General features: G+C 58.9%; 100 protein-coding genes (2 of these 100 running past the window's edge). 37 read left to right on the top strand and 63 right to left on the bottom strand.

The features are described 5' to 3' along the window. A protein-coding gene (gene mltF / locus I6L49_RS03255) for a membrane-bound lytic murein transglycosylase MltF (protein ID WP_005344877.1) crosses the window boundary here: on the top strand, nucleotides 1-120 show its end. It extends 1,365 nt beyond the left edge of the window; 120 of the gene's 1,485 nt are visible here — the last part of the coding sequence; its start codon lies off the left edge, out of view; the stop codon is at nucleotides 118-120. A 373-nt stretch (nucleotides 121-493) separates the two neighbouring features. Here the strand turns inward: mltF and I6L49_RS03250 are convergent, their stop codons facing one another. The 20 genes from I6L49_RS03250 to trmJ all read right to left on the bottom strand — a co-directional run bounded on the left by I6L49_RS03250 (nucleotide 494) and on the right by trmJ (nucleotide 19,476). Then, a complete protein-coding gene (locus tag I6L49_RS03250) occupies nucleotides 494-718 on the bottom strand; it encodes a zinc ribbon domain-containing protein (protein WP_202002817.1) in 225 nt (74 codons plus the stop codon). Between the two features lie 124 nt (nucleotides 719-842). Next, nucleotides 843-2,339 (bottom strand): ribosome biogenesis GTPase Der, encoded by a 1,497-nt coding sequence (der, locus tag I6L49_RS03245; protein ID WP_005333794.1) that lies wholly within the window; start codon nucleotides 2,337-2,339, stop codon nucleotides 843-845. A 74-nt stretch (nucleotides 2,340-2,413) separates the two neighbouring features. Further along, complete coding sequence (gene bamB / locus I6L49_RS03240) at nucleotides 2,414-3,598, bottom strand: outer membrane protein assembly factor BamB (RefSeq protein ID WP_005333796.1); 1,185 nt, start codon at nucleotides 3,596-3,598, stop codon at nucleotides 2,414-2,416. Then, the gene (locus tag I6L49_RS03235; protein ID WP_005351053.1) at nucleotides 3,591-4,241 is read right to left on the bottom strand and encodes a tetratricopeptide repeat protein; all 651 of its coding nucleotides are present in this window, start codon (nucleotides 4,239-4,241) and stop codon (nucleotides 3,591-3,593) included. The genes bamB and I6L49_RS03235 overlap by 8 nt, the downstream gene beginning before the upstream one ends. Nucleotides 4,242-4,244: 3 nt before the next feature. Then, entirely contained in the window at nucleotides 4,245-5,522 is a 1,278-nt protein-coding gene (gene hisS, locus I6L49_RS03230) for a histidine--tRNA ligase (RefSeq protein ID WP_005351051.1), read from the bottom strand. A 138-nt stretch (nucleotides 5,523-5,660) separates the two neighbouring features. Further along, nucleotides 5,661-6,776: a flavodoxin-dependent (E)-4-hydroxy-3-methylbut-2-enyl-diphosphate synthase gene (gene ispG / locus I6L49_RS03225; protein ID WP_216950592.1), complete on the bottom strand. Its 1,116-nt coding sequence runs from the start codon at nucleotides 6,774-6,776 to the stop codon at nucleotides 5,661-5,663. A gap of 10 nt (nucleotides 6,777-6,786) precedes the next feature. After that, a complete protein-coding gene (rodZ, locus tag I6L49_RS03220; protein ID WP_216950591.1) occupies nucleotides 6,787-7,755 on the bottom strand; it encodes a cytoskeleton protein RodZ in 969 nt (322 codons plus the stop codon). After that, the gene (gene tapF / locus I6L49_RS03215) at nucleotides 7,745-8,536 is read right to left on the bottom strand and encodes a type IV pilus biogenesis/stability protein PilW (RefSeq protein ID WP_204383027.1); all 792 of its coding nucleotides are present in this window, start codon (nucleotides 8,534-8,536) and stop codon (nucleotides 7,745-7,747) included. Before tapF ends, rodZ begins: the two co-directional genes overlap by 11 nt. 11 nt (nucleotides 8,537-8,547) lie before the next feature. Further along, nucleotides 8,548-9,651: a bifunctional tRNA (adenosine(37)-C2)-methyltransferase TrmG/ribosomal RNA large subunit methyltransferase RlmN gene (locus tag I6L49_RS03210; RefSeq protein WP_005344856.1), complete on the bottom strand. Its 1,104-nt coding sequence runs from the start codon at nucleotides 9,649-9,651 to the stop codon at nucleotides 8,548-8,550. A gap of 167 nt (nucleotides 9,652-9,818) precedes the next feature. Continuing rightward, complete coding sequence (gene ndk, locus I6L49_RS03205) at nucleotides 9,819-10,247, bottom strand: nucleoside-diphosphate kinase (protein WP_005333805.1); 429 nt, start codon at nucleotides 10,245-10,247, stop codon at nucleotides 9,819-9,821. Between the two features lie 267 nt (nucleotides 10,248-10,514). Further along, nucleotides 10,515-11,798, bottom strand: coding sequence for an aminopeptidase PepB (pepB, locus tag I6L49_RS03200; RefSeq protein ID WP_005359802.1), 1,284 nt, complete (start codon nucleotides 11,796-11,798; stop codon nucleotides 10,515-10,517). Continuing rightward, complete coding sequence (gene pepB, locus I6L49_RS03195; RefSeq protein ID WP_216950590.1) at nucleotides 11,795-13,099, bottom strand: aminopeptidase PepB; 1,305 nt, start codon at nucleotides 13,097-13,099, stop codon at nucleotides 11,795-11,797. The genes pepB (I6L49_RS03200) and pepB (I6L49_RS03195) overlap by 4 nt, the downstream gene beginning before the upstream one ends. Before the next feature lie 173 nt (nucleotides 13,100-13,272). Further along, nucleotides 13,273-13,611: an ISC system 2Fe-2S type ferredoxin gene (gene fdx, locus I6L49_RS03190; RefSeq protein WP_005333808.1), complete on the bottom strand. Its 339-nt coding sequence runs from the start codon at nucleotides 13,609-13,611 to the stop codon at nucleotides 13,273-13,275. A gap of 1 nt (nucleotide 13,612) precedes the next feature. After that, complete coding sequence (gene hscA / locus I6L49_RS03185) at nucleotides 13,613-15,460, bottom strand: Fe-S protein assembly chaperone HscA (protein ID WP_005351033.1); 1,848 nt, start codon at nucleotides 15,458-15,460, stop codon at nucleotides 13,613-13,615. A gap of 28 nt (nucleotides 15,461-15,488) precedes the next feature. Continuing rightward, nucleotides 15,489-16,007 (bottom strand): co-chaperone HscB, encoded by a 519-nt coding sequence (gene hscB, locus I6L49_RS03180; RefSeq protein WP_005344846.1) that lies wholly within the window; start codon nucleotides 16,005-16,007, stop codon nucleotides 15,489-15,491. 118 nt (nucleotides 16,008-16,125) lie between these two features. Next, a complete protein-coding gene (gene iscA, locus I6L49_RS03175) occupies nucleotides 16,126-16,449 on the bottom strand; it encodes an iron-sulfur cluster assembly protein IscA (RefSeq protein ID WP_005333812.1) in 324 nt (107 codons plus the stop codon). A 15-nt stretch (nucleotides 16,450-16,464) separates the two neighbouring features. Continuing rightward, on the bottom strand, nucleotides 16,465-16,848 hold the full coding sequence (iscU, locus tag I6L49_RS03170; protein WP_005333813.1) for a Fe-S cluster assembly scaffold IscU: 384 nt from the start codon (nucleotides 16,846-16,848) through the stop codon (nucleotides 16,465-16,467). A 41-nt stretch (nucleotides 16,849-16,889) separates the two neighbouring features. Next, complete coding sequence (locus tag I6L49_RS03165; RefSeq protein ID WP_021229687.1) at nucleotides 16,890-18,104, bottom strand: IscS subfamily cysteine desulfurase; 1,215 nt, start codon at nucleotides 18,102-18,104, stop codon at nucleotides 16,890-16,892. Nucleotides 18,105-18,157: 53 nt separating this feature from the next. Then, complete coding sequence (gene iscR, locus I6L49_RS03160) at nucleotides 18,158-18,661, bottom strand: Fe-S cluster assembly transcriptional regulator IscR (RefSeq protein WP_026035025.1); 504 nt, start codon at nucleotides 18,659-18,661, stop codon at nucleotides 18,158-18,160. Nucleotides 18,662-18,753: 92 nt separating this feature from the next. Then, nucleotides 18,754-19,476, bottom strand: a complete 723-nt coding sequence (gene trmJ, locus I6L49_RS03155; protein ID WP_216950589.1) for a tRNA (cytosine(32)/uridine(32)-2'-O)-methyltransferase TrmJ — start codon at nucleotides 19,474-19,476, stop codon at nucleotides 18,754-18,756. Between the two features lie 187 nt (nucleotides 19,477-19,663). On the opposite strand from trmJ, the gene I6L49_RS03150 reads away from it, so the two are divergent. Continuing rightward, complete coding sequence (locus I6L49_RS03150; protein WP_005351023.1) at nucleotides 19,664-20,080, top strand: hypothetical protein; 417 nt, start codon at nucleotides 19,664-19,666, stop codon at nucleotides 20,078-20,080. Here the strand turns inward: I6L49_RS03150 and I6L49_RS03145 are convergent. Further along, nucleotides 20,033-20,566, bottom strand: a complete 534-nt coding sequence (locus I6L49_RS03145; RefSeq protein WP_005344837.1) for an SCP2 domain-containing protein — start codon at nucleotides 20,564-20,566, stop codon at nucleotides 20,033-20,035. The two genes, I6L49_RS03150 and I6L49_RS03145, sit on opposite strands and share 48 nt — an antisense overlap. A gap of 189 nt (nucleotides 20,567-20,755) precedes the next feature. Here I6L49_RS03145 and I6L49_RS03140 point away from each other — a divergent pair, with 189 nt between their 5' ends. Continuing rightward, on the top strand, nucleotides 20,756-21,751 hold the full coding sequence (locus I6L49_RS03140) for a peptidase U32 family protein (RefSeq protein ID WP_040066524.1): 996 nt from the start codon (nucleotides 20,756-20,758) through the stop codon (nucleotides 21,749-21,751). An 11-nt stretch (nucleotides 21,752-21,762) separates the two neighbouring features. Further along, nucleotides 21,763-22,635 (top strand): U32 family peptidase, encoded by an 873-nt coding sequence (locus I6L49_RS03135; RefSeq protein WP_216950588.1) that lies wholly within the window; start codon nucleotides 21,763-21,765, stop codon nucleotides 22,633-22,635. 65 nt (nucleotides 22,636-22,700) lie between these two features. Here I6L49_RS03135 and nlpI read toward each other — a convergent pair whose 3' ends face one another. The 7 genes from nlpI to queA all read right to left on the bottom strand — a co-directional run bounded on the left by nlpI (nucleotide 22,701) and on the right by queA (nucleotide 29,670). Beyond that, a complete protein-coding gene (nlpI, locus tag I6L49_RS03130) occupies nucleotides 22,701-23,645 on the bottom strand; it encodes a lipoprotein NlpI (protein WP_005351017.1) in 945 nt (314 codons plus the stop codon). Nucleotides 23,646-23,735: 90 nt separating this feature from the next. Continuing rightward, a complete protein-coding gene (locus tag I6L49_RS03125; protein WP_019446086.1) occupies nucleotides 23,736-24,104 on the bottom strand; it encodes a rhodanese-like domain-containing protein in 369 nt (122 codons plus the stop codon). Between the two features lie 84 nt (nucleotides 24,105-24,188). Then, a complete protein-coding gene (gene secF, locus I6L49_RS03120) occupies nucleotides 24,189-25,136 on the bottom strand; it encodes a protein translocase subunit SecF (protein ID WP_005337322.1) in 948 nt (315 codons plus the stop codon). A gap of 10 nt (nucleotides 25,137-25,146) precedes the next feature. After that, nucleotides 25,147-27,000, bottom strand: coding sequence for a protein translocase subunit SecD (gene secD, locus I6L49_RS03115; RefSeq protein WP_005337324.1), 1,854 nt, complete (start codon nucleotides 26,998-27,000; stop codon nucleotides 25,147-25,149). An 18-nt stretch (nucleotides 27,001-27,018) separates the two neighbouring features. After that, the gene (gene yajC, locus I6L49_RS03110; RefSeq protein ID WP_005337327.1) at nucleotides 27,019-27,354 is read right to left on the bottom strand and encodes a preprotein translocase subunit YajC; all 336 of its coding nucleotides are present in this window, start codon (nucleotides 27,352-27,354) and stop codon (nucleotides 27,019-27,021) included. Nucleotides 27,355-27,406: 52 nt separating this feature from the next. Beyond that, complete coding sequence (gene tgt / locus I6L49_RS03105; RefSeq protein WP_005337329.1) at nucleotides 27,407-28,543, bottom strand: tRNA guanosine(34) transglycosylase Tgt; 1,137 nt, start codon at nucleotides 28,541-28,543, stop codon at nucleotides 27,407-27,409. A 74-nt stretch (nucleotides 28,544-28,617) separates the two neighbouring features. After that, on the bottom strand, nucleotides 28,618-29,670 hold the full coding sequence (gene queA, locus I6L49_RS03100) for a tRNA preQ1(34) S-adenosylmethionine ribosyltransferase-isomerase QueA (RefSeq protein WP_216950587.1): 1,053 nt from the start codon (nucleotides 29,668-29,670) through the stop codon (nucleotides 28,618-28,620). Between the two features lie 212 nt (nucleotides 29,671-29,882). Here queA and I6L49_RS03095 point away from each other — a divergent pair, with 212 nt between their 5' ends. The 3 genes from I6L49_RS03095 (at nucleotide 29,883) to ahpF (ending at nucleotide 33,292) form a co-directional block, all read left to right on the top strand. Then, complete coding sequence (locus I6L49_RS03095; protein ID WP_005337333.1) at nucleotides 29,883-30,329, top strand: CBS domain-containing protein; 447 nt, start codon at nucleotides 29,883-29,885, stop codon at nucleotides 30,327-30,329. A gap of 692 nt (nucleotides 30,330-31,021) precedes the next feature. Then, a complete protein-coding gene (gene ahpC, locus I6L49_RS03090; RefSeq protein WP_005337335.1) occupies nucleotides 31,022-31,588 on the top strand; it encodes an alkyl hydroperoxide reductase subunit C in 567 nt (188 codons plus the stop codon). 123 nt (nucleotides 31,589-31,711) lie between these two features. Next, complete coding sequence (gene ahpF / locus I6L49_RS03085; RefSeq protein WP_216950586.1) at nucleotides 31,712-33,292, top strand: alkyl hydroperoxide reductase subunit F; 1,581 nt, start codon at nucleotides 31,712-31,714, stop codon at nucleotides 33,290-33,292. 136 nt (nucleotides 33,293-33,428) lie between these two features. On the opposite strand, the gene I6L49_RS03080 is transcribed toward ahpF, so the two are convergent. The 9 genes from I6L49_RS03080 to I6L49_RS03020 all read right to left on the bottom strand — a co-directional run bounded on the left by I6L49_RS03080 (nucleotide 33,429) and on the right by I6L49_RS03020 (nucleotide 56,558). Further along, nucleotides 33,429-34,145: an SIMPL domain-containing protein gene (locus tag I6L49_RS03080; protein ID WP_021229694.1), complete on the bottom strand. Its 717-nt coding sequence runs from the start codon at nucleotides 34,143-34,145 to the stop codon at nucleotides 33,429-33,431. Between the two features lie 55 nt (nucleotides 34,146-34,200). Next, nucleotides 34,201-34,761, bottom strand: a complete 561-nt coding sequence (locus I6L49_RS03075) for a hypothetical protein (protein WP_216950585.1) — start codon at nucleotides 34,759-34,761, stop codon at nucleotides 34,201-34,203. A gap of 86 nt (nucleotides 34,762-34,847) precedes the next feature. Further along, nucleotides 34,848-47,237, bottom strand: a complete 12,390-nt coding sequence (locus tag I6L49_RS20975) for a retention module-containing protein (RefSeq protein ID WP_254127531.1) — start codon at nucleotides 47,235-47,237, stop codon at nucleotides 34,848-34,850. A 263-nt stretch (nucleotides 47,238-47,500) separates the two neighbouring features. Further along, complete coding sequence (locus tag I6L49_RS03045; protein WP_042056178.1) at nucleotides 47,501-49,426, bottom strand: EAL domain-containing protein; 1,926 nt, start codon at nucleotides 49,424-49,426, stop codon at nucleotides 47,501-47,503. A 3-nt stretch (nucleotides 49,427-49,429) separates the two neighbouring features. After that, complete coding sequence (locus I6L49_RS03040) at nucleotides 49,430-50,182, bottom strand: transglutaminase-like cysteine peptidase (RefSeq protein ID WP_202005534.1); 753 nt, start codon at nucleotides 50,180-50,182, stop codon at nucleotides 49,430-49,432. A 135-nt stretch (nucleotides 50,183-50,317) separates the two neighbouring features. After that, complete coding sequence (locus I6L49_RS03035; RefSeq protein WP_005359768.1) at nucleotides 50,318-51,643, bottom strand: TolC family outer membrane protein; 1,326 nt, start codon at nucleotides 51,641-51,643, stop codon at nucleotides 50,318-50,320. A 37-nt stretch (nucleotides 51,644-51,680) separates the two neighbouring features. After that, a complete protein-coding gene (locus I6L49_RS03030; RefSeq protein WP_196298564.1) occupies nucleotides 51,681-53,114 on the bottom strand; it encodes an HlyD family type I secretion periplasmic adaptor subunit in 1,434 nt (477 codons plus the stop codon). Then, complete coding sequence (locus I6L49_RS03025) at nucleotides 53,107-55,251, bottom strand: type I secretion system permease/ATPase (protein WP_005350980.1); 2,145 nt, start codon at nucleotides 55,249-55,251, stop codon at nucleotides 53,107-53,109. Before I6L49_RS03025 ends, I6L49_RS03030 begins: the two co-directional genes overlap by 8 nt. A 377-nt stretch (nucleotides 55,252-55,628) precedes the next feature. Further along, complete coding sequence (locus tag I6L49_RS03020; protein WP_042083735.1) at nucleotides 55,629-56,558, bottom strand: TIGR01212 family radical SAM protein; 930 nt, start codon at nucleotides 56,556-56,558, stop codon at nucleotides 55,629-55,631. Nucleotides 56,559-57,169: 611 nt separating this feature from the next. On the opposite strand from I6L49_RS03020, the gene gltB reads away from it, so the two are divergent. Then, a complete protein-coding gene (gltB, locus tag I6L49_RS03015; RefSeq protein ID WP_216950584.1) occupies nucleotides 57,170-61,627 on the top strand; it encodes a glutamate synthase large subunit in 4,458 nt (1,485 codons plus the stop codon). Nucleotides 61,628-61,639: 12 nt separating this feature from the next. Then, nucleotides 61,640-63,055, top strand: a complete 1,416-nt coding sequence (locus I6L49_RS03010; protein WP_005346752.1) for an FAD-dependent oxidoreductase — start codon at nucleotides 61,640-61,642, stop codon at nucleotides 63,053-63,055. A gap of 75 nt (nucleotides 63,056-63,130) precedes the next feature. Here the strand turns inward: I6L49_RS03010 and I6L49_RS03005 are convergent, their stop codons facing one another. Further along, entirely contained in the window at nucleotides 63,131-63,709 is a 579-nt protein-coding gene (locus tag I6L49_RS03005) for an O-methyltransferase (RefSeq protein ID WP_159157104.1), read from the bottom strand. A gap of 287 nt (nucleotides 63,710-63,996) precedes the next feature. Between I6L49_RS03005 and I6L49_RS03000 the strand changes: the two genes are divergently transcribed. Both I6L49_RS03000 and I6L49_RS02995 read left to right on the top strand, forming a co-directional pair. Next, nucleotides 63,997-65,292: a DEAD/DEAH box helicase gene (locus tag I6L49_RS03000; protein ID WP_005337380.1), complete on the top strand. Its 1,296-nt coding sequence runs from the start codon at nucleotides 63,997-63,999 to the stop codon at nucleotides 65,290-65,292. Between the two features lie 98 nt (nucleotides 65,293-65,390). Next, nucleotides 65,391-66,041 carry a DUF2913 family protein gene (locus I6L49_RS02995; RefSeq protein WP_216950583.1) on the top strand — a complete coding sequence of 217 codons (651 nt, stop codon included), beginning with the start codon at nucleotides 65,391-65,393 and terminating at the stop codon, nucleotides 66,039-66,041. A gap of 94 nt (nucleotides 66,042-66,135) precedes the next feature. On the opposite strand, the gene I6L49_RS02990 is transcribed toward I6L49_RS02995, so the two are convergent. The 3 genes from I6L49_RS02990 to I6L49_RS02980 form a co-directional block, all read right to left on the bottom strand. Beyond that, a complete protein-coding gene (locus I6L49_RS02990; RefSeq protein ID WP_216950582.1) occupies nucleotides 66,136-66,375 on the bottom strand; it encodes a FeoC-like transcriptional regulator in 240 nt (79 codons plus the stop codon). Further along, entirely contained in the window at nucleotides 66,372-68,642 is a 2,271-nt protein-coding gene (feoB, locus tag I6L49_RS02985) for a Fe(2+) transporter permease subunit FeoB (RefSeq protein ID WP_216950581.1), read from the bottom strand. The genes I6L49_RS02990 and feoB overlap by 4 nt, the downstream gene beginning before the upstream one ends. Nucleotides 68,643-68,769: 127 nt before the next feature. Further along, entirely contained in the window at nucleotides 68,770-68,997 is a 228-nt protein-coding gene (locus I6L49_RS02980; RefSeq protein ID WP_005337384.1) for a FeoA family protein, read from the bottom strand. A gap of 119 nt (nucleotides 68,998-69,116) precedes the next feature. Between I6L49_RS02980 and I6L49_RS02975 the strand changes: the two genes are divergently transcribed. The 9 genes from I6L49_RS02975 to drt4 all read left to right on the top strand — a co-directional run bounded on the left by I6L49_RS02975 (nucleotide 69,117) and on the right by drt4 (nucleotide 78,129). Next, a complete protein-coding gene (locus tag I6L49_RS02975; RefSeq protein ID WP_005350971.1) occupies nucleotides 69,117-69,446 on the top strand; it encodes a translation initiation factor in 330 nt (109 codons plus the stop codon). Between the two features lie 259 nt (nucleotides 69,447-69,705). Next, on the top strand, nucleotides 69,706-70,263 hold the full coding sequence (locus I6L49_RS02970) for a TMEM165/GDT1 family protein (protein WP_005346773.1): 558 nt from the start codon (nucleotides 69,706-69,708) through the stop codon (nucleotides 70,261-70,263). A gap of 163 nt (nucleotides 70,264-70,426) precedes the next feature. Further along, nucleotides 70,427-71,365, top strand: coding sequence for a DUF2157 domain-containing protein (locus I6L49_RS02965; RefSeq protein ID WP_216950580.1), 939 nt, complete (start codon nucleotides 70,427-70,429; stop codon nucleotides 71,363-71,365). Then, nucleotides 71,358-72,362: a DUF4401 domain-containing protein gene (locus I6L49_RS02960; protein WP_216950579.1), complete on the top strand. Its 1,005-nt coding sequence runs from the start codon at nucleotides 71,358-71,360 to the stop codon at nucleotides 72,360-72,362. Before I6L49_RS02965 ends, I6L49_RS02960 begins: the two co-directional genes overlap by 8 nt. Then, nucleotides 72,359-72,877 (top strand): GDYXXLXY domain-containing protein, encoded by a 519-nt coding sequence (locus tag I6L49_RS02955; RefSeq protein ID WP_042056215.1) that lies wholly within the window; start codon nucleotides 72,359-72,361, stop codon nucleotides 72,875-72,877. The genes I6L49_RS02960 and I6L49_RS02955 overlap by 4 nt, the downstream gene beginning before the upstream one ends. Before the next feature lie 71 nt (nucleotides 72,878-72,948). Next, complete coding sequence (locus I6L49_RS02950; RefSeq protein ID WP_005359739.1) at nucleotides 72,949-73,695, top strand: ABC transporter substrate-binding protein; 747 nt, start codon at nucleotides 72,949-72,951, stop codon at nucleotides 73,693-73,695. A 130-nt stretch (nucleotides 73,696-73,825) separates the two neighbouring features. Beyond that, entirely contained in the window at nucleotides 73,826-74,572 is a 747-nt protein-coding gene (locus I6L49_RS02945) for an ABC transporter substrate-binding protein (protein WP_216950578.1), read from the top strand. 139 nt (nucleotides 74,573-74,711) lie between these two features. Next, the gene (locus I6L49_RS02940; protein ID WP_042056222.1) at nucleotides 74,712-75,467 is read left to right on the top strand and encodes an ABC transporter substrate-binding protein; all 756 of its coding nucleotides are present in this window, start codon (nucleotides 74,712-74,714) and stop codon (nucleotides 75,465-75,467) included. Nucleotides 75,468-76,500: 1,033 nt separating this feature from the next. Next, nucleotides 76,501-78,129 (top strand): antiviral reverse transcriptase Drt4, encoded by a 1,629-nt coding sequence (drt4, locus tag I6L49_RS02935; RefSeq protein WP_216950577.1) that lies wholly within the window; start codon nucleotides 76,501-76,503, stop codon nucleotides 78,127-78,129. 257 nt (nucleotides 78,130-78,386) lie between these two features. On the opposite strand, the gene I6L49_RS02930 is transcribed toward drt4, so the two are convergent. Both I6L49_RS02930 and cysS read right to left on the bottom strand, forming a co-directional pair. Further along, nucleotides 78,387-79,028: a hypothetical protein gene (locus I6L49_RS02930; protein ID WP_216950576.1), complete on the bottom strand. Its 642-nt coding sequence runs from the start codon at nucleotides 79,026-79,028 to the stop codon at nucleotides 78,387-78,389. A 119-nt stretch (nucleotides 79,029-79,147) separates the two neighbouring features. Next, complete coding sequence (gene cysS, locus I6L49_RS02925) at nucleotides 79,148-80,524, bottom strand: cysteine--tRNA ligase (protein WP_041208491.1); 1,377 nt, start codon at nucleotides 80,522-80,524, stop codon at nucleotides 79,148-79,150. Nucleotides 80,525-80,736: 212 nt separating this feature from the next. Between cysS and I6L49_RS02920 the strand changes: the two genes are divergently transcribed. From I6L49_RS02920 to I6L49_RS02895, 6 genes are all read left to right on the top strand, one after another. Beyond that, complete coding sequence (locus I6L49_RS02920; protein ID WP_216950575.1) at nucleotides 80,737-81,234, top strand: peptidylprolyl isomerase; 498 nt, start codon at nucleotides 80,737-80,739, stop codon at nucleotides 81,232-81,234. After that, complete coding sequence (locus I6L49_RS02915) at nucleotides 81,224-82,033, top strand: DUF4269 domain-containing protein (RefSeq protein WP_216950574.1); 810 nt, start codon at nucleotides 81,224-81,226, stop codon at nucleotides 82,031-82,033. Before I6L49_RS02920 ends, I6L49_RS02915 begins: the two co-directional genes overlap by 11 nt. Next, entirely contained in the window at nucleotides 82,030-82,785 is a 756-nt protein-coding gene (gene lpxH / locus I6L49_RS02910) for a UDP-2,3-diacylglucosamine diphosphatase (protein ID WP_194494548.1), read from the top strand. The genes I6L49_RS02915 and lpxH overlap by 4 nt, the downstream gene beginning before the upstream one ends. Nucleotides 82,786-83,082: 297 nt before the next feature. Beyond that, a complete protein-coding gene (locus tag I6L49_RS02905; protein ID WP_216950573.1) occupies nucleotides 83,083-86,517 on the top strand; it encodes an ImpA family metalloprotease in 3,435 nt (1,144 codons plus the stop codon). A gap of 257 nt (nucleotides 86,518-86,774) precedes the next feature. Beyond that, nucleotides 86,775-86,951, top strand: a complete 177-nt coding sequence (locus I6L49_RS02900) for a DUF3606 domain-containing protein (protein WP_021229425.1) — start codon at nucleotides 86,775-86,777, stop codon at nucleotides 86,949-86,951. A 248-nt stretch (nucleotides 86,952-87,199) separates the two neighbouring features. After that, nucleotides 87,200-87,448: a GlsB/YeaQ/YmgE family stress response membrane protein gene (locus I6L49_RS02895; protein WP_005350930.1), complete on the top strand. Its 249-nt coding sequence runs from the start codon at nucleotides 87,200-87,202 to the stop codon at nucleotides 87,446-87,448. A 65-nt stretch (nucleotides 87,449-87,513) separates the two neighbouring features. Here the strand turns inward: I6L49_RS02895 and I6L49_RS02890 are convergent, their stop codons facing one another. Both I6L49_RS02890 and tctD read right to left on the bottom strand, forming a co-directional pair. Continuing rightward, the gene (locus I6L49_RS02890; RefSeq protein ID WP_216950572.1) at nucleotides 87,514-88,869 is read right to left on the bottom strand and encodes a sensor histidine kinase; all 1,356 of its coding nucleotides are present in this window, start codon (nucleotides 88,867-88,869) and stop codon (nucleotides 87,514-87,516) included. A 43-nt stretch (nucleotides 88,870-88,912) separates the two neighbouring features. Continuing rightward, on the bottom strand, nucleotides 88,913-89,587 hold the full coding sequence (gene tctD / locus I6L49_RS02885; RefSeq protein WP_216950571.1) for a transcriptional regulator TctD: 675 nt from the start codon (nucleotides 89,585-89,587) through the stop codon (nucleotides 88,913-88,915). 222 nt (nucleotides 89,588-89,809) lie between these two features. Here tctD and I6L49_RS02880 point away from each other — a divergent pair, with 222 nt between their 5' ends. Genes I6L49_RS02880 through I6L49_RS02870 form a run of 3 tightly spaced genes read left to right on the top strand, consistent with a single transcriptional unit; the run spans nucleotide 89,810 to nucleotide 92,781 of the window. Beyond that, nucleotides 89,810-90,796 (top strand): tripartite tricarboxylate transporter substrate binding protein, encoded by a 987-nt coding sequence (locus tag I6L49_RS02880; protein ID WP_216950570.1) that lies wholly within the window; start codon nucleotides 89,810-89,812, stop codon nucleotides 90,794-90,796. A gap of 11 nt (nucleotides 90,797-90,807) precedes the next feature. Next, on the top strand, nucleotides 90,808-91,239 hold the full coding sequence (locus tag I6L49_RS02875) for a tripartite tricarboxylate transporter TctB family protein (protein ID WP_005350923.1): 432 nt from the start codon (nucleotides 90,808-90,810) through the stop codon (nucleotides 91,237-91,239). A 9-nt stretch (nucleotides 91,240-91,248) separates the two neighbouring features. After that, a complete protein-coding gene (locus tag I6L49_RS02870; RefSeq protein ID WP_216950569.1) occupies nucleotides 91,249-92,781 on the top strand; it encodes a tripartite tricarboxylate transporter permease in 1,533 nt (510 codons plus the stop codon). A 125-nt stretch (nucleotides 92,782-92,906) separates the two neighbouring features. Here I6L49_RS02870 and maiA read toward each other — a convergent pair whose 3' ends face one another. From maiA to I6L49_RS02820, 10 genes are all read right to left on the bottom strand, one after another. Beyond that, entirely contained in the window at nucleotides 92,907-93,542 is a 636-nt protein-coding gene (gene maiA / locus I6L49_RS02865) for a maleylacetoacetate isomerase (RefSeq protein ID WP_005361400.1), read from the bottom strand. Nucleotides 93,543-93,681: 139 nt separating this feature from the next. Beyond that, nucleotides 93,682-94,677 carry a fumarylacetoacetate hydrolase family protein gene (locus I6L49_RS02860; RefSeq protein ID WP_216950568.1) on the bottom strand — a complete coding sequence of 332 codons (996 nt, stop codon included), beginning with the start codon at nucleotides 94,675-94,677 and terminating at the stop codon, nucleotides 93,682-93,684. A gap of 10 nt (nucleotides 94,678-94,687) precedes the next feature. Continuing rightward, entirely contained in the window at nucleotides 94,688-95,839 is a 1,152-nt protein-coding gene (locus I6L49_RS02855; RefSeq protein WP_216950567.1) for a homogentisate 1,2-dioxygenase, read from the bottom strand. Continuing rightward, nucleotides 95,832-96,968: a 4-hydroxyphenylpyruvate dioxygenase gene (gene hppD, locus I6L49_RS02850; RefSeq protein ID WP_216950566.1), complete on the bottom strand. Its 1,137-nt coding sequence runs from the start codon at nucleotides 96,966-96,968 to the stop codon at nucleotides 95,832-95,834. The genes I6L49_RS02855 and hppD overlap by 8 nt, the downstream gene beginning before the upstream one ends. A gap of 224 nt (nucleotides 96,969-97,192) precedes the next feature. Further along, nucleotides 97,193-97,888, bottom strand: coding sequence for an HAD family hydrolase (locus I6L49_RS02845; protein WP_254127529.1), 696 nt, complete (start codon nucleotides 97,886-97,888; stop codon nucleotides 97,193-97,195). Continuing rightward, on the bottom strand, nucleotides 97,888-98,547 hold the full coding sequence (locus tag I6L49_RS02840; RefSeq protein WP_216950565.1) for a TIGR01621 family pseudouridine synthase: 660 nt from the start codon (nucleotides 98,545-98,547) through the stop codon (nucleotides 97,888-97,890). The genes I6L49_RS02845 and I6L49_RS02840 overlap by 1 nt, the downstream gene beginning before the upstream one ends. 176 nt (nucleotides 98,548-98,723) lie before the next feature. Then, nucleotides 98,724-99,416 (bottom strand): ABC transporter permease, encoded by a 693-nt coding sequence (locus I6L49_RS02835; protein WP_005337302.1) that lies wholly within the window; start codon nucleotides 99,414-99,416, stop codon nucleotides 98,724-98,726. A 3-nt stretch (nucleotides 99,417-99,419) separates the two neighbouring features. Beyond that, nucleotides 99,420-100,160 carry an ABC transporter permease gene (locus tag I6L49_RS02830; RefSeq protein WP_005352911.1) on the bottom strand — a complete coding sequence of 247 codons (741 nt, stop codon included), beginning with the start codon at nucleotides 100,158-100,160 and terminating at the stop codon, nucleotides 99,420-99,422. Nucleotides 100,161-100,371: 211 nt separating this feature from the next. After that, nucleotides 100,372-101,145 (bottom strand): ABC transporter substrate-binding protein, encoded by a 774-nt coding sequence (locus I6L49_RS02825; RefSeq protein ID WP_005337307.1) that lies wholly within the window; start codon nucleotides 101,143-101,145, stop codon nucleotides 100,372-100,374. Nucleotides 101,146-101,194: 49 nt separating this feature from the next. Further along, entirely contained in the window at nucleotides 101,195-101,965 is a 771-nt protein-coding gene (locus I6L49_RS02820) for an ABC transporter ATP-binding protein (RefSeq protein ID WP_005337310.1), read from the bottom strand. A 533-nt stretch (nucleotides 101,966-102,498) separates the two neighbouring features. Here I6L49_RS02820 and I6L49_RS02815 point away from each other — a divergent pair. Beyond that, nucleotides 102,499-103,401: a lysine exporter LysO family protein gene (locus I6L49_RS02815; protein ID WP_216950564.1), complete on the top strand. Its 903-nt coding sequence runs from the start codon at nucleotides 102,499-102,501 to the stop codon at nucleotides 103,399-103,401. A gap of 102 nt (nucleotides 103,402-103,503) precedes the next feature. Here I6L49_RS02815 and iadA read toward each other — a convergent pair whose 3' ends face one another. Together iadA and I6L49_RS02805 are read right to left on the bottom strand one after the other, a co-directional pair. Then, the gene (gene iadA, locus I6L49_RS02810; protein WP_216950563.1) at nucleotides 103,504-104,634 is read right to left on the bottom strand and encodes a beta-aspartyl-peptidase; all 1,131 of its coding nucleotides are present in this window, start codon (nucleotides 104,632-104,634) and stop codon (nucleotides 103,504-103,506) included. 66 nt (nucleotides 104,635-104,700) lie between these two features. Further along, entirely contained in the window at nucleotides 104,701-105,480 is a 780-nt protein-coding gene (locus I6L49_RS02805) for an ABC transporter substrate-binding protein (RefSeq protein ID WP_026034932.1), read from the bottom strand. A 1-nt stretch (nucleotide 105,481) separates the two neighbouring features. Here I6L49_RS02805 and I6L49_RS02800 point away from each other — a divergent pair, with 1 nt between their 5' ends. Together I6L49_RS02800 and I6L49_RS02795 are read left to right on the top strand one after the other, a co-directional pair. Further along, on the top strand, nucleotides 105,482-105,742 hold the full coding sequence (locus tag I6L49_RS02800; protein WP_203116590.1) for a hypothetical protein: 261 nt from the start codon (nucleotides 105,482-105,484) through the stop codon (nucleotides 105,740-105,742). Between the two features lie 127 nt (nucleotides 105,743-105,869). Further along, on the top strand, nucleotides 105,870-106,490 hold the full coding sequence (locus I6L49_RS02795) for an ACP phosphodiesterase (protein WP_216950562.1): 621 nt from the start codon (nucleotides 105,870-105,872) through the stop codon (nucleotides 106,488-106,490). Between the two features lie 43 nt (nucleotides 106,491-106,533). Here I6L49_RS02795 and I6L49_RS02790 read toward each other — a convergent pair whose 3' ends face one another. Next, nucleotides 106,534-106,917: a DUF2069 domain-containing protein gene (locus I6L49_RS02790; RefSeq protein WP_216950561.1), complete on the bottom strand. Its 384-nt coding sequence runs from the start codon at nucleotides 106,915-106,917 to the stop codon at nucleotides 106,534-106,536. After that, nucleotides 106,914-107,264, bottom strand: coding sequence for an arsenate reductase (glutaredoxin) (gene arsC / locus I6L49_RS02785; RefSeq protein ID WP_216950560.1), 351 nt, complete (start codon nucleotides 107,262-107,264; stop codon nucleotides 106,914-106,916). Before arsC ends, I6L49_RS02790 begins: the two co-directional genes overlap by 4 nt. Before the next feature lie 60 nt (nucleotides 107,265-107,324). Here arsC and I6L49_RS02780 point away from each other — a divergent pair, with 60 nt between their 5' ends. Further along, entirely contained in the window at nucleotides 107,325-107,807 is a 483-nt protein-coding gene (locus tag I6L49_RS02780) for a TlpA disulfide reductase family protein (RefSeq protein WP_139442068.1), read from the top strand. Between the two features lie 90 nt (nucleotides 107,808-107,897). Here the strand turns inward: I6L49_RS02780 and I6L49_RS02775 are convergent, their stop codons facing one another. Further along, on the bottom strand, nucleotides 107,898-109,352 hold the full coding sequence (locus tag I6L49_RS02775; protein ID WP_005333848.1) for a M48 family metalloprotease: 1,455 nt from the start codon (nucleotides 109,350-109,352) through the stop codon (nucleotides 107,898-107,900). Nucleotides 109,353-109,473: 121 nt separating this feature from the next. Between I6L49_RS02775 and I6L49_RS02770 the strand changes: the two genes are divergently transcribed. Genes I6L49_RS02770 through I6L49_RS02760 form a run of 3 tightly spaced genes read left to right on the top strand, consistent with a single transcriptional unit; the run spans nucleotide 109,474 to nucleotide 111,645 of the window. Then, nucleotides 109,474-109,707 (top strand): sulfurtransferase TusA family protein, encoded by a 234-nt coding sequence (locus tag I6L49_RS02770; RefSeq protein WP_005361432.1) that lies wholly within the window; start codon nucleotides 109,474-109,476, stop codon nucleotides 109,705-109,707. A 25-nt stretch (nucleotides 109,708-109,732) separates the two neighbouring features. Continuing rightward, nucleotides 109,733-110,803, top strand: a complete 1,071-nt coding sequence (locus I6L49_RS02765; protein WP_128816768.1) for an AI-2E family transporter — start codon at nucleotides 109,733-109,735, stop codon at nucleotides 110,801-110,803. A 35-nt stretch (nucleotides 110,804-110,838) separates the two neighbouring features. Further along, entirely contained in the window at nucleotides 110,839-111,645 is an 807-nt protein-coding gene (locus I6L49_RS02760; RefSeq protein ID WP_216950559.1) for a MipA/OmpV family protein, read from the top strand. Between the two features lie 111 nt (nucleotides 111,646-111,756). On the opposite strand, the gene I6L49_RS02755 is transcribed toward I6L49_RS02760, so the two are convergent. Further along, a complete protein-coding gene (locus I6L49_RS02755) occupies nucleotides 111,757-112,557 on the bottom strand; it encodes an alpha/beta fold hydrolase (RefSeq protein WP_216950558.1) in 801 nt (266 codons plus the stop codon). 128 nt (nucleotides 112,558-112,685) lie between these two features. On the opposite strand from I6L49_RS02755, the gene ppk2 reads away from it, so the two are divergent. Continuing rightward, a complete protein-coding gene (gene ppk2, locus I6L49_RS02750; protein WP_005361444.1) occupies nucleotides 112,686-113,501 on the top strand; it encodes a polyphosphate kinase 2 in 816 nt (271 codons plus the stop codon). A gap of 112 nt (nucleotides 113,502-113,613) precedes the next feature. On the opposite strand, the gene I6L49_RS02745 is transcribed toward ppk2, so the two are convergent. Further along, nucleotides 113,614-114,750: an ABC transporter ATP-binding protein gene (locus tag I6L49_RS02745; RefSeq protein ID WP_005333867.1), complete on the bottom strand. Its 1,137-nt coding sequence runs from the start codon at nucleotides 114,748-114,750 to the stop codon at nucleotides 113,614-113,616. 68 nt (nucleotides 114,751-114,818) lie between these two features. Then, nucleotides 114,819-115,343 carry the 3' portion of a maltose ABC transporter permease MalG gene (gene malG, locus I6L49_RS02740; RefSeq protein ID WP_005333868.1) on the bottom strand. The gene runs 366 nt beyond the window's last position, so only the last 525 of its 891 coding nucleotides appear in the window; its start codon lies beyond the right edge, outside the window — the gene reads right to left on this strand; the stop codon is at nucleotides 114,819-114,821.

Genomic DNA, 115,343 nt, shown 5'->3' with positions numbered 1-115,343 from the left:
CTCGACAACGAGCAGCAGAAGGCACATCAGCGGGAGAGTCTCGACAACGACAGCGAGCCCGAGCTGGCCGAGCGCCCCACCGCCATTGCCGAAGTGGTCAATCAGATCACCATGCGCTAACCAGCCATTATTCGGCTGTTTTCACGCAAACTTCTCTGTTACCATCGATTCACATCGGAGCCTATCCGAAATCGCATTGTTTTCATTATGTTGAGAGATTAAATAACAGCAATTTCGGATGGGCTCCATCAATGACCCAAGGCCGGGATGGCCACCTGAGTTGGGAGGAGACCAAGATGCAAAAACGTAGAAAAATCAGTCTGGTCAGAAAAGCGAAGTGCAGCTGGAGCCCCAGACGCAAACTCAAGCTTAATGACATCAAGCGCAATCTGTGGCGCAGAAATCGATCCTATACCCTGCTTATTGCAGAGCACACAGCATAAACCCGGCATTCGCCGGGTTTTTTTATCTTCTTTCTCACCTGAATACTGTCTTACACCAGCGCCGCCTTGAACTGTACCGATCGCTTGGAGATCAGCGAGTTGCAGTTGTTGCAGAAGTAATCCACTGCGCCGCACGCCTTGAGACGCTCCAGCTCCTGTTGGCAGGTGGGGCAGATGGCCGTGACGCGAACAGGGGCCTGGCACTGGCCACAGGTTTGCTCCTTGCTGCGGGTGTCCAGTTCAGCCTGGCATGATGGACAAAGCAGGGCTTCCATAATCAACTCCTCGAAAAGTGGATCTGCCATGGTCTTGTTCCATGGCAGATCCCCCTCCCCTTATTCCTCACCTTAACATGGCGAGGATAACAAAGCGGCTGCCGGTGAGGGCAGCCGCAAGGACTTATTTCTTCTTCATTTTCAGCAGGCGTTTGCGCTGACGTTCCTGACTCAGGGTCATGGTGTTCTTCTTGCCTTCAAACGGGTTGACCGACTCCTGGAACTCGACCCGGATCGGCGAGCCCATGATCTTGAGGGACTTGCGGAAGTAGTTGATCAAATACCGCTTGTAGGAGTCCGGCAAGTCGTTCAGCTGGTTGCCGTGGATCACAATGCGCGGCGGGTTGTAGCCACCGGCGTGGGCATACTTGAGCTTGACGCGGCGACCATTGACCATCGGCGGCTGGTGATCTTCCTGCGCCATCTGCATGATGCGGGTCAGCATGGCCGTGCTGGTACGACGGGTGGCGGACTGGTAAGCCTCCTGAATGGATTCAAACAGATGGCCGACACCGCTGCCGTGCAGGGCGGAGATGAAGTGAACACGAGCAAAGTCGATGAAGCCCAAGCGACGATCCAGCTCGTTCTTCACATCCTCTTTCACCTTCTGATCCAGGCCATCCCATTTGTTTACCACCAGCACCACGGAGCGACCGGCGTGGAGCACATAGCCAAGGATGCTCAAGTCCTGATCGGTGATGGTCTCCTGGGCGTCGATCACCAGCAGGCAGACGTTGGCATCTTCAATGGCTTTCAAGGTCTTGATAACGGAGAACTTCTCCACCGTCTCGTGCACCTTGCCACGACGACGCACACCGGCTGTGTCGATGACCACATACTTCTGCTCGTCACGCTCCATTGGAATGTAAACGGAGTCACGGGTAGTGCCGGGCATGTCATAGACAATGACCCGATCTTCACCCAGCATACGGTTGGTCAGGGTAGATTTACCGACGTTGGGACGACCAACGATGGCGAACTTGATGGGCAGGTCGGCAAACGGGGTCTCCTTGGTGTCCTCTTTGGTATCGAGTTCACCGGCAGCCACCATGCGCAGCAGGGCTTCTTCGTCGAAGTCCTCCTCTTCCTCATCCTGCGCATCTTCATCGGTAGCGGAGTCGACCAGGGTCTCCAGATGGGGAGCCAGGGCCAGTTCCAGCAGGCTCAGCACGCCACGACCGTGAGCGGCCGCGATCTGGTAGACCTCGCCCAGCGCCAGACCGTAGAACTCGGAGACCGCGGAATCACCGTCGATACCGTCGGTCTTGTTGGCCACCAGAAATACCTTCTTGTGGGCCTTGCGCAGGTGCTCGGCAATGGCTTGATCCGCCGCGGTCAGGCCTGCACGGGCATCCACCATGAACAGCACGACGTCCGCTTCTTCGATGGCCAGCAGGGATTGCTCGGCCATCTTCAGCTCGATTCCCTCTTCGGTGCCATCGATACCGCCGGTATCGACCACGATAAATTCCAGCTCGCCCAACTTCGCCTGACCGTATTTACGGTCCCGGGTCAGACCGGGAAAATCGGCAACCAGGGCATCCCGAGTACGGGTCAAGCGGTTAAACAGGGTGGATTTCCCCACGTTGGGGCGGCCCACCAGGGCTACTACAGGAGTCATAAAAGCCTCATTCTCAAGACGACAAAGGCTCCGGGTCCGAAGACCAGGAGCCGGATATTCACATTATCGGACGATCAAGGACGCTTGAGGGCGTACAACTTGCCGTCACGGCTCTGCACATACAGGGTCTCGCCATCCACCAGCGGGGCGGCGTAGAGACCACTGCTATCGAGCTGCTGCATCGCCTTGATGGTACCGTCGGTACGATCAAGCCAATACAGGTATCCTTCCACATCACCCACCACCACATAGTCACCGAAGATGACAGGTGCAGTGACGGTACGATTTTCCAGCTGGGTGTTTGACCACAGCTCCAGACCGTTGCGACGGTCGATGGCAAACAGATGGCTGCGGCTGTCGGTCAGCACGATGGCATTGCCAGTCATCGCCAGATCGCGATAGCCGGAATACTTGCGCTTCCACACTTCATCACCGGTCATCAGTTTGCGCGCCATCAGCTGACCGTTGTAGGCGATGGCATAGAGCTCATCACCGGCGATCAGCGGGCTGGCATCGACGTCAACCATGCGGTCCAGCTCGGTGGCACCGCGCGGATCAGCCACCTTGGACTGACGCACCGGCTGGCCGTTGCTCAGCAGGGCGATGCCCACCTTGCCATCGGCACGACCGTAAATCACGGCGCCGTTGGTGATCACCGGAGCACCGGCACTGCGCAGGGTCAGCGGCGGCTGCTCTTCGGAGAGCGACCACTGCATCTTGCCTTCGTCGGTATCGAGCGCAATCAAGCGACCGGAGGTGGTCAACACCACCACGCGGCCATCTTCCACCGCAGGGCTTGCCACCACTTCGCCGGGCACATTGGTCTGCCACAGCACTTCGCCATTCTCTTCGTTCAGGGCGTAAACCACCCCGTTCTCGGAGCCGAGGAACAGCTTGCCGTAACGGGAGACCAGACCACCGGAGAGGCGGGCGCTGCGCTTGTCGGCGTTGACCGGCAGGTCGGCCAGATCGACGGTCCAGAGGCGATCGCCACTGGCACGGTCAAAGGCGCTGACATCGCCGTCGCGGGCCGCTGCGTAGATGCGATCCTCTTCCACCACCGGCTTGAGCTGGGAGTAGAAGTCACCGATACCATCACCCACAGTAGATGACCATGCGGTGTCTGCAGTGAAGGCAGATTCAACCTTGGGCAGCGGCGCCATCGGGTTGAGATCCTCTTCGGAACTGAACAGGGAGCAACCCTGCAGAGCGAAGGAGACCGCAGCCCCCAGCGCCACCATCTTGAATAGATTACGCATCCGGTGCCTCACCAGTCGCAACGGCCGGCAGGGCCAGATCGTCCATTTTCAGCTTGAGCTCGGCGCTACCCTGCAGGCCGCCGGCATCCGCCGCCGCCTGATAGGCATCACGAGCCTCTTCGGTCTTGCCCTGCTTTTGCAGCACATCACCACGGGCTTCGGCTACCTGCGCCTTGAAGGCCTCATTCTGGATGGTCGCCAGCTTGGCCAGCGCTTCATCTGCCTTGCCCTGATCATTCAGCACACGGGCCAGACGCAGCGCCGCGATGGGACGAATGCTCTCGTCACCCGTGGTCGCCACCAGATTCAGCTGCTCGGCAGCCAGATCCAGCTTACCCGCTTTGACGGCAGCGGCAGCCAGTTGCAACGCGGCCAGTTCACCGTAGGAATCACCCTTGTTGGCGGTAACAAACTGCTGTGCCTGCTCGAAACCGGCGGCATCGCCCTTGGCCAGCTGCTCAATCACCTGGTTGTAAGAGTGGGAGGAGGCCTCCATGGTCTCTTGCTGGTGCTGGTTGTAATAGCGCCAGCCGAACAGACCGACCAGACCGATCACGGTCCCGGCAATCACCGAGGTTCCGTTCTCTTTCCACCACTCCTTGATAACCTCAACCTGTTGTTCTTCGGTGGTATAGACTTCCACAGCTTACTCTCCTTTGGCTGCCAGCAGGGCAATGGCGGCGTCAACCTTGACGGTCTGTTGCTCGGCCTGACCACGCAGATATTTGATAGTGATCTCCCCGTTTTGCACCTCGGTCTCACCAAGGATCAGGGCGATTGCCGCGCCGCTCTTGTCGGCACGTTTGAGTTGTTTCTTGAAGTTGCCACCACCGCAGTGGCTCATGAGGCGCAGATCCGGCAGGGCATCGCGCAGACGCTCGGCCAGCTGGAAGCCAGCCTGTTCGGTCCCCTCGCCCACCATCGCCAGATAAACATCCACCGCCGGGCGGATATCGGCGTTGAGCTCGAGAGTTTCCAGCATCAGCACCAGACGTTCCATGCCCATGGCGAAGCCCACGGCAGGGGTCGGTTGACCGCCCAGCTGCTCTACCAGACCATCGTAACGACCACCGGCGCAGACGGTGCCCTGGGCACCCAGACTGCTGGTGACCCACTCGAACACGGTCAGGTTGTAGTAGTCAAGACCACGCACCAGACGCTCGTTCACTTCGTATTTGATACCGGCAGACTCGAGCAGGCGCTTGAGCCCCTCGAAGTGGGCCAGGCTCTCTTCGCCCAGATGGTCGAACAGACGCGGGGCACCCGCCAAAATGGCCTGCACCTTTTCATCCTTGGAGTCGAGCACCCGCAGCGGGTTGCTGTACATACGGCGCTGGCTCTCTTCGTCCAGCTGCTCCTTGTACTGCTCCAGATAGGCCACCAGCGCATCGCGGTAAGCGGCACGCTCGGCGCTCTGACCCAGGGTGTTGAGCTGCAGGGTGACATGCTCGCTGATGCCAAACAGACGCCACAGACGGTGGGTCAGCATGATCAGCTCAGCGTCGATGTCCGGCCCGTTGATGCCAAACAGCTCGACACCGAACTGGTGGAACTGGCGATAACGGCCCTTCTGGGGACGCTCGTGACGGAACATGGGGCCCATGTACCACATCCGGCGTTCCTGGTTGTAGAGCAGACCGTGTTCGATACCGGCACGGACGCAGCTGGCGGTCCCTTCCGGACGCAGGCTCAGGCTGTCGCCGTTACGGTCTTCAAAGGTGTACATCTCTTTTTCGACCACGTCGGTCACTTCACCGATGGCGCGCTTGAACAGATGAGTCTGCTCGACAATCGGCATGCGCACTTCGCTGTAGCCATAGCTGGCAACGACCTGGCGCAGGATCTGTTCAACCTTCTGCCATACCGGGCTCTGCTCCGGCAGGCAATCATTCATACCGCGAATAGCTTGGATCTGTTTTGCCACGTTGATACTCGAGAAAAAGAGGTAAAATTTGGCCGCATTATAGGGATTTTCCCCCCCAAGGTAAAATCAGGGAATCCGGATGCGGGATTTAAAATCAGTCACCTGGAAAAAGGGCCACCCAATGTGGCCCTGTTTCGCTCACTCCTTGTCCATCGGGATCCGGTTGGCGGGATCCAGCATGGCGGCGCGGGCGCGAATGCGGCGCTCCAAAGTTGGAATGAGATCCTTGTTGTCGAGCCGATCGACCCGCTGGCCCCCTTCATAGAAGGCACTCTTGTTGGCGGCACCGGCCAGACCAAGGTCGGAGACCAGCGCTTCGCCCGGGCCATTCACCACACAGCCGATGATGGAGACATCCATCGGGGTGATGATGTCTTCGAGCCGCTCTTCCAGTGCGTTGACGGTAGCGATCACATCGAACTCCTGCCGTGAGCAGGATGGGCAAGCGATAAAGTTGATGCCACGGGAGCGAATACGCAGGGATTTGAGGATATCGAAACCGACCTTCACCTCCTCCACAGGATCCGCCGCCAGCGAGATACGCAGGGTATCGCCGATGCCGTCGGTAAGCAGCATGCCCAGACCGATGGCAGACTTCACCGCGCCGGCACGGAAACCGCCCGCTTCGGTGATGCCAAGGTGCAGCGGCTGTTCAATCTGCTTGGCTAGGAGGCGATAGGCACCGACTGCCAGGAACACATCGGAGGCCTTGACGCTCACCTTGAAGTCCTGGAAATCGAGGCGATCGAGATAGTCCACGTGACGCATGGCGGACTCTACCAGCGCCTCTGGGGTCGGCTCGCCGTACTTCTCCTGGATATCTTTCTCCAGCGACCCGCCATTGACCCCGATACGGATCGGGATATTGAGGTCGCGCGCGCAATCGACCACAGATCGCACCCGCTGCTCGTTACCGATGTTGCCCGGGTTGATACGCAGGCAGTCGGCACCGTACTCGGCCACTTTCAGGGCGATGCGATAGTCGAAGTGGATATCGGCAACGATGGGAATGCGGATCTGCTGTTTGATGAGCCGGAAGGCTTCCGCCGCTTCCATGGTGGGCACGGAGACACGGACGATATCGGCACCGACCCGTTCGATCCGCTGGATCTGCTCGATGGTAGCAGCAACATCTGTGGTCTTGGTGTTGGTCATGGTCTGCACGGTAATGGGGGCATCGCCCCCAACCGGTACATTACCAACCATGATCTGTCTGGATTTACGACGAATGATGGGTGATTCGTGAGAAGACATGGGAAACAGATTACTCCTGCGGCAGTGAGAAGCGGGCTGTACGACCGTTGTTGTAACGGCTCATATCAAACGACTGACCCTTGTAGTCAAGCTTGACGGCCATGGGCGCGCCAATGATGAACTTCAGGGGCTCGGCGCCTTCCAGCACCAGCTCGTCGTTGGCCTTCTTCAGACCACTGAACAGGGTCTTGCCGTTGGCATCCTTCACATCCAGCCAGCAATCGGCGGTGAAGCTCATCTTCAGTTGCGGCGCAGTCGCCGGATCAACGACAGCCTCTTCAGATTCGGTGCCATTGGCGCCGGATACCGCTGCATCGGTCGCAGTGCCGACAGCCGCACTGACATCGGTCGGGGCAACAGCCGCAGAAGCAGGCGCCAGGGTAGCAGTCGCATCGGAGATCACCGCAGGGGCAGCCACGTCCGTGGCGGCCGGTGCGATGGCAGTGCCTTCCACCGGAGCTGTGTTGATCGCATCGGGCGGCGTGATGGCAGGTTCAGCGGGAGTCGAACTGGTTGCACTCATCTCGGTGGCTGCCAGCGCTTCATCACCGGCGGAGCGGCGTGAAGTACTCTGCCACCACCAGGCGACCGAGAGCGCAATCAACACCAGGATCACCAGCCAGGTCACCACCTTGAGCCGACTGTCGTTGGCTTGCTGGCGGGAGCGACGGGAGAAGCTCTGCATGTCGATATTGTCGGGAGGGGTCAGACCCAGCTTGTCGTAAGCGGCCAGAATGGTCTCGTCGGGGATCCCGACCAGCTTGGCATAGGTACGCAAATAACCCCGAATAAAGGTGTGGGACGTGTGCTTGTCGTAGGTATCCGATTCGATAGCGGCGATCAGGGTCAGACGAAGGTGAATGCGGGACGCAACCTGTTCTCGTGTCCAGCCAAGCTGTTCACGGGCGTTGCGCAGCAATTGGCCTGGGCCTACTGCCTGGGAGTCGTCTTGGAAATCATGTTGCTGTTCAATAGTCATTGGCTAAATAACGCTTGGCTTGTTGCGAAGTGGGATATTGCCTTACCAGCTCAGTCCCGAATTGGTGAAGTAATGCCGGCTTGTCCATTGCCTGCGCCAGCCGAAGTCTCAACCAGAGACTCTCCTCGTTCTCGTCTGACACATCGGCAAAACGGGCGAGGTAGGACTGCACATCAGGCAGCTTGCCATCTTTCATGGAAAGCTCGGCCAAGTCCAGCAATAACCCTGGATTGCGGGGATTATACCCCAAGGCCAGGCGATAGTACTCGCCTGCTTTATCATTTCTGCGATTTTGCAGCGCACAAAGTGCCGCATTTTCATAGGTATCGGCAATTTTTACATAGCCTGGCTGAATAACAGCCTGATTGAACGCCTGATCTGCCTCGGCATACCTGCCGCGATCACAGAGGAAGGCACCATAGTTGTTCATTGCGTCAGCATTGGACGGATCCATGGCAAGGGCGTTCTTGTAATGGGTCTCGGCTGCCTTGAAATCTCCTACCTTCTGGAAAAAGTAGGCAAAACCGATCTGGATCTGGGGGTTGGAGGGGTCATACTGGAGGGCGCGGTCAAGATTGAACTTGGCCTGCTCGGCATTGCCCTGACGCAGGTACTGGATACCCAAGTCGAGGCGGGTTTGGGCAGCCGCCTTGAGGTCAGGACCCACTTCACGCTGGGTCGAATTCTGGCCAGCGTAAGTGGTCTCGGTCACACAGCCTGGCAGCGCGCAGAGCGCTGCCACTACGATCAATGTACGTGTATCCATTCCCTGTCTATACAATGGCTTAGCATTTAAACCATTTTGACGGAAATCCCATCCTGTTGCATCCGATTTTTGATAGTTCGCTTGGTACGGTCAATCACGTCACCCACCAGCTGACCACAGGCAGCATCGATGTCATCACCACGGGTCTTGCGGACAATCACGGTGAAACCGTACTCCATCAGCACCTTGGAGAAGCGATCGATACGGCTGTTGCTTGGCTTGCCGTAAGGGTTGCCCGGGAAGGGGTTGAACGGGATCAGGTTGATCTTGCTCGGAGTGTCCTTGAGCACCTTGGCCAGCTCGTGAGCATGCTGCATATCGTCATTGATATGATCGAGCAGCACATACTCGACGGTCACCCGACCACCGTTGGCATTGGATTTGGCCAGGTAACGACGGACACCGGCGAGGAACTCCTCGATGTTGTATTTGTCGTTGATCGGCATGATCTCTGAACGCAGCTTGTCGTTCGGGGCGTGCAGGGAGATAGCCAGCGCCACGTCGATCTGGTCGCCCAGCTTGTCCAGCGCAGGTACCACGCCAGAGGTGGAGATGGTCACCCGGCGCTTGGAGATGCCAAAGCCGTAGTCATCCATCATCAGACGCATGGCGGGCACCACGTTGGCGAGGTTGAGCAGCGGCTCGCCCATCCCCATCATCACAACGTTGGTGATGGGACGCTTGCCACCGACCACACGGGCAGCACGCCACACCTGACCGATGATCTCGGAGACTTTCAGATTGCGGTTGAAGCCTTGTTGAGCCGTGGAGCAGAACTTGCACTCCAGCGCACAGCCAACTTGAGAGGAGACGCAGAGGGTCGCGCGGTCATCTTCCGGGATGTAGACGGTCTCTACCTCCTGATCGCCCACCTGCAAGGCCCACTTGATGGTGCCATCGGCAGAGCGCTGCTCGCGGCTGATCTCGGGCGCCTTGATCTCGGCGATCGCCTTGAGGCGCTCTTTGAGCACCTTGTTGACGTTGGTCATCTGATCGAAATCATCACACCCAAAGTGATAGATCCACTTCATGACCTGATCTGCCCGGAATGGCTTCTCGCCCAGTTCGACGAAAAAGGCACGCATGGCATCCCGATCAAGATCCAGCAGGTTGATTTTTGTTTCGCTCATCAATGGCCTCAGTTCAAACACTTCATCAATTATTGGCTGACGACGTCAGGGGGCGGCATTGTACAAATAATGGGTCTGGCTTTCCACCTGGAGAATAGAGGGATATTGCGTAAACGGCGAAAACAACAAAGGGAGCCGAGGCTCCCTTGGGTCATCATCCACGTAAATCAGCCGCGCGGGCAGATCTCGTTGTCAGAGAAGAAGTAGGCAATTTCGCGGGCTGCGGATGCCGGTGCATCGGAGCCATGCACTGCGTTGCGATCGATGCTCTCGGCATAACAGGCACGCAAGGTACCAGCCAGCGCCTCTTTCGGGTTGGTAGCACCCATGATCTCGCGATTGCGACGGATGGCGTCTTCCCCTTCCAGCACCTGCACCATGACAGGACCAGAGGTCATGAAGCTGACCAGATTGTCATAAAAAGGCTTGCCCTGATGCTCGGCATAGAAACCGGCAGCCTGTTCACTGCTCATGTGCAGCATTTTGGATGCCACCACTTTCAAGCCTGCGCTTTCGAAACGGCTATAGATGGCACCGATCAGGTTCTTGCTGACAGCATCCGGTTTAACGATAGAGAAGGTACGTTCGATGGCCATTGATATCTTTCCTTAACTACAGAGTTTTATTGTTAGAATCCATGTTCGCTGGCGATTATACGTAAACAAAAACCGGAAAAACACACAAACGAGCAACTTTTTATTAAACATCACTCCCTTGCAATCAACATCCACACTCATCTTGACCGAGCAGAGCCGGAAAATATGTGCGCTTGCGCACGATAGTTACCTTAAGCCGCCAAAACCCCATCTTTTGTTCACAATTCGAACAGCATGAAAAAGGCACCCGAAGGTGCCTTGTCTCGCCTATTTGGCTTCCGCCAGCAGGGCCCGCGCTATGGTGCGCATCCCCAGGGTATTGGCCCCCGGCGCCCAGAGGGCATCGCCGTTGTCACTGAAGCAGGCGGCCAGATCGATATGCAACCAGCCCATCCCTTCGTTGGCAACGAAACGGGAGAGGAAACCCGCAGCGTTGGAGGCGCCACCCGGCCCGCCCCCCTTCACCGGACGGCTGTTGGCCGTGTCGGCGTAATGGGAGGGGCACTGCTGGCGGTGCCAGGGCTCCAGCGGCAGCGGCCAGGCAGGCTCATGCTCGGCATCGGCATAGGTCATGGCCCGGCTTACCAACCCTTTGTCGAGGCCGAACAGAGCATTGTAGCGCCCACCCAGCGCCATCACTGCAGCGCCGGTCAGGGTCGCGGCATCGATGATCAGCGGTGCGCCGGACTCGCTCGCCAGTTGCAGGCCGTCGGCCAGCACCAGCCGCCCCTCGGCATCGGTATTCACTATCTCGACCGTGGTGCCGTTCTTGTAGGTGAGGATGTCGCCCAGCTTGTAGGCGTGGCCGGAGACCAGGTTCTCGGCGCAGCAGAGGATCAGCTTCACCCGCTTGTCGAGCCCGCGCAGCATGGCCAGCGCCAGTGCACCGGTGACAATCGCCGCGCCCCCCATGTCGCACTTCATGGTGAGCATCCCCTCGGAGCTCTTCATGGAGTAGCCGCCGGAGTCAAAGGTGATCCCCTTGCCCACCAGCGCTGCCGCTACCGGCGCCTTGGGGTCACGTCCCGGGTTGAAGTCGAGCTCCAGCAATACCGGTTCGCGCGCACTGCCGCGGCCCACCTGATAGAGACCGACCCAGCCCGCCTGTTGCAGCGCTTCGCCTTTCAAAATGCGATGACTCACCTTGTCCGGCGCCAGCTCGGTGATAAATGAGGCCGCTTCCACCGCCAGCTCCAGCGGGCCCAACTGCTCCGGGGTGGCATTGGTCATCTCGCGCACCCAGCGGCCGCAGAGCCAACGCGCTTCCAGCTCCTCTCTGTCCTCTTCCGAGGACATGGCCCACTGCAGTTGCACCTCCGCCTTGGGGGTTTGCAGCCCTTGGGCAAAAGCCCACTGCTGTTCACGCTCCCAATGACCAGCCAGGGTCACTTTCTGGATCCCTTGCTGGCAGAGGCGACGGGCCGCCTGCTGGATATCGAGCAGCGGATTGGCCGTTACCAGATGGATCACCATGCCGTCGGCGCGGTGAGAGAGCAGCGCCCCCTCCCCCCACTCGGCCGGTGCAAATTCACGACTTAACCAGACATTCATGCGGTCACCTCCTGCAGCCAGCGGGCGATGGTACGCAGACCGTGCCCCTTGGCGCCGGTCGCCCAGAGATCGTTGCCCGATTTCTGATAAGAGGCTGCCAGATCCAGGTGCACCCAGCCTTTGCCCTCATCGCGCACGAAGCGGGAAAGGAACGCTGCAGCCGTGGTGGCACCGGCCGTGCCTTCGGCTGAGGCGACGTTGCCCAGATCGGCAAAGGCCGAGGTGAGCTGGCTGGCATGCCAGGGTTCTAGCGGAAGCGCCCACGCCTGTTCGTTTTCCACCTTGGCGGCGGCCAGCGCACGCAGCTGTTCGGTCTCATCGAGGGCAAACACCGCATTATAATCGCGCCCCAGCGCCATCTTGGCGGCGCCGGTCAGGGTGGCTGCGTCAAGGATATAAGCCGCACCGGTGTCGGAGGCCGCCATCAGGCCATCGGCCAGCACCAGACGACCTTCCGCATCGGTGTTCTGGATCTCGACCGAAACCCCGTTCTTGTAGGTGAGGATGTCGCCCAGCTTGAAGGCGTGGCCGGAGACCAGGTTCTCGGCGCAGCAGAGAATGAGCTTCACCCGCTGGTTCAGACCGCGGCTGATAGCCAGCGCCAGCGCGCCGGTCACCATGGCCGCGCCGCCCATATCGGACTTCATCGGCAGCATGTTGTCAGAGGACTTCATGGAGTAGCCACCGGAATCAAAAGTGATCCCCTTGCCCACCAGCGCCGCCACCACGGGCGCATTGCGATCACCGGTCGGGTTGTAGTCGAGCTCCAGCAGCACAGGCTCGCGCTCGCTGCCACGGCCAACCGACCAGATCCCGATATGGCCGGACTCGCGCAGCGCTTCACCGGCGGTGATGCGGGCAGTAATCTGATCCCCAGCCAGACCACGAATGAGCAACAGGGCCGATTCCGCCAGACTCATGGGGTAGATCTCTTCCGGACAGCCATTGGTGATGTCACGTACCCAGCGAGCCGCCTTGAGCAGCGCATCCAGTTCACGGGCTTCCGCGTTGCTCTGCTGGCCAAAATCCAGTTCACGCGCTCCCTTGGCGGCGTAGAATCCCTGGGCGAACGCATAGCGACGCTCCAGATCCCAGCCTTCACCGACCAGCGTCACCCGCTTGATCCCGCTCGATTCGAGGCGACGGGCGGCGCGCTGAACGGTGCGCAGAACATCCTTCTCCTGACCGGCGGCACCAAGATGGATCAGTGCCTCGTCGCCATTGAAACTGAGCTGGGCGCCCTCGCCCCAATAGGCGGCCGCAGCCTGGGTGGATAACGCTACCTTCATCATGTCAGCCATCGTGTTTGCTTCCTTTTTACTGGCACTATGTATAAGCACTCTTTATGGGAAAGAGCTTATTGGCAAAGAGAGAATAACGAATACAAAAAAGGCCGTGCCCACGAGGGTCACGGCCTTCCACCATATCACTGAAGCACCACAGGATGCTGCACGTGCAATTCACTCATGTGTAATTAATGGCGTTCAGAGGCAAGGTTCAGGGTGTACTTGGGCAGTTCCACCACCAGATCCTCGTCCGCCAGTTTTGCCTGGCAGCTGAGACGGGATTCCGGCTCCAGCCCCCACGCCTTGTCCAGCATGTCGTCTTCCAGCTCGTCGCTCGGCTCGAGCGAGTCGAAACCTTCGCGCACAACGCAGTGGCAGGTGGTGCAGGCACAGGATTTCTCGCAGGCGTGCTCGATTTCGATACCGTTGCGCAGCGCCACATCCAGAATGGTCTCGCCGCTTTGCCCCTCGAGGGCGGCGCCATCCGGACAGAGTACGGGATGAGGAAGAATGATCAGTTTTGGCATATTACACCTTGTTGACGTTTTGTCCGGTCAGCACCTTGCGGATGGAGGCGTCCATCCGGCGGGCTGCAAACTCGCCACTGACAGCATCGGCTGCCTCAATGGCTTCTTTGATTTGATGGGTTGCGCCGCTGTTGCGCATGGTCAGCAGATGGGCGATGGCGGCATCAATCTCGGCACGCTCGGCAGCATTGAGCAGGGCATCGCCATCAGCGGCCAGCGCGGCATTGAGACTCTCGACCACCCGGTCGGCTTCAACCTGCTGCTCGGCCAGCATGCGGGCATCCATATCCTGCTGGGCGTTCTCGATGGAGGCGCTCAGCATGTTGAGGATATCCTGCTCCGCCAGCCCGTAAGAGGGCTTAACCTGGATCTCGGCCTGCACGCCGGAGGATTTCTCCATGGCGCTGACCGAGAGCAGACCATCCGCATCCACCTGGAAGGTGACGCGAATATGGGCGGCGCCGGCTGCCATCGGCGGAATACCGGTCAGGGTAAAGCGGGCCAGGGAGCGGCAATCGGCCACCAACTCGCGTTCACCCTGTACCACGTGAATGGCCATGGCGGTCTGACCATCCTTGAAGGTGGTGAACTCCTGGGCGCGGGCAACCGGGATGGTAGTGTTGCGCGGGATCACCTTCTCGGCGAGGCCACCCATGGTCTCCAGACCCAGCGACAAGGGGATAACGTCCAGCAGCAGCATCTCGGCATCGGGCTTGTTGCCCACCAGAATATCGGCCTGGATGGCGGCGCCAATGGCGACCACCTTGTCCGGATCGATGCTGGTCAGCGGCGTACGCTGGAAGAACTCGCCCACCAGTTCACGCACCAGCGGCACCCGGGTGGAGCCACCGACCATCACCACTTCCAGCACTTCCACCTGCTCGAGACCGGCATCGCGCAGGGCGCGGCGACAAGCCAGCAAGGTCCGTTTCACCAGCGGGGTGATGAGCTCATCAAACTGGCTACGGCTCACTGAACCCTGCCAGCCAGCAAAGGTGCACGCCACCTGCTCGGCATCGGTCAGACCGTGTTTGACGGCCGCGGCCACATCCAGCAGCTCGCGCTGCAGATGGGCATCCAGCTCGCCGGAGAGGCCCGCTTGCTCCTTGATCCAGTCCGCCAGCAGGTGATCAAAATCATCACCGCCGAGGGCGGAATCGCCGCCGGTCGCCATCACTTCAAACACACCGCGGTGCAGACGCAGGATGGAGATATCGAAGGTGCCGCCCCCAAGATCGTAAACCGCGATCACCCCTTCCTGACCGGAGTCAAGGCCATAGGCAATCGCGGCCGCGGTCGGCTCGTTGAGCAGCCGCAGCACGTGCAGACCAGCCAGACGGGCGGCATCCTTGGTGCCCTGACGCTGGGCATCATCGAAATAGGCGGGCACGGTAATGACCACGCCATCGAGATCGCCACCCAGGGTCTGGGCACCACGCTCGGCCAGCTTTTTGAGAATTTCGGCCGATACCTGCACCGGATTGACCAGCCCCTGGCGGGTTTGCAGTTGCGGCATGCCATTGTCGGCGGCAACAAACTGGTAAGGCTGCTGGCGGGTATCGATATCGGCCAGCGCCTTGCCCATCATCCGTTTGACCGAGACGATGGTGTTGTGAGGATCGAGCGCCGCTTCGCGCTTGGCATCAATCCCGACTCGAATGGCGTCGCTTTGATAGTGCACCACTGACGGGAGCAGGTCGCGCCCTTGCTCATCGCAAAGGGTATCGGCGTGACCACTGCGAACCGCAGCGACGAGAGAGTTGGTGGTGCCAAGATCGATGCCGACGGCACGTTTGTGCTGATGAGGAACAGCGCTCTGGCCGGGTTCGGCGATTTGCAGTAATGCCATGGGTAATGAAACTTCCAGCGTTAAAGGATCAAGACTCGAGAAGCGAGTCTTCGAATCGTTCCAGCTCTTCGAGGAGCTTGTCGACAAACTTGAGTTTGCGAACGCAATCAGCGGCAACGAGATCTTTGCCGGCGGCAAGAGACTCGGTCAGCTGCTGCATCAACATCTGGTGATCATGCCTGATCTCGCTGCGAAAATCCTTGATGGCGCGCTCAGGGTCGGCGTCATCTTTCAGATCGGCCAGACGCTCGCGCCATTCAAGCTGCTGCATCAGAAAAGCCGTGTCTTGCAGGGTTTGCTGTTCGCCACGAATATCGGTGCCACGCAGAGAGAGCAGATATTCGGCACGGCGCAGCGGCGCCTTGAGGGTGGTGAATGCGTCGTTGATCTGGGCGGCACGCTGTACCGCTGCCAGCTGCTCCCGCTCGGGAGCAGTGGCGAAACGATCGGGATGAAACTGGGTCTGCAGCTGGCGGTAGGTGTCGGCCAACTGACGGGTATCGAGCTCGAAGCCTTCAACCAGCCCAAACAGCTCGAAATGATTCATGCAAACCTCTTGGGAACATTCGCCACAACCTCACTCGCCCCTGGCAAATGAGATCTGGTTGAACGGGTCATGGGAAACCCGCTCAACCACAGACGAAGGATCATTGACGTCAAACAACTCAGACACTGAAGCTTTCGCCGCAACCACACTCGCCTTTGGCGTTGGGATTGTTGAACTGGAAGCCCTCGTTGAGGCCCTCCTTGACGAAATCCAGCTCGGTGCCATCCAGATGGATCAGACTCTTGGCATCGACAATAATCTTGACGCCCTGCTGCTCGAACACCTGATCCTCATCGGTCAGTTCATCAACGAACTCAAGCACGTAGGCCAGACCGGAGCAGCCGGTGGTTTTGACGCCGAGGCGCAGGCCAATGCCCTTGCCCCGGTTAGCCAGAAAAGAGGAAACCCGTGCCGCGGCGGCATCTGTCATGGTAATAGCCATACTGCTCTCCGGCGCTTAGAGACCTTTCTTCTGCTTGTAATCGGCGATGGCGGCCTTGATGGCGTCCTCAGCCAGAATGGAGCAGTGGATCTTCACCGGTGGCAGGGCCAACTCTTCAGCGATATCGGTGTTCTTGATGCCAGCCGCTTCGTCCAGGGTCTTGCCCTTGACCCATTCGGTCACCAGGGAGCTGGAGGCGATGGCGGAACCGCAGCCGTAGGTCTTGAACTTGGCATCTTCGATGATGCCTTCGTCGCTGATCTTCAATTGCAACTTCATCACGTCGCCACAAGCGGGCGCACCGACCATGCCGGTTGCAACGCTGGGATCATTCTTGTCGAAACCACCGACGTTGCGAGGATTCTCGTAGTGGTCGATTACTTTTTCACTGTAAGCCATATCTCACTCCTGCTAATTCTGTTGCTCACTGACCAGATAGATCAGTGATGAGCCCATTCGACCGTGTTCAGATCGACGCCGTCTTTGTACATCTCCCACAGGGGGGACATCTCGCGCAGACGACCGATGGAGTCACGAATAAGCTTGACCGCGTAGTCAATCTCTTCCTCGGTGGTGAAGCGACCCATGCTGAAACGGATGGAGCTGTGTGCCAGCTCGTCGTTCAGGCCCAGTGCGCGCAGCACATAGGAGGGTTCCAGGCTGGCGGAGGTACAGGCCGAACCGGAAGAGACCGCCAAATCTTTCAGCGCCATGATGAGGGATTCCCCTTCCACATAGGCAAAGCTGACGTTGAGGTTGCCCGGAACACGCTGATCCAGATCGCCATTGATGTAGACGGCTTCAATATCCTTGATGCCATTCCACAGACGCTGGCGCAGAGCCAAGATGCGCTCGCCTTCACTCACCATCTCTTCTTTGGCGATGCGGAAAGCTTCGCCCATCCCGACGATCTGGTGGGTCGGCAGAGTACCGGAACGCATGCCGCGCTCGTGGCCGCCACCGTGCATCTGGGCTTCCAGACGAACGCGGGGTTTGCGGCGAACAAACAGTGCACCGATCCCTTTCGGACCATACACCTTGTGCGCAGAGACGGAGAGCAGGTCCACTTTCAGTGCTTCCACATCTACCGGGATCTTGCCCACACTCTGAACGGCATCCACGTGCAGCAGGATCTTGCGGGAACGGCACAACTCGCCGATGGCGGCAATGTTCTGAACCACGCCGATTTCGTTGTTCACATGCATGATGCTGACCAGGATGGTGTCATCACGCATGGCATTCTCGATCATCTCGATAGTGAACAGGCCGTTTGGCATCGGCTCAAGATAGGTCACCTCGAACCCTTCACGCTCCAGCTGGCGACAGGTATCGAGCACCGCCTTGTGTTCGGTCTTGGAGGTGATGATGTGCTTGCCCTTGCTGGCATAGAAGTGGGCAACACCCTTGATGGCCAGGTTATTGGATTCGGTCGCACCGGAAGTGAAGACGATCTCGCGGGGATCGGCACCGATCAGATCTGCCACTTGATTACGGGCCAGATCCACCGCTTCTTCGGCTTGCCAGCCAAAGCGGTGAGAACGGGAAGCCGGATTGCCGAACAGGCCATCCATGGTGAGACACTGCATCATTTTTTCTGCGACACGCGGGTCCACCGGACAGGTTGCCGAATAATCAAGGTAAATAGGCAGTTTCATGTTTTTCTCCGTCACAGTCCGGGTCATACAGAGTCCCGCTGTGGAAAGCACGTTTATAGTTGGACTTTCAAGCTCACATCGCCGTGTTCTGCCCGATCAACCAGGGACAACACGGTCTTCATTTGTTCATCTTGCTTGCCGGCAATGCGGCGCACATCGGCCTGGCGTACCAGCTCGGCCAGGGTAATATCCCCGAGGAAGCTGGAGATCCGCTCACTCAGGTCGCGCCACAGGGAGTGAGTCAGACACTGGGTACCACCGTGGCAGCCGCCCTTGCCGAGGCACTTGGTGGCATCGACCGACTCATCGACCGCGGTGATCACCTGACCAACCGAAATCTCGCCTGGGGCCAACCCGAGGCGATAACCACCACCCGGGCCACGCACGCTGCTCACCAGACCATGTTTGCGCAGGCGGGCAAAGAGCTGCTCGAGATAGGACAACGAGATGCCCTGGCGCTCGGAAATATCGGCAAGGGGGACGGGCCCCTGCTCTGCATGCAGCGCCACGTCGAGCATGGCGGTTACAGCGTAACGTCCTTTTGAAGTCAGTCTCATGTGCCTTACCGTCTTGCGAAGCAATTTAATGGGGCACATGGTCACATACCCGACCAAATCAGTCAAGTATATGGTTGAGTAAATCAGTCGGATTAATCCGGTACGTGCGCTTTCTGCACCGAGGTCAGAATACCGCGCAGAATGTTGAGCTCAGCTGCTTCCGGCCGAGCCCGATTGAACAGGCGACGCAGCTTGCTCATCACATGACCCGGATGGTCATCGGCAATAAAACCGGTCTTCATCAGGGTTTGTTCCAGGTGCTGATAAAACCCTTCCAGCTGGGCGGCACTCGGATAGGCCATCTCATCTTCAGGCTCGGCGGCCTGCCCCTGCAGCCAGCGCATCCGCACTTCGTAACAGAGGGTTTGCACCGCCATGGCCAGATTGAGAGAGCTGTAATCAGGATTGGCCGGAATGGCCACGTGGTAGTGGCACTTTTGCAATTCGTCGTTGGTAAGACCGGTGCGTTCACGGCCAAACACCAGCGCGACCGGGTGCTGCATCCCCTCAACCACCGACTTTTCGCCAGCTTCACGGGGATCGAGCATGGGCCAGCTCAGGGTTCGCGAGCGGGCGCTCGTGCCAATCACCAGACCACAATCAGCGATCGCGTCATCCAGTGTCGGGACGATACGGGCATTGGCAAGCACATCGCTGGCACCAGCCGCCAAGGCGAAGGCATTGTCATCCGGCAAGGCTTGCGGATCAACCAATACCAGCTGGATCAACCCCATGGTCTTCATGGCGCGTGCCGCAGACCCCATGTTGCCGGTATGAGAGGTGTTTACCAAAACGATACGAATCTGATCCAACATGCCCAGTCAATCTTCAGTCAAAAATGGCGCGCAATTGTAACATAAGAGAACACCATGTTGGCACCGTAAAAGCCGAGCCATTTCAGAACAAAACCACCCGTTTGTATAACAAACCAGCATGAGGGAAGTGAGAGGGGGGGACTAAACTTGATGGATATCCGATAAACGGCACAGGAGACACAACGCCATGCTTCCTCCCTTTATCTATGAGAGATTGCCCAGCCTCTACCTGCTGGCAGCCATTGCCATTATTACGTTGAGTGAACAGCCCCTGCTCTGGTTTGCAGGCGCCTTGCTGTTTATCGCCGGAGCGGTGACCTGGATGATGCGCTCCAGCTACCGACGTACCGATCTGATTATCTTTCCGAGCAAACGCTGGCTGCAGCCGGAGTGGCTGTATGAAGCGCAACCCTTCATCTGGCTGGCTGCGGGGCTTGCCATGTCACAGCTGCCCGCCCCTGCGGCACTCATCGCCTTGGTGCCCTGTCTGTGGGCCTGTCGCTGCCTCTGGGCACGGCACCATTATCGTCGCCATGCCCATGGGGTGATTGTCCACTTAAGACGGGATCCCGCCCGGCGCCGTCTGCACCGGAGCCTGCGCTGACTCGGTGCGGGCGCGTTCGATAAACGTCGCCAGATCCATCAAGGGATACTTCATCAGGCTTGGCAAGCCATCGAGATCCAGACTGTCCATCAGGTTTTTCACCTCAAGGCCCAGTTCGGTATCCCCTTCTATCTTCAGCTTGCGCTGGAAAAAGAGCGAGTCCGGATCCTCTTTGCGACCAGCGATGAGGATCAGGTCGTTGGCCGTACCGCTGAAGCAGACATCGGCCTTGTCACACTCGCGAGCTACCACCAGCTGGCCATTCTGCTCACTGATAAACCAGCACAGTTCCAGATCAGAGACTTCGACTTTCAGCCACTTGTCTGCCAGAAACTCGAAATCGCCATCTTCGATAGCCTCTTTGAAAACCCGGGCCAGCAAACTCTCCATCAGCTGCTTTTGCAGATTGAACGGAACCAGCTTGAGGGGATGGCGCAAGAAGCGCGGAGCCTGTTCGACCAGGCGGCGTTGCAGTTGTTGAAACACGATAGACTCCCTTTTTTGCGCATTCAAACACAGGGAGAGTGGCAAGATCCTGTTGGAAATCAAACTTGTGCAGGGTTACCTCAAGAAGGGTAAAGCCACACAAAGCTGCCTCAGGTCAAAAAGCGGGAGTGCATGGCTGCATACAATCAGGGCTCGTTTGCCCTTCATATGCACTCTCGGAGCGTACCAATGGAATTACTCTGTCCGGCAGGCAGTTTGCCGGCACTGAAAACCGCCGTGGATAACGGGGCCGATGCCGTTTATATCGGTTTCAAGGATGACACCAATGCCCGCCACTTTGCCGGTCTCAACTTTACCGACAGCAAACTGGAGAAGGCGGTAGATTATGTGCATCAACATGGTCGCAAGCTGCATATTGCCATCAATACCTTTGCCCATCCCGGGGCCGATACTCGATGGAAACAGGCGGTTGATCGCGGGGTGGCCCTCGGCGCCGATGCGTTAATCATCGCCGATCTCGCCGTGCTGGAATATGCCAGCCGCCACTACCCCGAGATGGAACTCCATGTCTCGGTGCAGGCCAGCGCCACCAATACCGCCGCAATTCGCTTCTATCAGCAGCAATTCAATGTCACACGGGTGGTGCTGCCCCGGGTGCTCTCCATGCATCAAGTCAAGCAGCTGGCCCGCGAGACCGATGTTGGCCTTGAGGTATTCGCCTTTGGCAGCCTCTGCATCATGGCCGAGGGGCGCTGCTATCTCTCCTCCTACATGACTGGCGAGAGTCCCAACACCGTCGGCGCCTGCTCACCGGCCAAGTTCGTCCGTTGGGAAGAGACCCCGAATGGTCTCGAGTCGCGGCTCAACGAGGTGCTGATCGACCGCTATGGCCCGGGCGAAAATGCTGGCTATCCGACCCTGTGCAAGGGGCGTTTCGACGTGGATGGCCAGACCTACCACGCGCTGGAAGAGCCCACCAGTCTCAATACCCTGGGTCTCCTGCCCGAGCTGTTCAAGACCGGGATCCAGTCGGTCAAGATTGAAGGGCGCCAGCGCAGCCCCGCTTATGTGGAGCAAGTGACCCGGGTCTGGCGTGCAGCCATCGATGCCTATCAGGCCAATCCCGAGGCCTATCAGGTTAAAGCTGAGTGGGATGCCCAGCTCGCCCGCGTCTCCGAAGGTAGCCAGACTACCCTCGGCGCCTACCATCGTCAGTGGCAATAAGGAGTCCACCCATGCAATTTTCTCTCGGGCCTCTGCTCTTCTACTGGCCCAAAGCCGATACCGAAGCCTTTTACCATGCCGCTGCCGACAGTCAGGCCGACATCATCTATCTGGGGGAGACCGTCTGCAGCAAGCGGCGCGAACTCAAAGTCGATGACTGGATTGCGCTGGCCCGTCAGGTGGCCTGCTCTGGCAAGCAGGTGGTGCTCTCGACCCTCGCCCTTATCTCCGCCCCCTCCGAACTCAAGGAGGTGAAGCGGCTGGTCGACAATGGCGATCTTATGGTCGAAGCCAACGATCTCGGTACGGTGCAACTCGCCTGGGAGGCAGGGATCCCCTTCGTCTGTGGCCCCGCCATCAACGCCTATAACGCCGATGTGCTGCGCATGTTGCTCAAACAGGGGATGAAACGCTGGGTCATGCCGGTGGAGCTCTCCCGTGACTGGCTGATCCAGCTCAATCAGGATCTGGGCCCCCTACGCGACCAATTTGAGGTGGAGGTGTTTGCCTACGGCCATCTGCCGCTCGCCTATTCGGCGCGCTGCTTCACCGCCCGCTCCCTCGACAAGCCCAAGGACAACTGCGAGCTCGCCTGCATCAACTACCCCACTGGACGACTGGCCAACAGCCGCGAGGGTCAGCGGGTGTTCAATCTCAACGGGATCCAGACCCAGTCCGGTTACTGCTATAACCTGGGTAACGAGCTGGCTGGTATGGAAGGTCTGGTGGATGTGGTCAGACTTTCACCGCAAGGGATGGAGACGCTGGAGATGCTGGCCCGCTTCAAAGCCAACCGGCAGGGCAATCAGCCCCTCGCTCTGCAGCAGGATCGCGATTGCAACGGCTACTGGCGCCAGATCCCCGGCATGAGCCTGGTGGAGTAAACCCGCCATTCGCCCAACAAAAAGGCCTCATCGCGAGGCCTTTTTTACCACTACCTGGCAGTAGATCAGGAGGGCTGATCACCCTTGTTACGAGCGCTCTGGGCACCTGGCGGCAAGGGCTTGCGCGCCATCAACTCCAGCTCCAGCAGCGCATAGCGGTGCTCGATGAAATCATAGACGTTGTTAGATAAGGCCAGCTTGAAGTAACTGATGGCCTCCTTGCGGTTGCCTTTGCCCAGCTCGAACTTGCCCAGATAGAAGTAGGTTTCACACAGGCGCTCGGCAAGCTCCCGGTTATCCTTCACCCCTTTCACCACGTTGCCCATCAGCTGGGAAGCGTTGATCTCGCCGGTATAGAGGCGAACCAGATCCCAGTTCCAGGCATCGTCATCGTACTTGTTGAGACGCTCGCGCATCCGGCTCATTGCGGCCGACGGGTCGAGTTTCTGCTCGGCCAGATAGAGCCAGATCACCCGATAGGGGTCTTCCGGCTGCGCCTCGTAGAAACGCTTCATATCGGCCGCGGCCAGTTCGGGACGGTTACCGTAATAGAGGGCGATGCCACGGTTCAGATAGGCATAGTCATAATCCGGCGCCAGCTCGAGGGCAGAATCGAAGGCATCATAGGCTTCGTCGTAATTCTGCTGCTGTACCAGATAGACGCCGATGAAGTTGTAGGCTTCGGCGAAATCCGGTTTCTCCCGCAGGGCACGGTTGAAATCGAGCCGCGCGAGGGAACGCAGACCAACCCGATCAAACACCACGGCACGCTCATAGAACAACTCTGCCCGTTGCTCGGTGGTCAGTTCCATTTCACTGAGCATCTGCCCGAGTCGGGCGAGCGCCAGCTCACTCTGGTAGGAGACCTGCAGGGGGGTCGCCAACACCAGTGAAGCAGGCTGCGGCTTGGGAACCTTGGGGGTGTTAACCTGACTGCTACTGCTGCAACCCCACATGGGAAGCAACAACAGGATACCGAGGAGGTATCCAATCCCTTTCCTGACGTTCAATGAACACTCCGACGCTTACGCTTGACCCCGCATATGGTAAAGGTCAACTGCCGCTTTGTCATGTAGCTGTGCCCCTCTACCTCAAATAAATCAGGATTCGACAGGGTATCCGGCATCGCACCAACCGCGAAAGCCGCCGTCGACGCTGATCACCTTGCGATAACCCATCTGTTGCAGGTTGTCCGCAGCCAGAATGGAGCGAAAACCACCACCACAATAGAGGTAGAGCTCGGTCTCGAGATCCGGGAACTGGGTCTCGATATCCCGCTCAATCACGCCACGACCCAGATATCGGGCACCGGGCAGATGGCCTTTGGCCCACTCGCTCTCTTCCCGCACGTCGATCAGGTGAAACGTGCGCCCTTCATCCTGCCAGCGCTTGATCTGGTGAACATCGGTTTCGGTGATGCGGGAGCGGATCCCGTCAACCAGCGCCAAAAAACGGGGATTGTGATGCATGACAAACTCCTGTTGTTTAAATCATGTGCGTCAGCAAACGACACGCAGAGATAAGAAAAGAGCGCCATGAGGCGCTCTTCACTGTTACGGCAGGATTTCCTGTTGGTCCGCACCCTCTTTCTCTACCTGGGTGGGCAGCATGTGCTCGCGCTTGACGCCGAGGAACATGGCAAACGCACTCGCCACATAGATGGAGGAGTAGGTACCGAACGCCACACCGATCACCATGGCCACGGCAAAACCGTGGATCAGCGCACCGCCCTTGAGCAAAAGCGCCAGCACCACGATAAAGGTAAGGCCGGAGGTGATGATGGTACGACTCAGGGTCTCGGTCATGGAGAGATCCAGAATGTACTCGGTATCCCCTTTACGCACCTTGCGGAAGTTCTCCCGCAAGCGGTCGAACACCACGATAGTATCGTTCAGGGAGTAACCCACCAGGGTCATCAGTGCCGCCAGTACAGTCAGGTCGAACTCGTACTGGAAGTAGGCAAAGACACCCAGCGTGATCACCACGTCGTGCACCAGGGAGAGAATGCCCCCCAGCGCCAGACGCCATTCGAAACGCACTGCCACGTAGGCCAGGATACAGAGGATGGAGGCCAGCATGGCCAGCGCACCGTCTGTCGCCAGTTCATCACCCACGGAAGGGCCGACGAACTCGACGCGTTTGAGCACTGCGCCCTCGTCGAGCTGCTTGGCCGCCGCCAGCACTTCGTTACCCTGTTGTTCTACCTTGACCCCCTCTTTCGGGGTCAGGCGGAACAGCACGTCACGGCTGGAGCCAAAGTGTTGCAGGGTTGCCCCTTCAATCTTCTGCTCTTCCAGAGCGTCATGGATCTTGTCCAGGCTCACCGACTGCTGGAACCCCACCTCGATGGTGGTACCACCGGTAAAGTCCAGACCCCAGTTCAGACCCCGATCAAACAGGAAGAACAGGGCTACCACCATCAGCACGGAAGAGAAAACCACACCCGGCTTGGCATAGCGCATAAACGGGATCGGTTTTTCAAAATGTAGAATCTGAAACATTTCTCTATCCTCAGATGGGCAGCTTGTCGATACGCCGTCCACCCCAAGCCAGGTTGATAATGGCACGGGAAACTGTGATGGCAGTAAACATGGAGGCGGTCAGACCAATGCCCAGCGTCAGGGCAAAGCCCTTGATGGCGCCGGTGCCGATACCGAACAGGATCACACAGGTGATCAGCGAGGTCACGTTGGAGTCGGCGATGGTGGAGAATGCTCGATCAAAGCCCAGATGGATGGCTTGCTGAACACCACGACCGTTGCGGATCTCTTCACGAATACGCTCGTAGATCAGTACGTTGGCATCCACCGCCATACCCAGCGTCAGGACGATACCGGCGATACCCGGCAGTGTCATGGTGGCCCCCGGGATCATTGACATGATGCCGACAATCAACACCAGGTTCATACAGAGCGCCAAGTTGGCAACCCAGCCGAACGCGCGGTAGTAGATCCCCATGAACAGCACGATCACCAGCATGGCCCAGCCGATGGCTTCCATACCACTGTCGATGTTCTGTTGACCCAGGCTTGGGCCGATGGTGCGCTCTTCCACGATCTGGATCGGAGCGATCAGGGCACCGGCACGCAGCAGCAGCGCCAGGTTGTGTGCTTCGTTGGCGTTGTCGATGCCGGTGATACGGAACTGGCTGCCAAGACGCGACTGGATGGTGGCGACGTTGATCACCTCCTCCTGCTTGCGGAACTTGCGCTTGCCATCCGGACCCGGTTGACCGACCGGCTTGTACTCGATGAAGACGGTCGCCATCCCTTTACCGACGTTATCCTTGGTAAAGTTGGCCATCTTGTTGCCACCCTGGCCATCCAGCTTGATGTTGACCTGGGGACGGCTGTACTCGTCGAAACCGGACTGGGCACCCACGATGTGGTCACCGGTCAGGATCACCCGCTTTTGCAGCACCACGGGACGACCATTGCGATCGTTGTAGACCTTGGAGCTGGGCGGGACACGGCCGTCGGCCGCAGCCTGGATGTCGGCAGTCTCATCGACCATGTGGAACTCCAGGGTCGCGGTTGCCCCCAGGATCTCCTTGGCGCGGGCGGTATCCTGAATACCGGGCAGTTCAACGACAATGCGCTCGGCGCCTTGCTGTTGTACCAGCGGCTCGGCCACGCCCAGTTCGTTGACCCGGTTACGGATGATGGTGATGTTCTGCTCGAGGGCGTACTTCTTCACTTCCTTGATCTTGGCTTCGCTCAGACCAGCCAGCAGGATGAACTCATCCCCCTTCTGCTCGGTAGTGAAAGTCAAATCAGGGTTCTGACGACGCAGATGAGAAACAGCGCGTTCCTGATCGGCTTCGTCACGGAAGATCACCTGCACCTGATCACCGACCCGGCGCACACCGGAGTAACGGATCTTCTGGGTGCGCAGCTCGGAGCGGAAATCCTGCACCATCTGCTCTTGCTGCTTGGTCAGTGCTTCGGCCATGTCCACTTCCATCAGGAAGTGCACACCACCACGCAGATCAAGACCCAGCTTCAGAGGCGCCGCACCGATGGCTTCGAGCCAGGCGGGAGTGGAAGGTGCCAGGTTGAGTGCGGTAATGAAGTTGTCGCCCAGCTTGTTGGCAACGATATCGCGCGCCTTCAGCTGGTCTTCGGTGTTCTTGAAACGGATCAGGATAAAACCGTGCTCGAATGCAGCATGTTTGACCGGGATCTTGGCCGCTTCAAGGGTCTCTTTCACCAGATCAAGAGTATCTAGCTTGACTTCGGCACCACGGCTGGCAGAAACCTGCAAAGCCGGATCTTCGCCGTAAAGATTGGGGGCTGCATATAGAAAACCGATGGCGATCACCAGGATCACCATCAGGTATTTCCACAGCGGATAGCGATTCAACACGCTGTGCTCCTTGGGAGATTAAAGGGACTGGATAGAACCCTTGGGCAGAACGGCAGAGACGAAGTCCTTTTTGATGGTGACTTGAGTCTGGTCGTTCAGGGCGATCACCAGGTAATCGCTGTCTGCAGCCACTTTGGCAATTTTGCCAACCAGGCCACCGGAAGTGAGCACTTCATCACCCTTGGACAAGGAGCTCATCAGATTGCGGTGATCCTTGGCACGCTTGGCCTGGGGACGATAGATCATGAAGTAGAAGATCAGGCCGAATACGGCCAGCATGATGATCATTTCCATACCACCACCCTGTGCACCCGGTGCTGCGCCTTCTGCATACGCCTTGGAGATAATGCTCATTTAACAACCTCTTATTGATGTAGATTTAAAAAAACAAAATTATATGTTGTTGTTATTTAACGTCATTTTCAGCTAACGGAGGCACAGGCTTCCCTTGCCGACGGTAAAACTCTGTTACAAAGTCGTCTAATTTACCCTGCTCGATCGCGTCCCGCAAACCCTGCATCACACGCTGGTAGTAACGCAGGTTATGAATCGTATTCAGACGGGCACCGAGGATCTCGTTGCACTTGTCCAGATGGTGCAGGTAGCTGCGGCTGTAGTTCTTGCAGGTGTAGCAATCGCATTCGGCATCCAGGGTGCTGGTGTCGTTGCGGTGCTGGGCATTGCGGATCTTCACTACGCCATCGGTGGTGAACAGGTGGCCGTTGCGGGCGTTGCGAGTCGGCATGACGCAGTCGAACATGTCGATACCACGGCGCACCCCTTCCACCAAGTCTTCCGGCTTGCCGACCCCCATCAGGTAGCGTGGCTTGTCAGCCGGAATTTTCGGGCAGACGTGCTCGAGGATTCGGTGCATGTCCTCTTTCGGTTCGCCCACGGCCAGACCACCGACTGCATAACCGTCGAAACCGATCTCCAGCAGCCCCTTGAGGGAGACATCCCGCAGATCTTCGTAGACCGAGCCCTGAATGATGCCGAACAGGGCGTTCTTGTTGCCCAGCGCATCAAACTTGTCGCGGGAGCGCTTGCCCCAGCGCAGGGACATCTCCATGGACTTGCGCGCTTCTTCATAAGTGGCCGGGTACGGGGTGCACTCGTCGAAGATCATCACGATGTCGGAGCCCAGATCGTACTGGATCTCCATGGACTTCTCGGGGTCGAGGAAGATCTTCTCGCCATTGATGGGGTGACGGAAGTGGACGCCCGCTTCGGTGATCTTGCGAATATGGCCCAGGCTGAACACCTGGAAACCACCGGAGTCGGTCAGGATCGGGCCCTGCCAGTTCATGAAGTCATGCAGATCGCCGTGGGCACGCATCACTTCCTGACCCGGACGCAACCAGAGGTGGAAGGTGTTACCCAGCAGGATCTGAGCGCCGGTTTCACGCACTTCTTCCGGGGTCATCCCCTTGACGGTGCCGTACGTCCCGACCGGCATAAAGGCCGGCGTTTGTACCACACCACGTTCGAAGACCAGTTGACCGCGACGGGCACGGCCGTCGGTGGTTTTCAGTTCAAATTTCATTGCTACCTCGGCTGCGTCAGATAAACAGTCTGACAATAGGAGGGCCGCTCACGGCCCGGTAAATAAGCTGAAGCTTATGCTTCAACCTGGCGACGGGTGACGAACATGGCGTCCCCGTAGCTGAAGAAACGGTACTGCCCAGCCACGGCTGCCTGATAGGCCGCCATCACGTTGTCATAACCGGCGAAGGCGCTGACCAGCATGATCAGGGTCGACTCCGGCAAATGGAAGTTGGTGACCATGGCATCGACAATCTGGAACTGGTAACCAGGGAAGATGAAGATATCGGTGTCACTAAAGAAGGGCGCTAGCGGTTTGCCCAGCGCCAGGGTAACCTTGGCCGCGCTCTCCAGCGAACGGACCGAGGTGGTGCCAACGGCAATCACCCGACCACCACGGGCACGGGTGGCCGCGATGGCATCCACCACCTCTTGCGGCACTTCCGCATACTCGGAGTGCATATGGTGATCTTCAATCTTATCTACCCGCACCGGCTGGAAGGTCCCCGCCCCTACATGCAGGGTGACGAAGGCCGTTTCAACCCCTTTGGCCCGAATTTTCTCAAGCAGCGGCTCATCAAAGTGCAGGCCGGCGGTCGGGGCCGCGACGGCGCCCGGCTTTTGATTGTAAACGGTCTGGTAGCGCTCCTTGTCAGCATCCTCGTCGGGACGGTCGATATAGGGGGGCAGCGGCATGTGGCCGATGGCCTCCAAAATTTCCAGCACCGGACGCGGGTCGAGGAAGTGGATCTCGAACAGAGCGTCGTGGCGGGCGCGCATCTCTGCCTCCACACCACCATCCATGATCATCCGGGTGTCGGGCTTGGGCGCCTTGGAGGCCCGGACATGGGCCAGCACGCTGTGCTCGTCCAGAATGCGCTCGACCAGTACCTCCAGCTTGCCGCCGCTGGCCTTCTGGCCAAACATGCGCGCCGGAATGACACGGGTGTTATTGAATACCAGCAGGTCACCCGGATTGAGCTGATCCAGCACATCCACAAATTGACCGTGGCGCAGGGCGCCAGTCTGACCATCGAGCTGCAACAGGCGGCTGGCAGTACGCTCTGCCATCGGATAGCGGGCAATCAGCTCGTCTGGCAGATCAAAATGAAAATCGGATACTTGCATCTTTCACCTCGGGGGGAATCGGCGGCTAGTCTAGTTATCCCCATCTTCCAAGGCAACCCAAAAGACCAAAAACCCAAGAGAGACAAGGGGTAGCGAGCAATATTGAGACACACCTCCGGTTAATGATTCTTTAATGTTCTGTATTGACCCTGATCATGTTTTGCCAATGGGCGCTGGGCTAGGGTGAAAGCAGATACACAAGGAGGCCCACCATGATGACCCTATCCGAAATCATGACCGAACATCCCTTCACTCTGGGTCCGTCAAACAGTGTCAAACAGGCGATGGACCTGATGCAGCAGGAGCGGATCCGCCACATTCCCATCGTCGACGAGCAGCACCACCTGCTGGGGCTGGTGACCCTCACCGATATCCTGGCCACCCGGGAATCCAAGCTGCTGCTCATCAGCCCGGAGCGGGAAGCCGAATTTACCGACAGCGTGCAACTCGACGAGATCATGACACGGCAAGTGGCGAGCGTAGATCCTCACGCCGGTATCAAGGAGGCGGCACTTTACCTGCAGCGGCACAGATATGGCTGCCTGCCGGTACTCAAAGGACGCAAGCTGATCGGCATTGTCACCGAGTCGGACTTTATTTCCGTGGCCATCAACCTGCTGGAATTGATGGAAGAGCAGGAACCACCTACCGACTTTTGACAGATCCAGCTGTAATTAAATTACAATAAAAGCGTTTTCAGCCGTCAAAATAAGCTTAAATGATGAAACACTTTCATTTTGATTGAAAAATTACACCAAATGCTTGCCTTGTGATCTGCGTCACACTATCATCCCTCTCATGCAATAGTTGCCGAGGGGGAGACGAGGGATTGTGCACCCATTATCTTCCTCTCATATGTCTGCAAGTTTGCACACCCCGTAGTTAGTCTTTGCTGTAAAGCATTTGTTTATATAGCCATTCCTTGTTTGATGACCCGGCCCTGTCGTTGCGATAGCGCCGGGATTTTTTTATCTGCGCTTTTCGGCTTCCCCCCTACCAACACATCCCCCATCGCTGCGAGCAGCGGCCTCAACCTCCTGCGCCACCTGTTTGCACCACCGTTTATCTCATCGCGTCATCGTGGCTCTGCACACCTCTTCTTATGCCTTGAAAAGGCGATGTAGCGCACAGATATTGAATCACGACAAGGAGTTATCTCAGTAGGCCTGAGATATTCATGTTAGGTACAGCCATAGTGAGTTATCTAATAAGTAGATTTAAGCGATTCAAAATTGCGGCTTTTATCGATTAGCGGAAGCCCCTATGATGAATCCATCGAAAGTTAAGCGCCTCGTCTGGCAAGACTCTTCAACACCAGACCGGCATATGTACATCACCAAGGAGCAATTACATGTCTACCTACATCAACACTGAAATCAAGCCGTTCAATGCTACCGCCTACCACAATGGCAAATTCGTTCAGGTGTCTGACGCTGACCTGAAAGGCAAGTGGTCCGTGGTCTTCTTCTACCCGGCTGACTTCACCTTCGTTTGCCCGACCGAGCTGGGCGACCTGGCTGACAACTACGCTGAATTCCAGAAACTGGGCGTCGAGATCTACTCTGTCTCTACCGACACCCACTTCACTCACAAAGCATGGCACGACACCTCTGACACCATTCAGAAGATCCAGTACCCGATGATTGGTGACCCGACTGGTACCATCACCCGCAACTTCGGCGTGATGATCGAAGAAGCTGGTCTGGCTGACCGCGGTACCTTCGTAATTGACCCGCAGGGCATCATCCAGATCGTCGAGATCAACGCTGGCGGCATCGGCCGTGACGCACTGGAACTGCTGCGCAAAGTTAAAGCGGCCCAGTACGTTGCCTCCCACCCGGGTGAAGTGTGCCCGGCTAAATGGAAAGAAGGCGAAGCCACTCTGGCCCCGTCCCTGGACTTGGTAGGCAAGATCTAAGCCTCCCGCTTCCAAGACCGGCCCGCATAAGGGCCGGTCTGCTTTCCGGCCTTGCCAAATAGACCTGAAAGCAGACCGACTCACATTTAATGCCAACTCGCCATTACAAGAAGGAATTCGACCATGTTGGATACCAACCTCAAACAACAGCTGAACACCTATCTGCAGTACATCGTCAATCCCATCGAGATCAGCGTGTCCGGCAACGACAGCGACAAATCTGCGGAGCTGCTGGCTCTGGCCAGCGAGATCGCCGAGATGTCACCCAAGATCATCCAGACCTCTGGCACTGCCGCTCGCAAGCCTTCCATGAGTGTCGCGCCGCAGGGCCAAGCCCCGCGCGTTCACTTTGCCGGCATCCCCATGGGTCATGAATTTACCTCTCTGGTGCTCGCCCTGCTGCAAAGCGGCGGCCACCCCTCCAAGGCAGATGCAGCCGTGCAGGAGCAGATCCGCAATCTCAAGGGCGAGTTCCACTTCGAGACCTATATCTCCCTCTCCTGCCACAACTGCCCGGACGTAGTTCAGGCCCTCAACCTGATGGCGACCCTGAACCCCGGTATCACCCACACCATGATCGATGGCGCCCTGTTCCAGGACGAGGTCGCCGAGCGTCAAATCATGGCGGTACCGAATGTCTACCTGAACGGCCAACCGTTCAGCCAGGGCCGTATTTCACTCGAAGAGATCGTCGCCAAACTCGACACCGGCGCCGCCGAGCGCAAGGCTGCCGAGCTGAATGAGAAAGATCCCTACGATGTGCTAGTGGTAGGCGGTGGCCCGGCTGGCGCCGCAGCGGCCATCTATGCCGCTCGTAAAGGCATTCGCACTGCCATCGTTGCCGAACGTTTCGGTGGTCAGGTGATGGACACCGTCGGCATCGAGAACTTTATCTCCGTGCCCTACACCGAAGGCCCCAAGCTGGCCGCCAGCCTGGAGCAGCACGTCAAAGAGTACGGCGTTGAAGTGATCACCGAGCAGCGCGCCGCCGCCATCAGCAAAGATGGATATGTGAACGTGGATCTCGCCTCTGGCGCCACCTTGAAGAGCCGTGCCGTGATCTTGGCTACCGGTGCGCGCTGGCGTGACCTGAACGTCCCGGGCGAGCTTGAGTACCGTACCAAGGGCGTGGCCTACTGCCCGCACTGCGATGGCCCCTTCTTCAAGGGCAAGCGAGTAGCGGTGATCGGAGGCGGTAACTCCGGCATCGAGGCAGCGATCGACTTGGCTGGCATCGTCGAGCATGTGACTGTGGTGGAGTTCGCCGACACCCTGCGTGCCGATGAAGTGCTGCAGAAGAAGGCTCGCTCCATGGGCAATATCGACATCATCATGAGCGCGCGCACCACCGAAGTGATCGGTGATGGCAGCAAGGTGGTCGGTATGGACTACGAAGATCGCACCACAGGTGAGATCAAACACCTGGCGGTGGCGGGTATCTTCGTCCAGATCGGCCTGGTACCGAACACCGAGTTCCTGAAAGGGAGCGAGATTGCCCTGACCCGCTTTGGCGAGATCGAGATCGATACCAAGGGCGCGACCTCCCTGCCCGGCGTCTACGCCGCAGGGGATGCCACCACGGTACCGTTCAAGCAGATCATCATCTCCATGGGTGCTGGCGCCACCGCCGCACTGGGTGCGTTTGATTACCTCATCCGCAACCCGGCACCTGAAGCGACCAAGCCTGATGCAGTGACCGCCTGATAAACCCAGCGCAACAAAAAGCCGATGCTCGATTAAGTAAACACGAGCGTCGGCTTTTTTATATCTGCATCGATGCGCAATAAAAACCCCGCAGCAAATGGCGGGGTTGTTCATGACTGGACTTAAACGACGGGCATCACTCCAGCAAGAATACAGCCTCGATATTATCACTTACCGTGATCTGCTGTTGTTGATAGCTGTTGTCCGCCATATCCGGCGCGGGAGCAGCCATCGCCATGGCCTGCACCACCTTCAGGTTGCGGCTGTAGGCGGTAATGGGCGAAGCATTGCGGTACTCCACACTGTAGACCTTGCCAAGCTTCATCCCGAACGCCTTGGCCAGAGATTCAGCCTTGGTTTTGGCATCCTCAACGGCATTCAGACGGGCCTGCTCCTTGATGACCTGCGGCGATTTCAACCCGTACTCAATCTGGGATACGGACTCCAGCCCGGCTTTGAGGGCGGTATCCATCAGGGGGCTCAACTTGTCGAGCTGATAGAGCTTCACCGCCAATTGCCGCTGGGCACGGTATCCCAACAATACCGGCTTCTTGTTCTCGCCATACTGATATTCCGGAGAGACCATCAGGTTGCCAGCCTCAACATCGCTGCGCTTGATCCCCAGCCCTTCCAGTTGGCTGAAAAAGGCTGCGACCTTGGTATCGACCTGCTGCTTGGCCTTGAGGCCCTGCTTATCCAGTGCACTCACCGCCACATTGAGGGTGAGCATATCGGGTTCGGTCTTCTGCTCGGCATAACCGCTCACCACCAGATGGGGCGCTTGCGGCACTTCAATCGCCAGCAGCGGAGCACTGACAACCAGAGCGGAAAGAGTAAGAAGGGGACGCCACATAGAAAAAACCTCAATCGGAAAGATTGAGGTCATTATGCCCGTGCAGCTAGGGGATTCATATATCGTGCAAGGGGGGGAGCTGATCCAGTATCTGATTGGTCAGATCGAGACTAATGGTGACCATGCTGCCGGGATCCTGGCTCTGGTTTGCCATATCCAGCGCAGGAGCCGCGCCACAGACCAACACCTCATCATCGAAATGAAACGAGTCCCACGACAGAACGTGTCCTTGCACCGCCTGTCCGATATTGGTGCCACCACTATCCTCCTCCATCGCAGACCAAGGGATGGTATCAGATGGCCCTAGCAAATCTTGCAACAACGGAGAGTGAAAACTGGCCAGCGGATACTCCTGCTGCCCCTGATGATGGCCAACCAGAATCATGTTATAGGCAGACTCGGTATCCATGACCGGCACATAAGTGATAGAGGCCGTAGCGAAATCAACATAGAGCGAGCCCGCTACATCACCGGCCTCATTCTCAATCTCCATCCCATCCAGCCGATCCCCCGTGATCGAGGCCTGATAGCCAAACTGGCCTGCGCAGGTAATGTTCCCCTGCCCATCCCAGCTATAACGGATGCCATCAATGTCGACCCAGTTGAATGACTGCATGATTACCCCTCTCCTCTACTGCCGCTATCTTATCCATCCCCTTGAGGAAAAAACAGGGGCCAGGCAAGCCCGGCCCCGAGACAAGGTTACGGATCAACCTTCAAGTTACCGTCATCCAGCAACTTCTGAATAATCTGCAAGTCACTGTTACCCAGGGTCGTCAAGTCAATACTGTCAAATTTTATGACGTGGGTGGTTCCTCCATTCGTACCATCCAAATCAATAGTCAATGTTGATTTGTTTGTGCCTGGCCCATCACTACTGAAATTGAGGTACGCATCAAGCGAACCAGAGTTGGCATGTTCGCCAGTGAGCAGCTCGCTTATATCCAGCACATCTCCACCGTCACCAGTTGTGAAGTCTTTGATAACGTCCACACCACCGATATCACCCGCCCCCCACTTGAAGGTATCGCTGCCAGAGCCACCAACAAGAGTATCCGAGCCTAATCCACCGATCAGGATGTCATTACCTAATCCACCGATTAGCTGATCATCTCCGCCCAACCCCTTGAGTGTATCGTTATCGGCACTGCCATGTATGATGTCAGCCATAGCTGTGCCGGTGAACACATTGCCAGCTTCGATGGTGACATGCAGATTCACGCTCGAAGTGGCATCGTTGTCGGCATCCTGCACTACCACCTGGAAGTCGAGGTCCGCATCCACGGTGGTGGTCTGGGTCTTGATAAAGCCGATATCGGAGACCTTGACCACATCGTTGTCGCTTTGGTTGGCAAAGCTGGTGAGACCATCGAAACCATCATTGAAGTCGCGGTCATAGTTGAGCGCGACGCTGGTGGTGATGTCTTCGACCGACGTCAGGATCTGCGCCCCGTAGATCTGCCAGCTCTCACCGGCGGCGTTGTAGTCATTGCTCTCGATGACGATCGCACCATCGTTGTTGTCCAGGGTGATGCCATAGACGGCCAGGGCAGCCAGCGCCGTTGCACCGCTGAAATTGCGGTAGATGTCGCTGTTGCTGACGACCAGTGCCCTGGTGGTGGTAACACCTCCAGCTCCGACCAGCTTCAACACGATCACCAGATCATCATCATTGTCGATACCATCGAACTTCAGATAGACGCCATCAGCACGGCCGGTCGGGGTCAGCCCCAGGTTGCCGGTGGGGTTGGAGGTATAGAAGTTCAGGTCCAGCACTTCGCCCTTGCCAATGGTGTCGCCCGCCACCCCGTTCTCGCTGTTGGACAGAGAGACGTAGGAACTCGTCTGGGTGAAGGTCTCACCATTGACGAAGACGTTGGTGTTCGTGCCTCCCGTCTGCAGATTGTTGCTACCGGTGCCACCACCGGTCTCGGCGTAGCTCCTGAACTGCACGAAGAAGTCAGTGGCCAGCTGAGAAACCGCCACCTCCGGATTGGTGGTATCCACCGAGCTTCCACCCGGCACATAGCCCGTGATACCCAGCGAAGCGCTGGTTTTCAGCACCTGGAAGCCCTCGATCGGCCCGTCCAGCGTCACCGTGTAGGTGCCGTTCACCTTGTCGAAGGTCAGGGTACCGGTAGCCTCTTCCTTGACGCCGGGGTTGGCCGGGTTCGGCGCGTAGTCGAACTCGATATCGAAGGTCGCGGTGGTAGCGCTCTCCGACACCCAGGTCACCGATTGCGCGCTGATCGCCGTGCCACCGACATTGCCCGTCAGCATGATGGACTTGAAGTCCGAGTCCGCCGCACTGAAGGGACCACTGCCACGAGTATCGGCACCGGTGCTGTAGTCGAACACGCCGGTAGCTCCGCCCGGGTTGCCACTGTTGGAGTACACCAGGTTCGAGGTTGCCAGGATCGCCGGCACGTCGTCCTCGACCTGGATCAGCAGATCACCGGCCAGCGGCACCGGATTTCCGCCGTTGGTGGCCTTGACTGCCTCGGTCAGGTTCAGCGTGAGGATTTCGTTGTCGTTGCCGTTGGCCAGCGGGTGATCCAGCGGACCGCTGAGCGTGAAGGTGTAAGCGCCATTGGCCTGCACCACCAGGGTGAAGATAGTGGCCGCGCCCGCCATCGCCGTCAGGGTATTACCGACGACGTTGTAGGTGACAGCCACACCATCAGAGGTCAGGGTCGGCAAGAACGCCGGCGAACTCTGCAGGCTGAAGGTGGCAGGACCGTTGCCGATCAGCAGCTCGGTCAGGCTGCCGGTGGCAACCGTGGTCTGCAGATCGTTATCGGTAATACCACCGGGCAGTTCGTCCTCGTCCACCCTGCCGATCACCGGTGCAGCATCCTCGATATTGACCGTCAGCGTGGCCTGCGACGGGTCGCCGTCCTTGTCGATGATCACGTAGTCGAAGCTCTCGTTGGTATCCGACGCAACGCTCTGCGGCGCAACGTAGCTCCAGGTGCCATTGGTAAAGTTGAAGCTCAGTTTGCCGCCCAGATCGGTGACGATGTTGCTCAACTGGCTACCGGCGATGCTACCGCCCGTACTCACCGCAATGGTGCCCACGCCGTTCCAGGTGTAGGTAACCCCATCGATCTCGATCGACAGCACCCGACCGGCGCCATCGGCGCCAAAGGCATCGTCGTCACCGCCACCCACGACATTGTTGTTGCCGAGCAGGACGTTGCCGCTGACCGTGTTGCCGGATATCTGAGTGAGCAGCGCGTCGATCAGATCATCGAAGTCGGTCATCAGAATCGGCGAGCCGCTGCCATCCAGGTCGACATCCTGCAGCCGCGGCCCGTTGATGCCGCCACCCACCCCAATGGTGGTGACGTTGATGCCGTTACTGTCGATGAAGTTGTTCCAATCCGTCGCCGTGCCACTTTCCAGCGAGTTGTTGACACCGGTATCGACATTCGGATTGCCGTCGCTGATGAAGAATACCTGGTTGCTCCAACCCGGTATCGGGTTGTAGACATCCATGGTTTGCTCAACTGCCGCCGTGAAGTTGGTATTGCCGTTGAAGGGACGGTTGGCCAGGATACTGTCAATCAGCGACTCGAAGGCCGCCAGCGAACTGATCGCAGTGTAAGAAGTAGCCCCGGTGGAAAACGCCACGATAGTGATCTGCACGGTACCGTCGGTGCCGTTGAACAGCGCCTGGCCTGCCGCCCGCACAGCCGCCATCATGGTGGCGAACTCGGTACCGTTGATACTGCCGCTGGAATCCAGCACGAACGCGACGTTGAAGTCCTTGCCGCTGGACTCGGCAACGATAGCCGTGTCGTTCTTCGCCACCGGCGTATCGTCATCGACATTGATAGCCAACGTGCCGGTCGCGGTATCGCCATCGCCATCGTTCACTTTATAGTTCAGGGTAAACGCCTGGTTGTTCTCCTGATCAGCATTCGCATGTTGAATAGGCGAATTCTGCGTCACGCTATACGCCCCAGTAGCCGAGTTCAGGGTTACTGTCAGCACTGTGGTCGCCCCCTGTTTGACCAACAGAGCGCCTGCGGGATTCGTTTCATAAGTAAATCCAGCCGGCGCCCCCGTAGTCAGCCATTGCACACTGCCTGCGCCGTCAGCACCGAAGCTGTGGCCCAGAATTCCGCTGACGTTGACCGCGTTCGGGTCGTCGCCCGTGCCGCCAGCTATGCCGCCCGCCAGGGCATCATCGTCCAGTTGCACTGCTGTGTTGGCGCTGACCGTCGGGGTGTCGTCGTCGACGTTGATGGTCAGGCTGCCATCCACGCTGTCTTTGTCGGCATCGGTAACACGGTAGTTCAGCGTGAAGGTGGCGTTATTCTCGTCATTACCGTCGGCATGCTTGATCGGCGCATTCTGCGTCACGCTGTAGGCACCCGTGGCGCTGTTCAGCGTCACCGTCAGCACGGTCACTCCAGCCTGTTTGACCAGCAGTGAACCACCAGACCCCGCTTCATAGGTGTAACCGCCCGGTGCGCCACTGGTCAGCCACTGGATGCTACCAGCGCCGTCGGCACCGAAGCTGTGGCCCAGAATTCCGCTGACGTTGACCGCGTTCGGGTCGTCGCCCGTGCCGCCAGCTATGCCGCCCGCCAGGGCATCATCGTCCAGTTGCACTGCTGCGTTAGCGCTGACCGTCGGGATGTCGTCGTCGACGTTGATGGTCAGGCTGCCATCCACGCTGTCTTTGTCGGCATCGGTAACACGGTAGTTCAGCGTGAAGGTGGCGTTATTCTCGTCATTACCGTCGGCATGCTTGATCGGCGCATTCTGCGTCACGCTGTAGGCCCCCGTGGCGCTGTTCAGCGTCACCGTCAGCACGGTCACGCCAGCCTGATTGACCAGCAGTGAACCACCAGACCCCGCTTCATAGGTGTAACCGCCCGGTGCATCACTGGTCAGCCACTGGATGCTGCCAGCGCCGTCGGCACCGAAGCTGTGGCCCAGAATTCCGCTGACGTTGACCGCGTTCGGGTCGTCGCCCGTGCCGCCAGCTATGCCGCCCGCCAGGGCATCATCGTCCAGTTGCACTACTGCGTTGGCGCTGATACTCGGGCCATCGTCTTTGAAGCTGATAACTTTACCGATATCTAGTCGACCGCTAGTGTGGTCACCATCCTTATCGGTAACGGTCAGTGTCAAACTTATATGGCCAGAGCCGAGGAATTTGACTTCATCGGGATCAGAAGTCGGATGTTCAATAGCTCGTAATTGATCAAGAGTTACTTTACCGCTGCCGTCAACGCTAAGGTTAAACGCCAACTGACCGGTGGTTATAGTACGCCCTTCAATCGTTGAGCCATTCATAACTAGTCTGATCTGTTCACCTGTTGTTGTATCAATCAAGCCTGAATTTACATTTTGTATGCTCAAGCTGTAGCTCTGGGATCCCAGACCATCTGCCCCCGGCTGTACGTTGAACACACCACCAAAGTCAGCTGTTGCATCATGATTGAGGTTGGACTCATCGACCTGCAACTGCACAACACCGCCCCAAGTCACAGTGGTGCTGACATCGTTGTAGTCATAATCCGAGTTTGCGGTCATATCCTCCCAGTTCTGGTTGCCTGCGCTACCAGTATCCTGCAAATGTGAACCGCCAGGGTTGAGGCTGGCGTCGCTGAACACGATGTTGGCACCATCGGCACCACTCAACGCAGCGCTGCCAACGAATGCCTGCCACTTGCCATTAATAAACTGGAAAGTGACCGCGGCACCATCTACAAGACCGGGATTGGCACCTCCATTGGGGATAACAAAGAATCCGGTATGAGCAGGATCCAGCGAACTGATATCTGTCTGGCTTCCCACACTCTGACTGTGAACATTTGCCCAGATGACTTTGCCGGACAACGGGGTGCCATCATCACCTTTGATGTAATAGCCATAGCTATTTGAATAACCGGCGTTGCTACCCAGGAAGGTGACTGAGGAAGTCAGGGACAGCTCACCCACTTGGATTGTCGGCGTATCATCGTTAATGGTGACGGCAAGTACGCCGCTGGCACTATCCCCATCACCATCTGTCACCTTGTAGCCCACATTGAGGGTGAGATTATCTTCGGTATCAACCCCTGTGTGCATCAATGGCTGCAGAAGTTTCACCGAGTAGGCACCAGTACTCGGGTCAGTAATGGTGACCGTCATCAAGACACCGCGAGTGGAACTGATAGACAAGGTTCCACTTTGGGCATCCCACGTTGAGGTCACACTTTCACTTCCCAACGCAGTAGGCCCGGAGAGTTCAAGCGATTTGAGGCCATCAGCCCCGGCCTGATAAGCCAGATTGCCCGTGACGCTGGTATTGGCCCCTGCAACATCACCAGAACCGCCATTGATCCCGCCAACAAGGCCTTCATCGTCAAGTACCAAGGCAGCCTGAACATTGCTTGCTTTGGGGCCGTCATCCTCGAAGCGGAACACACCGTTGGCGCCAAGATCCACAGATGCTCTGGCGCTATCGCCATCGGCGTCGGTCACAGTTTGCACCAACGTCAGCACGCCCTTGCCCACACTCAGCGCCACGCTGTCATCTGCACTACTGGTATTGCCATGCCAGACGTTGTCCAGCAGGGCCAGGGTCACTTCCCCGGTGGTCGGGTCAATGGTCAGGGTGAAGTAGCTCACTGCACCGACACTACCGGTGATGACATTGCCCACCTGATTGAGCACGATGGCCGCACCCTGCCCGTTCACGGCCAGCGGGTCAACCGCATACAGGCCGCTTGCCACGTTGCTGCCGGTCAGCGCCAGGCGGTAGCCGATACTGCCTTGCCCATCCGCCCCGAAGGCCGGGTTGAACTGGGCCTGCACATTGGCGCCGCTCAGGGTGGCACTGGCCACTCCGTCACCACCAACGCCGCCCAGACTGACCAGGCTTTCATCCACGGTCGCGCCCAGAGCCGGCGCTTTCTCTGCCAGCTCGGCACGCGGGCCATCGTCCTCAAAGCGGAACACGTCGTTGGCGCCCAGATCCACAGACGCGCTGGCCCGATCGCCATCGGCATCAGTCACGGTCTGCACCAGCGTCAGCACGCCCTCGTCCACGCTCAGCGCCACGCTGTCATCCGCACTGGTAGTGTCGCCATGCCAGACGTTGTCCAGCAGTTCCAGGGTCACTTCCCCGGTGGTCGGGTCAATGGTCAGGGTGAAGTAGTCCACCCCACCGGCGCTGCCGGTGATAACGTTACCCGCCTGATTGAGCACGATAGCCGCGCCCTGGCCGTTGGCGGCCAGCGGGTCGACTGCATACAGGCCGCTCGCCACGTTACTGCCGGTCAGCGACAGGCTGTAACCGATGCTGCCCGCCCCGTCGGCCCCGAAGGCCGGGGCAAACTGCGCCCGCACGTCATCCGCACTCAGGGTGGCACTGGCCACTCCGTCACCACCAACGCCGCCCAGACTGATCAGGCTTTCATCCACGGTCGCGCCCAGAGCCGGCGCTTTCTCTGCCAGCCCGGCACGCGGGCCATCGTCCTCAAAGCGGAACACGCCGTTGGCGCCCAGGTCCACAGACGCGCTGGCGCTATCGCCGTCGGCATCGGTCACGGTCTGCACCAACGTCAGCACGCCCTGACCCACGGTCAGCGCCACGCTGTCATCCGCACTGGTAGTGTCGCCATGCCAGACGTTGTCCAGCAGTTCCAGGGTCACTTCCCCGGTGGTCGGGTCAATGGTCAGGGTGAAGTAGTCCACCCCACCGGCGCTGCCGGTGATAACGTTACCCGCCTGATTGAGCACGATAGCCGCGCCCTGGCCGTTGGCGGCCAGCGGGTCGACTGCATACAGGCCGCTCGCCACGTTACTGCCGGTCAGCGACAGGCTGTAACCGATGCTGCCCGCCCCGTCGGCCCCGAAGGCCGGGGCAAACTGCGCCCGCACGTCATCCGCACTCAGGGTGGCACTGGCCACTCCGTCACCACCAACGCCGCCCAGACTGACCAGGCTTTCATCCACGGTCGCGCCCAGGCTCGGCGCTCCCACCGCCAGCCCGGCCCGCGGGCCGTCATCCTCGAAGCGGAACACGCCGTTGGCGCCCAGGTCCACAGACGCGCTGGCGCTATCGCCGTCGGCATCGGTCACGGTCTGCACCAACGTCAGCACGCCCTGACCCACGGTCAGCGCCACGCTGTCATCTGCATTGGTGGTGTTGCCATGCCAGACGTTGTCCAGCAGTTCCAGCGTCACTTCCCCGGTGGTCGGGTCGATGCTCAGAGTGAAGTAGTCCACCCCACCGGCGCTGCCAGTGATGACATTACCCACCTGATTGAGCACGATAGTCGCGCCCTGGCCGTTGGCGGCCAGCGGGTCGACTGCATACAGGCCGCTCGCAACGTTGCTGCCGGTCAGCGCAAGGCTGTAGCCGATACTGCCTTTCCCATCTGCCCCGAAGGCTGATACAAACTGTGCCTGCACGTCACCCGCACTCAGGCTGGCACTGGCCACTCCGTCACCACCAACGCCGCCCAGACTGACCAGGCTTTCATCCACGGTTGCACCCAGACGCGGGGCTTCTTCTGCCAGCCCGGCACGCGGGCCATCGTCCTCAAAGCGGAACACGTCGTTGGCGCCCAGATCCACAGACGCGCTGGCCCGATCGCCATCGGCGTCGGTCACAGTTTGCACCAGCGTCAGCACGCCCTCGTCCACGCTCAGCGCCGCGCTGTCATCCGCACTGGTAGTGTCGCCATGCCAGACGTTGTCCAGCAGTTCCAGCGTCACTTCCCCGGTGGTCGGGTCGATGCTCAGAGTGAAGTAGTCCACCCCACCGGCGCTGCCAGTGATGACATTACCCACCTGATTGAGCACGATAGCCGCGCCCTGGCCGTTGGCGGCCAGCGGGTCGACTGCATACAGGCCGCTCGCCACGTTACTGCCGGTCAGCGCCAGGCTGTAACCGATGCTGCCCGCCCCGTCGGCCCCAAAGGCCGGGTTGAACTGGGCCTGCACGTCGGCCGCACTCAGGCTGGCACTGGCCACCCCGTCGCTGCCAACGCCGCCCAGGCTGACCAGGCTTTCATCCACGGTCGCCCCCAGGCTCGGCGCTTCCACCGCCAGCCCGGCCCGCGGGCCGTCATCCTCGAAGCGGAACACGCCGTTGGCGCCCAGGTCCACAGACGCGCTGGCGCTATCGCCGTCGGCATCGGTCACGGTCTGCACCAACGTCAGCACGCCCTCGTCCACGCTCAGCGCCGCGCTGTCATCTGCATTGGTGGTGTTGCCATGCCAGACGTTGTCCAGCAGTTCCAGCGTCACTTCCCCGGTGGTCGGGTCGATGCTCAGAGTGAAGTAGTCCACCCCACCGGCGCTGCCAGTGATGACATTACCCACCTGATTGAGCACGATAGTCGCGCCCTGGCCGTTGGCGGCCAGCGGGTCGACTGCATACAGGCCGCTCGCAACGTTGCTGCCGGTCAGCGCCAGGCTGTAGCCGATGCTGCCTTTCCCATCTGCCCCGAAGGCCGGCGCGAACTGGGCCTGTACGTCGGCCGCACTCAGGCTGGCACTGGCCACCCCGTCACCGCCAACGCCGCCCAGACTGGCCAGGCTTTCATCCACGGTTGCACCCAGACGCGGGGCTTCTTCTGCCAGCCCGGCACGCGGGCCGTCATCCTCGAAGCGGAACACGCCGTTGGCGCCCAGGTCCACAGACGCGCTGGCGCTATCGCCGTCGGCATCGGTCACGGTCTGCACCAGGGTCAGCACACCCTGACCCAGCGTCAGTGCCACGCTGTCATCCGCATTGGTGGTGTCGCCGTGCCAGACGTTGTCCAGCAGAGCCAAGGTCACTTCCCCGGTGCTCGGGTTGATGGTCAGGGTGAAGTAGTCCACCCCACCGGCGCTGCCGGTGATAACGTTACCCGCCTGATTGAGCACAATAGCCGCGCCCTGGCCGTTGGCGGCCAGCGGGTCAACCGCATACAGACCGCTCACCACATCGCTGCCGGTCAGCGCCAGGCTGTAGCCGATGCTGCCTTTCCCATCTGCCCCGAAGGCCGGCGCGAACTGGGCCTGCACGTCGGCCGCACTCAGGCTGGCACTGGCCACCCCGTCGCTGCCAACGCCGCCCAGGCTGACCAGGCTTTCATCCACGGTCGCCCCCAGAGCCGGCGCTTTCTCTGCCAGCCCGGCACGCGGGCCGTCATCCTCGAAGCGGAACACGCCGTTGGCGCCCAGGTCCACAGACGCGCTGGCGCTATCGCCGTCGGCATCGGTCACGGTCTGCACCAGGGTCAGCACACCCTGACCCAGCGTCAGTGCCACGCTGTCATCCGCATTGGTGGTGTCGCCGTGCCAGACGTTGTCCAGCAGAGCCAAGGTCACTTCCCCGGTGCTCGGGTTGATGGTCAGGGTGAAGTAGTCCACCCCACCGGCGCTGCCGGTGATAACGTTACCCGCCTGATTGAGCACAATAGCCGCGCCCTGGCCGTTGGCGGCCAGCGGGTCAACCGCATACAGACCGCTCACCACATCGCTGCCGGTCAGCGCCAGGCTGTAGCCGATGCTGCCTTTCCCATCTGCCCCGAAGGCCGGCGCGAACTGGGCCTGCACGTCGGCCGCACTCAGGCTGGCACTGGCCACCCCGTCGCTGCCAACGCCGCCCAGGCTGACCAGGCTTTCATCCACGGTCGCCCCCAGAGCCGGCGCTTTCTCTGCCAGCCCGGCACGCGGGCCGTCATCCTCGAAGCGGAACACGCCGTTGGCGCCCAGGTCCACAGACGCGCTGGCGCTATCGCCGTCGGCATCGGTCACGGTCTGCACCAACGTCAGCACGCCCTGACCCACGGTCAGCGCCACGCTGTCATCTGCATTGGTGGTGTTGCCATGCCAGACGTTGTCCAGCAGTTCCAGCGTCACTTCCCCGGTGGTCGGGTCGATGCTCAGAGTGAAGTAGTCCACCCCACCGGCGCTGCCAGTGATGACATTACCCACCTGATTGAGCACGATAGTCGCGCCCTGGCCGTTGGTGGCCAGCGGGTCAACCGCATACAGACCGCTCGCAACGTTGCTGCCGGTCAGCGCCAGGCTGTAGCCGATGCTGCCTTTCCCATCTGCCCCGAAGGCCGGCGCGAACTGGGCCTGTACGTCGGCCGCACTCAGGCTGGCACTGGCCACCCCGTCACCGCCAACGCCGCCCAGACTGGCCAGGCTTTCATCCACGGTTGCACCCAGACGCGGGGCTTCTTCTGCCAGCCCGGCACGCGGGCCATCATCATCGAAGCTGAATACCGACCGCTCGCCCGCAATCAAACTGACAGTGGCACTGTCGGTCACGCTATCGCCATCTCCGTCCACACGGGTCACGCTGTATTGCAGTCCCAGACTGTTCTGTCCACTGAGCAGCAGCAACAGTGATTCATCAAACAAACCGGTGTTGTCATGAGACAAGGCTTCAAACTGGGTGGTCTGCAGTTGGGATACCCCATCTACCACCACAATCTTGATGCTGAAGACCACATCTCCTTCACCATCAACCCCTTGCAGCTCGGTCGCGCTCACTGCATTGAGGGTAATCTCACCACCTTTGGTGGCCGACAGGTTGGTGGCAACCCCCGCTTCGCCAATTCCGACAAAGCTGAAACTGCCGGTGATGCTACCTGCACCATCAGCACCGTAGCTGCCACTGCTGGTAAACAGTGACAGCAAACCACCTTCAATCGCAGTTGTAGCCCGGGCCAGTGCACCCTCTACGTCATCACTGACATAGCCGTCATTCACATCACTTTCGCTGTAGGTATCCTCTTTGCCAACCGTCTCATCCAGACTGGCCGACAATCCACCCAAATTAGCCTCTTCGGCCACCCCCACATCCTGGATAGGCACATCATCCTGAATAACGATGTCCAATGTTGCGCTGGCTGTATCACCGTCATCATCAGTCAAGGTCACCGTTAGGCTCTCACCCAATTGCAGGTCAGAAGCGGGTTGTTGATGAGCTTCATTATCAAGGAGGGTATAGCTGTAGGAGACACTGCCGTTACCGGTAACGGGATCGTAGGTTATTGCGGTGATTTGCAATCCATTGCCCAGCGGTGTCTCAATAGATACAGGCAGAGCAACCACAGTGCCATTGCTGATCAACTGGATCACCCCGATCGCCAGCGTTTGCACGCCATCGGGGGCGCTGAAGGTAAATACTCCACCTTGAGTCAACGCTGTCGCATTGGGGGTTGAACCATCCGCCAGATTGGCATCACTGACCAACACCTCTCCCCCTTCCAGGGTAAGCCCATCAAGGCCAACCTCCTCATCTACCGGAGTAATGGAGATAACGAGTGTTGAAGTCACTGTATCCTGGCCATCAGTTACCTGATAGTTCACCGGGGGAACTGCACCATCATAGTTAGGAGCCGGAGTAAAGGTATAGCTCCCATCCGGATTGATGATCAGCGTGCCCACTCCGGTAATGGTGGCAGCAACACCGGCAGGGACTCCGATATTGATACCCCAGTCATATGAAACGATAGAGGCATCAGCGGGTCCATCTGGATTGGTACTATTGTCGAGCAAATTCCCACTGACCTGAGTGTCTTCCAGGGTTACGGCGGTTTCGCCCAAATCATCAAGCTGATTTTCAAGTATCAAATCTTCGGCCTGATTTTCATTGATGACAGCGGCCGTATCGTAGGTGGTATCAAACCCTGCAGCCGCTATCGTGGCATCGCCAGTTCGATCAATTGTGACGAAACCACCATTACCACTGGCCCCCGCAACCCCACCAATACCGCCACCACCACCGGCCGCTGGAGCCCCACCAGCAGCAGAAGCCTCAAAGTTTTGAGTCGGGTCAACACCCTGCAGAATCGATTCTTGCAATGCGGCAATATCTGAAGGTGCGCCTTCCTGGCTGGCCGCCACTTGCGGTTGAGCAGGTTCAGCGGACTCGGAACCGGCCGGAACATCCGATGCTGGAGTATCGTCATAAGGGGAAAGAGCCAGCTTGGCGTCATCAGCTATGGCCAATTTTGCTCCGGGTTGGAGAATTTCCCCTTTTTGCAGAGGGCGGCTGCTTCCATCAGCCAGCACAATCTCCACATTGCCTTCTATAGCTGAGACAACCACGGACTTGTCGATGATTTGGGTACGCATATCCATTGCTCCAAGGTGACAGATCTTGATGTCTACACCGTAGAAGGAGATAGCGCGCTGTTCCGTTGCAAAAAAGCGTACGTTCGAGAGGAATTCAACAAATGGACGGAAAAAAATCGAAGAGTTGGAATTTCTTAATACAAATCAGAACCCTAGACACAGCTCCATTCAAAGCTGACCTTGAGTTGGTTATAGAAAAATGGCGAAAAGAGAAGTGACTGGTATAAAAAAGGCCCCTATCGGGGCCATTTCAAACATTTAGTTCAAGACAATGGGAAGGCAGGATGAACAAATCCCTGGTAACCATCGATATGCAACTTGGAAAGCAGTTCCACTTGATGTTGATCCTCGACACGGGTCGCAATGGTGGTCACACCGGCATTGTGTGCGGCGCGACACACTGCTGCCAGGAATGAGGTGTCAGCCCCCGGCTCCATGACCTGACTGGTATAACCGTGATCGACCTTGACATAAGCCGGCGACAGCTCTTCCAGATAGCCCAGAGACTGGAAGTGACGACCATAGTGGTCAACCCCCCACTGAAAGCCATGAGCTTGCAAGGTGCCAACCAACGCAGCCACGTTGTCTTTATGTTTCATGATGGCAGCTTCAGGTATTTCAAATAACAACCGCTCTTTGAGCTCTGCATGCTCGGTCAGATAGCGCGTCAGCCAGGTTAAAAATTCATCCGAGCAGAGCGAGCCAGCAGTGATGTTGATCGCCAGTACCAGATCAGACTGTTTTTGCAGTAATGGAACGCAAGCATCAAGCACCGCCTGGTCAAACTCGCCACCCAATTTGAACTGTTCAATCGCGGGCAAGAACTGACCGGCAAAATAATCTGTGCCATCGCGAGAGATAGAAGCAAACAGCTCGGCATGCAACCTTGCTCCATTATCAAACCGGCAAGCTGGTTGTGCTTTAAAGCGCCAAAGTTGTCGTGAAATAGCATCTTGTACCAGATCTCGCCAGGCCAAACGCCCCATCAAACCTTGCTCGGTACCCCCTTCCATCACCACAGCACCACGGCGCTCATTGCGCGCCTTGCCAAGCGCATTATCGGCTTTGGTCAACAAGGCAGAGAGATCATCATTGCCATCACGACCGGCAATACCGATGACGGAGAGCGCATCCCCTTCGCCCATTGGATTCACCACCAGATCGGCAATGCGGCTATTAATCACTTCAGCCAGCTCTTTTAGCTGAGTCAGATCGTCAGTTGGACAGAGCAGCGCATATTCCGTCGCGGAGATCCGTGCCAAGGCTGCGCCATCCCACCCTTTTAATTGCTCTTTCAAAGCCTGAGCTATCGATTTGACCATGTTGTCACGGGCAGCAAAGCCTTCATCGCGATAGATATCATCCAGCATGTCGACCGCAACCAACATGACGCCACCTTGGCCAGCCTCCGCTATCCATGCGTTTACCTGACCCACAAAATAGGCTCGGTTGCCAAGCCCCGACACGGCATCGACATAAACCCGCTCGCGCAATTTCTCGGCCTCATCGGCTTGCTCTTTGAACTGCAACGCCAACTTGCTTGAGAGGGTGTTGATCGCCTGAACGACCTGCTTCAATTCATGGGTTTTAGGCTCCGGGATCGTATGACCGAAATGGTGCAGCTCAATCTCGACGGCTTGATCACAGATCTGTTTGAGTGGCTTGAGCAAGTAGTTGAGTGCTCTCATCAACAAAATGGTGGTGATCAAAAAGCCTACCAGAAACCAGCTCGCCAGCTCGCTCATACCCCGCCACAACTCGTAATAAGCCTGGCCGGGGTGACCCACTACTTTTAATTTTCCAAGCTGCAACCAGCCAGACGTCAGAATTGACTCGTTGGATACCTCAGGAAACAGTCCCAAATTTACAAACCACCGCGGTACCCCCTGAATATTATTGGTATTTTCCTGCTCGATGACATCCTTTGATGCCAGTAGATCCAGGCGAACCAATCGATAATAGCCACCATCAAAAATGGCCTGGATCACCGACTCGGCACCGACCTTGTCACCGTTTTCCAGATAGGGGGTGAGCGCAAGCCCCAGCGAGGTTGCCGTATTGATGACCGTTGTTTCCTGTTGCTGCGCAAGATAAGTGCGGGTTGAATTGAATTGCACCCAGTATGTGGCCGCAAATAACAATCCAAACAGCAGCAGCATGGTGGCTAATAACTGTCGATAGAGCGTCATAGGTTAATCATCCAAATTCACCACTGGCCGAGCCAATCGCCCCGAGGTCATGCGATTGCGTAAATCATTCCATAATCCCAAGCGGGATGATTGACCAGCCAGTTCCCCTTGGCCTCGTGCCTTCATCAACCACAAGTGACTACCGTTAAAACTGTAAATAGGCACCAGATCACGCCGCTGTGTGGCAGGGCGAATCGAGCCTATCAAATTATCCAAAATAACCGGAACGGAAGAGGGTGTCTCATAATATGCCACCACCATGTGAAACTGGTTGTAATCAAGAGCCTTTACGTACACCATCCGCATTTTATCATCCGGGATCCCAAGCTCGAGCAGCGTAGAGTATTTGGCGATACTGAAATCTTCACAGTCTCCCCCAGCGGCTCCCAAAAATTCCAGCGGGGTTGCCCAATAATCCTTTTTGCGCCACAACTTGATATCGTCAATAAAACGCATCCGATTGAAAAAATTATTAACCCGCTCAAGCTTTTTTTCTTCGCTCAGGGCCCTGCCCTTCGTCTCCATGACCAACATACGCCAACTGGTTACACGCTTACCGGCTTTGGCGCCATAGGTCTGCTCCGCCCGTTTGATCAAGTTGAGATCTTCCTGTGGCAGAGGCTGACTGGCACAGAGCAGAAGTGAGAAGGGTAACAGCAGGATCCACAAGGAGTGGCGCAGAGCGCGTAGCGATCGGTATCTCCATTCATTGAGAAGATAACACCATCGGCTACCGGTACCACGCTGGAGTGTCACGTCATATTCCTGCTGCATTATTACGGCTGCACTCCTCAAAGCTCGTACAACAACCTGCGTTAGCCAAACATGGTGACTGCCAGCAGCAGTCACCATGTTGGCGTTCATGATCCCAGCGGGATCATGAACAAACGGTTATTGCCTGGCCTGCCATTCAGCGGGTTGTTTGACGCTAAATGCATTGAGCAGACTACCTGTCGCGTTGAGAATGCGATAGTCAGCCAGCAGTGCATCATACTCAGCGGTGATATAGCTGCGACGCGCCTCGAACAGTTCGTTCTCGGTGTTCAATACGTCCAGCAATGTCCGTTGACCCAAACCAAACTGCTTCTTGTATGCCTGTACGGTGTCATAGCTGGCGTCAACATGCTCTTTCAGGAAGGTCTTCTGCTTGGCCAGCGACTCTTTCGCGTTCCAGGCCAGACGAGTGCCTTCCTCAACCTGGCGAAACGCATTCAAATGAATGTCTTTCGCCTGAGAGTAGAGCGCCGATGTTGCATTGCTCTCTGCCACATCAGAACCGCCACGGAACAGGTTGTAACGCATGCGCACCATTGCGGTCAGATCATCGTTGCGCCCTTTGACCGCATCGATATCCTCATTCCAGTTCTGATCGACCTCGAATGTTACATTCGGGTAGAAACCGGATTTAGCGCCTTCATGTTGATACTTGGCTGCTTCGATATCCTGCAGAGAAGAGAGCAGGGTCGGGTGGACTTCGGTCGCCGTTTTCAGCGCACTATCGAGGCTGGTCGGTATAAGCTCGGTATTGGGAACCGGCTGTACCAGATCTTTTGGTACCTCGTTCACGACACGAATAAATTCACTCTCTGCGTCGCGATAGTTGTTTTCAGCAGCGGCCTGATTTGAATAGGCCCGGGCAACACGACCTTCAATCTGGGTCTGATCCGCAGTAGAGCCAAGCCCTGAATCAGTCCGCTTGCTGATGTCGCTGCGGATCTGTTCGTGGGTTTCCAGGTTTTGTTTGGAAAGCTCCAGGATCTCCTGCTGGCGCAGCATATTGAGGTAGACCTCAGCTACTCGCAGCGCGGTATTTTCAGCTTCAGAGATCATCGCCAGACGCTGGGCATTGGCTTCAGCTTCGGTTCTGGAGACGTTGTTGCTGACATCAAAGCCATCAAACAACATTTGCCGCAGACTCAATCCTGCCTCTTTGCGAGTCATGGAATCATCAATATTGCTGTTGGCACTTGCAGCGCGGGTAGAAGGGCTGTCAGTTTTTTCATAGCCTACGCCGCCACGCAGATCGATCGTAGGATAATAGCCACCCTTGGCTCCATCATGCTGATAGAGTCGTGCCTGATACAGATCAAACGCTTCCTTGATCTTGGGATGCGTAGCAAGTGTCTGTGCCACCGACTCTTCCAGAGTCTGGGCCTGACCCAAACTCGGGATCAGGATGCAGCCACTGACCAGCATGGCAACAATCGTTTTTTTCATGTTATCTCCAGTCATGTTTTGTTTTTAGATTGTTGGCTTATCGTTCTCTCAGTGCCGACTGCTTTGCCCGTAAAATCGGCTTAAGCAAATAGTCTAGGACACTTTTTTTACCAGTAATGATATCAGCACTGGCTAACATACCGGGGATGATGGGAAGTGCGTTAAGCTCATCGCCCAAGTAACTCTTCTCTGTCCGAACCCGAACCAGATAAAAGGAGTTCCCCTCCTCATCCTGGATCGAATCCGCACTTATCTGTTCAACCTTGCCATGCAATCCTCCATAGATTGTAAAGTCGTAGGCAGTAATTTTGACGATGGCATCCAGCCCCGGTCGCAGGAAGGCGATATCTTTCGGTGACACCTTGGCTTCTACCAGCAAGGTATCCTCCAGCGGCACAATCTCCATCAAATCCATGCCGGGCTGAACCACGCCGCCCAGGGTGTTGATCTTGAGCTTCTTGATGGTGCCCTTGAGCGGTGCAATCACGCTGGTCCGGTCTACCCTGTCTCGCAAGCCAACCTGCCCTTCTGATAACTGGCCAAGCCGCCCTTGTTTCTCATTCAGTTCAGTCTGGGAATCTGCTCTGAACTTCAACGCAATATCATTACGCTTGGAGATGGTCTCACGCAGTACCGAATTGAGTTTTGGGATCAGCAGACGGTTGCTCTCCAGCTCCCCCTGCATCTCGTTGACCTGCCGCTCCAGCTTGATTAGCTCCACTTGAGGCACTATACCTTCTTTCGCCAACGGACGGCTAATATTCAGTTCCTGTCTGGCCAAATCCACACTGCGATTCACGGTGCGGATCTTGGCATTCAGTTCAATCAGCTCCTGCTCTTTCTGTTCGATTTGCTGACCAAGAATATAGAGCTGGTTCTTCAGATTATTGAGGCGATCCCGCTGTACAGACCGCTCACGGTGTGCGTATTCGGCAAAGACGGTTTCATAACCATCAGGAAACTGGATTGGCGCTTCACCTACCACGACTTGTTCACGCCACCCCAGTGCCGGGTCGTTTTTCACCTCGACGCTGGCCATCTCGGCGCGCAGACGGGCCACATCCCCCTTGAGGGTGACTACTTCTTGCTCCCGTTCTCTAAAGTCGGAGCGGAAACGGGTGTCATCAATGCGCAGCAGCGGCTGCCCCTTTTCGACGATATCCCCCTCTTTGACGAAGATCTCTTTGACGATCCCCCCTTCCAGGTTCTGAATCACCTGCAGCTGACGGGACGGAATAACCTTGCCCTGACCCACAGTGACTTCATCCAGTTCGGCCCAGGCCGCCCAGACGATGGCACTCATGAAAAAGAGGAAACAGCACCATAGCAGGATACGAGCTCCGGTCGGCGTGGTCAGCAGCACAGCTGCAGCGCCGTCATCGACAAACTCCAGATGCTCGGGTGCCGGCAATACCTCGCCGGAAGGCGTCTTTTTGCTGCGCTTGAACCTGTCCATGAGCCCCTTAACCATGGGACACCTCCTGCACGCGCACCTTGCCTTCCTTCAACTGCTGCAACACCACCTCTTTGGGGCCATCAGCAACGATCTGCCCCTGCTCGATAACGATCACTCGCGATGCCACATCCAGCATCGAGGTTTTGTGAGTGATGAGGATCAATGTGGTTTCCGGGCCCAGTCTGGCTAGCTCCTGTTTGACCTGCATCTCGGACTGGTTGTCCATGTTGGAGGTCGGCTCATCCATCACCAGAATGGGGGGGTCATTGAGCAGGGCGCGAGCCAGCAGGATCGACTGACGCTGGCCACCGGAGAGCTGACGCCCCCCCTCACCTATCTGCCGATCCAGCCCGTTGGGATCCCGGTTGGTAAAGTTGGTGACACCCGCCCGCTTGGCGGCGCGCAAGACTCTCACATCATCCACCAGCGGATTACCCAGCATGATGTTGTCCCGCACAGATCCGAAAAAGAGAATGACATCTTGCGGAACACAGCCGATATTGCGACGGATCACCGCAGGTGGCAGTTGATCGAGTTCAAAGCCGTCGATACGTACCGAGCCATCGGTCGGTCGATACAGTCCCATCAACAACTTCTCGAGGGTCGTTTTACCCGCCCCAATCCGGCCGATAATCGCCACCTTTTCGCCCGGCTGAATGCGCAAATTGATATTGTGCAGGGTGCTGGTTTCCATGCCGGGATATTTGAAGGAGACATTTTCAAATTCAATTCGACCGGCAATCACCGGATGATGGATATATTGCTTGCCCTCCTCCTGCTCTCCCGGGGTTTGCATGATTTTTTCCAGAATATCCAGTGCAGATTTGGCTTGGTTATAACGGGTCGACAACACGGAGAGTTGCACCATAGGTGCAATGGCGCGGCTGGAGAGCATCACGGCGGCAATCATGCCCCCCATGGTGACCAAGCCTTCCGAGATCTGGTAAACACCGACGATCACCAGACCAACCGTCACCACCTGCTGAATATAACTGGCCAGCGAGGACATGGAGTTGGTAATGCGGCGGGTCTGTACGCCCCAGGTGGAAATATGGGAGACGGCCTGCTCCCAGCGATGCTGGAACATGCTCTCGGCGCCGAAAATCTTGACGGTTTCCAGCCCGGAAATACTTTCAATCAGGTTGGCGTTCTTCTGGGACGCCAGGCGTGACCCCTCTTCGATGGACTGCTTGAGGGGCTCCTGAATATAGAAGCTGTAGGCGATGAGGATCAGCATGGCGACGATGGGGACAACCACCATCACACCGGCAAACATCCAGATAATAAAAAGGAAGAAGACGGCAAAAGGCAGATCGATAAGAGTAGAAACCGTTGCGGAGGTGAAAAACTCCCGCACCGATTCAAATTCCTGCAGATGTTTGGCGAACGCGCCGGTGGAAGCGGGACGAGACTCCATCCGCATGCCCATCACCTTGGCGAAGATCTTGGCGGACAGTAGCACATCAGACTTTTTACCGGCAATGTCGATAAAGTAACTACGCAACTGCCGCATCACAAAATCGAAGGTAAAGACCACCATGGCCCCGACCGCCAGCACCCAGAGCGAATCAAACGCCAGATTGGGCACAATCTTGTCATAAACGTTCATGGTAAAGAGCGGACTGGCGATGGCAAACAGGTTGATCAGAATGGAGGCGATCAGCACATCGCGATAGATGCCGCGGGATTCGAACAAGGTGCTCCAGAACCAGTGTCCATCACGGGTTTCCAGTACCTTGGGCGAGCGCTCGTCAAACTTGAACTGCTTCTTTACATAGAAGAGGCGTCCCAGATACTCATCACCCAATTGGGCTGCAGTCAGCCATTGCGCGGCATCACCGGCCTGCGGGAAAATCACTTTCCCCTGGCTGCGATCTTCGTTCCACTCCAGCAAAATGCAGGCGCCACCACTGCGCATCTGCAATACACAAGGCAGCAGCAAGGGAGAAATATCGGCCAGTGGCTGTATCACTTCACGGGCGGATAACCCGCCCCGCTCGGCAGCACGGCAAAAGAGTGCGGTTGTCAGGCGTCCGGAGACCAGTGGCAACCCGGTCGTCAGGGCATCCTGACTATTGGGCACACCATAAAAACGGGTCAAGAAGACCAGACACTCCAATAACTCATCAATACGACTTGTTTCTGCTTGCATAGCATCCTGTCACTGCATAAATGAGGTAGATAAGAGCGTTCATCGCTCATATTTCCCTGCTATAGCCACGCTAAAACCGAGTGGCCTTCCCGCTGATAAGACTGATCAGGGGATAAACCTGTCCAGATAGATCGCGACACTCATCCCCAATTTCCCGGCACAGCAGCAATGGCGGCATGAATCGTTATTGGTAAAAATAATCGGCTCATCAACACCATGCTAACACTGCAATCAGGGTGAATGTCGGAGTTAATTGATAATGACATTTATTATGGCGCACCACTATATCAACCGGCACGTATCAAAACTATAGTTTAGGGTATGAAGTTTTTTATATAACCCTATGTTTTACGTGAAAATAATAATCTGGCGCTCAATTATAGGTCAGGAAGTATGAAGGGTCTGCCCAACGCGTGACCTTGCGGGCCATTCAATGAGAGTGCTTTGGCAATGTCCGCCATGGCCGTCCAGCGATTTTCACACCAGGCTGGCGCCAACAGAGTTGGACGGCGCGCGGAGGCCGAAATCCGGTGATACACCACCTCGGGCGGCGTGTGCTGGATCATGGCAACGGCCGCTTCCACATACTGCTCCAGCGTCAATACCTCAAGCCGACCCGCCTGCCACGCTTTGCCAAGAGTACTACCCTCAACAACATGAAGCGGATGCAACTTGATCCCCTCAACACCGGTCTCAACGATGCGATGCAGGGTATCGAGGCTGTCCATCGGCACCTCCCCCGGCAGGCCGACGATCAGATGAGCACATACCTTGATGCCGCGCTGATGGGCACGTCTTACCGCATCCTCATAGGCGGCATAACCATGGCCGCGGTTGATCCGTTGCAGGGTCTTGTCGTTGGCGCTTTGCAGCCCGAGCTCCAGCCACACCTCGTAACCCCGGGCCTGATAGCCCGCCAACAGATCCAGCACCGCATCCGGCACGCAATCGGGGCGAGTGCCCACACAGAGCCCCACCATATCGCTCACTGACAGCGCCTCTTCATACATCCGCTGCAGATATTCGACCTCGGCATAGGTGCTGGTATAGGCCTGAAAGTAGGCAAGATAGCGTTTGGCACGGGTGACTTCGTCCCGGCGAGCCAGCAGTTGTTGCACCACGGAGAGTTGTTGGGCCGACTCGTCGGCAAAAGAGGAAACGTTGCAGAAGGTGCAGCCACCACGACCCAGGGTGCCGTCACGGTTCGGGCAGGTGAAGGCCCCGTGGATGGAGAGTTTGTGGATCTTCTGACCATGACGTTGCTTGAGATCCTGACCGAATGTATTGACGAGTTCGTGTAACTGCATGACACCTCCGCTAAAGGAGCGCCATTGTACGAGCTTGCGTAAAACAGGGGCTGAGCTGGATCAAGCTAGCGGAGAGGGTAAAACATATAAATACCCGACCAATTTTGAATAAATATAGAGAAAAAGCGCAAAAAAAGGATTTTTACAGTTCTTTGACGATTCAAACAGTAAACATCCATATGAAAATGAGACCTGATAACCCACTGTTGAACAATGAAAAATTCAAAGAGACCCGACAGCACACAATTGCAAGCATGGGATATTGAAAATGTGATCCCTTCCGCTGTCGGCCACATCGGGTTGGTAAAATTACTACATTTGCCCATCGTCGCCGAGCGCACCATTGAGCCCGCCAATGACGATATATTTAACCAACAAAATCAAACTACACAGAATAAACACTCCATAAATGCGAGCGAATCCCCCTAACCCGACATTTTGTTATGCGAATGTAACCATGAAGACAAACCTGACCTGCGATTGACCTCGCCAGAAAATCCCATTAGTTTGGAGATTCGCCACGTCAGGCAGACGGAACCACAAGAGCCAATCGCAATTTATGCAGTCAGGTGATGACTGTGCGATACAAGGCCGAGCAAGGGAGAAATGCAATGTCACTATATGATCCAAAGCTGGAGAGGGATAACTGTGGCTTCGGCCTGTTGGCCCACATGGAAGGGGAAGCCAGCCACAAGCTTGTCCGTCTCGCGATGTCAGCATTGGCTCGCATGCAGCACCGCGGCGGGATCTCCGCCGATGGCAAGACCGGCGATGGTTGCGGTCTGCTGCTGCAAAAACCGGACAGCTTCTTCAGAGCTGTCGCCGAGGAGAAGGGATGGCACCTTGGCCGCAACTATGCGGTCGGCATGCTGTTTCTCAACCCTGACCCCGTATTGGCCCAGCAGACCCGCGACATCATCGACGAAGAGCTGGAAAAAGAGACCCTGAGTCTGGTCGGCTGGCGCAAGGTGCCTGTCGATACCAACGTTCTGGGTACTATCGCCAAAGCCTCCCTGCCCAGCATTGAACAGGTTTTTGTCAACGCCCCGCCCGGCTGGGTCGACAAGGATCTCGAGCGCCGTCTCTATATCGTGCGTCGCCGCATCGAAAAGCGCGTCAACGATGACTACTTCTACGTGGTCAGCCTCTCCAACCTGGTCACCGTCTATAAAGGGTTGTGCATGCCGGTGGACTTGCCGCGCTTCTATCTGGATCTCGCCGACATCCGTATGCAGGCGGCCATCTGCGTCTTCCACCAGCGTTTCTCCACCAACACCAGCCCGCGCTGGCCGCTGGCCCAGCCGTTCCGCTATCTGGCCCACAACGGCGAGATCAACACCATCGCCGGCAACCGCCAGTGGGCCAAAGCGCGCAGCTACAAATTTGCGACGCCGCTGATCCCCGATTTGCAGGAAGCGGCCCCCTTCGTCAACACCACGGGGTCAGATTCCTCCAGTCTCGACAACATGCTGGATCTCTTCCTCGCCGGTGGTATGGACCTGTTCCGCGCCATGCGCTTGTTGATCCCGCCTGCATGGCAAAAACACCCGAACATGGATGACGACCTGCGCGCCTTCTACGACTTCAACTCCATGCACATGGAGCCGTGGGATGGCCCCGCCGGTATCGTCATGACCGACGGCCGCTACGCCACCTGCGCGCTGGACAGAAACGGCCTGCGTCCGGCCCGCTATGTCATCACCAAGGACAAGTTCATCACGCTCGCGTCCGAGGTCGGCACCTGGGACTACACCCCAGACGAAGTGCTGGAGAAGGGCCGAGTCGGCCCGGGCGAGCTGTTCGTGGTGGATACCAGCAACGGCAAGGTGTGGACCAGCTTCGAGATCGATGACGATCTCAAGACCCGCCACACCTACAAACAGTGGATGGACAAACATTGCCGCCGACTGGTCCCCTTCGAGCAGATGGACGACAGCCAGACCGGTAGCCGCGAGTTCTCCGACGACCAGCTGAAAACCTATCAGAAGCTGTTTGGCTACTCCTTCGAGGAGCTGGATCAGATCATCCGGGTACTCGGTGAGAACGGTCAGGAAGCGGTAGGCTCCATGGGAGATGATACCCCGATGGCGGTGCTCTCCTCCGGCCCGCGCACCCTTTATGACTACTTCCGCCAGATGTTTGCCCAGGTGACCAACCCGCCCATCGATCCGCTGCGGGAGAACCACGTGATGTCGCTGGCCACCTGTATCGGTCGCGAGCAGAACGTCTTCAACGAGACCTTCGGCCACGCCCACCGCGTGCTGTTCCAGTCGCCGATCCTGCTCTACTCCGACTTCCACCAGCTGCTGGCACTGGAAGGTGAGTACTACCGTCATCAGGTGATCAGCCTCAACTTCAAGCCCGAAGAGGGGCTGGAAGCGGCCATCGTGCGCATCTGCGACGAAGCCAAAACTGCTGCCAAGAGTGGCACCGTGCTGCTGGTGCTGTCGGATCGCGATATCAGCGCCGACACCCTGCCGATCCCGGCCGCCATGGCGGTGGGTGCCGTGCAGCGCACCCTGGTGGACAACAACCTGCGCTGCGACGCCAACATTCTGGTGGAGACCGCAAGCTGCCGCGATCCGCACCACTTCTCGGTGCTGCTGGGCTTTGGCGCGACCGCCATCTACCCCTATCTGGCCTACGAAACCCTGGCCAAACAGGTTGAAGAGGGCGTGCTCACCATGTCCCTGCGCCAGGCCATGGTCAACTACCGCAACGGCATCAACAAGGGGCTCTACAAGGTGATGTCCAAGATGGGCATCAGCACAGTCGCCAGTTACCGCTGCTCCCAGCTGTTTGAAGCGGTGGGTCTGGCTAAGTCGGTGGTCGATACCTGCTTCCGCGGCGTATCGAGCCGTATTCAAGGCGCCGATTTTGCCGACATCCAGCAGGATCAGCACAATCTGGCCCGTCAGGCCTGGCTGGTGCGCAAGCCCCTCCCCCACGGCGGCCTGCTCAAGTTTGTCCACGGCGGCGAGTACCACACCTACAACCCGGACGTGGTGCAGACCCTGCAAACCGCGGTGCGCTCCGGCAACTATGCCGATTACAAGGAGTACGCCCGTCTGGTGAACGAGCGCCCGGTTGCTACCTTGCGCGATCTGCTGGCCCTGAAGAAGGTCGACAATCCGGTCGCGCTGGATCAAGTGGAGCCAGCCGACAAGCTGTTCCCCCGCTTCGACTCCGCCGCCATGTCCATCGGCGCCCTCGGACCTGAGGCCCACGAGGCGCTGGCTGTTGCCATGAACCGCCTCGGCGGTCAAAGCAACTCCGGCGAAGGGGGCGAAGATCCCAAGCGTTTCGGTACCGAGAAGAACTCCCGCATCAAGCAGGTGGCTTCCGGCCGATTCGGTGTCACCCCCCACTACCTGATGAACGCCGATGTTGTGCAGATCAAGGTGGCGCAGGGTGCCAAGCCCGGCGAAGGTGGCCAGCTGCCCGGTGACAAGGTCACCGCCCAGATCGCCCAGCTGCGCTATTCCGTGCCCGGCGTGACCCTGATTTCACCGCCGCCGCATCACGACATCTACTCCATCGAGGATCTGGCCCAGCTCATCTTCGACATCAAGCAGATCAACCCGAGCTGTCTGGTGTCGGTGAAACTGGTCTCCGAACCCGGCGTCGGCACCATCGCCTGCGGCGTGGCCAAGGCCTATGCCGACTTCATCACCATCTCCGGTTATGACGGCGGCACTGGCGCGAGCCCCCTCACCTCGGTCAAATATGCCGGCTCCCCGTGGGAGCTGGGTCTGGCTGAAACCCAGCAGGCGCTGGTCGCCAACGGCCTGCGCCACAAGGTGCGGCTGCAGGTGGATGGCGGTCTCAAGACCGGTCTGGACATCATCAAGGCAGCCATCCTCGGCGCCGAGAGCTTCGGTTTTGGCACCGGCCCCATGGTGGCGCTCGGTTGCAAATACCTGCGTATTTGCCACCTGAACAACTGTGCCACCGGCGTTGCCACTCAGGATGAGAAGCTGCGTCGCGAGCACTTCACCGGCCTGCCGGAGATGGTGATGAACTACTTCAAGTTCATCGCCGAGGAGACCCGCGAGCTGATGGCCCAGCTCGGCGTCACCCAGCTGACCGACCTGATTGGCCGCACCGATCTGCTGGAGGCCCTGCCCGGCCTCACCGCCCGTCAGGCCAAGCTGGATCTCTCCGGCATTCTGGCCCGTCCGGTAGCACCAGCAGGCTCCAGCCTGTTCAGCCAGCAGCACAACCCCACTTTCGACAAGGGGCCGCTCAACCTGAAAATGGTGGAGGATCTGCAGGAAGCGGTGGAAACCTCAAGCGGTGGCGAGTTCCGCTACGACATTCGCAACACCGACCGCTCGGTGGGTGCGCGTCTGTCCGGCGAAATCGTCAAACGTCACGGCAATCAGGGAATGGCGGCGGATCCGGTCAAGGTGCACTTCAACGGCACCGCAGGCCAGAGCTTCGGCGTCTGGAACGCGGGTGGCCTTGAGATGATCCTCACCGGTGACGCCAACGACTACGTGGGCAAGGGGATGACCGGCGGCAAGCTGGTGATCAAGCCCCATGTCGGTGTGGCGTTCAAATCCCATGAAGCGGCCATCATCGGCAACACCTGCCTCTACGGCGCCACCGGCGGCAAGCTCTACGCTGCAGGCACTGCCGGCGAGCGTTTCGCGGTGCGCAATTCCGGCGCCCTGGCGGTAGTCGAGGGGATTGGCGACAACGGTTGTGAATATATGACCGGCGGCATCGTCACCGTGCTCGGCCAGACTGGCGTCAACTTCGCGGCGGGTATGACCGGCGGCTTTGCCTACGTGCTCGACGAGTGCGGCAACTTCGCCAAGCGCACCAATCCCGAGCTGGTGGAACTGCTGGACGTGGCGGATCTCGCCATCCATCAGGAGCACCTGCGCGGCATCATCACGGCGCACCTCAATGAGACCGGCAGCTCGCGCGCCGAGGAGATCCTGGCCAACTTCGACTCCTATGTGCCCAAGTTCAGGCTGATCAAACCCAAGTCCAGCGACGTGAAATCGCTGCTGGGTCACACCAGCCGTTCCAGTGCAGAACTCAGAATCCAGGCGCAATAAGGAGGGAACCCTATGAGCCAGAACGTATTTCAGTTTATCGATGTGCAGCGGGTCGACCCGCCCAAGAAGCCGCTCAAGATCCGCAAAATCCAGTTTGTGGAGATCTACGAGTCCTTCAATCAGCCGCAGGTACAGATGCAGGCGGATCGCTGCCTCGAGTGCGGCAACCCCTACTGCGAGTGGAAGTGTCCGGTCCACAACTACATCCCCAACTGGCTGAAACTGGCCAAAGAGGGGCGCATTCTGGAGGCGGTGGAGCTCTCCCACCAGACCAACAGCCTGCCGGAAGTGTGTGGCCGGGTCTGCCCGCAGGATCGCCTCTGTGAGGGCTCCTGCACCCTCAACGATCGCTTCGGCGCGGTGACCATAGGCAACATCGAAAAGTACATCACCGACAAGGCGTTCGAGATGGGCTGGAAGCCCGATCTCTCGAACGTGGTCAAGACCGGCAAGCGGGTCGCCGTCATCGGCGCCGGCCCTGCGGGCCTCGCCTGTGCCGACGTGCTGGCACGCAATGGCGTCACCCCGGTGGTGTTTGACAAATATCCGGAGATCGGCGGCCTGCTCACCTTCGGCATCCCCTCCTTCAAGCTGGAAAAAGAGGTGATGCAGCGTCGCCGCGAGATCTTCCAGGGGATGGGCGTGGAGTTTCGTCTCGAGACCGAAGTGGGCAAGGACATCACCTTCGCCGACCTGCTCGGCGAGTTCGATGCGGTCTTCCTCGGGGTCGGCACTTACAAGTACATGAAGGGCGGCTTTGCCAACGAAGAGGCGCCGGGAGTCTATGACGCCCTGCCCTACCTCATCGCCAACGCCAACCGCTTGCTGGGGTTCGAGAAGGCGCAAGCCGACTACATCGACTTCGCCGGCAAGCAGGTGGTGGTGCTGGGCGGTGGCGATACCGCCATGGACTGCGTGCGTACCGCCATCCGTCAGGGAGCCGCCAAGGTGATCTGCGCCTATCGCCGCGACGAGGAGAACATGCCGGGCTCCAAGCGGGAGGTGAAAAACGCCCGCGAGGAGGGGGTTGAGTTCATGTTCAACCTGCAACCGGTAGCGGTCGAGCTGGATGCCAGCGGTCGCACCGTCGGCATCAAGGTGGTAAGCACCGAGCTGGGTGAACCCGACGCCAATGGCCGCCGCAATCCGGTGGTTATCGAAGGCTCAGAGCAGGTGCTGGCTGCCGATGCGGTGGTGATGGCGTTTGGCTTCCAACCCAACCCCCAGCCCTGGATGGCGGAGTTCGGCATCGAGCTCGACAACCGGGATCGCATCAAGGCGCGCGAGCAGGCGGAATATGCCTTCCAGACCAGCAATCCCAAGGTGTTCGCCGGTGGCGATGCGGTACGCGGATCCGATCTGGTGGTGACTGCCATCTACGAAGGGCGCAAGGCAGCCGAAGGGATCATGGACTATCTGGCGGTCTGATCCGACCGACCAAGACCCTGATGCGCTTTCACAATCAGCCTCGCCAATGCGAGGCTGATTTTTTGTAGCTACCCCCTACAAACACACCACCAGCCACTCCCCCTTGCCGACCGGCACCAGCGAGGTGGCAAAGGCCGGATCCTGCCCGACCTCGTTCATCCACTCCTCCATCTCGCTGCGATGGGAGATGGCGTTATCAACCACCAGCAGGCCACGGGGTGCCAGCAGGCGGCGGATCTGCGGCCACCATGCCCGGTAGTGCTGACGATCCGAATCGAGGAAGATGAGCTGATAGCCGGCTTGCGGCAAGGTCGGTAACAGCTCACTCGCATCCCCTGCCAGCAAGGTTACCCAGGGGGCCAGCCCTGCCCGCTGAAAGTTGTCATGGGCCAGCACGCGCTTATCCTCATCCAGCTCAATGGTGGTAACGTGCCCCTCCAGCCGACGCACAGCTTCTGCCAGCCAGAGTGTGGAGTAACCATTGGAGGTGCCGATCTCCAGCACCGCCTGCGCCCCACGGGTCTGCACCAGCACTGACAGCAACTCCCCCGTGTCACGAGTGATATTGAGCAGCTTGCGGTGGCGTGCCTGCTGCATGCTGTCATTGCGCTCGCCCAGCTGCTCCAGCTGGCGTTTTAACTGTTCCAGTTCCATCGATATCCCTTTCGTCCTTGCCCAAATCCGTTCACCCACTGCTCTTGGCTTGGTCTTTGGGAGTCAAATGATTGCTTTCAACCGCTATTCACACCACAAAGGATGAGAAAAGGACAACCATTTGAGGCAGAATTTGTGACGTCTATCTGTTACACTTCGCGCCCGCCATTTTCCGGCTCACTCTCTGACTTGATGTCAGGCGCAGCCGTCGGTGGTTACAACCTCCGTCTCGCTCATGCCGAGCTAACCAAGCCAAACACAGCCCAGCTGGAACACAGGAACCCATTATGAGATTTGAATCGTTCGATTTTGCCCCCGAGATTTTGCGTGCTGTCTCAGATTGCGGTTATCAGGAGATGACCCCTGTGCAGCAACAGGCGATCCCGGCCATTCGCCGTGGCCGCGATGTGCTGGCCAGCGCCCAGACCGGTACCGGCAAGACCGCCGCCTTCGCCCTGCCCATCTTGCAGCGTCTGGTAGACAATCCGGCTCCGGTCCAGCCTTCCAACGCCCGTGTGCTGATCCTGACCCCGACCCGCGAGCTGGCGGCTCAGGTGGCGAGCAACATCAATGACTTCGCCAAGTATCTCGATATCACCACCATCACCATCGTCGGCGGTGGCAAGCAGGACGTGCAGGCCAAGAAGCTCAAAGCGGGCGCTCACATCATTGTGGCCACCCCGGGCCGTCTGCTGGAGCACCTCACCGCCTGCAACCTCAGCCTCTCCGGCGTCGAGTGTCTGGTGATGGATGAAGCGGATCGCATCCTCGACATGGGCTTCAGTGCCGATGTGCAGAAGATCCTGCAAGCGGTCAACAAGACCCGTCAAAACCTGCTCTTCTCCGCCACCTTCTCCGACGCGGTGAAGAAGCTGGCCAACCTGATGCTGGACAGACCGCAGATCGTCAGCGTCAACAAGCAGAACTCCACCGCCGACACCGTCAGCCACACCGTCTATCCGGTCGAGCAGAAGCGCAAGCGCGAGCTGCTCTCCGAGCTGATTGGCAAGCAGAACTGGCAGCAGGTGCTGGTGTTCGCCAGTACCCGCGAGAGCTGTGATGTGCTGGTCGAGGAGCTGAACCTCGACGGCATCAAGTCCGCCGTTGTCCATGGCGAGAAGGCCCAGGGCAACCGTCGCCGCGCCCTGCGCGAATTCATGGAAGGCAAGGTACGGGTACTGGTCGCCACCGAAGTGGCCGCCCGTGGTCTGGACATTCCGGATCTGGAATACGTGGTCAACTATGATCTGCCGTTCCTGGCGGAAGATTACGTGCACCGCATCGGTCGTACCGGTCGTGCCGGCAAGCGCGGCATGGCCATCTCCTTCGTCAGCCGTGAAGAGGAGCGCACCCTGCTGGAGATCGAGGCCCTGATCGGCCAGAAGATCCGCCGCATCATGGTGCCGGGCTATGAGGTGAGCAGCCGTGACGAGCTGATCAAGCAGTTGCAGGAGCGTCGCCGCTTCGGCAAGCGTCCGCAGCGTGAAGATAACGCCGTGGCCCAGGTGATGGCCGAAGCCAAGCTGCAGGGTCAGCGCCTCAAGCGTCTGGCTGCAGCCAAGAAGCCCCGTCAGCCGAAATAAGGCGGGCAGTTGCTCTATTGAACCGCAAAGGCGCCACTGGCGCCTTTGCCATCTCTGTCATCGGTGTTGGCCCCTGGTGGTCAACTCAAGGATTGCTTATGACCTCTCCGACCTACAATCAGGCCCTGTTCGAGATGGCCACCCAGAGCTTGGCCGAACTGGCTCGCACCGCCGAACAAAAAGCGGGCAAGCGCACTCCGGCCCAAGAGAGCCACTTTCTCTGCACCTGGATGGCCGACTCCCTCAAAGAGAAGCGCTTCTCCCGTCTGGTGATGGAAGATTTGAAAGCTTGGGTGCAGCTTGGCCGCACTCTGGGTGCGGGCGCCGATCTCAAGGGATTGCTGGAGCGCATCGCCTTCCAGTACCAGTGCGCCATGACCAACCCGCAACAACTGGGGGCCAAGCTGGCTGCCCTGCTGGAGGAGCTCTCAGCGGCAGGCTGGCTGGTGCTGACCGAGAGCGAAGTGAACGCCAAGCTGCGCCTGCAATCGGGCGGTCAGGCGAGTCTGGTGGTAAGCCATAGCGAATATGAAGGCCATATCGAGGACGGTGAGCTTGTCAAACCCCTCACCCTCTATGTGCGCGGTGACGAGAAGGTGCTGGCCGAGGCGGCCTTCAAGCACGGTCTGCTGCTGAGCCAGGGCAACAAGAAAACCACCCTGGTCAAACACCACAAAGCCTACCGGCTGATGCCGGACAACGCCCAACCGGCGCTGGCACTGCTGAGCGAGGCTCGCCAAGGCGCCTGAGCCCGCCTGTCTTCAGCAATAAAAACGGCAGACCCTTGCGCAGGATCTGCCGTTTTTCATTGTTCGATGTTTGGTGATGAGGTTGAGTAGTCGTTTAGCGGATCTTGAATCCAATCTGGCCCGCGTCACACCACTCGAACATCACCTCCTCACTCTTGCCGCAGCAACTGCCACCACAGACCCGACTCTCGCGCTTGATGACCCGCCCCTTGCGCATCCAGACGCCGAGCATGGCCTCCACCGCATCTTCCGAGGTGTGGAAGTGGCGAGCCAGATCACGCCGGCGCACCTTCTGCTGCGCGGCGAGGTAATCCCCCAGCTCGCGCAGGATCATAAGGTCACCACCTTGCGGGCAACGATGTCACCGTGACGGCGACCGGCCCACCAGAGCAGTACCAGAGAGAGGCCATAGCTGACGATCCAGAACAGGCTCTGCTCCGGGTGAGCGGCGAAGGTCGCGACCTGATAGAAGAGGGTCGCGCACATAAAGGCCATATAGTTGCACCAAGCGGCGGTAAAGAGCGCCCACTGACGACCGGTTTCCCGCACCAGCGCGCCCATGGCGGCGGCGCAAGGCATGTAGAGCAGTACGAACAATAGGTAGGCAAAGGCACCGGCCGCCCCGTCGAAGTGGGTCTGCATATTGCCGTAGGTGGAGACATCTACCTCCTGCGCCTCGGCGGCAGCTTTCTGGTCGTCGAGGTTGCCAACATCAAGCCCCATGGGGTCGCTCGGGTTGATCTCCGCCAGATTGGCCGCCACGGCATCGATCGCCTCGTGGAAGCTGGCCACCAGCGAGAACTCGCTCTCCTCCTCTGCATCGCCACCACCGGCGTAGAGGCTGTTGAGGGTACCGACCACCGCCTCTTTGGCGAAGATACCGGTGACGATACCGACCGTGGCCTGCCAGTTGTCATCGCGTACACCGATGGGGTGCAGCACCGGGGTCACCGCCTGGCTGATCTTGCTCAGGACCGAGCTCTCCTGCTCCTGATGGCCAAAGCTGCCATCGGTACCCAGGGAATTGAGCACGCTCAGCACGGCAACCACCAGTACGATGGTTTTACCGGCGCCAAAGACGAAGGATTTGAGCTTCTGCCAGGTCTTGATGGCAACGTTGACCGGCCGCGGCCACTCGTAATCCGGCATCTCCATCAGCATGGAGTCGCTCTTGCCCGGCAGCAGGGTGCTGCGCAGCAACAGGCCGGTGAGCACCGCCACCAGAATGCCGATGAGGTAGAGACCGAACACCAGGTTCTGGCCAGACTCGGGGAAAAAAGCCACCGCAAACAGGGCGTAAACCGGCAGACGGGCACCGCACGACATAAAGGGGGCCATGGCGGAGGTCATCAGCCGCTCCCGCTCGGAGTTGAGGGTACGGGTCGCCATCACCGAGGGGACGGTACAACCAAAGCCCATCAGCATCGGTACGAACGCCTTGCCCGGCAGGCCGAGGCGGCGCATCAGGGCATCCACCACGAAGGCGGCACGGGCCAGATAGCCGGAGCTCTCCAGCACCGCGAGGAACAGATAGAGGCAGCCAATCACCGGAATAAAGGTGGCCACGGTCTGCAAACCAACGCCGAAGCCGTCTGCCAGAATGGCGCCCAGCCACTCGGGGGCATTGACCAGCCCCAGCAGGTGGTGCACCCCATCGACAAACAGGGCGCCGCCCATGATGTCAAAGAAGTCGATAAAGGCGCTGCCGACGTTGATGGCAAACAGGAACATCAGGTACATGACAAACAGAAAGAAGGGGATGCCAATCCAGCGATTGAGCAGCACCCGATCCAGCCACTCGCTCTGGGCCTCGGTGAGCTTGCCCTTCTGCTGACGAGCCTGTTGTACCCACTGGTGGATATGGCCGTAGCGAATATCCGCCAGCTGCAGGTCGATATCCTGTCCCTGATGGGCGCGAGCCACAACATTGGCGGCGGCCGCCTGCTGACCGGGCAGCAGGGTCTCCTGCATCACCGCATCCTCTTCCAGCAGGCGCAGGGCGCGGCCACGGGTAGTGAGGTGATGCGGGGCGAGCAGCGTCTCCAGCTCCGCCAGATCGGTTTCAAGCGCGTGGCCGTAATCGAGCAGCAAGGCGGCTTGCGGCTGACCGATAAACTGGCGGATCTGCTGCTTGAAGGCGGCAACCTGCTTGCTGTTGTGAGCAGAGAGGGCCACTACAGGGCAACCGAGGGATTTGCCGAGCTTGCTCTCGTCGATGACGATGCGGCGTTTTTGCAGGATATCCAGCTTGTTGAGCACCACCACCATGGGCAGGCCCAGTTCGCGCAGTTGCAGCGTGAGGTAGAGGGAGCGCTCCAGATTGGCGGCGTCTATGACGTTGAGCAGCAGGTCGGGTTGTTGGCCCTGGGCAAAGCGGCTGGCGATCTGCTCGTCCAGACTGCCATCCTGACTGGCCAGGCTATAGATGCCGGGCAGATCCATCAGCTTGAAGTGATGCTCACCCGCGCTGAACTCACCCGTCTTCTTGTCGACGGTGACACCACTCCAGTTGCCTACCTGCTGGCGGGCGCCGGTCAGGGCGTTGAACAGGGAGGTCTTGCCGCTATTGGGGTTACCTACCGTTACCAGGGAATAATTCATACCAGCTCTACCTCTATTTTCTTCTGAACCCGCCGCGCGTGTGGCAAGCCGCTTTGCAGGTTCGACTTCTTGTCTCTGAACCGCTCCCAGTGACGTTTCTGAACGGGAGCGGCAGCCGAACAGGGGGTTATACCGGCTCGACTTCTATTTGCTGGGCCAGACTCTTTTGCATGGAGAGACAGATCCCCTGGCACTGGATCTGGAGCGGGTCCCCCAAGGGGGCGGAGCGCAGATAGATGACTTCAGTCTGGGGCAACAGGCCCATCACCATCAGTTTGCGGCGCAGCGGCCGGGCGAGCTGATTCATATTCTTGATGCGAGCACTCTGTCCCGGTGACAACTGCGTGAGTACCATGACTGACTCCTGAAGTTAAACAATAATAATTCGCTTTTACTTGGGGCATTATAAGCTGTGTCTTCAACTTTTATTTGAGTAAAATCAAACTCCGCTTAGCTAACCCATAAAGTATTGCCATGAGTCACGACAACAACAGCCGCCTCGTTTACAGCACAGATGGCGGCATGATCAAGGAGCAGAGCGCTCCCCAATCCGCCTCCCCCTTCCCCACCGACGGCACCGTGCGCATTCGCCGCGAGACCAAGGGGCGCAAGGGTGCCGGGGTGATCACCATTCATGGCGTACCCGCCGAGCAGCAAAAATCCCTGGCCACCCTGCTCAAGAAAAAATGCGGCACCGGAGGCGGTATCAAGGAGGGAGTGATCGAGATCCAGGGGGATAAACGGGACCTGATCAAAACCGAGCTGGAGAAAGCCGGTTTCAGCGTCAAGCTGGTGGGTGGCTGATCCCCTTGTCACTCATGCGGTTTTTCCCTAGAATGCCCGCTCCCATCGAGGGGGAGTAGTCTCGCACGCCGGTGCCATCCATTGCATGAATACCGGTTTGCGACCCTGATCAACATACTTGGTGCCAAATCACCATGGTCAGGGTGATCCATGCCAGCCATGGATTTGACAAGACCTTTGACGGGCCAGTGCCAATACCGGGGACGGATGGCGCAGGCTTGTCTTTGGTTTATAACAATTCCGTCCCCCGGTCATTTTTATGGAAGCCTTGTTAACCTCAACCCTCAGCGTCGCTATTGCCGAAATCGGCGATAAAACCCAGCTGTTGGCGTTGCTGCTCATCTGCCGTTTTCGCAAGCCCTGGCCCATCATCGCCGGCATGCTGGCGGCTACCTTGCTCAACCATGCGGGCGCTGCCTGGATTGGCGAGTTCATCAGCCGCTGGCTCGATCCCAAGATAATGACCTGGCTGGTCGCCATCGCCTTTATCGCCATGGCTATCTGGATTTTGGTGCCAGACAAGATGGATGACGAGGAGAGCCCGCTGGATAAATACGGCCCCTTTATGGCCACCTTCGTGCTCTTCTTTATTGCCGAGATTGGCGACAAGACCCAGATCGCCACCGTGCTGCTGGCCGCCAAATATGACTCGCTGGTGCAGGTCATTACCGGGACCACCCTCGGCATGATGCTGGCCAACGTGCCTGTGGTGCTGATCGGCAAGCTGGGGGCGGACAAGCTGCCGCTCAAGGGGATCCGCATCGCCTGCGCCATTCTCTTCGTCGGCCTTGGGGTGAGCACTCTGATCTTTGCCTGATGGCCCGTATCCGATGACCAAGCCCTCCCCTGTGGAGGGCTTTTTTGTTTACTGGTGTCTATTGCGTAACCCGCTGTCGCAACCACCAGCCGCAGAGCCAAGGGGCAGTGCACGGTTGCGGGTGCCTCATGCCATAATGGGGCAAACCTCGCGGAGTCCCCCCATGCACAACGTATCAAGAGAGACGCTTCTCGAATGGGTCAAACAGGGACGGCTGGCGCCAGAGAAGCTGGCGGACGCCCTGACCCTCGCCGATCTTCCCCCCCATCCGGTGCGCTGGCAGTGGCTTTTTGACCGGCTGTTGCTCTGGCTCGGTGCCCTCTGCATCGGGGCTGGCCTCATCTTCTTTGTCGCCTTCAACTGGCAAGAGCTGGGCCGGGTCTCCCGCCTTGCGCTGCTGGAGGCGCCGCTGCTCGCCATGCTGCTTCTGCTGTGGCGCAAACCGCTGGGGGATACCCCCCGTCAGGCGCTGCTGCTCGCTATCGCCCTCAATATCGGCGCCCTGCTGGCGCTGGTGGGTCAAACCTACCAGACCGGTGCCGATCCCTGGCAGCTGTTCGCCACCTGGGCGCTGATGCTGGTGCCACTGGCGGCATTTGGCCAAAGCCCCCTGCTCTGGACCTTAAGCTGGCTGCTCGGCCAGCTGGCGCTGGTGCTCTTCTGGCGGCTCGGTTTGTTCACGTTCTTCTTTACCTTCGATGAAGAGGGATTGGGCTGGTGCCTTACCCTGCTCAACGCCGCCCTCTGGGGTCTGCTTCTGCTGGCGCCAAACCGCTGGCGCCTGATGCCAAGCTGGCTGGCGGGCCTGGCCGCCGGTCTGGGGGCCACCCTGCTCACCCTGCTGGCGCTGTTTGATGCCGCCTCCCCGCTGGTGTGGCCGCTCTGGCTTGGCTGGCTCGCTGCGGCCTATGCCTTGTGGCACCACAGATTTATCGCCGGACTCGCCATGGGGTGCCTCAGTCTGATTGCCGTCATCCTCGCGGCGCTGGGCAAGTGGATGGAGCCCGACATCAACGGCTTCTTGCTGCTGAGCCTGATTGCCATCGGCCTTTCTGTCACCGCCGCCCGCTGGCTCCAACAACAACGGAGGTCTCATGAGTGATCTGACCCTTTGGCAAGCGCTGCAACAGGCCAATCTGGTGGAAGGAGAGATGCCCCGTGATACCCAACCCCACTGGTCGAGCCGCTTTCTGCTCGGGCTGGTGGGCTGGATTGCCGCCCTGTTCCTGCTCTTTTTCCTGTTTCTCACCTTCGAGCAGCTGACCCGCGAGGCCAACAGCGCCCTGCTGCTCGGGGCCGTGCTGCTGGCGGGGGCCTACGCCCTCAATCGCAGCCAAAGCGGCGATCTCTGGGATCAGTTCGTGCTGGCCCTCACCCTGGCGGCCGATGCCTGGCTGCTCTATGGCCTGCTCGATCAGCTGGATCTCCATCACGCCCTGCTCTGGTTTGGGTTGTGCCTGCTCTCCCTTGCCATCGCAGTGCTGTTCGATCACTGGCTGGTGCGGCTGTTTCACAGCGTGGCGGCGGCCCTGCTGCTCACCCTTGGCCTCGCTTGCCTCGGGCTGCAACTGCTGGCGCTGCCGCTGGTGATGGCGGCCATCACCTTCTGCTGGCTGCGGGCAGATAGGGAGCCAGAGCGCCACCAGCTCTACCACTCCATCACGCTGGGGCTGGCCCTCTCCCTGCTGGTGCTGGGCCGTCTGCACCATCCGCTGTGGGATGGCGGCAGCAGCGTGCTGGACGAACTGGGGCTTTCCCGCCTGCCGCTCTGGCTCAATCCCCTGCTCTGCGCCGCCCTGCTGCTGGCGGTGATGGTGAAACTCAAGCTCCCCCTGCTGTTTGGCCTGCCGCTGGTGCTGATCAGCGCCATCATCCCCGGCATGGGGGCGGGCGCACTGGTGCTGATCCTCGGGTTTTATGCCGGCAGTCTGGGGCTGATGACACTCTCGGCCCTGCTGTTGCTCGGCTATGGCTCGCTCTATTACTACGATCTGGGGCTCACCCTGATGACCAAATCCTGGCTGCTGCTTGGCTCCGGCATCCTGCTACTGGGTGCCCGCCAGCTGCTCACCACCTTTGCGGCAAGGAGCGACTCATGAAACCCGTCACCCGACAGCTCGCCCTGTTACTGAGCGGCCTCGCCATCCTGGCAGGCATCAATGCCACCGTCTGGCGCTATGAGCACGCCATGAGCAGCGGCGAAGTGGTGCTGCTGCGGCTCGCTCCGGTCGATCCCCGCTCTCTGATGCAGGGGGATTACATGCGGCTCAACTATGAAATTGCCCGCGAGCTGACCAGCCGCGACGCCCAAACTACTCAAAACAAGGGCAGCGACACCCTGGTGATCCGCCTCGATGCCCATCAGGTGGCCACTCTGGTGGCCGATGGCAAACCGGATCGACTCGCCAGCGATGAGCGGCTATTGCAGGTGCACCAGAGCGAGCGGCAGTGGCAGATCGGCCCCGATGCCTACTTCTTTGAAGAGGGCACGGGGGAACAGTACGAAGCGGCCCGCTACGGCGAGTTCCGGCTGCAAGCGGATGGCAAGACCCTGCTGGTAGGGCTGCGGGATGAGGCCTACCAGCCCATCGGGCAGATCCGCGCCCGCTGGTAACGGCAGTGAGTGGCTATTTACTCTGTTCATGGTCACACTCAAGGGAAGGTTGATCGCTAAGGATGTTCCCAATGAGGATATGGCTGATCTGTCATCTGTTGCTGCTCTGCTGGGCCTCAACGGCCCGGGCTGATCTGGGCAAGCTCGAGTACCTCACCGAAGAGTACCCCCCCTACAACTTCAGCGATCCGCAAGGCCAGCCCACCGGCCTTGCGGTCGATCTGCTGCAGATGATCTGGCAACACAGCGGCGTGACGCCCCAGCCGGTGCGCATCCTGCCCTGGGCGCGGGGTTATTACTTGCTAACCCAGAAGCCCAATGTGGTGCTCTTCTCCACCGCCCGCACCCAGGCGCGGGAGGATCTCTTCAAGTGGGTCTGCCCCATCGGCTACTCGGAGTACATACTGCTCGGCCGCAAAGCGCAGAACATCACCCTGACCGCCTTCGATCAGATGAGCCAGTACAAGATCAGCGCGGTGCGCTCGGATGCCGCCGAACAGCTGCTGCTCAACAACGGCATGGATGACAACAACATCATCCCGGCCAACCGCCTGTCGCAGGGGTTGAAGATGCTGCTCTCCGGCCGCGCCGACCTGCTCGCCACCAGCAAGCTGGCGGGATATGACGCCATCCGCGAACTGAAGCTGAGCAGCGACGACTTCAACGTGGCCATGGTGCTGAGCGCCGAGCAGCTCTGCTACGCCTTCAGCCGTCAGGTGCCAGACAGCGAGATCACCCTCTTTCAGCAGGGCCTGACCCGCGCTCTCGCTTCGGAAGAGTTTCGCAAATTGCAGGCCAAATACCTGCCGGTGCGCTGAGCACTCACTCACCCGATGGGCAGCGGTTCGCTGCCCATTTTATTGATGAAAGATGCAATAGAGGTGGCTAGCTATTCCCGCCACAAGCAGTCAAACTGGGCTACATAGTTGATTGCGAAGGATCTTTCCCGTGCGGACATGGCACCTACCTCATCTGCTACTGCTCTTGTGGGCCACCTTCGCGCAGGCCGATCCGGGCAAACTCGAGTATCTGAGCGAAATCTCTCCCCCGTTTAATTTCAGCGACCAGCAAGGGATGCCGACCGGATTGTCGGTAGATCTGATGCAGCTTATCTGGAAAGCGCGGGGCGTGTCGCCGCAGCCCATCCGCATTCTGCCCTGGGCCCGGGGCTACAACCTGCTGCAACAAAAACCCAATGTGGTGCTGTTTGCCACCGCCCGCACCCCGCAGCGGGAAGCGCTTTTCAAGTGGGCCTGCCCCATCGATCACTCGGAATTTGTGCTGCTGGGGCGCAAGGCGGACAACATCACCCTAGGCTCCGTGGCCGAGATCAGCCGCTACAAGGTCGGCGTGGTGCGCTCCACCGTCTCCAAACAGCTGCTGCTCGAACGCGGTATCGATGAGCGCCAGCTGATGCTGGCCAACCGCCTCACCCAGGCGGCCAAAATGCTCACCTCAGGTCGCGCCGATCTGTTTGCGACCAACAAGCTGGCGGGCTATCAAACCCTGCAACAACTGGGCTTCAAGCCGGATGACTTTCATGTCGCCTTCGTGCTGGATGCCAGACCGCTCTGCTACGCCTTCAGCCGTCAGGTGCCCGACAGCGAGGTCGCCCTCTTTCAGCAGGCGCTGACCCACGTCGTCGCCTCGGCGGATTTCTCGGCCCTGCAAGCCAAATACCTGCCGCTGCGCTAACGCCCTGATCGCCGCCGACATAGGGCGCTGGATGGGACTGTGCAGCCGCGCTTTTTTGCCAAACATGCTCCGTCGCCTTGGCGAAATCGGCCAGCTTGGTCACACTTGAGCAGATATTCCCTTGATCAGGATGGCAAAAATGAAACCATGGATTGGATTGGCCGGGGCGCTGCTGGCCACCCTCGCACAGGCGAGTCCTGAGCTCGGCAAACTGCACTACATCACCGAAGAGTACAAACCCTACAACTACGCCGATGCCAGCGGCGCCCCCACCGGCCTCGCGGTCGAGCTGCTGCAACTGGTGTGGAAAAAGACCAATACCCCGGCGCAACCCATCACCATCATGCCGTGGGCGCGCGGTTACTACCTGCTGACCCAAAAGCCCAATGCGGTGCTCTTCTCCACCGCCCGCACCCAGGCGCGGGATCCCCTGTTCAAGTGGGCCTGCCCCATCGGGTATGCCGAGATCGTGCTGGTGGGGCTGGCCGATCGCAATATCACCATCACCAAGCTCGACGATGCAAAGGCGTTCAATATCGGGGCGGTGCGGGCCGATGTGGGGGAGCAACTGCTGCTCAACAACGGCTTTGACGAGACCAAACTGATGGCCGCCAACCGGCTGGCACAGGCGCTCAAGATGCTCACCTCAGGCCGGGTCGATCTGGTCTCCACCAACAAGACCACCATGGAGCAGCTGATCGTCGAGCAAAAACTCGATCCCGCCCGCTTCAAGGAGCAATGGGTACTGAGCTCGGAGCAGTTCTGCTTCGCCTTCAGCCATCCGGTGAGCGACGAGCTGGTCAAGGAGTTCCAGACCGGCTTGACCCAGGTGCTGGCGAGCAGCGAATACCCGCTGCTGCACAGCAAATACTTCCCAACCCCCGCCGCCAAATAGCGACGTCGAACGCCAACAACAAGGGGCCCACCGCGGGCCCCTTCGCTTTGTTCCGTTTGCGCTCCCCTCTTTTTACCGTTTGCGTCCCCCTCGCGGCGTCACCCCACCGCCCTGCCACGACCAAACCCCGACAACCATCAACTAATCACTAATTAATAAAAGTTTGTGCCAGCGCAAAAAATCACTCTTTTCTGATAGTTAGCTCATCAAAACCATAGATAAGACCACTTTGGCTCCGTAATATGGCGACGGGCGTCTGTTGACCCCTTTTCCGAGATCAATGGTCAACGGCGCAATCTGGTAGCGACAGTCAGGGGCGGTAGCCACTGTTGCGGAGACCAGCCGGTCTCCTGCGCCTGCGCCAAGGTAACCGTCCCCTCTCCCCTTGCGGGAGAGGGCTAGGGTGAGGGGTCACTAGCCTGATGGGCATGACTTCGTCATGCAGGACACGAGGGCGTTGCCCTCGACGGGGTTTCGCCGCCGCTGCGCGGCTTGGCGAGTGACTTTTCTTTGCGTGGCCAAAGAAAAGTCACCAAAAGAAAGGCCACCCCCACTTGTTCGCCCTCCTGCGTCGGGTTCCCTCGGTTCACCCGTTTGTCCCACGGCACGCGCCGATGGGCCATCCATGGCCCAGCGGCGCTCGCTCGGCGTCCTGCCTCGCGGCCTGGACAGACGGGCTCACCTCGGCGAACAACAGGGGGCAACAGCCAGCCCGCAGCCCCGAGGCTGGTTAACAGCATCCGGTGTATTCGAGGCTGTGATCGGGAGAGACGTTATCTCTGATCCAGCCCCTCACCAGCCATATGGTGAGGCCAAATTGCCGCACTGATGAAACAATAATCATCAACGTGGTTGCATGGGTAAAAAAATCATTATGAGAACAACAGCAAGCGGCACACATCCCTATCGGGGAATGGCTTTATATTGAAGGCCCGATAGTGAGTATTTCACCGTAATAACTCCTTATTTCTCGAACGTCCGATTACGCTTCGCTAATCGAACCTACGGCCCTTATTTATACAGGAAATTAAATATGTTTATTGAAGGTGGCCAAGAAGAAAAAAGATTACTTATTGAAGCACTTTCTAGATACAATTACTTCCCGAATCAACGATTAGGGTTAAGTGAACTACCTCCATCATTTGACTCGAGACAGTTTACTCCAGAAGTCCTGACATCCCTCGTTAAATTACAAGCAACAAAAGTAAGAAAAACTTTAGGGTATAGTCTTACAGAGTATCGCTCAACAAGATTCAATAACATTCCTAGATTACTTGGAATTATTCATCCAAAAGCTTACTCACATCTTGCAAGCTGTATTCACGAGAATTGGGATGAAATAAGAAAAATAACAAAAAACCATTGCAGCCAAATAAAACCAACTTTTCATCACAATGAAAAGCGCCTACTTGTCATGAATTACGACGATCCATCAGAAAAAATTAGACGAGCCCTATGTGCTGAGTTTACAAAGCGTTTTAGAGTACATGCAGATATTAGCAATTGTTTTCACAGCATATACACACATGCAATTCCATGGGCCATTGTTGGTGTTGAAGAATCTAAAAGACGACTCAAAGAAAACGAGAAAAAATCTTGGCCTGAAGATTTAGATTTTCATCAAAGAAGAACCAAAAGAAATGAAACACAAGGTATACCAATTGGCCCTGCCACATCAAGTATCTTGGTAGAGGTTATTTTACAATCCGTAGATGAAGCGCTAAATCGAAAAGGATATCACTTCATAAGGTATATCGATGACTACACATGCTATTGTGATACAAATGAACATGCTAATGACTTCATCTTGGATCTAGAAAATTACTTATCTATCTACAAACTCACCCTGAACTTAAAGAAAACATGGATTGAGACATTACCAGCGCCAACAGAAGATGAGTGGATATTAACATTAATTTCATTCCTCCCTAGCAGATTGGCCAATGAACATGACGGTGAAAATAAATTAACAACATCAGAAACGTTGACATTCATAAATCAAGCAATTCGTTTAAATAAAACAACGCCTGATGGTAGCGTGTTGAAATATGCCATAAGCATCATTCTTAATCACATTGATGATTATGCTGCAATCAACTTACTGGATTCTGTTATAAATTTATCTTGGCACTACCCCGTTTTAGTCCCCTTAATTGATAGAATCATTGACCTAACAAATTATCCTGCTGAACAGATACTAGAGCAACTGAATAAGATAATCGATATCAATGCACTTTCAAGACGGTCAGATGGTATGTGCTGGCCATTACACATAATGTTGAAACATAATTTAACATGCGATGAATCAACTGCAGATAAAATTATAAAAAGCCAAGACTGTGCCGCATTATCTCTATTGTTAGAGCAAAATGAACACAACAATAAAATTATTGACTTTACAAACGAAATAGTATCGTCAGATATATACACTAAAGATAACTATTGGCTATTGCTATATCAAATGTATTACAAGGGAATAATTGATGCACCCTACCAAGAAATAGAGGAAAATGCTGTCTTTAAGACTTTAAAACAACATAACGTAAATTTCATACCTAGAAACTCTAAAACTAAACATGAAGAAAAATGTGATGAAATTCTCAGAGAGATACAAGCTGAACAGCTCAAAGATATTTTTTCAAACACACCTGTTGAGTTTTAATTATTTACCCCCTCAATCATAGATTTCACATTTCTCTATTCGGTACCTACGTGTGATAGGCACTAAAGATTAGAACGAAAACCAACAAAATATTTTCCGTTGGCTAATTCTGTTTGGCTTCAAAAAATCACTTACCAAGCAGCGCTTGCAGCGGCGAAACACCATCGAGAATGGTATTTTCACCCCAAAAAAACCGCAGCCTTGAGCTGCGGTTTTTATTTCTATTCCCCAAACACACTTCTATCCCAACCAAAACCCTATTTCCCCAACCCCTTGCACTGCTCTCCCCCTGCGGCGGGATAGGCGGCGAGCGTCTCATAGAGGGCGGTGCGCAGGCTGCCGGATTGGCAGAAATCGCAACTACCACCTGCATCGATATCTGTGATGCGGGCGCCCTGCAGCCCGTCCAGTACCAGATAGGTGCTGACAAAACGGTAGGTGCCGCTGGGGGCGTCGAGCGGGGCGCCCGGCTCGCCAAAGGTGAAGCGCACCTTGACCTCGCTGCGATCCCGGCTGCCAGCGATGGCGCGAGACGAGAGGATCTCCGAGCCCAGCAGATTATCCCAAGCGTTGGGCAGGAAGGGGTTGCCCTCAGCAAAGGGGGGCTTCTCGTCGGGGGCCTCGCGGGTGGCTATTTCGCGCGCCCTGGAGGCGGCATTGAGCAGGCAGAGCAGCTCGGGGGAGACGATAGTGGGCAGCGCACCGCCAAGATTGCTCTGATAGAGGCCGCTCGGTTTGACTTGGCGCTCCCAGCCGAGAAACTGGGCAACCTTGGCCTTGGCACGGGCACTGGCGGCCGGATCGAGTTTGCCGCTGGTGGTGGTGCCCGCATGGGCCGGGGTGATCAGGGCCGCCGCAGAGAGGGCCAGTGCCAGCACGGGCCAGCTGGATATCTTCATGGTGCCATCTTCCTTGTGTTCGCTTGCATGGGCCGCGCTTTGAACAAAGCGCCGGGCCCTGAAAAAAAAGAGCGCAGCCCAAGGGCTGCGCTCTGCATCAGGTCGTCAACCAGCGGGCCTTAAGCACGGCGCCAGCTGGTCTTGCCGGCGCTGTCTTCCAGCACTATGCCCATCTCGGTGAGACGGTTACGGGCGGCATCGGCAGCGGCCCAGTTCTTGTCGGCACGGGCCTGATTGCGCTCGGCGATCAGGCGCTCGATTTCGGCGACCTCTTCGTCCGCTTCGTCACCCTTCAAGAAAGCCTCGGGGTCTTGCTGCAGGATACCGAGCACGGCGCCCAGCTCGCGCAGACGGGCGCCCAGCGCGGCGGCAACGGCCATGTCTTCACCCTTCTGGCGGTTGATCTCGCGCACCAGATCAAACAGGGCGGAGTAGGCTTCCGGGGTGTTGAAGTCGTCGTCCATGGCCTCCTTGAAGCGAGCCACCTGCTCGTCGCCACCGGCAGCGGCCGCCACCGGCAGATCGCGCAGGGCGGTGTACATGCGCTCCAGCGCGGCGCGGGCTTGCTTCAGGTTATCTTCCGAGTAGTTGAGCTGGCTGCGGTAGTGGCCAGACATCAGGAAGTAACGGACGGTTTCGGCGTCATAGTGGGCCAAAACGTCGCGGATGGTGAAGAAGTTGCCAAGGGATTTGGACATCTTCTCTTTATCCACCATCACCATGCCGCTGTGCATCCAGGTGTTGACGTAGTCGCCTCCGTGGGCGCAGCAGGACTGGGCGATCTCGTTCTCGTGGTGCGGGAACTGCAGATCTGAGCCGCCGCCGTGGATGTCGAAGTGGTTGCCAAGGTGCTTGGAGTTCATGGCGGAGCACTCAATGTGCCAGCCAGGACGGCCCGGGCCCCAGGGGCTTTCCCAGGTCGGCTCGCCGGGCTTCGACATCTTCCACAGCACGAAGTCGAGCGGATTGCGCTTGGCATCGACCACGTCGACGCGGGCACCGGCTTGCAGCTGCTCCAGATCCTGACCGGAGAGCTTGCCGTAGTCGGCGTAGGATTCGACGATAAACATCACGTCGCCGTTATCCGCCACGTAGGCGTGCTCTTTTTCCAGCAGGGATTGCACCAGCTCGATGATCTCTTCGATATGCTGGGTGGCGCGCGGTTCGATATCCGGGCGCACCATGCCGAGGGCGTCGAAGTCGGCGTGCATGTCGCCGATCAGACGCTCGGTCAGCTCGTCGCAGGTCACTTGGGTCTCGGCGGCACGCTTGATGATCTTGTCATCCACGTCGGTGATGTTGCGCACGTAGGTGAGGTCGTAACCGGCGTAACGCAGGTAGCGAGCGACTACATCAAAGGCGACGAAGGTGCGGCCGTGGCCGATATGACAGTGATCGTAGATGGTGACACCACACACATACATGCCCACCTTGCCCGGGTGGATAGGTTTGAATTCTTCTTTTTGACGAGTGAGTGTGTTGTATATCTTCAGCATCTTCTAACCACTGCCTGTGAGTAAAATGGTTGGTCATAATACCCCGTTCAGGGGCAGAAAACGAGGCAGAAAAGCGGGCCAATCCCGCCTGCCAGCACGGTTACGGCGCCAGAGAGACTATGCCGCCAGCCCCTGATGGGCTAGAATTGCCACCACTTTATGCCATACACCTGCGGGCACTTCGTCGCCCGCATCAAATGAAAGGACATATCATGGTCACTCTGCACACCAATCACGGCGACATCACCCTCACCCTGAATGCTGAAAAAGCCCCGGAAACCGTGGCCAACTTCCTGCAATACTGCCGTGACGGTCACTACGACAACACCATTTTCCACCGCGTCATCGACGGCTTCATGATCCAGGGCGGCGGCTACGCTCCGGGCTTTGAAGAGAAAGGCACCCGCGCTCCCATCAAGAACGAAGCGGCCAACGGTCTCTCCAACAAGATCGGCACCATCGCCATGGCCCGCACCATGGAGCCGCACTCTGCCAGCGCCCAGTTCTTCATCAATGTGAACAACAACGACTTCCTCGACTTCAAATCCGCTACCACCCAGGGTTTCGGCTACTGCGTATTCGGTGAAGTGACCGCAGGTATGGACGTGGTCAACAAGATCAAGGGCGTCAAGACCGGTAACTACGGCCGCATCCACCAGGACGTGCCGGTAGAAGACGTGGTGATCACCAAGGTGACCCTTGCTGACTGATCTCTGCCGACTCGGCACTGACAAAACTGCGGCCCCGGCCGCAGTTTTTCCATCTGCCTCCCCCACTGCCAGCCCAAACTGGCGTCGCCTCGACTATCTGGCCCACGGCAACCCGCGCCAGCGCTCGGCCCATGCCCTGCTCACCGCCGGGTTGTGGGATGAGCTTGCCACGCAGTGCAGCGATATGGCGCTGGTGAGCACGCTCGCCATCGGCCTCGATCGGCCGGGCAGCGATCTCGATATCCTCTGCCAGCATCCCGATCCGGCGGCGTTTGCCGCTACTTTTGCAGAGCAAGGCTGGCAGGCGAGCGACAAGGGCGACAATGTCTGGCTGCTGGAGCGCACCTTTTCCTGCCTCGACCAGCACTTTGCCGATAGTAGTGCCGATAACAGTTGTGATAACCGCATCACCAACTGGCCGCTGGAGCTCTATGTCACCCCCGCCCCCATCGAGACGCTGAACGGCTGGCGCCACCTCACTCTGATGGCCGCGTTGCTCGAGCGGTTTGGCGATGCTTTTTACCGTGAAGTGCTGCGCCTGCGCCTTGAAGAGGGTCTGAAAGGAGAAGCAGCGATGTGCCGGTTGCTGGGGCTGGCGGGCGATCCTTATGCCGCCCTGCTGACGCTGGAGGGGCGCAATCTGGCCAAGCTGTCATGGCAGCCGCCATCCCGTGACGATATCCATACCTCAACTGGCGCGATGGCGCCCGCAGCGCACTATTCGTCCCCAGTTGTTTCTACTATCTCTGCCACCCCTGTTTGCCCTGTTTCGACCGAGAGCCCGACCCCCACATCATGAGCACCCTCTTTATCAGTGACATTCACCTCTCTGCCCAGCGGCCCGATATGACCGCGGCACTGGTGCGCTTTCTCGAGCACGACGCCCCCGGCGCCGATGCCCTCTATGTGCTGGGGGATCTCTTCGAGTTCTGGATTGGCGATGATGACCCCAATCCGCTCCATCAGCAGATGGCCGATGCCTTTTTGGCCCTGAGCCAGCAGAACGTGCCCATCTACTTTATCCACGGCAACCGCGACTTTCTGCTGGGCCAGCAGTTTGCCAAGCGCGCTGGGATGACATTGCTGGGGGATCCTTGCGTTATCGACCTCTATGGGGAGCGAGTGGTGCTGAGCCACGGCGATCTGCTCTGCACCCTGGATGAGGGGTATCAGAAGTTTCGTCGCATCACCCAGCTCAAGTGGCTGCGCTGGCTCTTTTTGCGGCTGCCGCTCGCCCGCCGTCAGGCCATCGCCTGCAAGATGCGCGGCCAAAGCCAGATGGAGAATGCGCACAAGAGCCAGATCATCATGGATGTGACGCCAGCGGCGGTGGACGACACCCTGCGCGCCCACGACTGCCGGATGATGATCCACGGCCACACCCACAGACCCGCCATCCACGACTTCACCCTGGACGGCCAGCCCGCCCGCCGCATCGTGCTGGGAGACTGGTTCGAGCAAGGCTCGGTGCTGATCTGCCGCCCCGGCGAGCAGCGGCTGGAAATGCGGGCGCTGGCAACGATCGGCCCCGCCGCTCATCCATCCGTCTGACATCCCCCCTGTGCGGGTTGCAGGCAAAACCTGCGGCCCAGCATCCCCTGTTAACCCGGTGAAGCGACTCATTACGGTGAGCTCAGGCTGGTATGGCCTGTGCTGATGGGGTGCTCGCCCCATCCCTATCGGTTCTGCTGCGCCAGCAACACCAGATACGGCAAAAGCCGGCCAAAAAAACATCCAAGATGCTGAAAATAAAGCAAAATGACCATTCAATCAGCGTTGAAATAAGCAAGGCAGCTCATTAGACTACCGACTCCTCTACCCGTCGTAACACAAGGAACGTATCAAACAATGAAAAAGACGGTTCTCACCCCCTTACTGGCGCTGTTGATCACAGGCTGTGGCGGCGGTGATGGCGAACAGGAAGAGACCCCTATCCGCCCCCCTGTCACCCCCAACTATTTCGAGGCATCCAGCCAGAGCAGCGCGGGCGGACAGTTGAACCCCACCAGCCTGCGGTTGGCGGCGGGAGAACAGGGGCGCTTCTCGGTACAGGCTGACAGCGGTTACCTCCTGACCGGGATAAGCGGATGTGATGGCACCCTGGACGGACTCACCTATACCACTGGCCCCATGCGCAGCGATTGCCAGATCTCGGCCAGCTTCACGCAGGAGAGTGCCACCGTCTATTTCGACGCCACCACTCAAGCTTCTCAGGGGGGCGCGCTCAGCCCCGACTCCCTGCGTCTGAACGTCGGTGAACAGGGCCGTTTCACCGTGCAGCCCGAGAGTGGCTTCGTGCTGGCGCAGGTCACTGGGTGTGAGGGCACACTGACGGGTAATACCTACACCACAGCCCCCATGCGCGCCGATTGTCAGATCTCGGCCCGCTTTATCAGCGATGCCGCCAATGCCATTGCCCGGGAAGATCATACCCTTGCCAGCGAGCAATCCCTGATCGCCCATGCCCGTGCGGCGATTGCCGACAGTGAGGCGCACCACACCGAGCTGGTTCGCAGCCTCTATCAGGGGATGGCACAGATCAGCTGGAACCCGAGCCACGACTCCATCACCTTTTCCAGCTTCCAGCCGGAGAGCACGGTGACCCTGCTCCCCTCCAACATCAATGGCAAGGGGGAGAGCGAGATCCGGGGGCTGGTGATGGTCTCAGAGCAAGCCGGTTACCGTCAGGCCGCCATGGGGGCGAACCTGTTTTCCGTTGACCGCACAGCGCAGAGCGAGGCGCTGCTCAAGGGGCTGATTGGCTGGCTGACCCGCGGCAAGGATAGCGATGGCCTGCGCATCCTCACCGCCCAGATGCCTAGTCGCACCGATAGCGTCTATTTTCCCCATAACGAAGGCGTGCGGGACTGGCTCAAGGCGATCTATCCCGACAAGCACAACATCAACCCGGCCAATACCTGCGATTATCAGGCGCTGAGCGACTGTATCGACACCATGGCGCCGGAGCTTATCGTGATCAGCGATATCGACCGCCAGGGGCTGGGGTATCAGGGGATCGCAGAGGCGATCGCCAAGGCTAAAGCGGCCGGGATCCCGCTGCTGCTCTCCAACTATCGGCGCGATGCCAGCCCGCTGCTAAGCCCCCTCTATCTCGATATGGGGCTGGTCACCTGGGGCAACTACTGGTCAAAACTCAGAGCCAGCGATCTGGCAGTGAACACCATCATGGCACCCGACGCCCAGCTGATGGCGGTCGATACCCTGCTTGGCAACCTTCAGGATCGCAACTTCACTACCCAGTGGCTCGATAGCTGCGGCGGCAACTTTATCAATTGCGGTGGCTCGGAGAGCTTCAACCAGCAGTTCAAGCTGGGGGCCGACTGGCTGAGAAATGCGGCCATCACCCTCGACAAGGCAGGGATCAGTCCCTTTGCCCGTGACGGCGTGACACTGTTGCCCGCCACCCTGCTGCTGGCCGACAAATACCGTGCCGCCATCGACTACCCGATTGCCTGGGATGAACATCAATCCTGGCAGCAGGCGATGTTTGCCGACTGGCTGGTGAGCTATGCCCGCACCCGTACCCCGGCCCAGCCCGATCTGGGGGAGTACGTCACCGATCGCAACAAGGTGGTGAAGGGACAAGCAGCTCACTACGCCTATCCCGCGACGCTCACCGACAGTCGGCGCATTGCGGTTCCCTACAGCGGGCAGTGGACCACCACCGGCTGGTATGCCCTGCCGGGACAAACCATCACCCTGAGACGCACCGATAACGCCGATGTGTCTGCTACCGTCCGACTCAACTACCACAGGCCAAACACCAATCGCGCCTATGAGCAGAAGATCTATCGAGCCCCGCTTGAGCTGACCACCGGGCGGCTGATCTTGGCCAAGGGGGGCTGTGTCACCTTCACCTCGCCCTATGGCGGCCCTATCTACCTCTATCTGGAAGGGGGGGCAGCATCGCTGGCCGTCCAGGTGAGCGCCACGGGCGTCACCCGTCATCCGGCCATCATGGATTTCAGTGATGAGCAGCAGATCCGCGAGTTCAACGAGCGGCTGGAACAAACCGAGCTGCCCCATATCGATCTGCGGGCCGATGGCGCCGAACAGCATCTGCGCCGGGATCGCTTCACCAAGGCGGTGGGTGGCGTCATCCCCGACACCAATGCCCTGCTCGACAGCATCGCCCGGGATCACATCAATGGTGTCTACACCCTGGCGGGCCTGAAAATTCAGGGCAAGGGGCTCGATGAGTCGCTGCCGGCAGATGTTAAAAACGCCTGCGTGGCACTGTTGGGGGAGGGTTGTCTCGATGAGTCGATTCATACCCGCACCATCATCCAGCATGCCAACTATGACCAGAATGCCCATTGCGGCAGTGGTTGCAGTGGCAACCCGTGGGACTCGTCCGGCAGCATCAGCCCGACCGGCTGGCTCGACAATCACGAGCTGGGCCACAACCTGCAGACCAACCGGTTGAACGTGCAGTACGCTGCGGCAGGCGATGCCGACAACTGGAGTGGCTACGGCAGCCGGGCGGGGGAAAACTCCAACAACATCTTCCCTTATGTGGTGAAGTGGCGCGCCCATTATCTGAGAGATGGCAACACGGCGCCCATCAAGGATGGACACATGAATCACAAGGATCTCTTCTATGTGTTCATGTCTGATGCGACGCAGGTAAGGGACAGGAGTGGCAACCGCGTCGTGCTCGGGGCCAACTGCCAGGTGCTCGATACCGGCGAGAGTCGCTACGAAGTCCCCTGGAAGAGCAATGCCTACGCCGTCCACAACGGCTATCGCATGGCGTTTTATATCCAGATGGCATTGCGCGCCCACCGTATGCTCCTGACTGATGGCACCCGGCTGAACGATGGCTTCACTATCTTCACCCTGCTCTATCAGCATTCACGGATCTTCGGCGCGGCAGCCGACAGTGAAGCGCAGTGGAATGCCAGCAAGGATAGGCTCGGCTTTAGCCTGTTCCCCTACTCGGGGCATGCGGTCTATGGCGGCAAACGGGTGCGCGACATACCGGGCAATGACTTTATGCTGGTTGCACTCAGTCGGCTCACCGGTTGGGACTGGCGCAATCATTTCGATCTGCTCGGCCTGCGTTACTCCAGCCTCGCGGTCGCTCAGGTGCAGGCCAACCAGCGTTATGGCAGCCTGCCGATGGGGATGTATGTGCTGGAGGATGACCTGCCCCCAGCCAACATGAGCGAAGGCGTCACATTCCTCCCGCTCTCCGAAAGCGACGGATCCACCCTCTGGCCCCGTAACAGTGGCTCGCCAAGCGCCTGCCCAACACCCTGAATCCGGTCATCACGATAACCACAACAAGCGCCCGGCAGGGCGCTTGTTGCTTATCCAGCCTTTGGCCCCGTTGTTGATGCTATGAAGAGGGTGGAATAAGTGGTGATCTCTCACAGATCAGCAAAGCAAACCTGCACTCCTCCTTCAGGCCCCGGGTTGTGTGAACTCCGTCACCTTGCCCCTTGCCAATTGAGAGGATGATGGCGCTCAGGCAGAAACATCTTTCTCGCCAGCTATTTCAACAAGTTGAGGTTTGTATGCCTGACAGCAATGCGGTCGCTCACCCGTTCGATGCCAAGAAGATCAATGTCAACGATCCCTATGAGATGAAGCAGTGGGTCAAAATGTTCGAGTGCACCGAAGTCCAGCTGAAACGGGCGGTCAAGGCAGTCGGCACCTCAGGCAAGGCGATCCGAAAACACCTCAAAAAGTGAGGGTGCAAACCCCATCAAAAACCCGGCCCCGCTCGCGGGGCTTTTATCATCTTGGCCTTTACGTGGGCCATCCCCGCCTCTGGTTGGCGGCGCACATACCGCCATTCAACCGCTAACAACCGGACTGTGCAGCCCGACCAGCGCCGGCCGCCGTCCGACAGCTTGTGACCAGCCAGCGCCATCCGGCCCTTCGCATCCCGGCATCCCTGCCTATAATGCGGGCTCAAACACACAGAGAGGATTAATCCATGGGCTTTATCAGCTGGATCGTATTGGGACTGTTGGTGGGTATTCTGGCGAAGTGGATCATGCCGGGTCGCGACGGTGGTGGTTTCTTTATGACTGCCCTGCTGGGGATTGTCGGCGCCATGGTTGGCGGCTATGTGGGTACCCTGCTGGGGCTGGGCTCGGTGACCGGTTTCAATATCCCGAGCATCGCGCTGGCGACCGTGGGCGCCCTTATCGTCCTGTTTGTCTTCAACAAGATCCGCAGCTGACCCCCAACGCCATCTATGTGTAGATAAACAGGGCACCGCGAGGTGCCCTCTCTTTTTTATCGCCCTCACGATGTTGCAAGCGGCAAGATCAACCTCACCAGCAAGCCCCCCAGCTGGGTGGCCGGCAGCAGCACCACTTCGCCGTGGTGGTAGTGGGCGATATCGCGCACCAGCGCCAGACCCAGCCCCGCTCCCGGCTGTTCACTCCCCTGCTCGAGGCGCTGGAACGGCTGCCAGACCCGCTCCGCCAGTTCGGGGGCGATGCCGGGGCCGCTATCCTCCACCTCCAGCCAGATCTGCCCATTGCTGCGCACCACCCGCGCCGTCACGGTGCCGTGGGGCGGGGTGTATTTGATGGCGTTGTCGAGCAGGTTGGCGCAAAGCTCCCCCAGCAGCAGCGGCTCCCCCGCCACCATGATGGCGGACTCCTCCCCCTCGTAACCGAGATCGATCCCCTTGCTGCGGGCCTGCGCCAGCCGTGACAGACAGGCCTGCTGCACCAGCGCCGTCAACTCGATGGGCTCACGTTGGCGCAGCCCGGAGCACTCGTCCGATTTGAGCCGGGCCAGCAGCAGTAACCGCTCGGTCAGGGCGATGGTGTGATCGAGCCGCACGGCCATGGCATCGAGACTTTCGCTCATCAGGGCGGGATCGCCACTGCCGCGCGCCACCTCAACTTGGGTTTTCAAAATGGTGAGCGGCGTGCGCAGCTGATGGGCGGCATCGGCGCTAAAGCGCTCCTGCCGGGCCACCAGCTGGCGCAATCGGGCCAGCTGGCGGTTGAACGCCTGCACCAGCGGCCGGGTCTCCTGCCAGGGGAGCAGATCCGGCAAGGGAGCGAGCGTGGCGGCATCGCGGCGCAGGATCTCCCGCGACAGGCGGCGCATCGGGGTGAGCAGCTGCTTGAGCAACAGATAAGCGAGCAGCAGGGTGAGCACCACCAGTGCCCCCTGGGTCAGCAGGGCCGACCAGAGCAACTGCTCCGCCAACTGCTGGCGGCCGAGCAGGGTTTCCGCCACCGTGATGCGGGCCATGCCGTTGACGCCCCCCTCGCCTACTGGTTGCAGCAGCATCACGGCGCGGATCGGCGCCTCCTGATAAAGCCCGTCATAGAAGTAGGCGAGCGCCGGATAACGGTCGGTCAGGGGCGTGCCGTCCGGCATGGGGGGCAGGTCATCAAAGCCGGAGATGACCCTATCGTCGATACCGCGCACCTGATAAAAGAGGCGATCGCGCATGTTGCGCTCGAAGCTGTCGAGCACCACATAGGGCACATCCACCTTGAGAACACCATCGTTTGCCGTCAGCCGCTCGGCGACGGTGCGGGCCGAGGCAAGCAGGGTGCGATCATAGGCCGAGGTGGCCGCCGCCAACGCGCCGTAGTAGCTGTACCAGGCCGAGGCAGCCCAGAGGATCAGCAAGGGGCCCCCCAGAAACAGCAGCAGTTGATGGAGCAGGGAGCGACTAATGGGAAGCCTCCGGCGCCGCTTCCAGCAGATAGCCCAGCCCGCGCAGGGTGGTGATCACCACCCCGCTGTCCACCAGCTTTTTGCGCAGCCGGTGGATATAGAGATCGATGCTGTCGAGCCCTACCTCGTCATCGAGGTTGAACACCTGCTCGAACAGCTGCCCTTTGGCGACGGGCCGCCCGTGGCGGTACATCAGCGCGGTCAGCAGCGCCAGTTCGCGCGGAGTCAGGGCAAGGCGGGCATCGGCCAGCAGAAAATAGCCGTCGGGATGCAGGGTCAGACGCCCCAGCCGCAACTCGGCACCACCGCTTTCGCTGCGCCGCAGCAGGGCTCGCAGCCGGGCATCCAGCTCCCCCAGATCGAACGGCTTGGCCAGATAGTCATCGGCACCGGCATTGAGGCCGCAGATCCGCTCCTCCACCGCGCCGCGGGCGGTGAGCAGCAGCACCGGCACTCCCTGCCCCCGACTGCGCAACCGGCCGAGTACCGCCAGCCCGTCGAGCTTGGGCATCTCGATATCGAGCACCGCCAGCGCGTACTGTTCGTGGCGCAGCAGGTGGTCAGCCTGAGCCCCGTCAGCCACCCAATCCACCGCGAAACCGGCGCTGGTGAGTGCCCGCGACAGCCAGTGGGCCAGTTCGTGATTATCTTCTGCCAACAGCAAGCGCATCCCTCTCCCCTTGTTCCTAACCACGGCATTCAGCCGCACTGCTTCAACTGCATCCCTTCGTCACTGCCATTGCGGGAGAAGGTGCGATCAGGGTCACACTCCCGGCTCTTGGTCAGCGATTGAAAGGTGAATGAAAGGTTGTTGTTTTAACAATTTCGCATCACTTCGTCTATCGACGGAGTCACACCCAGGAAAAACAACGACAAGATGGAGCACACAACCATGAAGCAACGCACACGTCATGCCCTCGCCCTGCTGACCCTGCTCGGCGCCCTGCCACTGCAGGCGGCCGAAAGTGCCACGACCCCGAGCCGTACCGAATGTATCGCACCGGCCAAACCGGGCGGTGGTTTCGATCTCACCTGCAAGTTGCTGCAGGTGAGCCTGCAGGAGACCGGCACCATCGACAAGCCGATGCGGGTCACCTACATGCCGGGCGGGGTCGGCGCCGTGGCCTACAACGCCATCGTGGCCCAGCGCCCTGCCGAGGCGGGGACTGTGGTCGCCTTCTCCGGTGGCTCCCTGCTCAACCTCTCACAGGGGAAATTTGGCCGTTACGGGGTGGACGATGTGCGCTGGCTGGCGGCGGTGGGCACCGATTACGGCATGATTGCGGTGCGCCACGATGCCCCCTATCAGAACCTCAAGGAGCTGGTGAGCGCCATGGAGCGCGATCCCAACAGCGTGGTGATCGGCGCGGGCGCCTCCATCGGCAGTCAGGACTGGATGAAGACGGCGCTACTGGCCAAACAGGCCGGGGTTGACCCCCACAAGATGCGCTACGTTGCCTTTGAAGGGGGTGGCGAGCCGGTCACCGCGCTGCTTGGCAACCATGTGCAGGCGGTCTCCGGCGATTTGAGCGAGATGGTGCCCTATATCGGCGGCGACAAGGTGCGGGTACTGGCGGTGTTCTCTGCCGAGCGGCTGCCCGGCAAGCTGGCCACCATCCCCACCGCCAAAGAGCAGGGTTATGACCTGGTGTGGCCGGTGATCCGCGGCTTCTATGTCGGCCCCAAGGTAAGCGACAGCGAATACCAGTGGTGGAAGCAGACCTTCGATCAGCTGGTGAAGACCGACACCTTCAAGGCGCAGCGGGATCTGCGCGGCCTGTTCGAGTTTGACCTCACCGGCGAGGCGCTCGACAGCTACGTCAAGGAGCAGGTGGCGCAATATCGCGAACAGGCCAAAGCCTTCGGTCTGGCCAAATAGGAGCCGCAGCCATGAGCGATCGCATCTTCGCCGCCATCTGGCTGCTGCTCTGTCTGGCAGGCGCCGCCATCGCCTGGCAGATCCAGAGCGAATACAGCTATGAGCCGCTGGGGCCGCGCCCCTTCCCGCTCGGCATCATCGGCCTGATGGCGCTCTGCGCCCTGTTGCTGTTGCGCCGCCAGCCGGACACCGTCAGCTGGCCGCCGCTGCGTACCCTGCGCCACCTCGCCATCATGGTGGTGGCGCTGGCCGGGTACGGTGCCAGCTTCGAGTGGCTGGGCTTTCCGCTGGCCACCACCCTGCTCACCTTTGTACTGGGGCGCCTGTTTGGCGCCTCTGCCAAGGCTGCCCTGCTCTCCGGCGTCGTCGGCGGTCTGGTGCTCTATCTCGCCTTTGACCGGCTGCTGGATGTCACCCTGCCCCTCGGCGTCTGGTTCTCTTAAGGAGTCAATATGGATACCTGGATGTACCTCTCCCAGGGCTTTGCGGTGGCACTCACCCCGGAAAATCTGGTGATTGCCCTGATCGGCTGCTTTGTCGGCACCGTAGTCGGCCTGCTACCGGGCCTTGGCCCCATCAACGGGGTCGCCATCCTGTTGCCGCTGGCTTTTGCCCTGAAACTGCCCCCCGAATCGGCGCTCATTCTGCTCGCCACCGTCTATATCGGTTGCGAGTATGGCGGGCGGATCTCCTCGATCCTGCTCAACGTGCCGGGGGATGCCGCCGCCATCATGACCGCGCTGGATGGCTACCCCATGGCCCAGCAGGGCAAGGCGGGCGTGGCCCTCTCCATCTCGGCGGTCAGCTCCTTTGTCGGCTCCATGCTCGCCATCGGGGGGATCATACTGTTCGCCCCGGCGCTGGCGCGCTGGTCCCTCGCCTTCGGCCCGGCGGAGTATTTCGCCCTGATGGTGTTCGCCATCGCTTGCCTCGGCAGCATGATGAGCCAGAACCCGCTCAAATCCTTTATGGCGGCGCTGATTGGGCTGGGGCTCGCCACCGTTGGAGTGGATGCCAACACCGGCGTCTATCGCTTCACCTTCGACAGCGTTCACCTCTCGGACGGGGTGCAGTTTATCGTGGTGGTGATCGGTCTCTTCTCGGTGAGCGAGATCCTGCTGATGCTGGAGCACACCAGCGGTGGCGGCAAGCTGGTGCGCACCACCGGGCGGATGCTGTTCAACTTCAAGGAGCTAGTCCATTGCACCGGCACCATGTTGCGATCCTCCACCATCGGCTTCTTCGTCGGCATTCTGCCCGGCGCCGGTGCCACCATTGCCAGCGCCATCACCTACATGACCGAGAAGCGGCTGGCGGGGCCCAATGCCAAATTCGGCGAAGGGGACATTCGCGGCGTGGCCGCGCCGGAGGCGGCCAACAACGCCTCAGCCTGTGGCTCCTTTATCCCCATGCTGACCCTGGGGGTGCCGGGGTCGGGCACCACAGCGGTGATGATGGGGGCGCTGACCCTCTACAACATCACCCCCGGCCCCACCATGTTCACCGAACAACCCGATGTGGTGTGGGGATTGATCGCCGCCCTCTTGCTGGCCAACGTCATGCTGCTGGTGATGAACATCCCCATGGTGGGGCTCTTTACCCGCATGCTCTCCATCCCGCTCTGGTTTTTGGTGCCCGCCATCGCCAGCGTCTCGGCGGTGGGAGTCTATGCGGTGCACAGCACCACCTTCGACCTGTTGCTGATGGTGGCCCTCGGGGTCTTTGGCTACCTGCTGCGCAAGATGCACTTCCCCATGTCACCGCTCATTCTGGGCTTCGTGCTGGGTGAAATGCTGGAGCAGAACCTGCGCCGCGCCCTCTCCATCAGCAATGGCGACACCGCCATCCTGTGGAGCAGCGGCATCAGCCAGACCCTGTTGGTACTGGCCATTGCAGTGATCACCCTGCCCCCGCTGGTACGCCTGCTGCGCCGCCGCAAAGCCGTTCCGCTGATCCCGGACGCCCGCCCCGAGCAGGGAGCCTGATCCCCTCTGAACAGAAAGAGACACGCCAGCAAACTGGAGTGCCGTTAACGAACAAGGGCCCCACACAGTGGGGCCCTTGTTTATGAATGGCGTGTTGATGCCATCCCGCGATTCAAGTCAGTAGGTCACTGCGCATCCGGCTGGTTGGCAGGGGCCGCCTTGATAAAGGCTTGCAACTGTTCGCAGTTGGCGACGATGCGGCGGATGGTGGGGTAATCGTCCAGGGTCATGTCGTAGCGGCGGGCGTTGTAGACCTGGGGCACCAGCATGCAGTCAGCCAGGGTCACTTCGTTGCCGACGCAGTAGACACCAGCGGTGGTCATCAACAGCTGTTCGAGGGCAGTGAAAGTCTCGTCAATCCAGTGGCGATACCAGCGGGCCTCCTGCTCGTTGTTGGCCCTGAAGTGCTCTTCCAGATAGTTGAGTACCCGCAGATTGTTGAGCGGGTGAATATCACAGGCGATCATGTTGACGATCTGGCGCACCCGGGCCCGCGCGTCGGGGGAAGAGGGCATCAGAGAATAGGCGGGATAGGTCTCGTCAAGGTACTCCATGATGGCGACCGACTGACCGATCTGCACATCACCATCCACCAGAAACGGCACCAGCCCTTGGGGGTTTATCCGGCGATAGGCCTTCTCGCTCTGCTCGCCTTGCCGCAAATTGATGGGATGCTGCTCGTAGGCGAGCCCCTTGAGCTGCAACACGATCCGCACCCGAAAACTTGCCGACGAACGCCAATAGCCAAACAACTGCAACATAATCTGTCCCTGCATCTTATCTGGGCCCGAAGCCCGGCAGGTGCTCGCCACCTGCCTCCTTGTGTACCCGGCACCGGTTGAGGGCTCGTCGTCATCCGGACATATCCCGAATATCCTTGCCGCCAACCGGCGCTGGTCATCAACCTCCCTGACCGCTCGCTGGCACCACCTGTTGAGAGATGGTGCCAAACAGGTTTTGGCCAGAGCGATCTTCCATCGCGATCGACACTCTATCACCAAACTGCAAATAGGGGGTTGTAGCTTGATCACAATCAAGAATTTCCAGCATGCGGCGCTCGGCGATGCAGGATGAACCGGCGCTGCGATCGTAGTTGGAGACGGTGCCCGAGCCGATGATGCAACCCGCCCCGAGCGGTCTTGTCTTGGCGGCGTGGGCAATCAGTTCAAAGAAGTTGAAGGTCATGTCCACCCCGGCATCCGGTGCGCCAAACAGGGCGCCGTTCAGATGGGTGCGCAGGGGCAACAGCACCTTGCCATCGCGCCAGTCATCCCCCAGCTCGTCCGGGGTGATGGCCACCGGCGAGAAGGCGCTCGACGGCTTGGACTGGAAGAAACCAAATCCCTTGGCCAGCTCCCCCGGAATGAGATTGCGCAGGCTCACATCGTTGACCAGCATCAACAGTTTGACGTGACTGGCGGCCCCCTGCGGGCTCACCCCCATCGGCACATCGTCGGTGATGATGGCCACCTCCGACTCGAAATCGATCCCCCACGCCTCGGAGCCCATGACAATGGGCCCACGGGGAGCCAAAAAGCTGTCGGAGCCCCCCTGATACATCAACGGATCGTGCCAGAAGCTTTCCGGCATCTCGGCGCCGCGAGCCTTGCGCACCAGCTCCACGTGGTTGACGTAGGCGCTGCCATCGGCCCACTGATAGGCACGCGGCAAGGGAGAGAGGCAAGACGCTTCGTCAAAGGGGAACGCCTCGGCCACACGGCCCTCGTTAAGCTGCTGATAGACAACCTCCAGCCTAGGGGCAACCTCGGCCCACTCATCGAGGGCGGTCTGCAACGTCGGGGCAATCTCGCTCACCCGTACCGCCCGGGTCAGATCCCGGCTCACCACCACCAAAGCGCCATCGCGCTTGCCATTGTTAAATGTTGCCAATTTCATAAGCGATTCCTTATTTGCCGGCAGCCACGCTCGGGCGCTGCCAGCTGGAGACATACCGGGTGTTCTCGATCCCTTCGCACAGACTGCTGACGTTCAGCGCATCGCGGGTATCGAGCATGACCGCCACCTCGTCGGTGAACTTCTTGGCATAGGCCTGCCCCGCCGCAAACGCCTTGGGATGGGGGCCGTGGGTGAAACCGGCGGGATGGAAGGTGACCATGCCCCGCTCGATATTGTCCCGGCTGAAGAAATCCCCCGCGTGATAAAAGAGCACTTCGTCGTAATCGTCATTGCTGTGATAGAAGGGCACCTTGAGGGCGCCGGGATCGCTCTCGATGGGGCGCGGCACGAAGGTGCAAATCACAAAGCGGCTCGCCACAAAGGTGGAGTGGGCCGACGGCGGTAGATGGTAGCGGTGGCTCATCAGCGGGCGGATATCCCGCCAGTTGAGACGCACCACACACAAGTCGCCGTGCCACCCTTGCGCATCCAACGGGTTGAACGGCCAGGTGATGACCGACACCTGATCGTGGCGTTTGACCTGCAGCGACCAGGGATTCTCATCCTGCTGGGCCAGAAAGCGTTCGTTGATGGCGGGCACATCGAGCGCAGCCGGGTCGAAGATGGCGTGATTGCCCACCAGCCCCTTGTCCGGCAGCTGGTAGCTGTCGTTGGTCGCCTCGATCATCAGGATGAACAGGGGCGCCGTCGGCTCGATGCGCCACATGGTGCCACGGGGGATCACCACATAGTCGCCGTCCCGCAGAGTCAGGTGGCCGTAGTCGCAGAAGAACTCGCCGCCCCCCTCGTGGATAAAGAGCAGCTCGTCGCCGTCGGCGTTGCGCACCAGAAACGGCATCGCCTCGGAGAGCCGCCATATCCGGTAGCGGCAATGGGGGTTGCTGAGAATGTCGGGAGCCACCCAGGGAGAGAGTGAGCTCACCTCTTCCTGGAGGGCATTCAAGTCAAACAGCCGTGGTCGCAGCGGTCCCTCCCAACTGCTCCAGTCGGTGGGGGCATGCTTGTGGTGCATGTGGGTGGCGGGGCCGAAAAAGCCGCTGCGCCCCAGCTCGCGCTCATAGATAGCTTGTTCCGGCAGGTCGGCATGGGCCTGCCGGGAGTGTGTCCCCTCCCGATGGGGGAAGTTAATCCAGTTACGCATCGCTCGCTCCCTCTTTGCGGGCACCCTTTTCATCCTCGCCGCCATCCAGCACACCACGGCGGATCTGGTCCAGCTCGATCGATTCAAACAGCGCCTTGAAATTGCCCTCGCCAAACCCTTCGTTGCCCTTGCGCTGGATGATCTCGAAGAAAACCGGGCCTATCACGGTATCGGTGAAGATCTGCAACAGAATGCCATCCTTGGTAGGGGAGCCGTCGATGAGGATGCGCAGCTCTTTGAGGGCCGCCAGATCCTCCTGATGCCCCTCGACCCGGCTGTTCACCTTCTCGTAGTAGGTATCCGGCGTCGGCATAAAACCGGTACCGCGGCTGCGCAGGGTGCGGATGGTGTGGTAGATATCGCTGGAGGCCATGGCGATGTGCTGGATCCCCTCCCCCTTGTACTGACGCAGGTACTCCTCAATCTGGGACTTGTCATCCGCCGACTCGTTGATGGGGATGCGGATCTTGCCGCAGGGGGCGGTCATGGCGCGTGAGTGCAGCCCGGTCAGCTTGCCCTCGATATCGAAGTAGCGAATTTCGCGGAAGTTGCCGATCCGCTCATAGAAGTTGGACCAGACATCCATATTGCCGCGATGCACGTTATGGGTCAGGTGATCGATCTCCATAAGACCGGCATCCACCTCCGCCATCCGGGCCTGCCAGTCGGGGTAGAAGACAAAATCCACGTCATAGATGGAGCCTTTGTCGCCGTAGCGGTCGACAAAGGAGAGCGTGCTCTCGCCGATACCGTAGATGGCGGGAATATTGAGCTCCATCGGCCCAATCTTGCCGACAAAGGGCTTGGCCCCCTTGGCAATGGCGTACTGCTGGGCTGTGCCCGCATCACTCACCCGAAATGCCATGCCGCAAACGCTCGGCCCGTGCAGGCTGGCAAACTGCTCCGCCTGGGAGTGAGGCTCGGCATTGACCACAAAATTGATATCCCCCTGCCGGTAGAGCCAGCACTGCTTGTGTTTGTGCTTGGCGACCTCGGCAAACCCGAGCGAAACAAACAGGCTCTTGAGGGCGGCAATCCCCTTGGCATCGGGGGCTGTGTACTCGACAAACTCGAAACCGTCAGTGCCTAACGGATTGATGGTATGGGTGGCGGAAGAGGTGGCATTCATCGGGCGCTCCTTGCTCTTGATTCGGTTAAAACGGATTGCAGCACCCAGCGGCGCGGCAAGTGTTAACAACTTGTTTCATTAGAAGCAGGGCGTAACAGGAAGAGAAGAGGCGGGTTGCAGATAGTTTTTCGCAGCTGGCAGTAAAGGATGTAAATGAATTGTGACATTAAAGCCACAGCCTTGCGGATCAAACGGTGACGACCCACAGGACTGTCAGCTTTGCCTTACAGTTGCCAGTTTTTGAGCATCAGATGGGGCAAGCAGGCCCGGGCCTTTTGCAGTCGCACAGGCGTTGGATTGATCAGCCACGCCTCTTCCCCCAACCCCAGCAGTGGTAGATCGTGCAGGCTGTCGCTCAAGGCCAGCTCGGCATCGAGGGCGCAAATCTCTGGCAGCAGCTTGTGCTGTCCGTGGCAATAGAAGCGCGGCATCAGGCCACCAAAACGGTAGTGCATCTGCGAGCCAATGATCCGGTGGGGCAACTGGCCGGGCAGTTGCTGATAGAGCTGGGCTCGCACCAGCGCGCAGGGACTGGCGGAGATCACCCAGCAGCGCGCCCCCTCGCTTTGCAGCAATTCGCGAGCCTGACGATACAGCCCCGGCCTGGTGCGGCAATAGGCGCGCACCAGCTTGCGCCAGCCCAAAGGAGAAAGCCCCAACGAGATGGCCCACCAGATAAGGGAGATACCGCGCCGCCGCTGGCTGGGAGCAAGATAGACCAAGCCACCCAGCGCAATCACCGGCAACAGCAGCAGCGGCCAGATCCGGCGGCGCAGGATAAAGCGCAGCAGACCGGCGTGGCTGTCGCCGGGGGCCAGGGTGTCGTCAAAGTCGGCCAGGATCCAGCGCGGTGCATGTCCGTCAGGATCACGCTCTTTCGCTGAATGGATAATGGTGTCAGACGCTGGGAGCATAAGCATCAGGGCGCAAGGGCTGCGATGGCGGCCGTGAGCTCGGGAGTGACAAATTCACTCCCCACATCGGGCGGACAGACAAAGTCGAACGGCTCGCCCGCCAGGGTGAAATTGAGCCGCCAGGCATGCAGATAGCCGCGATCGGCTGGCGTGCCGCCATAGCGCTCATCCCCGAGAATGGGGGCGCCGATACTTTTGAGGGCAACCCGGATTTGGTGGGTCTTGCCGGTCTGAGGCTTGATGCGATAGAGCCGCAGCCCCTCGCGCACCGACACCGAATCGAACCAGCTGATGGCAGGATTATCCAGCGTGCGCACCAGCAGCCAGCTGCCGCCACGCCCCTTTTGCATATCCCCCTTCACCCAGCCCTGCTTCTTCTTGGGTTTGCGATCGGAGAGCGCCAGATACTGTTTGCTCACCTCGCGGGCCGCAAAGGCCATGCTCAGCTCGCGATTCGCCTCCGTGGTGCGGGCCAGCAGCACCAAGCCGGAGGTCATCTTGTCGAGCCGGTGCACCGGATAGAGGGTGAGCCCTGTATCGGCCTTCACGCGATTGACCAGCCCCGGATTGACCGACTCACCGTCCCCCTTCTCGTCGTGCATGCCGATGCCGGGCTGCTTGTCGATAACCAGGAAAGCGGGATGCTCAAACAATATCCGGTACATAAAACCTCGGGAACTGGGGGATAAGGCACGCAGCCAACGGCTGGCGGCGCTCGGGAGTGCTGCATTCTCCCTGCTCGGGCACTATTTGGCAAACCGGGCGGGCAGAGGATAAAGATAAAAAATGGCCCCGCCAGCAACAGGCGGAGCCATTTTCGCTCATCTTGGCAGCTCAACCCTTACACATTGCGCGGGCGCAGGTGAGCGTGCCAGCGCGCTTCCCACTTCTTGAACAGCCAGACGATGACAAAGGTGAGCAGCATATAGAGCAGCCCTGCGGTCAAAAACGCCTCGAACGGACTGTAGTAGCGGGAGTTGATGATCCGCGCCGCGCCGGTCAGATCGACGATGGTGATGATGCCCGCCACCGCCGAGCCCTGCAGCATGAAGATCACCTCGTTGCTGTAAGCCGGCAGTGCCCGACGAAACGAGTTGGGCAAAATGATCCGGGTCAGAGTCTGCCAGCGGGTCATGCCAAAGGCGTTGGCTGCCTCAATCTGGCCGCGCGGCATGTTGTGTACCGCCCCGCGCACGATCTCGGCGGTATAGGCGGCGGTATTGAGAGTGAAGGCCAGCAGAGCGCAGAACCAGGCTTCGGAGAAGAGCGACCAGGCGGCACTGTTCTTAAGCCACTCCCACTGGGCGGCGCCGTAGTAGATGATAAAGAGCTGCACCAGCAGCGGGGTGCCGCGAAAGAAGTAGATATAGGCCCAGATTGGCCCCTTGATCAGCCAGTTGCGGCTATTGCGTAGGATGCCCATGGGCACAGCCAGCATCAACCCAAGGATCAGAGAGAGAGCCACCAGCCAGACGGTGGTATAGAGCCCCTCCCAATAGGTGGGCCACTCTTTGAGAATGATTGAGAAATCCATGGCTTACCTCGTCTTGATGGCGTAATGACGCTCGGCCCACTTGAGCGCCGAGGTGGAGACTGCGGTGAAGATCAGGAAAATTAACGCCACCGCCATGTAGAAGGTGAAGGGTTGCTGGGTCGAGCCCGCCGCCAACGAGGCTTTGCGCACCATGTCATCGAGGCCGATGATGGAGACCAGCGCGGTGGTTTTCAGCAGCACCAGCCAGTTGTTGCCAAACCCCGGCAGAGCGTGGCGCATCATCTGGGGGAAGAGGATCCGCACAAACACCTGGGTTGCCCGCATGCCAAAGGCCCGTGCAGCCTCCAGCTCGCCTTTGTCCACCGCCAGAATGGCGCCGCGAAAGGTCTCGGTCATGTAGGCGCCGAAGATAAAACCGATGGTCGCGACACCGGCCACAAAGGGGCTGATGTCGATATAGTCCGGGAGCAGGGAGACCCACTCCTGATTGGGATTACTCTCCAGTAACCAGCTGTTGTAAGTCTCGTTGACCCAGGTGCAGATGCCGTTGATCAGCACCTGGCCGCCAAAGAAGAGCAGCATCATCAGCACCAGATCGGGGATGCCGCGAATAATGGTGGTGTAGCCGGTGGCGATGGCCCTGGCCCACTTGTAGGGAGAGAGTTTGGCCAGCGCCCCCAGCATCCCCAGCAGCAACGCCAGCAGCAGGGAGGCCAGCGCCACTTCCAGGGTGACCCAGGCGCCCTCCAGCAGCGAGGCTTCGTATCCTTTCAAATCAAACATATGCAGCTCCATCGCCACTGAATCTTCACGCACCTGCTAACCAGAAGGCTCCATAGCAGTCCGAATGAAATATGTGCAACTCCATTGCAATCAATGCGGGCCCGTAAACTCCCTCAGGGAGGTGACGGGCCCGATGACTACTGACGGGATAAACCTGTCGTTACTTGCCGTAGACGTCTTTGGACTTACTCGCCGTAAACGTCTCTTTGTTTTACTCTCCGTAAACGTCGAACTCGAAGTACTTGTCGTTGATTTCCTTGTACTTGCCGTTGGCACGCAGCGCCAGAATGGCGGCGTTGAATTTCTCTTTCAGATCCTTGTCAGCCTTGCGCACCGCAATACCGGCCCCCTCGCCAAACCACTTGGGATCGGTCAGTTTCGGGCCGACGAATTCGAAGGCATCACCGCCCTCTTTCTTCAACAGACCGTCGGTGATGGCGGCAGAGTCGGCCAGCACATAGTCGACACGACCGGATTTCAGATCGAGATAGGCTTCATCGGCGGTGCCGTAACGCTTGATGGTGGCGTTGGGGAAGTTGTCGGTAATAAAGGTATCCATGGAGGTCGCACGCTGCACCGCGACGGACTTGCCTTCCATAAAGGCTTTGTCGAGCTGCACATCAGTGCCCTTCTTGGCGGCGAAGCGGGCCGGAATGTGCTGGTACTTCTGGGTGAAGTCCACCTTCTTCTTGCGCTCTTCTGTGATGTCCATGGTGGCGATGATGGCGTCAAACTTGCGTGACAGCAGCGCCGGAATGATGCCGTCCCAGTCCTGCTTGACCAGGGTGCACTTCACTTTCATCTCTTCGCACAGGGCGTTGGCGATGTCGATATCAAAGCCTTTCACCTCGCCACTGGGCTCGGTCCAGGAGAAGGGGGGATAGGCACCCTCAACCCCGATCCGGACCTCTTTCCACTCCTTGGCCATCAGGCTACCAGACGCGAGGGCAGTAACTACGGCTGTCGCCAGCATCAGCTTGTTCATGTATCTCTCCTTGATAAAACAGTTGATTGGGTAACCAGGCATCCCGCCATCAGTAGATGGAGGAGATGAATTGCTTGAACCGCTCGGATTTGGGATGGGCGAAAATCTCCTTGGGGTTGCCCTCCTCTTCCACCCGCCCCTGATGCAGAAACATCACCTTGTTCGACACATCCCGGGCAAACGACATCTCGTGGGTCACCACCAGCATGGTACGCCCCTCTTCGGCCAGCTCGCGCATCAGGCCGAGCACCTCTCCCACCAGCTCGGGATCCAGCGCCGAGGTGGGTTCATCGAACAGCATCACCTCGGGCTCTACCGCCAGCGCACGGGCAATGGCGGCTCGCTGCTGCTGACCACCGGAGAGGTGGCCGGGATAGTAGTCACGCCGCTCCCAGAGTCCAACCCGGTTGAGCAGTTGCTCTGCCTTGGCCAGTGCTTCGGCGCGAGGCACCTTGAGCACCTGGATTGGCACTTCGATGATGTTCTGCATGATGGTCATGTGTGACCAGAGATTGAAACTTTGAAACACCATGGCCAGCCGGCTGCGGATCCGCTCAACCTGACGCATATCCTCGGGCAACCGCTCGCCGGCGCGGCTGGTTTTCATCCGGATCAGCTCGCCATGGAGCGAGACGGTGCCGGATGAGGGGGTTTCGAGCAGATTGATACAACGAAGAAAGGTCGACTTCCCCGAGCCGGAGGAGCCGATAAGGGAGATGACATCCCCCTTGTGGGCGGTCATGTCGATGCCCTTGAGCACTTCGTGGGTGCCAAAATATTTGTGCAGATCACGTACTTCCAGTGCGGCAACGTCGCTCATCCATTACAACCTTGTCTGTCCCTAGACGCCGCAGGGGGCGTGACTCAACCATCGTCCATTTAACAAAAAGTTAACCGATGGCAACCTTCAGCGAAAATATCACCCGGATAGTGAAAAAACAATACAGAACGAGGGTCTTCAGGGGATTCGCTCTATTTTTATTCGCTCTTTGCGTATTTTTCAGCACTTTGTTTGCATAAACAGCCGTTTCAATGGCTATTCCGATAACGCCTTTTTATACCCCAATCATATCAGTGGCAAGAGAAAAGCGTGATGTGTGCCAAACCGGCACCAAAATGGCTTTATGCACGCCCTTGCCGAGCGAAATATCGGCCCCCCGATTGGATCAACTTGATTTCATTGGTGCACTCGGGCTCGCACAGAACCTTATCAAACAGAGAGGTTGTGGCAAAAAAGTAACAATCCGCCCCCAAAAGGGCTGTTTTCGGCCATGAAAGCGAGAGATATGTGACACAGAGCCAATAAGTAATGATAAGGTGGTATTTTTATCAGTTTTTGTGATCGAGGCCTCGATGCTGCTCAATGTGTTGCTGATCCTGTTGCCACTGGCAATCGGCTATCTGATTCCCCTCTCCTCTGCACGGCTGATCAAGCTGGTCAACCAGAGTCTGGGCAAGATGGTCTACCTCATTCTGTTTCTGATGGGGCTCGGGCTTGCCTATGTGGAGAACCTGGGCAGCAATCTGGCGGTGATCTTCAAGGTCGCCGGGGTGATGCTGGCCGCGATCACTGTCTGCAACCTGCTGGCCCTCTGGTGGCTCGACAAGCGCACGCCGCCGACCCACGAGACGAGCGATGCCAAGATGCCGAGCAAGCTACACCTGCTGTGGGAATCCCTGCAGCTCTGCTTTGTGGTGCTCGGCGGTGTGCTGCTGGGTCTACTGGTGGATCTGCGCGCCCTGCCCATCGACAAGTGGAGCGAGTGGGCCCTGATGCTGCTGCTGTTTCTCATCGGGGTGCAGATGCGCAACTCCGGCATGCGGCTGCGCCAGATCCTGCTCAACCCCTGGGGGATGAAGATAGCCGCCACCGTCATCCTCAGCAGCTGGCTAGGCAGCCTGCTGGCGGCCCAGTTGCTGGGTATGCCCTTTACCCATGGTCTGGCGATGAGCTCGAGCTTCGGCTGGTATTCGCTCTCTGGCATCCTGGTGGCCGACAAACTGGGGCCGGTGCTCGGTTCTGCTGCCTTTATCAACGATCTTGGGCGCGAGCTTATCGCCATTCTGATCATCCCGGTCCTGATGCGACGCCACCCCTCGGCGGCCATCGGTTACGGCGGCGCCACGGCGCTGGACTTCACCCTGCCGGTTATCCAGAAATCAGGGGGCATTCAGGTGGTGCCGGTGGCCATTGTCTCCGGCTTTATCCTGAGCCTGCTCGGCCCCATCCTGATCCTCGGGTTTCTGGCGATCTAAGCCTGATTCCCATACTGCAGATAAAAAGCCCGACCTGGTTGTCGGGCTTTTGCTGTTTGGAGCAACCACGCACTCGCACTGACTACGATATTGCCCGCAGCCTTATTCGCGCCACTGGCCGCCACTCATCACTCGCTCGATAGCAAACGTCCGGTCGTGCACCAGCAGCAGATCCGCATCCTGCCCAACCCCGATACGCCCCTTGCTGCCAAGCCCCAGCGCCTGCGCCGGATTGCTCGTCACCACGGCCAACGCCTTCTCCAGCGAGACACCGAGCCGGGTCGCGCGCACGCACTGCTGCCACAGGCTGGCAATCTGGCCGCAGCGCATCTCGATTAGCCGCCCTTCGCCATCAAAGCGCGGCAGGCTGGCGTTGGCATCCGAGCTGAAGGTGATGCGCTCGGCAGGCACATTGGCGGCCAGCAGCTCGACGAGCGCATCGGCGGCAAGCCGCTCGCCATCCTCCAGCAGATCGGGAAAGCTCGAGGTGGTGAGGTCGACCCAACCTCCCGCCTTGCCCCACTCGATGGCCTCGGCAAAGAGCCAGGGGTTGCGGTTGCAGTGAGTGGGATAGAGCTGGCGCAGCGGAATATCGGTCTCATCGCGAAGAGCCCTCAGGGGGGCCAATGCCCCCTTGCCATCCCCGACATGAAAGAAGCTGACCCCGCTCTTGCCCGCAAGCAGCCCGGCCACCCGCGCCTCGCTGGCAAGCCTGGCCAGCTCATCGTGGGTCGGCGCACTGGATCTGTGGTCGCTGATGGCCACCTCCCCCACCCCCAATACCTCGGGGATCAGGATGATGTCCGACTCCACCGTGCCGGTCAGGGTCTTGACCGGCAGATGGTAGGAGCCGGTATACATAAAGGCGCTCACTCCGGCGGCGCGAAACTCGCGCACCTTGCCGAGCACCTGCGCGGGAGTGCGGGTCAGGCTGTCGGTGCCAAGCGCCGCCACCAGGGTAGTGACACCTGCCTTGAGCGCCTCGCTCGCCGCCAGCTCAGGGGTGCGAAAAGCAAAGCCCCCCTCACCGCCGCCGCCCGTGATATGGGCCAGCGGATCCACCAGCCCGGGCACCAGATAGCGGCCACGACCATCGACCCGATGCAGCGGCCAGTTTGTGGGCACCGTCAACCCCTTGCCCATCCAGGCGATACGACCATCAGCCACCAGCAGATCCTGCTGGCCAAGGTGGGCGGGGCTGAAGATCTCGGCCCCCTCGATCAGGGTCAACATGGCGATCCTCCTTGCACGATTGTCGCTTGCCCAATGAAAAGAGAGGGAGCAAGCTCCCTCCCCCCGTCAACCACCATATATATCGTACTTGAAGTACTTCTGGTTGATCTGCTGATAGGTGCCATTGGCACGCAGTGCCTTGATCGCCTCGTCCAGCTTGCCCTTGAGCTCCTTATCGCTCTTGCGCACGGCGATCCCCATACCATCACCAAACCACTGGCGATCGGTCAGGGCAGGCCCCACATAGTCGAACTTGTCGCCCCCCTCTTTGCCAAGCAGCCCCTGCTCGATGGCAGAGGCATCGGCCAGCAGGGCCAGCACCCGACCCGCTTTCAGATCGAGATAGGCCTCATCGGCATTGCCGTAGCGGACGATGGTGACATTCGAGCCAAAATTGTCGGTCAGGTACTTGTCGTGGGTGGTGGCCCGCTGCACCCCGATGCGCTTGCCCGCCATGCCTTCCGGGGTCAGCGTCAGCTCGGTCCCCTTGGCCGCCACAAAGCGATTGGGAATATGGGCATATTTCTCGGTGAAATCGACCTTCTGGCGCCGCTCGTCGGTGATCGACATGGCGGCGATGATGGCGTCGTATTTGCGCGACAGCAGGGCCGGGATCATGCCGTCCCAATCCTGTGCCACCAGCTCGCACTTGACCGCCATCTGCTGACACAGGGCGTTGGCGAGATCAATATCAAACCCCTTGATCTCGCCCGACGCATCGGTCCAGGAGAAGGGCGGGTAGGCCCCTTCCACCCCGAAGCGCACGGTTTTCCACTCCTTGGCCATGGCGGGGGTGGCCAGCAGGCTGGCAACAAACAGGGCTGAGAGGGTCAGTCTGATCTTCATCATGAGTACTCCATTACATAAAAAGCGCACAGGCGCGGACAAGGCACCGCAGGCGAATGCATGCGATGACCAAAAGCGGCAAAATCTGGATGAGCAAGATCACGCCCAAGCGGGCGTCAGTGAACTGCTCCAGAGGTTCGATCTATTCGTCGAACCACTCGGAGAGATAGAAAGGCTTGAAGTAGAAGGCCAGAAAAAAGCCTCTGGCTTTGCGCATCATGGTGGTTTGTCGCGTCCTGTGACAAAGATGGCATCACCTTAGCACGCCCGAATTTTGCCCGGCAAGAGGCAGCCACAGGGCAGTAGCAAAATCCCGATCATGGTCAAGGCAGGCGGGATCCGTTAGGCTCGAAGCACCTTGCCATCCCATAACAGACACACAGCGACCGATGAATTTTCTGGCCCATCTCCATCTGGCTGCCCACACCCGAAGCTCCCTCACCGGCAATCTGCTCGGCGATTTCGTCAAAGGCACGCTGCCCACGGGGCTTGTCGCCCACTTCGATGAGGGGATCTGGCTGCACCGCAAAATTGACGCCTTCACCGACGGCCACCCCGAGCACAAGGCGGCCGTCGCCTGTTTCGAGGCCCCCTGGCGCCGCTTTGGCGGCATAGTGGTGGATATGATCTACGACCACTGGCTGAGTCAGCACTGGGAGCTGTTCAATACCGAGCCCCTGCCCCGCTTCCTGCAACGCAGTTATGACCAGCTATTGGCGGATCACCCACGCCTGCCGGATGGACTGCCACTCCCCCTCAAGCGGATGGCCGAGCAGAACTGGATCGCCTCCTACCGCCACAGGGAGGGGCTGGGGCAAGCGCTGAATGGCATCGGCCGCCGACTGCGCCGCCCGGTACAACTGGGAGAGGCGCTGCTGACCCTCGATGAATCGCAGTGGCAAACATGCGAGGCGGGGTTTCTGCGCTTCTATCCCGCGCTGATGGACTTTAGCCAGCAGCAACTGGCCCAATATCGGGCAGCCCAAGGGCACAGTGATCCCTCTGGATAGAGCTGCTTCCCCATAAAAAACGCCCCTTTCGGGGCGTTTGTCATCAGTTGGCTTCGTCTTTCTTTTTGCGAATGCTTAAGCCCAGTTCCCGACCACGCAGTCGGGCGTAATAGATGGTGCCGACAAAGGCGATAGTGGTGAACAGCAGCTCCACCACCGCCAGCCACCGCTCCCCCTCATCCGTGGTGATCAGGGTGAGGGCGTGCAGGAAATAGGGCATCAACACGAAGTTGCCCCAGGCGTGGGTGTAGGGGTTGCCCTGCACTATCCCCTTGAGAGGGAAGAGCAGCGGCACCGTCCAGATCACCGGCAGCAGCCAGGGGTTGAGGTCCGGATGAGGCGACAGCCACAGATGCCAGAGGATGACCCAGCACAGCAGGCCGAAGAAGCCGACCAGAGTCAGCCAACGTGCGAAGCGGGTGCTCACTTGAGGATCTCCAGCACCTGCTCCGGCGGGCGACCAATGCGGGCCTGACCGTTCTTGATGACGATGGGACGCTCGATCAGCTTGGGATGCTGGTGCATGGCGCGGACAAGGGCATCGCCGCTGACATCGGCCAATCCCAGCTCCTTGTAGAGATCCTCCTTGGTGCGCATCAGCTGGCGGGGATCGCTAAAACCGAGCAGAGAGAGCAGGTTGCGGATCTCATCTTCGCTCGGGGCCTGCTCCAGATAGAACACCACATCAGGGGCGATCCCGTGCTGTTCCAGCAGGGCCAGGGTTTCGCGACTCTTGGAGCAGCGCGGATTGTGGTAGATTTGGGTCTCGCTCATGGTAACTCCCTGATTAATCGCAAGATGGGACTAGAAACGGCGCTATTGTAGGGGAAAGTGATGGTCAGGGTAAGCGGCAGTGGAAAGGAATTGAAACGAATTTGTTGGCTGATTGTGGCTGGCCTGCTGGGCGCCTGCACACCCGCCCCCGAATTTACCGATGCAACAGGGAAGTCGGTCAGCCTGCGCCACTTTGCCGGCAAGCCGCTGCTGATCAACTACTTCGCCCCCTGGTGCGCCCCCTGCCTGCGGGAGATGCCGCGCCTCAACGGGCTGGCAGCGGAGGGCCAGATCACAGTGGTGGCCATCAACTACGACCCGACCACGCCAGCAGAGCTGAACAAGCTGGCTGCGCAGTATCACATCAAGGTGCCGCTCCTTATTGCCAATGAAGATGCCAAGCTCCCCTTCCCTCGCCCAAGCGGCCTGCCCACCAGCTATCTGCTCGATAGCGAGGGCAAGCTCAAGCAGACGCTGGTCGGCGAGCTCGACCAGCAGCAGATCGAGATGCTCAAGGCGACCGCCAGCAGCCTGAGTCACTAGCCCATCGCTGCTATCACCGTCCCCCACATCAACGCCACCGCCATAAACAACAAGGGCGCACCATAGTGCGCCCTTGTTTGATATGTTTCGTTAGCCCTTGAGGCTGTCGAGATCCTTCTTGGCCCGCTCCAGCTCGGTGATGCGCGCCTCCAGACGAGCCAGGGTCATCCGGTCGCTGGTGGTACCGCGCGCCACGATCAGCTCGTCGATGGCCGCCTGATAATCCCCGCGCAGCGCGAGCATCTCGGCCCGCGCCATATGCAGCTCGGTCATTCTGCCCGCCTTGCGATAGGCATCGGCCAGCAGGTTCCAGGCCAGATTGTTCTCCTCATGGGCACGGGCATAGGGGTCGAGGATGGCGATGGACTTCTTGTAGTTGCCGCTCTCGAGGTAGGCGTTGCCGAGGTTGACCACCACCACTTCGTTATCCGGCATCCGGCTGCGGAACTTCTCGAGGCGCGCGATGGCCTGGGCACTGCGCCCCTTGGCCAGATCGATGTCGGTCTGGGCATCGACGATAAAGAGATCTTCCGGATGACGGGCCGCCAGCTCCTGCATCAGGGTATCAGCCTCGTCGGTACGCTTGAGCTGGATCAGCGCCAGCGCCTTGCCATAGATGGCGGCATCCTTGAGCGGGTAATCCCCCTTCTGGATCCGGCTATCGAAGTAGCTCAGCAGCCCCTGCGGGGTATCGGTACCAAAACGCACCTGAATCCGCACCTTGGCCAGCCAGAAGTCGAGACTGGGCGGCAAATCGCGGCGACCATAGCTGCCCGCCCGAGCGCGGGCCTCGCTGATCCGGGTCTCCGGCAGTGGGTGAGTCAGCAACATTTCTGGCGGCTTGCTGGCATAGCGATACTCGGCAGCCAGTTTCTGGAAAAAGTTGGCCATCCCCATGGGGTCGAAACCGGCATCATAAAGCGTCTTCATGCCGATCCGGTCCGCTTCATATTCGTTGTCGCGGGTGTAGTTGATGGCCGACTGCATGGAGAGACCCAGCGTGGTCTGCAACGCAGCGATACCGGCAGTCGGGTTGATCACCGCCAGCGCGATGGAGCCCACCAGACCGGCCAGGGTCACCGCCGAGCTGCTCGCCTGCGCCTCCATATAACGGGCGATGTGGCGCTGGGTCACGTGGGTGATTTCGTGGGCCAGTACCGAGGCCAGCTCGCTCTCGCTGTCGGCGTAGAGGAACAGGCCGGTGTGCACCTTGACTCGCCCGCCGAGGAAGGCGGCCGCGTTGATGCTGGGATCATTGATGAGGAAGAAGGTAAACGGGAAACGTACCCCATCGGCGTTGGTCAGCAATCGCTGACCCAGATCGTCAATGTACTGGCTCAGCACCGGATCATCGATGATCGGCAGACCCGCACGGGCAAAGCGCATAAAAGCGTTGCCGTAACGCACTTCCTGCTCGATGGGCAGGGCAGCAACCCCGGCCGTGCCGATGTCGGGAAGCTGATTGTTGGCCTCGGCATGAAACGTGGCACCCATCAGGGAAGCCAGCAGAGGAAGCGATGCCATCAGGGGGGAAAAACGTGCCACGTTATCTCTATCTCCATCAGAAAGGGCCTCGGCAGAATACCCTTGCCCATCAAGGGCTACAAGCGTTGTTTCATGCTCTTATCACGGCCATAATAGCGGCCACCTGCCTGATGGAGCCCCCATGGAAATTCTCGACCTGACCCCCTGGCGTTGCCCCGAGCCGCTGATCCGGCTCAAGCTCTGGTTAAGGGGGGCCAAAAGCGGTCAAACCGTCACCATCCGGCTGGCCGATGCGGGCTCCCGGCAGGATATTCCGGCCTATCTGCACCGTCAGGGCCACCATGTCGAGATGCAGCAACAACCGGACAATACCCTCTCTTTGCAGTTGGTTGTCGGGGCGAAACAACCATCTTGAGCCCCAGTGATGTAAGGATGCAGTCATGTTAGAAGTATTGAAGCGCTGGTATCAGACCCGTTTTTCCGATCCCGATGCCGTTACCCTGTTCCTGTTGCTGGTGTTTGGCTTTGCGGTGCTATGGCTGTTTGGCGACCTGCTGGCTCCCCTGCTGGTGGCGCTGGTGCTGGCCTATCTGCTGGAGTGGCCCATCGGACGGCTGCAGCGAGCCAAATTGCCACGGACCTTGGCTGTCACTCTGGTGCTGCTGTTGTTCATCTCTGCATCCGTGCTAGTGGTACTCGAACTGGTACCAACCTTGCTGAACCAAGGGGTCAATCTGGCTAAAGAAGCACCGGCAATGCTCTCCCACGCGCAGGATTATGTGCGCACCCTGCCGGACAAATACCCCGAAATCATTGATGTCAGCCTGGTAGAGACCGTCATCGACAATATTCGCCAGCGCATCCTCACAACCGGTGAACAACTGGTGACGCTCTCTCTCAGCTCGCTGGTCAACATCGGGGCGCTGCTGGTTTATCTGTTTCTGGTGCCACTGATGATGTTTTTCCTGCTCAAGGACAAGCAGTTCTTGATAAGCTCCCTGCGTCGCTTCCTGCCACGCAACCGGGCACTGGTCCAGCGGGTCTGGATTGAGATGAACGAGCAGATCATGAACTATATACGCGGGAAAATTATCGAAATCCTGATTGTCGGCGTGATCACCTACGGCGCTTTTACCCTGCTCGGCCTACGCTACTCTGCCTTGCTTGCGGTCGCGGTCGGTTTCTCTGTGCTGATCCCCTACATTGGTGCTGCCGCCGTCACGGTTCCCGTGGTGATGGTCGCGCTGTTTCAGTGGGGGTTGACGCCGGAGTTCACCTGGCTGGTCATCGTCTACACCGTAATTCAAGTGCTCACCGGCAACTTGCTGGAGCCGCTGCTTTTTTCCGAAGCACTCAACCTTCATCCTGTGGCCATCATCATCGCCGTGCTGGTGTTTGGCGGCTTGTGGGGATTCTGGGGAGTCTTCTTCGCCATTCCCCTCGCCACCTTGGTCAAGGCGGTGATCAATGCCTGGCCAAAACGTGAAGAGATGCCCGGTGCCGCAAAATAACCCGCATCCCCTGCAATCGTGACAACGGAGTGTCCATGACCTTTTTTCGTCAAATCAGAGCGGCAGGGCTGACGGCCCTGCTCCTCGCTGCCGCCATGTCCGTCCGCGCCGATATCGATCTTGGCGCCATGGATCTGCTCACCAGCGACAGTCCCACCAGCCCGGTGCCACAGGGCTTTGTCGCCGGTTCAGCGCTCATCGGGGGACAGGCCCGTTATGAAGCGCAGGACAACGCCCTCTACGCCATCCCCGGCTTTATCTATTTTGGCGACCAGTTCATGTTTCTGGGGGATCGGGCCCGCTACTACTTCCACAAGGATGAGAATGTGGCCCTCTACGGCTATGGCCGGGTCCGTTTTGGCAATCTGGATCCCGAGGACTCTCCGGCCTTTACTGGCATGGAGCAGCGAAAATGGCAGCTGGAGGGCGGGATCGGTGGCAACATCATCACCCCCTATGCCCTGCTGACCGTGCGGGCCAACAGCGATGTCACCGGCCGCAGCAAGGGGCAGGAGCTGCTGCTGTGGGCCGACTTCCCCATCCTGCGCGACAACCTGCTGATCATGCCGGGGATGGGGCTGATGCTGCGCAGCGACAAGATGGCCAACTACTACTTCGGCGGTATCTCCGAAAGCGAGGCCACCGCCCAGCGGCCAGCCTGGGACACGGGCTCAACCCTCTCCCCCATGGCGGCGCTCATCACCAGCTACCGCTTCAGTCCCAACTGGATTGGCATGTTTGCCATGAACTACGAATGGTATGATCGGGACATCAAAAACAGCCCCATCGTCCAGCACGATGGCGAGCTCTATGCGGGTTTTGCGCTGGGCTATATCTGGTAACAGTTATGAGTCTTGAACCGTGAGACACGACCAAACAAAAGGGAGCCCTCTGCTCCCTTTTTCACGACCATCAGGCTGGTAGTAAAGCCTGCTCAAGCTGCCAATTCAGGCTTACAGCGCCGCCAGAAACTCGGTCAGTTGCTGATTGACGAAGGACGGATTTTCCAGCGACGAGATGTGGCCAGCGGCCGGGATCTCCTTGAACGGGCAACCCAGTACCTCGGCCATCAGATAGCCCTCCAGCACCGGGCGCGCCTTGTCCTCGCAGCCGGTCATCACCAAGGCAGGAGTGCTTATCTCCTCCAGCCACTCGATGCGATCCTCGCGAGTCACAAAGCTGCGGCCCACCGCCACCATGGCGGCAATCTTATCCTTTGGCCAGGCGGCAAGGCGCGCCTTGAAACCGCTCATCAGCGCCTCATCAGGCTGATTGGCAAAAAAGAGCGGCGCCACCTGTTCGACGATGGGCGCCGGCACGGTGCCAAGCTGCTCGATCATCGCCAGCATGCCGAGGTAGCGCTCGCAGGTGATCTGCGGTTCAAGGCCGACAAAACTGTCCATCAGCACCAGCCCCTTGAGGCGGTTTGGCACCATGCGCGCCAGCTCCACACCCCACATGCCACCGATGGAGAGACCCACCAGTACGAACTCGTCAACCCCGAGGGCATCGAGCAGCGCCAGGTGATCCCGCGCCAGAGTCGCCAGGGTGCAGCCACCTTCGGGGAGCAGGTCGGAATCACCGTGGCCCCACAGCTCGGGAACGATGCAGCGATAGCTGCCCTTGAGCGCCTCGATTTGCGGCGCCCACATGGCGCTGTCCCACAGATAGCTGTGGCCAAACAGCAGGACCGGCCCTTGCCCTTCGTCCAGATAGGCCATCCGGCGGCCCGCTATCTCCATAAAATGCTTCATGTTATCTCCTGTTGCCAGCGATGGGCGGGCAGTGTAACACGTCCCCCTTGGCAGGTGACGCCTCCCTGGTGCAAGCTGGCAGTGACTCAAAGAAGTCACCCATGAAAGGATGCCAAAAGGAGAAGCCCATGGCGAAGGAGAAGAGCAAGAAGCGGCCGCGTCTGGACAAGAAGTGCTACGAGCACCACCTTGCCCATCTGCAGGAGGAGCTGGTCAAGCTGCAGGAGTGGGTCAAGCAGGAGGGACTGAAGGTGGTGGTGCTGTTCGAGGGACGGGACGCCGCCGGTAAAGGGGGCGTCATCAAGGCGATCACCGAGCCCCTCAACCCCCGGGTCTGCCGGGTCACGGCGCTGCCCGCCCCCTCCGATCGGGAGCGCTCCCAGTGGTACTTTCAGCGTTATGTGGCCCACCTGCCCGCCGCTGGCGAGATGGTGCTGTTTGACCGATCCTGGTACAACCGGGCCGGAGTCGAGCGGGTGATGGGATTTTGCAGCGATGCAGAGTATCGCGAGTTTCTGCGCGCCTGCCCCGAGTTTGAGCGGATGCTGATCCGCTCCGGCATCACCTTGATCAAATACTGGTTCTCGGTCAGCGATGAGGAGCAGGAGAAGCGCTTCAAGGAGCGGATCAACACCCCCATCAAGCGCTGGAAATTCAGCCCGATGGATTTGCAGTCCCGCTCGCGCTGGGTGGAATACTCCCGCGCCAAGGATGACATGTTCACCTACACCGACACCGAGGATTGTCCCTGGTTCGTGGTGGAGGCGGACGACAAGCGCCGTGCCCGCCTCAACTGCATCGCCCATCTGCTGAGCAAGGTGCCCTACGAGGCGATCCACTACGAGCCCATCAAGCTCCCCCCCATCAAGACCGAAGGGTATGAGCGCCCGCCGCTGGCCAGCCAGACCTTTGTGCCCGATATTACCGCCGAACTCGAGGCTTGAACCGGGTTACCTTGCCTATCTGCATGTTCAGATCGCAGGCAATAAAAAGCCGGTCTGACGACCGGCAAAAAGGCATTGATTATTAAGAAAGGAAAACCGGCACAACAAAAAATCAGGTACGGATATATTTGGCGGTACGGGGGAACGCCTGCTCCTTGGCATCGAACAGATAGCAGGCTTCGGCCGGGATACCCACGCTGTAGGTTTGACCGGTCGCCACATCCACATCCGAGGTGGCCTTGACGGTAAAGTCGTGACCATCCACATCCATATAAACGAAGGACTCGGCCCCCAGGTGCTCGGCCACCTGCACGATCCCGCTCACCTTGCTGTGCGCATGGGGGTGATCCAGCGGCATCAGGTGCTCGGGGCGAATACCCAGCTCCACCTTGTCACCCACAGCGCCACTGCGGGCATCGACCCGGGCCCGCACGGTATCGCCAGAGGTCAACTTGACCAGGCACTCCTGCTCGCCAATCTCCAGCAACTCGCCAGCCAGGAAGTTCATCTTGGGAGAGCCGATAAAGCCCGCCACGAACTTGTTGTCCGGGTTGTGGTAGAGATCCAGCGGTGAACCGAACTGTTCCAGGTTGGTGGCAGCTTCGGCCTTGAGCGGGCTCAGCACCACAATCTTGTCGGCCAGGGTCATCGCTTCCACCTGATCGTGGGTCACGTAGATGATGGTGGAGTTGAGCTCCTTGTGCAGCTTGGCAATCTCGATCCGCATCTTGACCCGCAGCGCGGCGTCGAGGTTGGAGAGCGGCTCGTCAAACAGGAACACCTGCGGCTGCTGCACGATGGAGCGACCGATGGCAACCCGCTGGCGCTGGCCACCTGAGAGCGCCTTGGGCTTTCTGTCCAGCAGCGGCTCGAGACCCAGGATCTCGGCGGCGCGCATCACCCGCTTGTGGATGTTCTCTTTGTCCATCTTCTTGAGCTTCAGACCAAAGGCCATGTTCTCGTAGATGTTCATGTGCGGATAAAGGGCGTAGGACTGGAACACCATGCCGACGTTGCGCTCTACCGGCGGCACGTCGTTCATGTAGCGACCACCGATGGTCAGCTCACCGCTGGTGATGTCTTCCAGACCCGCGATCATCCGCAGCAGGGTGGATTTACCACAGCCGGACGGGCCGACGAAGACGATGAACTCGCCCTCCTTGATGGAGAGATTGATATTGCGCAGGGTGTCCTTGTGAACAGCCGGATCGTAATTTTTGCGAACGTTGTTGAGTACTACTTCAGCCATGACGAGCTCCGCTCTTGAATCTTTGCAAATCGTGATAGCGGGGGGAGTCAGCTCCCCCGGCCATAAACTTAACCTTTCACACCACCAGCAGTCAGACCGCCAACCAGCCAGCGCTGTGCCAGCAGGAAGACCACTGTGATGGGGAAACCGGAGAGCACTGCGGCCGCCGCGAAATCACCCCACAGATAGTTCTGCGGATAGAGGTACTGCTGGGCCCCGACCGCCAGGGTCAGATTGTTCACATCCTGCAGCAGGATGGAGGCCATGGGCACCTCGGTAATGGAACCGATAAAGGCCAGAATGAACACTACCGCCAGGATGGGCACCGACAGGGGCAACAGGATCAGACGGAATGCCTGCCACGGGGTCGCACCGTCGATGGCCGCAGCCTCCTCCAGGGAGGAGTCGATGGTCTCGAAGTAGCCCTTGATGGTCCAGACGTGCAGGGCAATCCCCCCCATGTACGCCAGGATCAGGCCACCGTGGGTGTTGAGACCGAGCCAGGGGATGTAGTCACCAATCTTGTTAAAGAGCGCGTAGATGGCTACCAGTGCCAGCACAGCCGGGAACATCTGGAAAATCAGCATGCCCTG

This window comes from Aeromonas sp. FDAARGOS 1419 (assembly GCF_019047045.1).
GTDB classification, from domain to species: domain Bacteria; phylum Pseudomonadota; class Gammaproteobacteria; order Enterobacterales; family Aeromonadaceae; genus Aeromonas; species Aeromonas veronii.
This window is presented reverse-complemented; position numbering and strand designations above follow the sequence as displayed.

Bases quoted from the DNA above. Each gene is read 5' to 3' on its own strand.
- hscB (WP_005344846.1), bottom strand. From the start codon at position 16,007: ATGAATCATTTCGAGCTGTTTGGGCTGGTTGAAGGCTTCGAGCTCGAT.
- I6L49_RS02875 (WP_005350923.1), top strand. From the start codon at position 90,808: ATGAGCGATCGCATCTTCGCCGCCATCTGGCTGCTGCTCTGTCTGGCA.
- I6L49_RS02755 (WP_216950558.1), bottom strand. From the start codon at position 112,557: ATGAAGCATTTTATGGAGATAGCGGGCCGCCGGATGGCCTATCTGGAC.
- bamB (WP_005333796.1), bottom strand. From the start codon at position 3,598: ATGCGTAATCTATTCAAGATGGTGGCGCTGGGGGCTGCGGTCTCCTTC.
- iscR (WP_026035025.1), bottom strand. From the start codon at position 18,661: ATGAGACTGACTTCAAAAGGACGTTACGCTGTAACCGCCATGCTCGAC.
- I6L49_RS02920 (WP_216950575.1), top strand. From the start codon at position 80,737: ATGGTCACTCTGCACACCAATCACGGCGACATCACCCTCACCCTGAAT.
- hppD (WP_216950566.1), bottom strand. From the start codon at position 96,968: ATGAATGCCACCTCTTCCGCCACCCATACCATCAATCCGTTAGGCACT.
- I6L49_RS02860 (WP_216950568.1), bottom strand. From the start codon at position 94,677: ATGAAATTGGCAACATTTAACAATGGCAAGCGCGATGGCGCTTTGGTG.
- drt4 (WP_216950577.1), top strand. From the start codon at position 76,501: ATGTTTATTGAAGGTGGCCAAGAAGAAAAAAGATTACTTATTGAAGCA.
- ppk2 (WP_005361444.1), top strand. From the start codon at position 112,686: ATGGCGAAGGAGAAGAGCAAGAAGCGGCCGCGTCTGGACAAGAAGTGC.
- I6L49_RS02990 (WP_216950582.1), bottom strand. From the start codon at position 66,375: ATGATCCTGCGCGAGCTGGGGGATTACCTCGCCGCGCAGCAGAAGGTG.
- I6L49_RS02950 (WP_005359739.1), top strand. From the start codon at position 72,949: ATGAGGATATGGCTGATCTGTCATCTGTTGCTGCTCTGCTGGGCCTCA.
- I6L49_RS03000 (WP_005337380.1), top strand. From the start codon at position 63,997: ATGAGATTTGAATCGTTCGATTTTGCCCCCGAGATTTTGCGTGCTGTC.
- I6L49_RS03035 (WP_005359768.1), bottom strand. From the start codon at position 51,643: ATGAAAAAAACGATTGTTGCCATGCTGGTCAGTGGCTGCATCCTGATC.
- I6L49_RS02830 (WP_005352911.1), bottom strand. From the start codon at position 100,160: ATGTTTGATTTGAAAGGATACGAAGCCTCGCTGCTGGAGGGCGCCTGG.
- pepB (WP_005359802.1), bottom strand. From the start codon at position 11,798: ATGAATGTCTGGTTAAGTCGTGAATTTGCACCGGCCGAGTGGGGGGAG.
- I6L49_RS03125 (WP_019446086.1), bottom strand. From the start codon at position 24,104: ATGCATCACAATCCCCGTTTTTTGGCGCTGGTTGACGGGATCCGCTCC.
- I6L49_RS02940 (WP_042056222.1), top strand. From the start codon at position 74,712: ATGAAACCATGGATTGGATTGGCCGGGGCGCTGCTGGCCACCCTCGCA.
- I6L49_RS03135 (WP_216950588.1), top strand. From the start codon at position 21,763: ATGCAATTTTCTCTCGGGCCTCTGCTCTTCTACTGGCCCAAAGCCGAT.
- iadA (WP_216950563.1), bottom strand. From the start codon at position 104,634: ATGTTGACCCTGATCGAGGGGGCCGAGATCTTCAGCCCCGCCCACCTT.
- I6L49_RS02820 (WP_005337310.1), bottom strand. From the start codon at position 101,965: ATGAGCGACGTTGCCGCACTGGAAGTACGTGATCTGCACAAATATTTT.
- feoB (WP_216950581.1), bottom strand. From the start codon at position 68,642: ATGAATTATTCCCTGGTAACGGTAGGTAACCCCAATAGCGGCAAGACC.
- pepB (WP_216950590.1), bottom strand. From the start codon at position 13,099: ATGGCTGACATGATGAAGGTAGCGTTATCCACCCAGGCTGCGGCCGCC.
- I6L49_RS02800 (WP_203116590.1), top strand. From the start codon at position 105,482: ATGAGTACTCCATTACATAAAAAGCGCACAGGCGCGGACAAGGCACCG.
- cysS (WP_041208491.1), bottom strand. From the start codon at position 80,524: ATGCTGAAGATATACAACACACTCACTCGTCAAAAAGAAGAATTCAAA.
- I6L49_RS02995 (WP_216950583.1), top strand. From the start codon at position 65,391: ATGACCTCTCCGACCTACAATCAGGCCCTGTTCGAGATGGCCACCCAG.
- fdx (WP_005333808.1), bottom strand. From the start codon at position 13,611: ATGCCAAAACTGATCATTCTTCCTCATCCCGTACTCTGTCCGGATGGC.
- I6L49_RS03095 (WP_005337333.1), top strand. From the start codon at position 29,883: ATGATGACCCTATCCGAAATCATGACCGAACATCCCTTCACTCTGGGT.
- I6L49_RS02745 (WP_005333867.1), bottom strand. From the start codon at position 114,750: ATGGCTGAAGTAGTACTCAACAACGTTCGCAAAAATTACGATCCGGCT.
- I6L49_RS03075 (WP_216950585.1), bottom strand. From the start codon at position 34,761: ATGCAGTCATTCAACTGGGTCGACATTGATGGCATCCGTTATAGCTGG.
- I6L49_RS03005 (WP_159157104.1), bottom strand. From the start codon at position 63,709: ATGGAACTGGAACAGTTAAAACGCCAGCTGGAGCAGCTGGGCGAGCGC.
- I6L49_RS02805 (WP_026034932.1), bottom strand. From the start codon at position 105,480: ATGAAGATCAGACTGACCCTCTCAGCCCTGTTTGTTGCCAGCCTGCTG.
- I6L49_RS02840 (WP_216950565.1), bottom strand. From the start codon at position 98,547: ATGTACCGGATATTGTTTGAGCATCCCGCTTTCCTGGTTATCGACAAG.
- rodZ (WP_216950591.1), bottom strand. From the start codon at position 7,755: ATGACTATTGAACAGCAACATGATTTCCAAGACGACTCCCAGGCAGTA.
- I6L49_RS03210 (WP_005344856.1), bottom strand. From the start codon at position 9,651: ATGAGCGAAACAAAAATCAACCTGCTGGATCTTGATCGGGATGCCATG.
- I6L49_RS02760 (WP_216950559.1), top strand. From the start codon at position 110,839: ATGACCTTTTTTCGTCAAATCAGAGCGGCAGGGCTGACGGCCCTGCTC.
- I6L49_RS20975 (WP_254127531.1), bottom strand. From the start codon at position 47,237: ATGCGTACCCAAATCATCGACAAGTCCGTGGTTGTCTCAGCTATAGAA.
- lpxH (WP_194494548.1), top strand. From the start codon at position 82,030: ATGAGCACCCTCTTTATCAGTGACATTCACCTCTCTGCCCAGCGGCCC.
- trmJ (WP_216950589.1), bottom strand. From the start codon at position 19,476: ATGTTGGATCAGATTCGTATCGTTTTGGTAAACACCTCTCATACCGGC.
- I6L49_RS02930 (WP_216950576.1), bottom strand. From the start codon at position 79,028: ATGAAGATATCCAGCTGGCCCGTGCTGGCACTGGCCCTCTCTGCGGCG.
- ahpF (WP_216950586.1), top strand. From the start codon at position 31,712: ATGTTGGATACCAACCTCAAACAACAGCTGAACACCTATCTGCAGTAC.
- ndk (WP_005333805.1), bottom strand. From the start codon at position 10,247: ATGGCCATCGAACGTACCTTCTCTATCGTTAAACCGGATGCTGTCAGC.
- I6L49_RS02980 (WP_005337384.1), bottom strand. From the start codon at position 68,997: ATGGTACTCACGCAGTTGTCACCGGGACAGAGTGCTCGCATCAAGAAT.
- tgt (WP_005337329.1), bottom strand. From the start codon at position 28,543: ATGAAATTTGAACTGAAAACCACCGACGGCCGTGCCCGTCGCGGTCAA.
- ahpC (WP_005337335.1), top strand. From the start codon at position 31,022: ATGTCTACCTACATCAACACTGAAATCAAGCCGTTCAATGCTACCGCC.
- I6L49_RS02965 (WP_216950580.1), top strand. From the start codon at position 70,427: ATGCACAACGTATCAAGAGAGACGCTTCTCGAATGGGTCAAACAGGGA.
- I6L49_RS03020 (WP_042083735.1), bottom strand. From the start codon at position 56,558: ATGCAGTTACACGAACTCGTCAATACATTCGGTCAGGATCTCAAGCAA.
- I6L49_RS02855 (WP_216950567.1), bottom strand. From the start codon at position 95,839: ATGCGTAACTGGATTAACTTCCCCCATCGGGAGGGGACACACTCCCGG.
- I6L49_RS02900 (WP_021229425.1), top strand. From the start codon at position 86,775: ATGCCTGACAGCAATGCGGTCGCTCACCCGTTCGATGCCAAGAAGATC.
- der (WP_005333794.1), bottom strand. From the start codon at position 2,339: ATGACTCCTGTAGTAGCCCTGGTGGGCCGCCCCAACGTGGGGAAATCC.
- I6L49_RS03165 (WP_021229687.1), bottom strand. From the start codon at position 18,104: ATGAAACTGCCTATTTACCTTGATTATTCGGCAACCTGTCCGGTGGAC.
- I6L49_RS02815 (WP_216950564.1), top strand. From the start codon at position 102,499: ATGCTGCTCAATGTGTTGCTGATCCTGTTGCCACTGGCAATCGGCTAT.
- I6L49_RS03025 (WP_005350980.1), bottom strand. From the start codon at position 55,251: ATGCAAGCAGAAACAAGTCGTATTGATGAGTTATTGGAGTGTCTGGTC.
- I6L49_RS02780 (WP_139442068.1), top strand. From the start codon at position 107,325: ATGGTCAGGGTAAGCGGCAGTGGAAAGGAATTGAAACGAATTTGTTGG.
- I6L49_RS03010 (WP_005346752.1), top strand. From the start codon at position 61,640: ATGAGCCAGAACGTATTTCAGTTTATCGATGTGCAGCGGGTCGACCCG.
- ispG (WP_216950592.1), bottom strand. From the start codon at position 6,776: ATGTCTTCTCACGAATCACCCATCATTCGTCGTAAATCCAGACAGATC.
- I6L49_RS02870 (WP_216950569.1), top strand. From the start codon at position 91,249: ATGGATACCTGGATGTACCTCTCCCAGGGCTTTGCGGTGGCACTCACC.
- I6L49_RS03030 (WP_196298564.1), bottom strand. From the start codon at position 53,114: ATGGTTAAGGGGCTCATGGACAGGTTCAAGCGCAGCAAAAAGACGCCT.
- gltB (WP_216950584.1), top strand. From the start codon at position 57,170: ATGTCACTATATGATCCAAAGCTGGAGAGGGATAACTGTGGCTTCGGC.
- I6L49_RS02795 (WP_216950562.1), top strand. From the start codon at position 105,870: ATGAATTTTCTGGCCCATCTCCATCTGGCTGCCCACACCCGAAGCTCC.
- I6L49_RS02880 (WP_216950570.1), top strand. From the start codon at position 89,810: ATGAAGCAACGCACACGTCATGCCCTCGCCCTGCTGACCCTGCTCGGC.
- queA (WP_216950587.1), bottom strand. From the start codon at position 29,670: ATGCAAGTATCCGATTTTCATTTTGATCTGCCAGACGAGCTGATTGCC.
- I6L49_RS02835 (WP_005337302.1), bottom strand. From the start codon at position 99,416: ATGGATTTCTCAATCATTCTCAAAGAGTGGCCCACCTATTGGGAGGGG.
- yajC (WP_005337327.1), bottom strand. From the start codon at position 27,354: ATGAGCATTATCTCCAAGGCGTATGCAGAAGGCGCAGCACCGGGTGCA.
- I6L49_RS02905 (WP_216950573.1), top strand. From the start codon at position 83,083: ATGAAAAAGACGGTTCTCACCCCCTTACTGGCGCTGTTGATCACAGGC.
- I6L49_RS02770 (WP_005361432.1), top strand. From the start codon at position 109,474: ATGGAAATTCTCGACCTGACCCCCTGGCGTTGCCCCGAGCCGCTGATC.
- I6L49_RS03045 (WP_042056178.1), bottom strand. From the start codon at position 49,426: ATGACGCTCTATCGACAGTTATTAGCCACCATGCTGCTGCTGTTTGGA.
- I6L49_RS02765 (WP_128816768.1), top strand. From the start codon at position 109,733: ATGTTAGAAGTATTGAAGCGCTGGTATCAGACCCGTTTTTCCGATCCC.
- secF (WP_005337322.1), bottom strand. From the start codon at position 25,136: ATGTTTCAGATTCTACATTTTGAAAAACCGATCCCGTTTATGCGCTAT.
- arsC (WP_216950560.1), bottom strand. From the start codon at position 107,264: ATGAGCGAGACCCAAATCTACCACAATCCGCGCTGCTCCAAGAGTCGC.
- I6L49_RS02960 (WP_216950579.1), top strand. From the start codon at position 71,358: ATGAGTGATCTGACCCTTTGGCAAGCGCTGCAACAGGCCAATCTGGTG.
- hscA (WP_005351033.1), bottom strand. From the start codon at position 15,460: ATGGCATTACTGCAAATCGCCGAACCCGGCCAGAGCGCTGTTCCTCAT.
- I6L49_RS02825 (WP_005337307.1), bottom strand. From the start codon at position 101,145: ATGAACAAGCTGATGCTGGCGACAGCCGTAGTTACTGCCCTCGCGTCT.
- iscU (WP_005333813.1), bottom strand. From the start codon at position 16,848: ATGGCTTACAGTGAAAAAGTAATCGACCACTACGAGAATCCTCGCAAC.
- I6L49_RS03140 (WP_040066524.1), top strand. From the start codon at position 20,756: ATGGAATTACTCTGTCCGGCAGGCAGTTTGCCGGCACTGAAAACCGCC.
- I6L49_RS02970 (WP_005346773.1), top strand. From the start codon at position 69,706: ATGGAAGCCTTGTTAACCTCAACCCTCAGCGTCGCTATTGCCGAAATC.
- I6L49_RS02955 (WP_042056215.1), top strand. From the start codon at position 72,359: ATGAAACCCGTCACCCGACAGCTCGCCCTGTTACTGAGCGGCCTCGCC.
- maiA (WP_005361400.1), bottom strand. From the start codon at position 93,542: ATGTTGCAGTTGTTTGGCTATTGGCGTTCGTCGGCAAGTTTTCGGGTG.
- I6L49_RS03250 (WP_202002817.1), bottom strand. From the start codon at position 718: ATGGAAGCCCTGCTTTGTCCATCATGCCAGGCTGAACTGGACACCCGC.
- I6L49_RS02845 (WP_254127529.1), bottom strand. From the start codon at position 97,888: ATGCTTATGCTCCCAGCGTCTGACACCATTATCCATTCAGCGAAAGAG.
- I6L49_RS02895 (WP_005350930.1), top strand. From the start codon at position 87,200: ATGGGCTTTATCAGCTGGATCGTATTGGGACTGTTGGTGGGTATTCTG.
- tctD (WP_216950571.1), bottom strand. From the start codon at position 89,587: ATGCGCTTGCTGTTGGCAGAAGATAATCACGAACTGGCCCACTGGCTG.
- I6L49_RS02975 (WP_005350971.1), top strand. From the start codon at position 69,117: ATGAGTCACGACAACAACAGCCGCCTCGTTTACAGCACAGATGGCGGC.
- I6L49_RS03150 (WP_005351023.1), top strand. From the start codon at position 19,664: ATGCTTCCTCCCTTTATCTATGAGAGATTGCCCAGCCTCTACCTGCTG.
- iscA (WP_005333812.1), bottom strand. From the start codon at position 16,449: ATGGCTATTACCATGACAGATGCCGCCGCGGCACGGGTTTCCTCTTTT.
- I6L49_RS03080 (WP_021229694.1), bottom strand. From the start codon at position 34,145: ATGTGGCGTCCCCTTCTTACTCTTTCCGCTCTGGTTGTCAGTGCTCCG.